This is a genomic window from Mixta mediterraneensis (genome assembly GCF_014946725.1).
Taxonomy (GTDB): domain Bacteria; phylum Pseudomonadota; class Gammaproteobacteria; order Enterobacterales; family Enterobacteriaceae; genus Pantoea; species Pantoea mediterraneensis.
Map to the genome: position 1 here is coordinate 689,938 of NZ_JACFXY010000001.1, position 115,343 is coordinate 805,280.

Annotated in this window: 95 protein-coding genes, 3 pseudogenes, 1 riboswitch and 1 other annotated feature (2 of these 100 only partly in view); of the genes and pseudogenes, 41 read left to right on the plus strand and 57 right to left on the minus strand. The window is 52.8% G+C overall.

Annotated features, from left to right (window positions below; genetic code table 11):
* Positions 1–132 carry the 3' portion of a DNA gyrase inhibitor YacG gene (gene yacG / locus H2P46_RS03445; RefSeq protein ID WP_193403944.1) on the plus strand. 66 nt of this gene lie to the left of the window's left edge, so only the last 132 of its 198 coding nucleotides appear in the window; its start codon lies beyond the left edge, outside the window; its stop codon occupies positions 130–132.
* 28 nt (positions 133–160) lie between these two features.
* Here the strand turns inward: yacG and mutT are convergent, their stop codons facing one another.
* From mutT to ilvI, 22 genes are all read right to left on the minus strand, one after another.
* The gene (mutT, locus tag H2P46_RS03450) at positions 161–556 is read right to left on the minus strand and encodes an 8-oxo-dGTP diphosphatase MutT (protein ID WP_193403798.1); all 396 of its coding nucleotides are present in this window, start codon (positions 554–556) and stop codon (positions 161–163) included.
* 257 nt (positions 557–813) lie between these two features.
* Positions 814–3,519, minus strand: coding sequence for a preprotein translocase subunit SecA (secA, locus tag H2P46_RS03455; protein ID WP_193403799.1), 2,706 nt, complete (start codon positions 3,517–3,519; stop codon positions 814–816).
* 72 nt (positions 3,520–3,591) lie between these two features.
* Complete coding sequence (secM, locus tag H2P46_RS03460) at positions 3,592–4,095, minus strand: secA translation cis-regulator SecM (RefSeq protein ID WP_289776651.1); 504 nt, start codon at positions 4,093–4,095, stop codon at positions 3,592–3,594.
* Positions 4,096–4,399: 304 nt separating this feature from the next.
* The gene (gene lpxC / locus H2P46_RS03465; protein ID WP_193403801.1) at positions 4,400–5,317 is read right to left on the minus strand and encodes a UDP-3-O-acyl-N-acetylglucosamine deacetylase; all 918 of its coding nucleotides are present in this window, start codon (positions 5,315–5,317) and stop codon (positions 4,400–4,402) included.
* Positions 5,318–5,418: 101 nt separating this feature from the next.
* Positions 5,419–6,573, minus strand: coding sequence for a cell division protein FtsZ (gene ftsZ / locus H2P46_RS03470; RefSeq protein ID WP_193403802.1), 1,155 nt, complete (start codon positions 6,571–6,573; stop codon positions 5,419–5,421).
* A gap of 71 nt (positions 6,574–6,644) precedes the next feature.
* Positions 6,645–7,901 carry a cell division protein FtsA gene (ftsA, locus tag H2P46_RS03475; protein ID WP_193403803.1) on the minus strand — a complete coding sequence of 419 codons (1,257 nt, stop codon included), beginning with the start codon at positions 7,899–7,901 and terminating at the stop codon, positions 6,645–6,647.
* Complete coding sequence (ftsQ, locus tag H2P46_RS03480; RefSeq protein WP_193403804.1) at positions 7,898–8,737, minus strand: cell division protein FtsQ; 840 nt, start codon at positions 8,735–8,737, stop codon at positions 7,898–7,900. Before ftsQ ends, ftsA begins: the two co-directional genes overlap by 4 nt.
* Before the next feature lies 1 nt (position 8,738).
* Complete coding sequence (locus H2P46_RS03485; protein WP_193403805.1) at positions 8,739–9,659, minus strand: D-alanine--D-alanine ligase; 921 nt, start codon at positions 9,657–9,659, stop codon at positions 8,739–8,741.
* Entirely contained in the window at positions 9,652–11,115 is a 1,464-nt protein-coding gene (gene murC, locus H2P46_RS03490) for a UDP-N-acetylmuramate--L-alanine ligase (protein WP_193403806.1), read from the minus strand. Before murC ends, H2P46_RS03485 begins: the two co-directional genes overlap by 8 nt.
* Positions 11,116–11,182: 67 nt before the next feature.
* Entirely contained in the window at positions 11,183–12,244 is a 1,062-nt protein-coding gene (gene murG, locus H2P46_RS03495) for an undecaprenyldiphospho-muramoylpentapeptide beta-N-acetylglucosaminyltransferase (protein ID WP_193403807.1), read from the minus strand.
* Complete coding sequence (gene ftsW / locus H2P46_RS03500) at positions 12,241–13,455, minus strand: cell division protein FtsW (RefSeq protein ID WP_193403808.1); 1,215 nt, start codon at positions 13,453–13,455, stop codon at positions 12,241–12,243. The genes murG and ftsW overlap by 4 nt, the downstream gene beginning before the upstream one ends.
* Positions 13,455–14,771 carry a UDP-N-acetylmuramoyl-L-alanine--D-glutamate ligase gene (gene murD, locus H2P46_RS03505; RefSeq protein ID WP_193403809.1) on the minus strand — a complete coding sequence of 439 codons (1,317 nt, stop codon included), beginning with the start codon at positions 14,769–14,771 and terminating at the stop codon, positions 13,455–13,457. Before murD ends, ftsW begins: the two co-directional genes overlap by 1 nt.
* Before the next feature lie 2 nt (positions 14,772–14,773).
* Complete coding sequence (gene mraY, locus H2P46_RS03510; protein WP_193403810.1) at positions 14,774–15,856, minus strand: phospho-N-acetylmuramoyl-pentapeptide-transferase; 1,083 nt, start codon at positions 15,854–15,856, stop codon at positions 14,774–14,776.
* Positions 15,850–17,211 carry a UDP-N-acetylmuramoyl-tripeptide--D-alanyl-D-alanine ligase gene (gene murF, locus H2P46_RS03515; protein ID WP_193403811.1) on the minus strand — a complete coding sequence of 454 codons (1,362 nt, stop codon included), beginning with the start codon at positions 17,209–17,211 and terminating at the stop codon, positions 15,850–15,852. The genes mraY and murF overlap by 7 nt, the downstream gene beginning before the upstream one ends.
* Positions 17,208–18,695, minus strand: a complete 1,488-nt coding sequence (murE, locus tag H2P46_RS03520) for a UDP-N-acetylmuramoyl-L-alanyl-D-glutamate--2,6-diaminopimelate ligase (protein ID WP_193403812.1) — start codon at positions 18,693–18,695, stop codon at positions 17,208–17,210. The genes murF and murE overlap by 4 nt, the downstream gene beginning before the upstream one ends.
* Complete coding sequence (locus H2P46_RS03525) at positions 18,682–20,448, minus strand: peptidoglycan glycosyltransferase FtsI (protein ID WP_193403813.1); 1,767 nt, start codon at positions 20,446–20,448, stop codon at positions 18,682–18,684. Before H2P46_RS03525 ends, murE begins: the two co-directional genes overlap by 14 nt.
* A 16-nt stretch (positions 20,449–20,464) precedes the next feature.
* Positions 20,465–20,785: a cell division protein FtsL gene (gene ftsL, locus H2P46_RS03530; RefSeq protein WP_193403814.1), complete on the minus strand. Its 321-nt coding sequence runs from the start codon at positions 20,783–20,785 to the stop codon at positions 20,465–20,467.
* A 2-nt stretch (positions 20,786–20,787) separates the two neighbouring features.
* Complete coding sequence (gene rsmH, locus H2P46_RS03535) at positions 20,788–21,723, minus strand: 16S rRNA (cytosine(1402)-N(4))-methyltransferase RsmH (protein ID WP_193403815.1); 936 nt, start codon at positions 21,721–21,723, stop codon at positions 20,788–20,790.
* A 2-nt stretch (positions 21,724–21,725) separates the two neighbouring features.
* Positions 21,726–22,184 (minus strand): division/cell wall cluster transcriptional repressor MraZ, encoded by a 459-nt coding sequence (mraZ, locus tag H2P46_RS03540; RefSeq protein ID WP_193403816.1) that lies wholly within the window; start codon positions 22,182–22,184, stop codon positions 21,726–21,728.
* Positions 22,185–22,680: 496 nt separating this feature from the next.
* A complete protein-coding gene (gene cra, locus H2P46_RS03545; protein ID WP_193403817.1) occupies positions 22,681–23,691 on the minus strand; it encodes a catabolite repressor/activator in 1,011 nt (336 codons plus the stop codon).
* A gap of 194 nt (positions 23,692–23,885) precedes the next feature.
* Positions 23,886–24,377, minus strand: a complete 492-nt coding sequence (gene ilvN / locus H2P46_RS03550) for an acetolactate synthase small subunit (protein ID WP_193403818.1) — start codon at positions 24,375–24,377, stop codon at positions 23,886–23,888.
* Between the two features lie 2 nt (positions 24,378–24,379).
* On the minus strand, positions 24,380–26,104 hold the full coding sequence (gene ilvI / locus H2P46_RS03555) for an acetolactate synthase 3 large subunit (RefSeq protein WP_193403819.1): 1,725 nt from the start codon (positions 26,102–26,104) through the stop codon (positions 24,380–24,382).
* 737 nt (positions 26,105–26,841) lie between these two features.
* On the opposite strand from ilvI, the gene leuL reads away from it, so the two are divergent.
* The 5 genes from leuL (at position 26,842) to leuD (ending at position 31,693) form a co-directional block, all read left to right on the plus strand.
* Positions 26,842–26,925, plus strand: coding sequence for a leu operon leader peptide (gene leuL, locus H2P46_RS23375; protein ID WP_193403945.1), 84 nt, complete (start codon positions 26,842–26,844; stop codon positions 26,923–26,925).
* A 91-nt stretch (positions 26,926–27,016) separates the two neighbouring features.
* Positions 27,017–28,579, plus strand: a complete 1,563-nt coding sequence (gene leuA, locus H2P46_RS03565) for a 2-isopropylmalate synthase (RefSeq protein WP_193403820.1) — start codon at positions 27,017–27,019, stop codon at positions 28,577–28,579.
* A 2-nt stretch (positions 28,580–28,581) separates the two neighbouring features.
* A complete protein-coding gene (leuB, locus tag H2P46_RS03570) occupies positions 28,582–29,673 on the plus strand; it encodes a 3-isopropylmalate dehydrogenase (protein ID WP_193403821.1) in 1,092 nt (363 codons plus the stop codon).
* 4 nt (positions 29,674–29,677) lie between these two features.
* A complete protein-coding gene (gene leuC, locus H2P46_RS03575; RefSeq protein WP_193403822.1) occupies positions 29,678–31,084 on the plus strand; it encodes a 3-isopropylmalate dehydratase large subunit in 1,407 nt (468 codons plus the stop codon).
* A gap of 3 nt (positions 31,085–31,087) precedes the next feature.
* Positions 31,088–31,693: a 3-isopropylmalate dehydratase small subunit gene (gene leuD / locus H2P46_RS03580; protein WP_193403823.1), complete on the plus strand. Its 606-nt coding sequence runs from the start codon at positions 31,088–31,090 to the stop codon at positions 31,691–31,693.
* A gap of 31 nt (positions 31,694–31,724) precedes the next feature.
* Here the strand turns inward: leuD and H2P46_RS03585 are convergent, their stop codons facing one another.
* The gene (locus H2P46_RS03585; RefSeq protein ID WP_193403824.1) at positions 31,725–32,885 is read right to left on the minus strand and encodes an MFS transporter; all 1,161 of its coding nucleotides are present in this window, start codon (positions 32,883–32,885) and stop codon (positions 31,725–31,727) included.
* A gap of 247 nt (positions 32,886–33,132) precedes the next feature.
* Between H2P46_RS03585 and sgrR the strand changes: the two are divergent.
* The 4 genes and pseudogenes from sgrR to thiQ form a co-directional block, all read left to right on the plus strand.
* Positions 33,133–34,074: pseudogene (sgrR, locus tag H2P46_RS03590) on the plus strand (HTH-type transcriptional regulator SgrR); the annotation flags it as partial.
* A gap of 48 nt (positions 34,075–34,122) precedes the next feature.
* A riboswitch (TPP riboswitch) is annotated at positions 34,123–34,227 on the plus strand.
* 46 nt (positions 34,228–34,273) lie between these two features.
* Positions 34,274–35,260, plus strand: a complete 987-nt coding sequence (gene thiB, locus H2P46_RS03595) for a thiamine ABC transporter substrate binding subunit (protein ID WP_193403825.1) — start codon at positions 34,274–34,276, stop codon at positions 35,258–35,260.
* On the plus strand, positions 35,236–36,846 hold the full coding sequence (gene thiP / locus H2P46_RS03600; RefSeq protein WP_193403826.1) for a thiamine/thiamine pyrophosphate ABC transporter permease ThiP: 1,611 nt from the start codon (positions 35,236–35,238) through the stop codon (positions 36,844–36,846). The genes thiB and thiP overlap by 25 nt, the downstream gene beginning before the upstream one ends.
* Positions 36,830–37,531 carry a thiamine ABC transporter ATP-binding protein ThiQ gene (gene thiQ / locus H2P46_RS03605; protein WP_193403827.1) on the plus strand — a complete coding sequence of 234 codons (702 nt, stop codon included), beginning with the start codon at positions 36,830–36,832 and terminating at the stop codon, positions 37,529–37,531. Before thiP ends, thiQ begins: the two co-directional genes overlap by 17 nt.
* Here the strand turns inward: thiQ and H2P46_RS03610 are convergent.
* Positions 37,528–38,292: a DedA family protein gene (locus H2P46_RS03610; protein ID WP_193403828.1), complete on the minus strand. Its 765-nt coding sequence runs from the start codon at positions 38,290–38,292 to the stop codon at positions 37,528–37,530. The two genes, thiQ and H2P46_RS03610, sit on opposite strands and share 4 nt — an antisense overlap.
* A gap of 168 nt (positions 38,293–38,460) precedes the next feature.
* On the opposite strand from H2P46_RS03610, the gene polB reads away from it, so the two are divergent.
* From polB to rluA, 3 genes are all read left to right on the plus strand, one after another.
* Complete coding sequence (gene polB / locus H2P46_RS03615) at positions 38,461–40,821, plus strand: DNA polymerase II (RefSeq protein ID WP_193403829.1); 2,361 nt, start codon at positions 38,461–38,463, stop codon at positions 40,819–40,821.
* Positions 40,822–40,974: 153 nt separating this feature from the next.
* Positions 40,975–43,881, plus strand: coding sequence for an RNA polymerase-associated protein RapA (gene rapA / locus H2P46_RS03620; protein ID WP_193403830.1), 2,907 nt, complete (start codon positions 40,975–40,977; stop codon positions 43,879–43,881).
* Between the two features lie 39 nt (positions 43,882–43,920).
* A complete protein-coding gene (gene rluA, locus H2P46_RS03625; RefSeq protein ID WP_193403831.1) occupies positions 43,921–44,574 on the plus strand; it encodes a bifunctional tRNA pseudouridine(32) synthase/23S rRNA pseudouridine(746) synthase RluA in 654 nt (217 codons plus the stop codon).
* Between the two features lie 152 nt (positions 44,575–44,726).
* Here the strand turns inward: rluA and djlA are convergent, their stop codons facing one another.
* The gene (gene djlA / locus H2P46_RS03630; RefSeq protein WP_193403832.1) at positions 44,727–45,539 is read right to left on the minus strand and encodes a co-chaperone DjlA; all 813 of its coding nucleotides are present in this window, start codon (positions 45,537–45,539) and stop codon (positions 44,727–44,729) included.
* A gap of 182 nt (positions 45,540–45,721) precedes the next feature.
* Here djlA and lptD point away from each other — a divergent pair, with 182 nt between their 5' ends.
* Genes lptD through apaH form a run of 6 tightly spaced genes read left to right on the plus strand, consistent with a single transcriptional unit; the run spans position 45,722 to position 52,542 of the window.
* Positions 45,722–48,100, plus strand: coding sequence for an LPS assembly protein LptD (gene lptD, locus H2P46_RS03635; RefSeq protein WP_238938917.1), 2,379 nt, complete (start codon positions 45,722–45,724; stop codon positions 48,098–48,100).
* 54 nt (positions 48,101–48,154) lie between these two features.
* Positions 48,155–49,450 carry a peptidylprolyl isomerase SurA gene (gene surA / locus H2P46_RS03640; RefSeq protein WP_193403834.1) on the plus strand — a complete coding sequence of 432 codons (1,296 nt, stop codon included), beginning with the start codon at positions 48,155–48,157 and terminating at the stop codon, positions 49,448–49,450.
* Positions 49,440–50,432: a 4-hydroxythreonine-4-phosphate dehydrogenase PdxA gene (pdxA, locus tag H2P46_RS03645; RefSeq protein WP_193403835.1), complete on the plus strand. Its 993-nt coding sequence runs from the start codon at positions 49,440–49,442 to the stop codon at positions 50,430–50,432. The genes surA and pdxA overlap by 11 nt, the downstream gene beginning before the upstream one ends.
* Complete coding sequence (rsmA, locus tag H2P46_RS03650) at positions 50,425–51,246, plus strand: 16S rRNA (adenine(1518)-N(6)/adenine(1519)-N(6))-dimethyltransferase RsmA (protein ID WP_193403836.1); 822 nt, start codon at positions 50,425–50,427, stop codon at positions 51,244–51,246. Before pdxA ends, rsmA begins: the two co-directional genes overlap by 8 nt.
* A 2-nt stretch (positions 51,247–51,248) precedes the next feature.
* On the plus strand, positions 51,249–51,626 hold the full coding sequence (gene apaG, locus H2P46_RS03655) for a Co2+/Mg2+ efflux protein ApaG (protein WP_193403837.1): 378 nt from the start codon (positions 51,249–51,251) through the stop codon (positions 51,624–51,626).
* A 58-nt stretch (positions 51,627–51,684) separates the two neighbouring features.
* Positions 51,685–52,542 carry a bis(5'-nucleosyl)-tetraphosphatase (symmetrical) ApaH gene (gene apaH, locus H2P46_RS03660; RefSeq protein WP_193403838.1) on the plus strand — a complete coding sequence of 286 codons (858 nt, stop codon included), beginning with the start codon at positions 51,685–51,687 and terminating at the stop codon, positions 52,540–52,542.
* A 62-nt stretch (positions 52,543–52,604) separates the two neighbouring features.
* On the opposite strand, the gene folA is transcribed toward apaH, so the two are convergent.
* The 11 genes from folA to ribF form a co-directional block, all read right to left on the minus strand.
* Complete coding sequence (gene folA, locus H2P46_RS03665) at positions 52,605–53,087, minus strand: type 3 dihydrofolate reductase (RefSeq protein ID WP_193403839.1); 483 nt, start codon at positions 53,085–53,087, stop codon at positions 52,605–52,607.
* Positions 53,088–53,409: 322 nt separating this feature from the next.
* Complete coding sequence (locus H2P46_RS03670) at positions 53,410–53,568, minus strand: hypothetical protein (RefSeq protein ID WP_193403840.1); 159 nt, start codon at positions 53,566–53,568, stop codon at positions 53,410–53,412.
* 34 nt (positions 53,569–53,602) lie between these two features.
* Positions 53,603–54,742: a porin gene (locus tag H2P46_RS03675; protein WP_193403841.1), complete on the minus strand. Its 1,140-nt coding sequence runs from the start codon at positions 54,740–54,742 to the stop codon at positions 53,603–53,605.
* A gap of 233 nt (positions 54,743–54,975) precedes the next feature.
* Positions 54,976–58,200 (minus strand): carbamoyl-phosphate synthase large subunit, encoded by a 3,225-nt coding sequence (carB, locus tag H2P46_RS03680; RefSeq protein ID WP_193403842.1) that lies wholly within the window; start codon positions 58,198–58,200, stop codon positions 54,976–54,978.
* 13 nt (positions 58,201–58,213) lie between these two features.
* On the minus strand, positions 58,214–59,362 hold the full coding sequence (gene carA / locus H2P46_RS03685) for a glutamine-hydrolyzing carbamoyl-phosphate synthase small subunit (RefSeq protein ID WP_193403843.1): 1,149 nt from the start codon (positions 59,360–59,362) through the stop codon (positions 58,214–58,216).
* Between the two features lie 469 nt (positions 59,363–59,831).
* The gene (gene dapB, locus H2P46_RS03690; RefSeq protein ID WP_193403844.1) at positions 59,832–60,647 is read right to left on the minus strand and encodes a 4-hydroxy-tetrahydrodipicolinate reductase; all 816 of its coding nucleotides are present in this window, start codon (positions 60,645–60,647) and stop codon (positions 59,832–59,834) included.
* A 223-nt stretch (positions 60,648–60,870) separates the two neighbouring features.
* Positions 60,871–61,824, minus strand: coding sequence for a 4-hydroxy-3-methylbut-2-enyl diphosphate reductase (gene ispH, locus H2P46_RS03695; RefSeq protein ID WP_193403845.1), 954 nt, complete (start codon positions 61,822–61,824; stop codon positions 60,871–60,873).
* Positions 61,805–62,275 carry an FKBP-type peptidyl-prolyl cis-trans isomerase gene (gene fkpB / locus H2P46_RS03700; protein ID WP_193403846.1) on the minus strand — a complete coding sequence of 157 codons (471 nt, stop codon included), beginning with the start codon at positions 62,273–62,275 and terminating at the stop codon, positions 61,805–61,807. The genes ispH and fkpB overlap by 20 nt, the downstream gene beginning before the upstream one ends.
* Before the next feature lie 3 nt (positions 62,276–62,278).
* Complete coding sequence (gene lspA / locus H2P46_RS03705; protein WP_193403847.1) at positions 62,279–62,785, minus strand: signal peptidase II; 507 nt, start codon at positions 62,783–62,785, stop codon at positions 62,279–62,281.
* Positions 62,785–65,601: an isoleucine--tRNA ligase gene (ileS, locus tag H2P46_RS03710; protein WP_193403848.1), complete on the minus strand. Its 2,817-nt coding sequence runs from the start codon at positions 65,599–65,601 to the stop codon at positions 62,785–62,787. The genes lspA and ileS overlap by 1 nt, the downstream gene beginning before the upstream one ends.
* 29 nt (positions 65,602–65,630) lie before the next feature.
* Positions 65,631–66,557, minus strand: coding sequence for a bifunctional riboflavin kinase/FAD synthetase (gene ribF / locus H2P46_RS03715; RefSeq protein WP_193403849.1), 927 nt, complete (start codon positions 66,555–66,557; stop codon positions 65,631–65,633).
* Positions 66,558–66,862: 305 nt separating this feature from the next.
* Between ribF and rpsT the strand changes: the two genes are divergently transcribed.
* Positions 66,863–67,126: a 30S ribosomal protein S20 gene (rpsT, locus tag H2P46_RS03720; RefSeq protein WP_193403850.1), complete on the plus strand. Its 264-nt coding sequence runs from the start codon at positions 66,863–66,865 to the stop codon at positions 67,124–67,126.
* Positions 67,127–67,163: 37 nt separating this feature from the next.
* On the opposite strand, the gene nhaR is transcribed toward rpsT, so the two are convergent.
* From nhaR to dnaK, 4 genes are all read right to left on the minus strand, one after another.
* Positions 67,164–68,081, minus strand: a complete 918-nt coding sequence (gene nhaR, locus H2P46_RS03725; RefSeq protein ID WP_193403851.1) for a transcriptional activator NhaR — start codon at positions 68,079–68,081, stop codon at positions 67,164–67,166.
* Positions 68,082–68,099: 18 nt separating this feature from the next.
* Positions 68,100–69,272: a Na+/H+ antiporter NhaA gene (gene nhaA / locus H2P46_RS03730; protein ID WP_193403852.1), complete on the minus strand. Its 1,173-nt coding sequence runs from the start codon at positions 69,270–69,272 to the stop codon at positions 68,100–68,102.
* Positions 69,273–69,436: 164 nt separating this feature from the next.
* Positions 69,437–70,567, minus strand: coding sequence for a molecular chaperone DnaJ (gene dnaJ / locus H2P46_RS03735; protein WP_193403853.1), 1,131 nt, complete (start codon positions 70,565–70,567; stop codon positions 69,437–69,439).
* A 102-nt stretch (positions 70,568–70,669) separates the two neighbouring features.
* Positions 70,670–72,580: a molecular chaperone DnaK gene (dnaK, locus tag H2P46_RS03740; RefSeq protein ID WP_193403854.1), complete on the minus strand. Its 1,911-nt coding sequence runs from the start codon at positions 72,578–72,580 to the stop codon at positions 70,670–70,672.
* Between the two features lie 114 nt (positions 72,581–72,694).
* On the opposite strand from dnaK, the gene H2P46_RS03745 reads away from it, so the two are divergent.
* Positions 72,695–72,847 (plus strand): hypothetical protein, encoded by a 153-nt coding sequence (locus tag H2P46_RS03745; RefSeq protein WP_193403855.1) that lies wholly within the window; start codon positions 72,695–72,697, stop codon positions 72,845–72,847.
* 9 nt (positions 72,848–72,856) lie between these two features.
* Here the strand turns inward: H2P46_RS03745 and H2P46_RS03750 are convergent, their stop codons facing one another.
* From H2P46_RS03750 to tal, 3 genes are all read right to left on the minus strand, one after another.
* Positions 72,857–74,056 (minus strand): MFS transporter, encoded by a 1,200-nt coding sequence (locus H2P46_RS03750; RefSeq protein WP_193403856.1) that lies wholly within the window; start codon positions 74,054–74,056, stop codon positions 72,857–72,859.
* A gap of 106 nt (positions 74,057–74,162) precedes the next feature.
* Positions 74,163–74,750 (minus strand): molybdopterin adenylyltransferase, encoded by a 588-nt coding sequence (gene mog, locus H2P46_RS03755; RefSeq protein WP_193403857.1) that lies wholly within the window; start codon positions 74,748–74,750, stop codon positions 74,163–74,165.
* Between the two features lie 124 nt (positions 74,751–74,874).
* Positions 74,875–75,828 carry a transaldolase gene (tal, locus tag H2P46_RS03760; RefSeq protein ID WP_193403858.1) on the minus strand — a complete coding sequence of 318 codons (954 nt, stop codon included), beginning with the start codon at positions 75,826–75,828 and terminating at the stop codon, positions 74,875–74,877.
* Positions 75,829–76,037: 209 nt separating this feature from the next.
* Between tal and yaaA the strand changes: the two genes are divergently transcribed.
* Positions 76,038–76,814, plus strand: a complete 777-nt coding sequence (gene yaaA / locus H2P46_RS03765; protein WP_193403859.1) for a peroxide stress protein YaaA — start codon at positions 76,038–76,040, stop codon at positions 76,812–76,814.
* Positions 76,815–76,849: 35 nt separating this feature from the next.
* On the opposite strand, the gene thrC is transcribed toward yaaA, so the two are convergent.
* The 5 genes from thrC to H2P46_RS03790 form a co-directional block, all read right to left on the minus strand.
* Positions 76,850–78,136, minus strand: coding sequence for a threonine synthase (gene thrC, locus H2P46_RS03770; RefSeq protein ID WP_193403860.1), 1,287 nt, complete (start codon positions 78,134–78,136; stop codon positions 76,850–76,852).
* A 3-nt stretch (positions 78,137–78,139) separates the two neighbouring features.
* A complete protein-coding gene (gene thrB / locus H2P46_RS03775) occupies positions 78,140–79,069 on the minus strand; it encodes a homoserine kinase (protein WP_193403946.1) in 930 nt (309 codons plus the stop codon).
* Between the two features lie 2 nt (positions 79,070–79,071).
* On the minus strand, positions 79,072–81,534 hold the full coding sequence (gene thrA / locus H2P46_RS03780) for a bifunctional aspartate kinase/homoserine dehydrogenase I (protein WP_193403861.1): 2,463 nt from the start codon (positions 81,532–81,534) through the stop codon (positions 79,072–79,074).
* A 26-nt stretch (positions 81,535–81,560) separates the two neighbouring features.
* Positions 81,561–81,679 (minus strand) — a sequence feature (Thr leader region).
* The gene (thrL, locus tag H2P46_RS23380) at positions 81,618–81,686 is read right to left on the minus strand and encodes a thr operon leader peptide (protein ID WP_193403947.1); all 69 of its coding nucleotides are present in this window, start codon (positions 81,684–81,686) and stop codon (positions 81,618–81,620) included. It overlaps the preceding feature by 62 nt.
* A 185-nt stretch (positions 81,687–81,871) precedes the next feature.
* Complete coding sequence (locus tag H2P46_RS03790) at positions 81,872–82,576, minus strand: tRNA/rRNA methyltransferase (RefSeq protein WP_193403862.1); 705 nt, start codon at positions 82,574–82,576, stop codon at positions 81,872–81,874.
* 600 nt (positions 82,577–83,176) lie between these two features.
* On the opposite strand from H2P46_RS03790, the gene arcA reads away from it, so the two are divergent.
* The gene (arcA, locus tag H2P46_RS03795; protein ID WP_193403863.1) at positions 83,177–83,893 is read left to right on the plus strand and encodes a two-component system response regulator ArcA; all 717 of its coding nucleotides are present in this window, start codon (positions 83,177–83,179) and stop codon (positions 83,891–83,893) included.
* Between the two features lie 38 nt (positions 83,894–83,931).
* On the opposite strand, the gene creA is transcribed toward arcA, so the two are convergent.
* Entirely contained in the window at positions 83,932–84,405 is a 474-nt protein-coding gene (creA, locus tag H2P46_RS03800) for a protein CreA (RefSeq protein WP_193403948.1), read from the minus strand.
* A 196-nt stretch (positions 84,406–84,601) separates the two neighbouring features.
* Between creA and robA the strand changes: the two genes are divergently transcribed.
* Positions 84,602–85,480 carry an MDR efflux pump AcrAB transcriptional activator RobA gene (gene robA / locus H2P46_RS03805; RefSeq protein ID WP_193403864.1) on the plus strand — a complete coding sequence of 293 codons (879 nt, stop codon included), beginning with the start codon at positions 84,602–84,604 and terminating at the stop codon, positions 85,478–85,480.
* Between the two features lie 33 nt (positions 85,481–85,513).
* Here the strand turns inward: robA and gpmB are convergent, their stop codons facing one another.
* Positions 85,514–86,161, minus strand: a complete 648-nt coding sequence (gene gpmB, locus H2P46_RS03810) for a 2,3-diphosphoglycerate-dependent phosphoglycerate mutase GpmB (RefSeq protein ID WP_193403865.1) — start codon at positions 86,159–86,161, stop codon at positions 85,514–85,516.
* Positions 86,162–86,222: 61 nt separating this feature from the next.
* Between gpmB and yjjX the strand changes: the two genes are divergently transcribed.
* A complete protein-coding gene (yjjX, locus tag H2P46_RS03815; protein WP_193403866.1) occupies positions 86,223–86,741 on the plus strand; it encodes an inosine/xanthosine triphosphatase in 519 nt (172 codons plus the stop codon).
* Here the strand turns inward: yjjX and trpR are convergent, their stop codons facing one another.
* Entirely contained in the window at positions 86,742–87,062 is a 321-nt protein-coding gene (gene trpR, locus H2P46_RS03820) for a trp operon repressor (RefSeq protein ID WP_193403867.1), read from the minus strand.
* Between the two features lie 45 nt (positions 87,063–87,107).
* Complete coding sequence (gene sltY / locus H2P46_RS03825) at positions 87,108–89,027, minus strand: murein transglycosylase (RefSeq protein ID WP_193403868.1); 1,920 nt, start codon at positions 89,025–89,027, stop codon at positions 87,108–87,110.
* Between the two features lie 268 nt (positions 89,028–89,295).
* Here sltY and atzF point away from each other — a divergent pair, with 268 nt between their 5' ends.
* The 8 genes and pseudogenes from atzF to urtE all read left to right on the plus strand — a co-directional run bounded on the left by atzF (position 89,296) and on the right by urtE (position 100,944).
* Positions 89,296–91,092, plus strand: a complete 1,797-nt coding sequence (gene atzF / locus H2P46_RS03830; RefSeq protein WP_193403869.1) for an allophanate hydrolase — start codon at positions 89,296–89,298, stop codon at positions 91,090–91,092.
* 3 nt (positions 91,093–91,095) lie between these two features.
* Positions 91,096–94,713, plus strand: a pseudogene (gene uca / locus H2P46_RS03835) (urea carboxylase).
* A gap of 9 nt (positions 94,714–94,722) precedes the next feature.
* Complete coding sequence (locus H2P46_RS03840; protein ID WP_193403870.1) at positions 94,723–95,424, plus strand: GntR family transcriptional regulator; 702 nt, start codon at positions 94,723–94,725, stop codon at positions 95,422–95,424.
* A gap of 29 nt (positions 95,425–95,453) precedes the next feature.
* The gene (urtA, locus tag H2P46_RS03845; protein ID WP_193403871.1) at positions 95,454–96,722 is read left to right on the plus strand and encodes an urea ABC transporter substrate-binding protein; all 1,269 of its coding nucleotides are present in this window, start codon (positions 95,454–95,456) and stop codon (positions 96,720–96,722) included.
* A 96-nt stretch (positions 96,723–96,818) separates the two neighbouring features.
* On the plus strand, positions 96,819–98,384 hold the full coding sequence (gene urtB, locus H2P46_RS03850) for an urea ABC transporter permease subunit UrtB (RefSeq protein ID WP_193403872.1): 1,566 nt from the start codon (positions 96,819–96,821) through the stop codon (positions 98,382–98,384).
* Positions 98,384–99,460: an urea ABC transporter permease subunit UrtC gene (urtC, locus tag H2P46_RS03855; RefSeq protein ID WP_193403873.1), complete on the plus strand. Its 1,077-nt coding sequence runs from the start codon at positions 98,384–98,386 to the stop codon at positions 99,458–99,460. The genes urtB and urtC overlap by 1 nt, the downstream gene beginning before the upstream one ends.
* A complete protein-coding gene (gene urtD, locus H2P46_RS03860; RefSeq protein ID WP_193403874.1) occupies positions 99,453–100,244 on the plus strand; it encodes an urea ABC transporter ATP-binding protein UrtD in 792 nt (263 codons plus the stop codon). The genes urtC and urtD overlap by 8 nt, the downstream gene beginning before the upstream one ends.
* 1 nt (position 100,245) lies before the next feature.
* The gene (urtE, locus tag H2P46_RS03865; protein ID WP_193403875.1) at positions 100,246–100,944 is read left to right on the plus strand and encodes an urea ABC transporter ATP-binding subunit UrtE; all 699 of its coding nucleotides are present in this window, start codon (positions 100,246–100,248) and stop codon (positions 100,942–100,944) included.
* 27 nt (positions 100,945–100,971) lie between these two features.
* Here urtE and H2P46_RS03870 read toward each other — a convergent pair whose 3' ends face one another.
* The 3 genes from H2P46_RS03870 to rbsK are packed head-to-tail and all read right to left on the minus strand — an operon-like array spanning position 100,972 to position 104,234.
* On the minus strand, positions 100,972–101,985 hold the full coding sequence (locus H2P46_RS03870; RefSeq protein ID WP_193403876.1) for an aldose 1-epimerase family protein: 1,014 nt from the start codon (positions 101,983–101,985) through the stop codon (positions 100,972–100,974).
* Positions 101,982–103,307, minus strand: a complete 1,326-nt coding sequence (gene fucP / locus H2P46_RS03875; RefSeq protein WP_193403877.1) for an L-fucose:H+ symporter permease — start codon at positions 103,305–103,307, stop codon at positions 101,982–101,984. The genes H2P46_RS03870 and fucP overlap by 4 nt, the downstream gene beginning before the upstream one ends.
* Before the next feature lie 9 nt (positions 103,308–103,316).
* Positions 103,317–104,234, minus strand: coding sequence for a ribokinase (rbsK, locus tag H2P46_RS03880; protein WP_193403949.1), 918 nt, complete (start codon positions 104,232–104,234; stop codon positions 103,317–103,319).
* Positions 104,235–104,414: 180 nt separating this feature from the next.
* Here rbsK and deoC point away from each other — a divergent pair.
* A pseudogene (gene deoC / locus H2P46_RS03885) lies at positions 104,415–105,095 on the plus strand (deoxyribose-phosphate aldolase).
* Positions 105,096–105,111: 16 nt separating this feature from the next.
* A complete protein-coding gene (gene deoR / locus H2P46_RS03890) occupies positions 105,112–105,876 on the plus strand; it encodes a DNA-binding transcriptional repressor DeoR (RefSeq protein WP_193403950.1) in 765 nt (254 codons plus the stop codon).
* Between the two features lie 4 nt (positions 105,877–105,880).
* Here the strand turns inward: deoR and H2P46_RS03895 are convergent, their stop codons facing one another.
* Complete coding sequence (locus H2P46_RS03895; protein ID WP_238938918.1) at positions 105,881–106,786, minus strand: 2-hydroxyacid dehydrogenase; 906 nt, start codon at positions 106,784–106,786, stop codon at positions 105,881–105,883.
* Positions 106,787–107,013: 227 nt separating this feature from the next.
* Between H2P46_RS03895 and ettA the strand changes: the two genes are divergently transcribed.
* Complete coding sequence (gene ettA / locus H2P46_RS03900; RefSeq protein ID WP_193403878.1) at positions 107,014–108,681, plus strand: energy-dependent translational throttle protein EttA; 1,668 nt, start codon at positions 107,014–107,016, stop codon at positions 108,679–108,681.
* Between the two features lie 448 nt (positions 108,682–109,129).
* On the plus strand, positions 109,130–109,810 hold the full coding sequence (gene licT, locus H2P46_RS03905; RefSeq protein WP_238938919.1) for a BglG family transcription antiterminator LicT: 681 nt from the start codon (positions 109,130–109,132) through the stop codon (positions 109,808–109,810).
* A gap of 44 nt (positions 109,811–109,854) precedes the next feature.
* Here licT and H2P46_RS03910 read toward each other — a convergent pair whose 3' ends face one another.
* On the minus strand, positions 109,855–110,823 hold the full coding sequence (locus tag H2P46_RS03910) for an IS5 family transposase (protein ID WP_193403199.1): 969 nt from the start codon (positions 110,821–110,823) through the stop codon (positions 109,855–109,857).
* A gap of 19 nt (positions 110,824–110,842) precedes the next feature.
* On the opposite strand from H2P46_RS03910, the gene H2P46_RS03915 reads away from it, so the two are divergent.
* The 4 genes from H2P46_RS03915 to H2P46_RS03930 all read left to right on the plus strand — a co-directional run.
* Complete coding sequence (locus H2P46_RS03915; protein WP_338103631.1) at positions 110,843–111,034, plus strand: PRD domain-containing protein; 192 nt, start codon at positions 110,843–110,845, stop codon at positions 111,032–111,034.
* Positions 111,035–111,295: 261 nt separating this feature from the next.
* A complete protein-coding gene (locus H2P46_RS03920; RefSeq protein WP_193403879.1) occupies positions 111,296–112,732 on the plus strand; it encodes a PTS transporter subunit EIIC in 1,437 nt (478 codons plus the stop codon).
* A gap of 96 nt (positions 112,733–112,828) precedes the next feature.
* A complete protein-coding gene (locus tag H2P46_RS03925; RefSeq protein ID WP_193403880.1) occupies positions 112,829–114,235 on the plus strand; it encodes a glycoside hydrolase family 1 protein in 1,407 nt (468 codons plus the stop codon).
* Positions 114,232–115,343, plus strand: the 5' portion of a protein-coding gene (locus H2P46_RS03930; protein ID WP_193403881.1) for a carbohydrate porin. Its footprint extends 178 nt past the window's final position; only the first 1,112 of its 1,290 coding nucleotides appear in the window; its start codon is at positions 114,232–114,234; the stop codon falls past the right edge of the window. Before H2P46_RS03925 ends, H2P46_RS03930 begins: the two co-directional genes overlap by 4 nt.

Consider the following 115,343-nt stretch of genomic DNA (forward strand, 5'->3'; position numbering starts at 1 on the left):
AGCCCGTGGCGGCCTTTTTGCAGCAAACGCTGTCAGCTAATCGATTTAGGTGAATGGGCTACCGAAGAGAAACGCATTCCCAGCAGTAGTGATCTGAACGACAGTGATGACTGGAGCGAAGAAGACCGTTAAGCATTAAGTGGGGCAATACGCCCCGTTTTTAAAATTCACCTGCAATAAGCCGCGCAATGAGCTGATGGTTAGCGGGAGGAAACTCTTCTGCGACTAGCGCATGCTGCGCAACCCAGCGCTGCGGCTGCCCTTCGCGTCCCCAGGGCTCCCCTTTCCAGCCTTCAACCAGAAAGAAATGCAACGTCACGCGAAGATCGTCATACGTATGATCGGCCTCGCCAATCGCCCGGGCCTCGGTGACTTCAATGCCGGTTTCTTCCAGTAATTCACGAACCAAACCCTGTTCGGCGCTTTCTCCCGCCTCAATTTTACCGCCGGGAAATTCCCACTTATTGGCCATGTATGAGGTCGCTGCACGCTGGGCAAGGAAAATTTGTTTATCGGCGTCGCGAATAATACCTACTGCGACCTGCAAATGCTTCATGAGTAATATCCAGTGGTTATGGCTGAATGAATGCCGATTTTAAAACATGGCTTAAAGGAAGTTAATCGCTTTAGCGCCCCAGATGCGATCACGCGGAACAGGCCGTCCCGCTGGGTTTTCACTTTATCGGGTGATTTGTCCTGTCACAACGTCAGGTTTAAAGAAGATGTGCTGTTTGCCGACGCTGTATAATGCAGCTTGCAGTAATCACCTGACCAAAAAAAGGAGCCAGTGGCTCCTTTTTTGCTTCGGATTGATCAGGCCAGACGACCATGACACTGTTTGTACTTTTTACCTGAGCCGCAAGGACAAGGGTCATTACGGCCAACTTTACGTTCGCCGCCTTGCTGCGCTAACGCTTCTGCGGCTAAGCTTTCATCATCAACGTGACTCAGCTGTTGCTGTTGTGCCAGACGCTCGGCTTCTTCACGACGCTGCTGCTCCATCGCCTCGATCTCTTCCGGCATGCGCACCTGAACCTTGCTCAGCGTACTGATCACTTCATATTTCAGTGATTCCAGCATCGCTGCAAACATAGCGAAAGATTCACGTTTGTATTCCTGCTTGGGATCTTTCTGCGCGTACCCACGTAAATGGATACCCTGACGCAAATAATCCATTGCTGCCAGATGTTCTTTCCACAGTGAATCCAGCGTTTGCAACATAACGCCTTTCTCAAAACTACGCATCGTTTCAGCGCCAACCGCCTCTTCTTTAGCGGCGTAGCCGACCATTGCCTGCTCCATGATACGTTCGCGTAACGTTTCTTCATGCAGATCCGGCTCTTTGTCCAGCCACTCTGCGATGGGCAGATCCAGATCAAAATCATTGCGCAAACGCTCTTCCAACCCAGGTACATCCCACATTTCCTCAAGCGATTGTGGCGGGATATAGGTGTCGATGGTGGTTTTATAGACATCCTGGCGAATGCTATTGATGGTTTCGCTTACATCAGAAACATCCAGTAATTCATTACGTTGGCTGTAAATAGCGCGACGCTGGTCATTAGCTACATCATCATATTCGAGTAATTGCTTACGAATATCGAAGTTGCGACTCTCAACTTTGCGCTGGGCATTGGCAATGGCTTTGGTGACCCACGGATGCTCAATGGCTTCACCCGGCTTCATGCCGAGTTTACGCATCATATTCGAAACGCGATCCGAGGCGAAAATACGCATCAGCGCATCTTCCATCGACAAATAGAAACGCGATGAACCGGCATCACCCTGACGGCCGGCACGCCCACGTAGCTGATTGTCGATACGACGTGATTCGTGACGCTCTGTCCCTACGATATGTAAACCACCTGAAGCGAGAACCGCATCGTGACGGACCTGCCACGCAGCTTTAATCTCTTCGATTTGCGCTTCGCTGGGCGCTTCGAGTTCGGCAACTTCAGCATGCCAGCTACCGCCCAGCATGATGTCAGTACCACGACCCGCCATGTTGGTGGCAATCGTTACCGAGCCAGGCTGGCCTGCTTGCGCTACGATGTCTGCTTCGCGGGCATGGAATTTGGCGTTCAATACATTGTGCCTGATACCCGCACGCGTCAGCTCATTTGATACCACTTCTGATTTTTCAATCGAAATCGTACCCACCAGCACCGGTTGTCCGTTCGCGGTACGCTCGCGAATATCTTCGATGATCGCGTCAATCTTCTCTTTCTCCGTCATATAGACCAGATCAGGCAGATCCTTACGCACCATCGGCCGGTTAGTAGGCACCACAATCGTATCCAGCTTATAAATCGAACTGAATTCAAAGGCTTCAGTGTCGGCGGTGCCGGTCATACCGGCGAGTTTTTCGTAAATACGGAAATAGTTCTGGAAAGTGATCGAGGCCAGCGTCTGGTTTTCATTCTGAATTTCCACGCCTTCTTTCGCTTCAATCGCCTGATGCAGGCCATCAGACCAGCGACGACCTTGCATAGTTCGTCCGGTATGCTCATCAACGATCACCACTTCACCGTCTTTTACGATGTAATCCACATCACGGGTGAATAACGCATGAGCACGCAGCGCAGCGGTGACATGGTGCATCAGCATGATGTTCGTTGGCGAATACAGGGACTCGCCTTCGTCCATGATGCCCTGGCTAACCAGCAGCTCTTCTACTTTAACCAGACCACGTTCAGACATGTGGGCCTGACGCGCTTTTTCATCCACCCAAAAATCCCCTTTACCCTGAAAGGTGTCGGAATCTTCTTTATCCTGGCGAATCAGATGCGGAATAATTTTATCGACCTTAATATACAGGTCAGAACTGTCTTCAGCAGGACCAGAGATGATCAGCGGTGTACGCGCTTCGTCGATCAAAATGGAGTCAACTTCATCCACTAAAGCGTAATGCAGTTTACGTTGCACACGCTCTTCCGGGCTGAACGCCATGTTATCGCGCAGGTAGTCGAAGCCGTATTCGTTGTTAGTGCCGTATGTAATATCGGCGGCATAGGCCTCGCGCTTAGCGGGAGCAGGCATACCTGGCAGATTGATACCAATCGACAAGCCAAGGAATTCGAACAGAGGGCGGTTGTTTTCCGCATCGCGCTGGGCCAGATAGTCGTTCACGGTAACCACGTGGACGCCTTTACCGGTTAAGGCATTGAGATAGGCGGGCAACGTTGCCGTCAGGGTTTTACCTTCACCCGTACGCATCTCCGCGATACAGCGGTCATTTAATACCATGCCGCCAATCAACTGAACGTCGAAATGACGCATGCCGAATACACGCTTATTCGCTTCACGCACCGTCGCAAAGGCTTCAGGAATCAGGCTTTCCAGCGTTTCACCTTTTTTCAGGCGCTCGCGAAACAGGTCAGTTTTACCCTTGAGCTCATCATCAGAAAGCTTTTCGAAATCCGGTTCCATCTTATTGATGACATCAACAGCTTTGCGCATACGACGCAAAGTACGATCATTGCTGCTACCAAAAACCTTGGTCAACATTTTAATTAACATAATAAATATATTCTCAATTCAGCCGTGACATCACGGGCTGCGAAAACTAAAAGAGTGAAGTAACCAAAAAGTTTAGAGCAAGAAGGGTCCGGCGCGGATGCCGTTTGCTTTAACGTGTCGCTCAATACAGGCAAACGTCTGGGCAGCGGGATGAGGTTTTAAATATTTTTCCTGCGGCGCAACGCGTAGTGCAGCGTGGGAAGTCAGCAAAGCATGAAGGGAGTCAATCAACGCCAGCTTTTGAGCCGCCAACGGTAATTCGCCCGGTTCATCAGCCTGCGCCTGTGGCGTTAGCGTAAAAGAGAGATGACGAATGACGGTGCGAATAGCATGTTGATGCCAGTAATCGACCGTAAAATTAGGGCGTCTTGCCGCTTCCTGTAAGCGAATCAGGTGATCGAAGCGGGCAGCATTGCCAATAAACAAACTACTGGCTGGTGAGTCTGATGAGACGTTAAGGTCAGAATTCTGTGCGCTCGCCGGTAAGCCAAGACTGGCCGCCACCATCCCCAACAGGAGATGAGGCCAGAAATAGCGTCTGCCTAATTGTCGCCAGCGTAAAAGAATTCCGATCACAACCTTTCCATCGCCCAAGGCTTGCCTTGCGCATCCATGATTATTTATTAACTGCGAAATGCAGTGGTGTTAAGCCTGTAAAAACGCCTGAGATAGTATCATTAATGTGGCGTGTCTACACCTGGGTTTAAAGTGGCTCTGGAATAAAACGCAGCTGTTTGTTTAGCAATTCAACAACTGGAACATTTGTTTGCGAGCAACGTCGCAACGTCATGCAGATAACAGCGAGGCATTAAAAAACGGCTGACGCCGCTGACCGGAGAGAGTGTCAGCATAGCCAGCCGTTTCAGATGTTCTGAGGTAATTAAGCCAGAACCAGATTCGGTGCTTTGAATGCCAGCGGCAATTCCGCTTCGTCTTCGAAAGTTGCCCATTCCCAGGCTTCTTGCTTAGCCAAAACAGCTTGTAGCAGCTTGTTATTCAATGCGTGACCAGATTTGAACGCGGTAAACGCGCCAATAATATTGTGGCCACACATAAACAGGTCGCCAATTGCATCTAACATTTTGTGACGAACGAATTCATCTTCAAAACGCAGGCCGTCTTCATTCAGGACGCGGAAATCATCCAGACCTATCGCACAATCTAAACTACCGCCCAGGCACAGGCCTTTAGACTGCAGATATTCGATCTCACGCATAAAGCCAAATGTACGCGCACGGCTGATTTGGCGAACAAACGCATCAGCAGAAAACTTCATCTGATAACGCTGAGAGCTGGAATCGATTGCCGGATGATTAAAGTCGATAGTGAAGTCAAGCGAGAAGCCATTGTAAGGCTTGATCTCGGCCCATTTATCGCCATCTTCAACCCGGACAGTTTGCTTAACACGTACGAATTTCTTCGCACTGTTCAGTTGTTCGATACCTGCATCCATCAGCAAATAGATGAACGGTGCAGCGCTGCCGTCCATGATCGGGATTTCTGGCACATCAACTTCAACAATAATGTTGTCGATACCTAATCCCGCCAGAGCAGCATTCAGGTGTTCAACCGTTGAAATACGCACGCCGTCATCATTCACCAGGCAAGTACTTAGCATGGTGTCGCGCACGTATTTTGCATCAGCCGGGAAATCAACCGGTGGATTCAAGTCGGTGCGACGATAGATGACCCCGGTATTAGCCGACGCAGGGCGCAATGTCAGTGTGACTTTCTTGCCGGTATGCAAACCGACACCTGTCGCCTGAACAATACGTTTTAATGTCCTTTGTTTGATCATCGTATTATCTCGCAATATTACCTTTCCAACCGCTAGTATACTTTACCAGCGGGTGGATACTTTAGCACAAAGAACGGAGATTCCCAATAATAGGGATATTCTTAATCAGCCTGCTTACGCAAAAAGGCTGGAATATCAAGGTAATCAGGTTCTTTATTAGATTGCGAAGTCTGGTCATTAACTACCTTCGCAGCCGGTTTTTGCTCCTGCGGCAGCGGCGACATGCCGTGCTGCTGATAGCGATGATCCATAACCGGTTGGCTGGCAGGCTTGTTGGTCACCAGCGTAATTTCTGGACGTTTGTCCATGCCGATACCGGTTGCCACCACAGTGACGCGCAGTTCGTCATTCATTTCTGGATCCAGTGATGTGCCGATCACCACGGTTGCATTGTCAGAGGCGAAGGCGCGGATAGTGTTACCCACGGTTTCAAACTCATCCAGACGCAGATCAAAGCCTGCCGTGATGTTAACCAGCACGCCACGTGCGCCAGACAGGTCGATGTCTTCCAGCAGCGGGCTGGAAATTGCCATTTCGGCTGCTTCTTCAGCGCGGTCTTCACCACATGCCACGCCAGAACCCATCATGGCGTAACCCATTTCAGACATCACGGTACGCACGTCAGCAAAGTCAACGTTCATCAGGCCCGGACGCGTAATCAGTTCCGCGATACCCTGCACTGCGCCCTTCAGGACGTCATTGGCAGCGCCGAACGCGTCAAGCAGTGAAATACCGCGACCCAACACTTTCAACAGCTTGTCGTTAGGAATAGTAATCAGTGAATCGACATGCTTAGACAGCTCAGCGATACCCTGCTCGGCAAATGCCATGCGCTTTTTGCCTTCAAAATTAAAAGGCTTAGTTACTACCGCAACGGTCAGGATACCCAAATCTTTTGCGACTTCAGCAACCACTGGCGCAGCACCGGTTCCGGTACCGCCGCCCATGCCTGCAGCAATAAACACCATGTCTGCCCCTTCCAGCGCAGAACGCAGTGCTTCGCGATCTTCTTCTGCAGAGTTACGACCCACTTCCGGGTTCGCACCCGCACCCAGACCTTTAGTAATGTTATTACCGATCTGGATAGTCTGGCCGACTGCTGTTTTACGCAACGTTTGCGCGTCCGTGTTAACAGCGAAGAATTCCACACCTTCGATACGCTCGCGTACCATGTGCTCTACGGCATTGCCGCCGCCCCCGCCGACGCCGATGACTTTAATCACCGCGTCATTGGTTAATTCCATAGGTTCAAACATGATTTCTCTCCGTTATGTGCCTGTCGCCTGGAGATCACTAAAAAAACCAGCATGATCTCCTTTTTCAAAAATTAAAACTCTTTTTTCAACCAACTGTTAATGCGCTTGAACCAATTTCCTACCGATGCACGCTTTTCAGTCTCTGCATCACCGTTCATGTGTGACTCTTTGCCGTAATGCAGCAGCCCCACTGCGGTTGAATAATACGATTCCTGCGCATAGTCAGTTAGTCCAGTAATGTTCAGCGGCTGTCCAATGCGCACCTGCGTATGGAATACGCGTTGCGCACAGGCCGCCAGTCCTTCAATTTGCGCGGCACCACCCGTCAATACAATACCGGCTGCCAGATGATGTTTCACGCCCTGCTGACGCAGTTGTTCCTGTAATTGCAGAATCTCGTCGTTGACCAGATTCAAAAGCTCGGTGTAACGCGGTTCAATCACTTCTGCCAGCGTCTGACGCTGCAGGCTGCGCGGAGGACGACCGCCAACACTCGGCACTTCGACATTCTCATCTTTTCCAACAATAGAACCCAGCGCACAACCGTGACGCACTTTAATCGCTTCCGCGTCCGTTGGCGGTGTACCAAATGCATAGGCAATATCGCTGGTTACCACGTTACCTGCATAAGGGATCACTTTGGTGTGACGCAGCGCGCCTCCCGTGTAAACCGCAATATCCATTGTACCGCCGCCAATATCGACAACACAGACCCCCAGCTCACGTTCGTCCTCTGTCAACACCGCAAAACTGGATGCCAGGCCGGCAAAAATCAGTTGCTCAACTTTCAGGCCACAACGTTCTACTGCCTTGACAATATTTTTTGCCATATCGTTGTGGCAGGTGATCAGGTGCACTTTAGCCTGCATACGCACACCGGAAAGACCGACCGGATTTTTGATGCCTTCCTGATAATCGATGGCATATTCCTGAGGAATAACATGCAGGATGCGATGTTCGTCACGTACGCGGACCGATTTAGCGGTATGTACTACGTTCTCCACATCATCCTGAGTCACTTCCTCTTCGGAAATCGGAACCATCCCGATTTCGTTCTGACAGCTGATATGTTTGCCCGATAATGCAAGGTAGACGGAGGAGATCTGGCAGTCAGCCATCAACTCGGCCTGATCGATAGCGCGCTGTACGCATTTCACTACCGACTCAAGGTCGTTTACGCCACCTTTATCCATTCCGCGGGACGGGCAACTGCCGACCCCAATAATGTTAACCATGCCATCGGGCAGAATTTCCCCAACCAGGGCGGCAACCTTCGCGGTGCCGATTTCGAGTCCAACTACCAGTTTTCTGTCCGTTGCCTTGATCATTGTTGTTTAGCCTGTGCCTGGTTCTGTTGCTGATTACTGTCCTGTGGCTCCATCACTACCGGCGTCCAACCCACAGAAGCGCCCGAGTCGTATCGCAAATCCACATAGCTGACACGTTTGTTCTCGTTCTGACCCTGCTGCTGCAGTACCGGGTAGAGCTCAATAAAACGGTTCAGACGCTTCATGGTGTCGCTGCGGCCCAGCTCAATGCGTACATCGTCGCTGGTGACCAACTGCCAGGAGCGTCGCGCCGTCATTGATGCGACCTTCAGGGTAAACTTCCCGGCTTTAAGTACATCGTCCATGCTGTGATACCCCGCCAGCACCTCTTTCTCGCTGCCTTCTGGCCCATACAACAACGGCATGATTTCCTTACCGATGTGATTGGCTGGTACGCTGAAGGCGTTCCCTTCTGCGTCTACCATATGCAAATCATTCCAGCGCGCTACTGGCGTATACTCAACCAGATGAATCTTCAGTTCGTCCGGCCACTGTTTACGCACGCTGACCTGTTTAATCCAGGGCAGACGCTCAATTTGCTGCTGGATAATGTCAACATCCTGCGACATAAACGTGCCGGGTGCACCGAGCGTTAAAATCGCCTGGCGAATATCGTCATGGGTGGTGTAATGCGTTTGCCCCGTTACCACCAATTTCGACAGCGGCAAGCGTGATGCATCATTCATCCACTTCAGCACCACTAAACCGCCAAAAACCATAATGCCCACAACGATCAGCAAAAATACGATGCCAAAAAGTCGGGCGCCGTTACTCCGTCCAGAGCGAATGCGCTCCTGGGGTTCACGGTTACGTGCATTCATCGCCGCCTGTGACATATCAGTCGGCCAACTCCAGAATACGGGCAACCAGCTGCGAAAAAGTCATTCCCGCCTGCTTTGCTGCCATAGGTACCAAACTGTGGCTGGTCATGCCGGGTGACGTATTCGCTTCCAGTAGCTGGAAGTTGCCCTCGCCGTCGATCATCACATCCACACGCCCCCACCCTCTGCAACCTAACGCACGCCAGGCTGCTAATACTAATTGCTGTAATTCTGCTTCACGCTCAGCACTTAAACCGCTGGGGCAGAAGTATTGAGTATCATCCGAAAGGTATTTAGCTTCATAGTCATAGAACTCGCTGGTGGTCTTGATCTGTATTGAAGGCAAAATTTGCTCGCCCAAAATACCGACGGTATATTCGCCACCGCTTAAAAAGGCTTCAATCAGCACGTCATCGTCATGCCGAAAAGCTTCTTCCAGCGCCGCAGGCAATGCGCTCAACGTGTTTACGCGACTAATGCCTACGCTTGAGCCTTCACAGCTCGGTTTCACAAACAGCGGCAAGCCCAACGCCGCGATAGCAGCCTGGGTTTCTGCATCAAGTCCTGCATTCATTTGCTGGCGCGTCAGCCAGACAAAGCGTCCTGATGGTAAACCGCGGCCTTGCCACAATAGTTTGGTGCGTAATTTATCCATGGTGACGGCTGAGGCCATCACACCGCTGCCGGTATAAGGCAGATCCATAAACTCCAGCACCGCCTGCAGCGTGCCGTCTTCGCCGCCACGTCCGTGCAGCGCGATAAATGCTTTGGCGAAGCCCTGCTCTTTTAATTTCAGCACCGGCATATCGCGTGTATCGAACGCGTGCGCGTCGATACCGGCTTCACGCAGACCCGCTAAAACAGCGTTACCCGACATCAGCGATACCTCGCGCTCTGCCGAGGTGCCGCCCATTAATACCGCAACTTTCTCAGCCATGATGCTCCTCCGGTTGCAGCCTGCAGTCAGCCAGCTTACGCGCGACCTTGCCCACATTGCCCGCGCCCTGTACCAGGATCAGATCATTGCCCGACAGCAACGGTGCCAGCATTTCCGGCAGCGCCTCATGGTCTGGCACTAAAATCGGGTCAACTTTCCCGCGTCCCCGGATGGTGCGACACAGCGAGCGGCTATCGGCGCCTGGGACTGGCGCTTCACCGGCGGCATAAACATCCAGCATCAGCAGCACATCCACCTGTGACAACACATTAGCGAAGTCATCGAACAGATCGCGAGTTCGCGTATAGCGATGCGGCTGAAACACCATCACCAGCTTTTTATCGGGCCAGCCCGCACGCGCCGCTTTAATCGTGGCATCAACTTCGGTGGGATGATGGCCATAATCATCTACCAGCATCGCGCTGCCAGCGTGACCATTAACCGGTTCAGTTGGGTACTCGCCTAACAGATCAAAGCGGCGTCCCGTACCCTGAAAACTTTCCAGCGCCGCCAGGATAGCGTTGTCATCAATGCCTTCTTCACTGGCAACCGCGACCGCAGCAGCAGCATTGAGGGCGTTATGGCGGCCCGGCGCATTCAGCGTGACGTGCAGGCGCGGCTTATCCTGACGCATTAAAGTGAAACGCCCCTGCGAGCCACGTTGCTCGTAATTTTCAATACGGAAATCAGCATCGTCACTGAAACCGTACGTCGTAATTTGACGGCCCACGCGCGGGATCAAATCGCGGATCACGACGTCATCGACACACATCACCGCACGTCCATAAAATGGCAGGTTGTGCAGGAAGTTGATGAACGTCTGCTTGAGATTCTCGAAGTCACCCTGGTAGGTATCCATGTGATCGGCTTCGATGTTGGTAACAATGGCGACCATCGGTTGCAGATGCAGGAACGACGCATCGCTTTCATCCGCTTCCGCGATCAGGTAACGACTGCTGCCGAGACGCGCATGCGTGCCTGCGGCTTTCACTAACCCACCATTTACGAAAGTGGGATCCAGCCCGCCTTCGGCGTAAATGCTTGAAACCATGGCGGTGGTGGTGGTTTTACCGTGCGTACCCGCAACCGCAATGCCATGACGAAAGCGCATCAGTTCCGCCAGCATCTCAGCACGACGGATTACCGGAATACGCTGTTCCCTGGCGGCAACCAGCTCCGGGTTGTCCTGCGCTACCGCACTGGAAACCACCACAACGCTGGCATCAGTGACGTTCTCAGGGCGATGGTTAAAATAAATTGTTGCTCCCAGCGCAGCGAGATTCTGCGTCACCGGGTTCGGCGCCAGATCAGAACCGCTGATATGGTAGCCTTCATTCGCTAACACTTCGGCAATACCGCCCATGCCAGCACCACCGATGCCGACAAAGTGGATGTGCCGGACGCGACGCATCTCAGGCACGATAGAACGCAGTTTTGCCAGTTGTTGTGTATTCATCGCTCTCAATTACCTGCTGTTTCAGTTTGTGCTCAGCGTGAGCACAGGCCAGTCGGGCTGACCAGATTCATTGCTTTGCGGCACGAGCCACTTCCAGCGCGACCCGATCGGTCGCATCGGGAATCGCCACCTGACGCGCTTTCTCAGCCATCATCAACAGGGTCTGGCGATCCCAGTGGCGCAGCGTGTCCGCTACGGCATCCGCAGTAAATTGCGGTTGCTCAAAAATTTTGGCCGCTCCCGCTTTCTCCAGCGGTAACGCGTTCCAGTATTGCTGGCGATCTTTATGCTGGAACGGCACAAAGATCGCGGGTAATCCGGCTGCGGCAATTTCGCTCACGGTTAACGCACCGGAACGACAGACCACCACATCAGCCCAGGCATACGCGGCCGCCATATCATCAATAAACTCGGTCACGTTATGCTGTGTTTGCCCGGTCTGCTCGTAGGCTTTTTGCACTTCAGGCAGCCCGCCTTTGCCGGTCTGATGCCAAATCATGATTTGCTCGCCCAGTTCGGCGGCCACCTCGGGCACCGTTTGATTCAATACGCGTGCGCCCTGGCTGCCCCCTATCACTAAGACGCGAATCGGGCCGCTACGTCCGGCCAGACGTACTTCCGGTAAGGGTAATGCCAATACATCGTTGCGTACTGGATTGCCCACCACGTCCGCTTTCGGGAACGCGCCGGGAAAAGCCTGCATCACCTTGCTGGCTATCTTTGCCAGCCATTTGTTAGTCAACCCGGCGATGCCGTTTTGCTCATGTAATACCACCGGAATGCCGCAACTCCACGCCGCTAAACCGCCAGGACCAGATACGTAGCCTCCCATGCCAAGCACCACGTCCGGCTGCCATGCTTTCATGATGGTTCGCGCCTGACGCCACGCCTTGAAAATACGCGCCGGTGCTAACAGCTGTGCTTTGACGCCTTTACCGCGCAATCCACTGATGCGGATAAAATCAATTTCGATGCCGTGCTTCGGCACTAAATCAGCTTCCATACGGTCGGCAGTTCCTAACCAACGTACCTGCCAGCCCTGTTCCATCAGATGACGGGCAACGGCCAGACCGGGGAATACATGTCCGCCAGTACCGCCCGCCATCACCATCAGTCGCTTACCGCTCATCGACCACCTCGGGTAAACGCCTGGGCTTTCGCCAGACGCGTTTCATAATCTATGCGCAACAGGAACACGATCGCCGTCGACATAATGATCAAGCTGGAGCCGCCGTAGCTGATCAACGGTAACGTCAAACCTTTAGTCGGCAACATACCCGCTGCCGCCCCGACGTTAACCAGCGCCTGGAAACTAAACCACACGCCAATTGAACAGCCTAAAAACCCGGAAAAGCGTTGATCGATCTCCAGTGCGCGGCGTCCAATCGACATTGCGCGAAAAGCGACGAAGAATACCATTAACAGCGCTAAAACCACACCGATGTAGCCGAGTTCTTCACCAATAATGGAGAAAATAAAATCGGTATGGGCTTCAGGCAAATACTCAAGTTTTTGCACTGAATTCCCGAGTCCCTGCCCCCAAAATTCACCGCGGCCAAACGCCATCAGCGACTGCGTTAGCTGGTAGCCGCTACCGAAGGGATCTTCCCATGGGTTCCAGAAAGAGGTTACACGGCGCATACGATAAGGTTCAGCGATGATCAACAGCACCACAGAGAAGATACCGGAGCCGATAATCGCCAGGAACTGCCACATTTTTGCACCCGCCAGGAACAGCATCGCCAGCGTGGTAACAAATAACACGACGACAGTACCGAGATCCGGCTGCGCCAGAAGCAATACCGCCAGTACCACCATCACGCCCATCGGCTTACAGAAGCCCCAAAAATTGTTACGGACCTCTTCTACTTTGCGCACCAGATAACTGGCGAGATAGCAGAACAGCGCCAGCTTGGATAATTCGGCGGGCTGAATACGCAGCGGGCCCAGAGCAATCCAGCGTGATGCCCCATTTACCGAGCTACCCACTACCAATACGATGAGCAGCATCACCACGGTCGCCATCAACATAACGTTGCTGTAGCGCTGCCAGAAATCCATTGGGACCCGTAATGTCACCAGTGCCATACCCAGTGCCAGCACCAGATAAAAAGCATCACGTTTGGCAAAATAGAACGGATCTTCTGATAAGCGTTGACCTACCGGCATGGAGGCTGATGTCACCATGATGAAACCAATGACCGACAGGCCGAAGGTCAACCACAGCAAGGTTCGGTCATAGAGCACCAGCGAAGTATCGTCACTTTCACGCGATCCCATCACCCAGTCTTTCAGGCGGCCAGAGAAGTAGCCCGTCAATCCAATGCCAGGAATACGCATCAGCTCAGCTCCTTCGCCAGTTGCGCAAACGTGTCGCCACGCTGCTCAAAATTGCGGAACTGGTCGAGGCTGGCGCAGGCTGGCGATAGCAGTACCATGTCACCGGGCTGAACCTGCGCGGCAATTTGCTCTATCGCTTGCTGCATGGTGTCGGTACGTACCGAGACTTCAGGACGTAACGCTGCCAGCTCATCACCATCCTTGCCAAAGCAGAACAAACGTAAATTATCGCCTTGCAGATAACGCCTGAGTGGCGAAAAATCTGCCGCTTTACCGTCTCCACCGAGTAGCAGCCACAGCGTGCCTTTGACCTGCAACCCTTTTAGCGCCGCTTCGGTGCTGCCGACGTTGGTGGCTTTTGAATCGTTAATCCAGCGCACGCCGTTATGTTCATGCACTAACTGAAAGCGATGCGCTAATCCGTTATAGGACGTTAGCGCCGCCAGGCTGGTTGCACGCGGCAAGCCAACGGCATCGGCTAACGCTAAGGCAGCCAGCGCATTGGTATAGTTATGCTGCCCACTTAACTGCATTTCGTCGGTATTCAGCACCTTCTCGCCTTTTACGCGCAACCAGGTCCTGCCCTGCTGCTTGTTCAGATGATAATCGCCCACGTCGATACCAAAGCTGACACAGCGCGAATCAGCCCCGCGCACCGGCATCGTTAAGCCGTCATCGGCGTTGACCACACAAACCTGTGCGTTTTCATAGATACGCAATTTAGCGGCGCGATATTGCTGCATCCCCAACGGATAGCGATCCATATGATCTTCCGACACGTTGAGAATGGTGGCAGCAGCGGCCTTCAGGCTATGCGTGGTTTCCAGCTGGAAGCTCGACAGCTCAAGCACATAAAGCTGTGCCGGAGACTTCAACAGGCTCAGCGCTGGCAAACCAATATTGCCGCCGACGCCAACTGACCAGCCCGCTGCTTTTGCCATTTCGCCGACCAGCATGGTCACGGTACTTTTTCCGTTTGAGCCGGTGATCGCCACGACAGGTGCCTGCGCTTCACGACAGAACAGTTCAATATCTCCAACGATTTCGATGCCCGCTTCAGCCGCTTCGCTCAATGCCAGGTGCGACAGAGCAATACCGGGGCTGGCGACAATCAGATCGGCAGCCAGCAGCCAGTCGAGGTTGAGGCCGCCCACATGACACTCAACCTGTGAAGGAACCTGGTCGAGGCCGGGCGGCGACACACGGGTGTCCATCACGCGCGGTGTGGCACCTTGCGCTAAAAAGAAATCAACACAGGAAAGCCCGGTCAGGCCCAGTCCAATGATGACGACTTTTCTGCCCCGATAGTCAGCCATAATTAACGTACCTTCAGCGTGGCCAGGCCAATCAGCACCAGCATCAGCGAAATAATCCAGAAGCGCACGATAACGCGCGGCTCCGGCCAGCCTTTCAATTCGTAGTGGTGATGGATCGGCGCCATGCGAAAAATACGCTGGCCACGCAGCTTGAACGATCCCACCTGTAAAATCACCGACAGGGTTTCAACCACAAATACGCCGCCCATGATCACCAGTAAAAACTCCTGACGCAGCAGCACGGCAATAGTGCCCAGCGCGCCACCTAGCGCCAGTGAACCCACGTCGCCCATGAAAACCTGGGCCGGATAGGTGTTAAACCACAGGAAGCCCAACCCTGCCCCGACAATCGCGGTGCAAACAATCACCAGTTCACCTGCGTGACGAAGATAAGGAATATGCAGATATTCAGCGAATTTCACGTTACCGGTTGCCCAGGCAACCAAAGCAAAGCCTGCAGCAACAAAGACGGTTGGCATAATCGCCAGGCCATCAAGGCCATCGGTTAAGTTCACCGCATTGCCCGTACCCACAATAACGAAATAGGCCAGCAGCACATAAAACAGGCCCAACTGCGGCATGATGTCTTTGAAGAACGGCACCACCAGCTGTGTGGCCGGTGTATCTTTCCCCGCCAGATACAGAGCAAAGGCAACGCCTAATGAAATCATCGACATCCAGAAATATTTCCAGCGCGCGATCAGGCCCTTAGTGTCTTTGCGCACCACTTTGCGATAGTCATCAACAAAGCCGATAATACCAAAGCCCACCAGCACCACTAATACGCACCAGACATACGGGTTCGCAGGATACGCCCACATCAATACCGAGAGGGTAATCGATGTGAGAATCATAATGCCGCCCATCGTTGGCGTGCCGCGCTTACTAAAATGTGACTCGGGCCCATCGTTACGCACCACCTGACCAATCTGCAGTTTTTGCAGCCAGGCAATCAAACGCGGCCCCATATACAGAGAAATAAACAGAGCGGTCAGCAGGCTGACAATGGCGCGAAACGTCAGATACGAAAAGACGTTAAAACCTGAATAAAATGCGACCAGATGTTCGGCCAGCCAAACTAACATGTTCCTTTCTCCTGTAAGCTCTGTACTACCTGCTCCATGGCGGCACTACGCGAACCCTTAATCAAGACAGTCATTGCTTTATGCTCGGACAACAGCGCCCGTAATCGTTCAGTAAGCGTCGCTTTATCGCTGAAATGTTCGCCAACGCCACTGCTTTCACTGATGAGGTGGCTGATTTTTCCCGTACTCAATACGCGATCAATGCCGGCCGATTTAGCCGCAAGCCCAACTTCACGGTGGCACTGTTCCGCTTCATTACCCAGTTCCGCCATATCGCCGACGACCATCACCCGGTAGCCCGGCATTTCACCCAGCACCTGGGCCGCCGCCGTCATTGAACCGACGTTAGCATTGTAGCTATCATCCAGTAAAAACTGGTACGTCGATAGGCGGATTGGGAACAGCCGTCCGGGAACAGGCTGCAGTGTTTTAAGGCCGGCCTGAACTGCACTTAGCGGTGCATCTACCGAAACCGCCAGCGCGGCGGCAGCCAGGGCATTAGCAATGTTATGTCGGCCCGGTAACGGCAGCGAAATCGCCACGTCGCCACGTGGGGTATGCATTGTAAAGTGGGTTCCATCCTGACCAATGCTGATATTGCTGGCAGAGAAATTGCAGCCCTCTTCTGCCTGTGAAGAGAAGCGCCAGACCGTTTTGCCATGAAGATGTTGCTGCCAGTGCGGCCAGTCGTTACTCTCTGCATTGAGAATCGCGGTGCCGTGAGCCGGCAAACCAAAAAAGATTTCGCCCTTCGCTTTGGCGACGCCATCCAGCGATCCAAAGCCTTCAAGGTGAGCGGCTGCCAGATTATTCACCAGAGCGCTTTCAGGTCTTACCAGTTCGGTCGTATAAGCGATTTCGCCTTGATGGTTGGCGCCCAACTCAATCACTGCATATTGATGCTCCGCAGTCAGACGCAACAGCGTCATCGGCACGCCGAAATCATTATTCAGGTTACCGGCGGTATAAAGCGTTTCGCCGCATTGACGTAAAATCGCCGCGGTCATCTCTTTCACCGACGTTTTACCGGATGAGCCAGTTAATGCCACCACGCGCGCTTTCGCCTGCTGACGTACCCATGCCGCCAGCTTGCCGAATGCCAGTCGCGTATCCTGGACCACGACCTGCGGTACGGTGACAGGTAAACGTTTATTGACAAGCAGAGCCAACGCCCCGTTAGCGATAGCCTCGTCAACCAGGTCATGGGCGTCAAAGCGTTCGCCTACAATGGCAATAAACAGGCAGCCTGCGGTGACTTTACGCGTATCAGTAGTGACATCATTGAGCGTTAAATCACTGCCGGACAGCGTCCCGCCGGTGATTTGCGCTAAGGTGTGCAAGGAAACGGGAATCATGCCGCGCCTCCTAATAAAGCCGCAACGGTCGCACGGTCAGAGTAATCAAGACGGCGATGGCCAATGATTTGATAGTCTTCATGGCCTTTGCCCGCCACCAGTACGATGTCGTCTGGCTGGGCTTGCATGATGGCGTTGGTTACCGCTTGTGCACGGCCCGCAACAACGCAGGCGCGGCCTGGGTCGAGCAGACCGCTGAGAATATCATTCACAATGGCTTTAGGATCTTCGCTTCGCGGATTGTCATCGGTTATCACCACCACATCAGCAAATTGCTCGGCAATGGCTCCCATCAGTGGGCGCTTACCTTTATCACGGTCGCCACCGCAGCCGAACAGGCACCAGAGTTTGCCTTTGCAGTGTAGCCGCGCTGCGTCTAACGCTTTTTCCAGCGCATCCGGCGTATGGGCATAATCCACCACGACTGTTGGCTTACCCGCGGCGCTAAACACTTCCATGCGGCCAGTTACTGGCTGTAACTGCGGCGCAACGCGCACTAAGTCGCTCAGCGAATAACCTAATGCCAGCAGGGTCGCCAATGCCAGCAGCAAATTATTCACGTTAAAAGCCCCCATCAGGCGGCTATCAATCTCACCTGTGCCCCAGCCTGAGCTGAAGCGGATATGGGCGCCATTATCATGATACGTAACGTTGTCAGCTTTCAGCCAACGGCCGCGACAGCCTGGCTGCAAGTTGCTTTCCATGGTTACCGCGACGGCATCTGGCAACGTGGCTAACCAGCGGCGGCCTACTTCATCGTCGGCATTGAGAATGGCTTCGCCAACCTGATGTTCAGAGAACAGTCGCCATTTGGCTGATTCGTAGCTCTGCATATCGCCATGATAATCAAGATGATCGCGGCTGAGATTGGTGAATACCGCAGCGGCAAACGGCAGCGCGGCGACACGATGTTGCACTAAACCGTGGGAGGAGATTTCCATTGCCGTCAGGGTTGCGCCCTTCCCGGCCAGATCATGCAGCACATGCTGTATATCCACTGCGGAGCCGGTGGTATTTTCAGTTGGCGTGAGTTGACCCACCAGACCGTTGCCTACCGTACCCATCACTGCACTGGTTTCACCCAACAGCTGCGCCCATTGCGCCAGCAATTGCGTCGTTGTGGTTTTTCCGTTAGTACCGGTTACGCCAATTAATTTTTGTTTTTCACCCGGCTGCTGATAAAAACGTCCCGCTAAAGCCGACAAGCGTTGATGCAGCTGAGCCAGGTAAATTACCGGCACACCATGCATTTCGCGGATTTCACCGTCCATTGCCTCGCCTTCCGCTTCAGCAATCACGGCAGCAACGCCCTGAGCAATAGCTTGCGGAATAAAACGCCGTCCATCGGAGTGGTGGCCTGCAACAGCCACAAACAGATCGCCTGAAGCCGCGATGCGGCTATCAAGAGTCATGTCACGAAGCTGACGCGCCGGCGCGTCTGGCACCCATGGGCCAAGTAAATCGCGCAGGTTACGATCTGTCACTTGATTCCTCACTTCTGTTAGTCACCAACTCGTTCTTGTCATTCACCGGCAACGCGTCTGGCTCAACATTCATGGTGCGTAAAACCCCGCCCATGATGGCGCCAAACACGGGTGCAGAAACTGCACCGCCATAATATTTACCGCCTTGCGGATCGTTGATCACCACGACCAGCGCAAAACGTGGACGGCTGGCTGGCGCAACGCCCGCGGTATAAGCAATGTATTTATTGATGTAGCGTCCATCCGGGCCAACTTTTTTCGCCGTTCCGGTTTTAATCGCGATACGGTATCCCTTGATGGCAGCTTTTACACCGCCACCACCTGGCAGCGCTACGCTCTCCATCATGTGCATCACGGTTTTTACCAGTGATTCATCGAAGACGCGCTGCCCAGCGACAGGCGGATCCACTTTGGTAATCGACAGGGGACGATTAATGCCATAACTGCCGATCGTTGCGTAGACTCGCGCTAACTGTAACGGCGTTACCATTAGCCCGTAGCCGAAAGAGAAGGTGGCCCTCTCTATGTCAGACCACCGTTGTTTTTGAGGGTATAAGCCACTACTTTCCCCGACCAGCCCCAAATTGGTCGGTTTGCCCAGCCCAAAGCGCGCGTAAGTATCTACCAGCGCAGAGGAAGGCATCGCTAACGCCAAATGTGAAACTCCGACGTTACTCGACTTCTGCAGAATCCCCGTCAGGGTCAATTCGTTATAACGCGCCACATCTTTGATCTCATGACCATTTACGCGATACGGCAAGGTATTCAAAACGCTATTTTCTTTGACCACACCCCGTTGCAGCGCCGTCATCACCACCATTGGTTTCACTGTCGAGCCTGGCTCAAAGATGTCGGTAATGGCGCGGTTGCGCATCAGCTCTTTTGGGGTATTGCTAAGATTGTTGGGGTTATAAGCGGGGCTGTTAGCCATCGCCAGTACTTCGCCGGTATTTACATCGACCAGTACAGCCGTACCCGATTCGGCTTTATTAAAGGCTACCGCGTTATTCAGTTCACGATAAACCAGCGCCTGTAAACGCTCGTCGATACTTAACGTCAGATTGTGTGCCGCCCGGCTGTCTACAGAAGAGATGTCTTCAATCACCCGACCATAGCGATCTTTACGCACCGTACGTTCCCCCGGCGCGCCGGTTAGCCATTTATCGAAGCTCTTTTCAACGCCTTCAATACCCTGACCATCAATATTGGTAAAACCGATCAAATGCGAGGTGACCTGCCCTGCCGGGTAATAACGGCGGGATTCTTCACGCAAATGAATACCAGGCAGCTTGAGCTTTTTAACGTATTCGCCGATGGCAGGATTCACCTGGCGCGCCAGATAGACAAAGCGTCCTTTAGGATTGGCATTAACGCGCGTAGCCAGCTGATCAAGGGGGATGGAGAGCGCATCGGATAGCGCTTTCCAGCGGCTATCCAGGGTTACGCCACCACCGGCGTGCAGCTCTTTTGGATCGGCCCAGATAGCATTAACCGGCACGCTTACGGCCAGCGGACGACCCGCGCGATCGCTGATCATACCGCGCGCGGTGGGAACCGCCTGCACGCGCAGCGAACGTAAATCGCCCTCTTTTACCAGCTTGTCTGGGTTGATCACCTGTAACCAGGCAACACGCGAAAGCAGCCCGCCCAGTGCCAGCAGAATGCAGCCACACAGCAACGCGAAACGCCAGCTTACAAAGCTGGCTTTATCTTCCGGTTTTTTCAACTTCAGCGTTCTGCCCGCGCCGCTCATTCGCTGTTTGAGGTCCTTATTTCTGTACCACAATATTTTCTTGTGAAGGATCAACATGCTGCATCTGCAGTTTCTCTGTCGCGATCCGCTCTACCCGGCTGTGATCGCCCAGGGCGTTTTCTTCTAAAATCAGGTTGCGCCATTCGATATCCAGCGCGTCACGTTCCAGGACTAACTGCTCACGCTGTGCCGTTAATAAACGCGTTTTGTGTGTGGTGGTCACAACAAACATCGCTGAAACCACCACGGCGATAAGCAGCAATAGCGGAATTTTGCCCTTGCGTAGCAGATCGCCACCAATAACGCCGGGCAGGCTATGACGCTCATTGCCGATCATGCTTAGGTTCTCTCCGCAATACGTAATACCGAACTACGCGCTCGCGGGTTCTCTGCGACTTCCCGCTCGCCCGGCACCAGCTTGCCAAGCAGCTTCAGCTCACGTCCCCCTAATGCTTTGAGCTGCTGCTCAGTCATCGGTAAGCCTGCCGGGACCTGCGGACCGCGGCTTTGATCGCGCATAAAGCGCTTAACCAGGCGATCTTCCAGTGAATGGAAGCTAATGACAGATAAGCGGCCTTCGGTTGCCAGCACCTCGACAGCCCCTTTCAGCGCGGTATCGATCTCTTCCAGTTCGCTGTTAATCCAGATCCGTATCGCCTGGAAACTGCGGGTTGCAGGATGCTTAAATTTATCTTTGACCGGTGTTGCCGCCGCAATAACGTCAGCTAACTCTTTGGTGCGCGTCATGGGCTGTTCGCGATTGCGCTCTACGATGGCGCGCGCAATGCGCTTAGCAAAACGCTCTTCACCGTACGTTTTCAGCACAAAGGCAATATCTGCCTCTTCAGCATGAAGTAACCATTCTGCTGCCGAATGGCCACGTGTGGGGTCCATACGCATATCCAGCGGCCCATCGCGCATAAAGGAGAAGCCACGTTCAGCATCATCCAGCTGCGGAGAAGACACCCCAAGATCCAGCAAAATGCCGTCGATCTTACCCACCAGCCCGCGCTCGCGGGCATACTCTGCCAGGGCAGAAAAAGGGCCATGAATAATTAAAAAACGCGGATCGCTTATCTCAGCGGCCGCGGCGATAGCTTGCGGATCACGATCGATGGCAATCAGCGTCCCCTTCGCCCCAAGTTGCGAAAGAATTAAGCGCGAATGACCGCCACGACCAAATGTGCCGTCAATGTAGATCCCGTCTTCCTTAATATTGAGGCCGTTAACCGCCTCATCCAACAGCACGGTGGTATGTTTAAAATTTTCCTGCATAGCTATAGCGACAAGTCCTGCAACCGTTCAGATAAAGGCTCCTGAGCCGAGTGCTCTGCGTCAATATCTTCCTTAACTTGTTGATACCAGGTCTGTTCATCCCACAGTTCAAATTTATTGAACTGTCCAACCAGCATCACTTCTTTTGTTAATTTGGCGTGCTGACGAAGGGTATTCGCCAGCAACAAACGCCCTGCATTATCCATCTGACATTCGCTGGCGTGCCCCAACAGCAAGCGCTGCACGCGACGCTCAAGCGGATTCATGCTAGATAAACGCGCAAGCTTCTTTTCAATGATTTCCCATTCGGGCAAGGTATAAAGCAGCAGGCAGGGCTGATGAAGATCGATGGTACATACCATCTGACCTTGTGATTCCCCCTTCAACAAATCGCGATAGCGCGTTGGTACGGCCAGACGTCCTTTGCTGTCGAGATTGACTAACGTTGCTCCTCGGAACATGTCAGTCTCACCCCCTCAGTTACCTGTTTCCACCACTTTATCCCACTTTTTACCACGAAACGAGTTTAAGGACCCGATGAAATCCTTGTCAAGCCAGAGCGGTAGATGAATATCACTATTTCCTGCTGACTAAAATTCAATTGAAGGATGGCGACACTGCTGAAAAAAACCTAAAAAAAATTAACCCGATGAATAACTGAATAAAATTAATTTGCTTAAATAAGATTGGCGAAAAAATAAATAACTTATCAGGGATGACGCCTTATCGTGGATTCTGAGACAGCGGCAGCATTTTAGGGGGTTTCTTAAAGGGTGATGAGAGCGCCAGAAAAGCTGGGGCCAGCAAGGCTGTTGAAGAAATAAACAAAGAAAAAAAATACGTTTCTAATTTGTTAGCTGACGTGTTCATTATTTACGCTTTTTTACGCCAGCGGAATGTAATCGAAACACAACGTCCTGATTAATTATTATGGGCAGCATCATGACTGCCCGTCAGTCATTTTGTTTTGCGGCTTAATTGCCCACGACGAAATAAATTACGACGAATTCGCGTCAGACCCGGTTTGGGTTTTTTTGGCTCATCCAGCGAGGCGAGAACCAGTTCCAGCACGCGCTCAGCGACATCACGGTGCCGCTGACCCACCGCCAGCACCGGACACTCTAAAAAGTCCAGCAATTCGTGGTCGCCAAATGTCGCAATCGCCAGTTCGGTTGGCAGTCGCCCGTCACGTTTCAGCGTGACATCCATAACACCTTGCAGCAGCCCAAATGACGTCGTAAACAGCGCGTCAGGCATGGGATGATCGTCGAGATATTTTTCGAACCGCGCAGCAGCAGCTGTGCGTTCAAAACTGTTGCAGTAAATATACTCAATGGGCCGTTCATCGTCTTTCCACGCGTCGCGGAACCCCATTTCACGTAAAAAGCTGACAGAAAGCTCCGGTAATGCGCCTAAAAAAAGCACATTGTTTATCTCCAGCTGACGCAGTTCAGTCGCCAGGGTAAAGGCATCATCCTGATCCGCCCCGACAACGCTGGTAAAGTGTTCGCGATCCAGTGCACGATCCAGGGCAATAATCGGCAGCGCGTTATGGATCCAGCGCTGGTAGAAAGGATGTTCCGGGGGTAATGAGGTTGAGACGATAATCGCATCAACCTGGCGTTGCAGCAGATGCTCAATGCAGCGCATTTCATTATCGGGTTGATCTTCTGAGCAGGCGATCAGTAACTGGTAGCCACGCTGGCGTGCCTGCCGCTCAAGATAATTTGCGATACGCGTATAGCTGGTGTTCTCTAAATCAGGAATGACTAAACCAATCGAACGGGTACGTCCCGCGCGCAGCCCAGCGGCCACCGCATTCGGGTGGTAATTATGCTCACGCACCACCGCCATGACTTTCTCAACGGTTTTATCGCTTACACGATACTGCCGCGCTTTGCCGTTAATAACATAACTGGCCGTGGTGCGCGACACGCCCGCCAGGCGCGCAATTTCATCCAGTTTCACGATAACTCCACAATCAGGCTCGCTTCTGCAGCATCTCTATCCGCAGTTACGCTAAGGACAACTCTGGTTACATCTAACAGCAGAAAAGTGTGCGGGGCAACCGCTTTTGTTATGCCAGACGTTATAACGCATAAAAAAGAAAAAACCCGGCATTTCGCCAGGTTAGGAGAAAGTTTAAGGATTAGGCGACGTGATTAACGCATGATCCGGTCACCACGAGAAACCCCGACAATGCCGGAACGCGCAATTTCTACAATTTCCGCGACATCACGAATGGAGTTCAAAAACGCATCCAGTTTGTCGCTGGTGCCTGCCAGCTGAACCGTATAAAGCGTTGGCGTGACATCAATGATCTGACCGCGGAAGATTTCAGCACTGCGCTTAACTTCTTCGCGGCCATATCCGCTCGCCTGAATTTTCACCAGCATGATTTCACGCTCAACGTAAGCGCCTTGCCCTAATTCAGTCACACGTAATACATCCACCAGCTTGTGTAACTGTTTTTCGATCTGTTCCAGAACTTTTTGATCGCCAACCGTTTGAATAGTCATACGCGACAAGGTGGGATCGTCGGTTGGCGCCACGGTCAGGCTTTCAATGTTGTAGCCACGTTGTGAAAACAAGCCAACCACACGAGACAATGCGCCGGATTCGTTTTCCAGCAAAACTGATAAAATACGACGCATAATTAAGTCCTCTCCGTTTTGCTCAACCACATCTCATCCATACCGCCACCGCGAATTTGCATCGGGTAAACATGCTCGCTGCCATCAACCGTGACATCTACAAATACCAGACGGCCTTTCGCCAGCGTTTCCAGCGCTAACGTTAACTTCTCCTCCAGCTCAGCAGGATGCTGGATGGCGATGCCAACATGGCCGTAAGCCTCTGCCAGACGGACGAAATCGGGCAGCGATTCCATATAGGATTGCGAATGGCGACCCGAATAAATCATGTCCTGCCACTGCTTCACCATGCCAAGAAAGCGGTTGTTCAGGTTGAGCACCAGCACCGGCAAATTGTATTGCAAGGCGGTAGAAAGCTCCTGGATATTCATCTGGATACTGCCATCGCCGGTCACACAGATGACCGTTTCTTCTGGCAGCGCCATTTTCACACCCAGCGCAGCAGGTAGCCCAAAGCCCATCGTTCCTAAACCCCCTGAGTTAATCCAGCGGCGTGGCTTGTTGAACTGATAATAGAGCGCGGCAAACATCTGATGCTGACCGACATCCGACGTGACGTAAGCGTCACCGCTGGTCAGGCGGCAAATCGTTTCGATGACAGCCTGTGGCTTGATTTTATCGCTGGTGCGATCAAACTCCAGACACTTGCGGCTGCGCCAGCCATCAATCGATTGCCACCAGTCGCGCAGGCTGTCGAGCTGTTGTTTACTTTCGCTTTGGGCCAGCAAGTCCAGCATTTGCTGCAGAACCTGTTTCGCATCGCCAACAATGGGAATATCAGCGGCAACGGTTTTCGAGATTGACGTAGGATCAATGTCAATATGCATCACTGTGGCATTTGGGCAATACTTTGCCAGATTATTGGTGGTGCGATCGTCAAAGCGCACGCCAATACCAAAGATCAGGTCGGCATTGTGCATCGTCATATTCGCTTCATACGTGCCGTGCATGCCCAGCATACCCACACATTGACGATGCATGCCTGGGAAGGCCCCCAGCCCCATCAATGACGTGGTTACCGGAATATTCAGGCTTTCAGCCAGTTGCAGCAACTCGGCTTCACAGGCTGAAGTAATCGCGCCGCCACCGGCATATATCACAGGCTTATGAGCGGCTAACAGCGTTTGCAACGCACGCTTAATCTGACCTTTATGCCCCTGGACTGTGGGGTTGTAAGATCGCATACTGACGGAATCTGGCCACATATAAGGCAGCTTATTGGCGGGATTCAGAATATCTTTCGGCAGATCGATAACCACCGGTCCCGGACGCCCACTGGCAGCCAGCCAAAACGCTTTTTTCAGCACGCCAGGAATTTCTTCGGTGCTTTTAACTAAGAAGCTGTGTTTTACCACCGGGCGGGAAATCCCGACCATATCGCATTCCTGAAAAGCGTCGTAGCCAATCAGCGAGGAAGGGACTTGTCCCGACAGGATGACCAGCGGAATGGAATCCATGTAAGCCGTCGCAATGCCGGTAATAGCATTGGTCGCGCCGGGACCCGATGTCACCAGCACCACACCGACTTCGCCGGTCGCGCGCGCCAGACCGTCCGCCATGTGCACAGCGCCTTGTTCATGGCGTACTAATACGTGATCAATACCCCCTACCGTTTGCAGCGCATCGTAAATATCTAATACGGCGCCACCCGGATAACCGAATACCTGCTTTACGCCCTGATCGATTAACGAACGGACGACCATCTCGGCTCCTGACAACATCTCCATTTTCTGCCTCCAGGCTAAAGGAACTGAATCCATCGGCGACCGTTTTCCAGCACGCCACGGCATCCTGCCCTCTCTTCGCCAATTAAGATCAAAACCTTATGTTTATGCACAGACAGCGGAAATCATTTCTGCTGTCCAGATACAGAGAATTCTGCTGAGTTCATTCTTTTGATAGTAGGTCGATTACCATAACCGCAGAAAACCTGGCAGGCAAACATCAGGCATGACCAGGTTAATGAAACCGGCTGTAAAGGCTCTGCCTGATAAGTTTGAGCCGCGATGATTAAACTAATTACGCGCGATAACAGCAGACGAAAATGCTACTCATGAAATTATTTTTAGCGTGATCTAAGAAATAAAAAAAAGTTATTGCTGTGACCGTTAGCCCACAATTTCCTGAGATAAAACCTTTTTGGCGTTATTAACCTTAAAACGATGCATTTACATGAGATTATGTTGCTTTGCGCTGTTATCCCATTAAGACGATCGCTATAGCAATATCGATAAAAAACAATACATTTCAAGCAATTAACAACAAAATTCACCACAAGATGGCCTTTTGTTATCTGCTGTTAATATTCCGACGATTAATCTGTTGCGCATAACTCTGTGTCGGCCTGATATGACAGAATATTTTCCTTAGCAGCCTAACGACAGCGCCTTTCACTTAAGGTTGACATCACTCAGGGATTCCAGTACCAATATGTGCAGCAAAAAAATTTACGAGGTTTAAATCCATGTTTCGTTCTTCTCGCCTACCAGGTCTACTACTAAACGCAGCTAATTTGCGCGGTAGACTTGTGGGCGGAATCAAACACTGATTCAAACCTGCAGAAAGTTAAAAACCCGCGCCGATGCGCGGGTTTTTTTATGCTCGTTGCAAGGCGAAGTTAACGCAAAAGGATGAATACGATGAGCCAACAAGTCATTATTTTCGATACCACTCTGCGCGATGGTGAACAGGCATTACAGGCCAGCCTGAGTGTAAAAGAAAAACTGCAGATTGCTTTAGCACTGGAACGTATGGGCATTGACGTAATGGAAGTCGGTTTCCCGGTTTCTTCGCCGGGTGATTTTGAATCAGTGCAAACTATCGCACGCACCATTAAAAACAGTCGCGTTTGTGGTCTGGCGCGTTGCGTTGAGAAAGATATTGACGCCGCTTATGAAGCTTTGCGCGTTGCCGAAGCGTTCCGTATTCACACCTTCATCGCCACATCGCCGATGCATATCGCCACCAAGCTGCGCAGCACCTTGCCAGACGTGATTGAGCGTGCGGTACACATGGTGAAACACGCCCGTAATTATACCAACGACGTAGAATTCTCCTGTGAAGACGGTGGCCGCACCCCCATCGATGACCTGTGCCGCATGGTCGAAGCTGCTATCAACGCGGGTGCAACCACCATCAATATTCCTGATACCGTTGGCTATACCTTGCCAAACGAATACGCCAATATCATCAGCCAGCTGGTGAATCGCGTACCGAACATTGATAAAGCTGTGCTGTCGGTTCATACCCATGATGATTTAGGTATGGCGACCGGCAACGCCATTGCCGCTATTCAGGCGGGCGCACGTCAGGTTGAAGGTACGCTGAATGGCCTGGGTGAACGCGCCGGTAACTGTGCGCTGGAAGAGGTGATCATGGCGATTAAAACCCGTCAGCAGATCATGAACGTCCATACCAATATTCATCATCAGGAAATCTACCGCACCAGCCAGATGGTCAGCCAGATCTGCAATATGCCGATTTCGGCCAACAAAGCGGTAGTTGGCTCCAATGCCTTCGCGCACTCGTCGGGCATTCATCAGGATGGCGTGCTGAAAAATCGCGAAAACTACGAAATCCTGACGCCAGAATCGATCGGTCTGCACAAAATCCAGCTGAATCTGACGTCACGTTCAGGCCGTGCGGCTGTGAAACACCGCATGGAAGAGATGGGATATAAAGAAAGCGATTACAACCTGGATAGCCTGTATGACGCGTTTCTGAAGCTGGCAGATAAAAAAGGCCAGGTGTTTGATTACGACCTGGAAGCGCTGGCCTTTATCAACAAACAGAACGAAGAACCGGAGCATTTCCAGCTGAACGATTTCAACGTGCAATCAGGCTCCAGCATTACCGCGACAGCATCCGTTAATCTGGGCTGTGGTGAAGAAAACAAATCAGAAGCCGCGACCGGTAATGGTCCGGTTGACGCGGTTTATCAGGCTATCAACCGTATCACGCAATTTAATGCCGAGCTGGTGAATTACAAGCTGACCGCCAAAGGTCACGGCGAAAACGCGCTGGGCCAGGTAAATATTGTGGTCAGCTATAACGACCGTAAATTTCATGGCGTAGGCCTGGCGACCGATATTATTGAGTCCTCCGCTAAAGCCATGGTTAACGCTCTGAACAACATCTGGCGAGCCAGACAGGTTGAAAAAGAATTGCAGCGCAAATTTAAAGATCAGAAGGAAACGGTGTAACTATGTCTACGTCTTCACATATCGCAGTTTTACCGGGCGACGGTATTGGTCCAGAAGTTATGGCGCAGGCTATCAAGGTGTTGGATGCGATTCGTCAACGCTTCGATATGCGTATCACCACCAGTGAATATGATGTTGGCGGTATCGCCATTGATCGTCACGGTGAGCCATTGCCACCCGCAACCGTTGCAGGCTGTGAGCAGGCCGACGCGATCCTGTTTGGTTCTGTCGGCGGCCCGAAATGGGAACATTTGCCGCCTGCTTCTCAACCTGAGCGTGGCGCCCTGCTGCCGCTGCGTAAGCACTTCAAACTGTTCAGCAATCTGCGCCCTGCTGCGCTGTATAACGGTCTGGAAGCGTTTTGCCCGCTGCGTAGCGATATTGCCGCCAAAGGCTTCGATATTCTGTGTGTGCGTGAGTTGACCGGCGGCATCTACTTCGGTCAGCCGAAAGGTCGTGAAGGCAGCGGTCCCCATGAGCGCGCATTTGATACCGAGGTTTATCATCGTTTTGAGATCGAGCGTATTGCACGTATCGCGTTTGAATCGGCGCGTAAGCGTCGCAATAAAGTCACTTCGGTTGATAAAGCCAACGTGCTGCAAACGTCGGTAATGTGGCGTGAAATCGTTAACGAAATTGCTAAAGACTACCCGGATGTCCAGTTAAGTCATATGTACATCGACAACGCCACCATGCAGTTAATCAAAGACCCTTCACAATTTGATGTTCTGCTGTGTTCCAACCTGTTTGGCGATATTCTTTCTGATGAATGTGCCATGATCACCGGCTCAATGGGCATGTTGCCTTCTGCCAGCCTGAATGAAGACGGTTTTGGTTTGTACGAGCCCGCAGGCGGATCGGCACCCGATATTGCCGGTCAGAACATTGCTAATCCGGTTGCGCAGATTCTGTCTCTGTCACTGCTGCTGCGTTATAGCCTGAATGCCGATGACGCCGCCGACAGCATTGAACGTGCTATCAGCCGTGCCCTGGAAGAGGGTTACCGTACCAAAGACTTAGCCGGTGATGGCCCTGCGATCAGCACAGATGAGATGGGCAGCATCATTGCCCGCTTTATCGCCGAGGAAAAATAAAATAATGAAAACGTTATACCAGAAGTTATTTGATGCACATGTCGTTCACGAAGCCCCCAACGAAACACCATTGCTGTATATCGATCGTCATTTGATTCATGAAGTGACATCACCACAGGCGTTTGACGGCTTGCGTGCGCATGGCCGTAAAGTTCGTCAACCGTCAAAAACCTTCGCGACCATGGATCACAACGTCTCAACCCAGACCAAAGATATTAATGCGTCGGGCGAGATGGCACGTATTCAGATGCAGGAATTGATGAAAAACTGTGCCGAATTTGGCGTGCAGCTGTATGACCTGAATCACCCGTTTCAGGGCATTGTGCACGTTATCGGTCCAGAACAAGGTATGACCTTACCCGGCATGACCATTGTTTGTGGCGACTCGCATACTGCAACACATGGTGCCTTTGGCTCGCTGGCATTTGGTATCGGCACGTCAGAAGTTGAGCACGTTTTTGCCACGCAGACCCTGAAACAAGGTCGCGCCAGGACCATGAAAATTGAAGTATTGGGCGAGGCGGCTACCGGCATCACCGCCAAAGATATTGTGCTGGCGGTAATTGGTAAAACCGGTAGCGCAGGCGGCACCGGGCACGTTGTTGAATTCTGTGGTCCAGCCATTGAAGCGCTGAGCATGGAAGGCCGTATGACTCTGTGCAATATGGCGATTGAAATGGGCGCTAAAGCCGGTCTGGTCGCACCCGACGATACCACCTTTAACTACCTGAAAGGCCGCCAGTTTGCGCCACAGGGCGAGCAGTGGGAGCAAGCGGTTGAATACTGGCGCACGCTGAAGTCAGACGAAGGAGCCGAATTCGATACGGTAGTGACCTTGCATGCGCAAGACATCGCGCCGCAGGTGACCTGGGGAACCAATCCGGGTCAGGTCATTGCCGTTGATGAAGCCATCCCGAATCCGGCTTCATTTGCCGATCCGGTTGAGCGCGCCTCAGCGGAAAAAGCGCTGGCTTACATGAATTTGCAACCCGGCATCAAACTGACCGAGGTCAGCATCGATAAAGTCTTTATTGGCTCCTGTACGAATTCACGTATCGAAGATTTGCGTGCGGCGGCGGCGATTGCCAAAGGTCGCAAAGTCGCGCCCGGTGTGATCGCGATGGTCGTACCTGGCTCCGGTCCGGTAAAAGCGCAGGCGGAAGCGGAAGGTCTGGATAAGATATTTCTGGACGCGGGTTTCGAATGGCGCCTGCCGGGCTGCTCAATGTGTCTGGCAATGAACAATGATCGCCTGAACCCAGGTGAGCGCTGCGCCTCGACCAGCAACCGTAACTTTGAAGGCCGTCAAGGCCGTGGCGGCCGCACCCATCTGGTCAGTCCGGCAATGGCGGCGGCGGCGGCGGTAGCAGGTCATTTTGCTGACATCCGTGAACTGACGACAGGAGCATAAGTCATGGCGAAAAAATTTACCCAACATACCGGGATTGTGGCGCCGCTGGATGCGGCAAACGTCGATACCGATGCCATCATTCCTAAGCAGTTTTTACAAAAAGTCACGCGCACCGGGTTCGGTCAGCACCTGTTCCACGACTGGCGCTTTGAAGACGACGCCGGCACCACCCCAACCCCCAGTTTTGTGCTGAACAAACCGGAATTCAAAGGCGCCAGCATTTTGCTGGCGCGCGAGAATTTTGGTTGTGGATCATCGCGCGAGCATGCTCCCTGGGCGCTGACCGATTTTGGCTTTCATGTCGTTATCGCCCCGAGCTTCGCCGACATCTTTTATGGCAACAGCTTCAACAATCAACTGTTGCCTGTGAAACTGAGCGATAAAGACGTCAATGAGATGTTCGAACGGGTTGCTGCTCAGCCAGGCATCCGTTTCACCGTCGATCTTGAAGCGCAAACGGTTATCGCTGGCGATAAAACCTATCCGTTTGAACTGGATAGTTTCCGTCGTCACTGCATGATTAATGGCCTCGACAGCATTGGCCTGACGCTGCAACACGAAGCGTCAATCTCCGATTACGAGCTCAGCCAACCGGCTTTCCTGCGTTAATTGCTATGGGCGACTTTCGGGTCGCTTTTTTTTAGCCATTACGAACCCGCGCTGTCAGGGCAAAAGCCGCTATCGCCAGGCCTAACGCCAGCCAGTACACCGCGATGTGGCCCAGGTGTTCGCTTAACGTTCCCTGAATCACCCCCGCCAGGATCATTCCCGTTGAAATCGAATTCGTAAACATCGTGGTGGCCGCCCCAGGCCTTCCCGGCATTAAATCCTGAAACCACAACATACCAATACCGGCGATGATGCCGATAAATACGGCGTTAAATAGTTGCAGGAGCAATAATGCATTACGCGAACTGAACAGCACCAGACCAAGATAGAACACAATACCGGCTGCCAGAGCGATCAATATCAGGTTACGTTTCCCGATGCGCTTCGCACAATAGCCCGCCAGCAGCATCACCGGAATTTCCAGACTTGCCGCCATACCCATTAACAAACCAGCCAGCTTTTCTGGCAATCCCAGCGTGCTGCTGATATACAGCGGCATATCAATGATATACATGGTATTACAGGTCCACATTATCATCGAAGCGATGAACAACATGCGTACATCACGATTACGCCAGCCGCTGATGGGTATGCCACCACTGTGCATCAGCGAATCCGCGCGTGGTACCGATGGCAGCGTAAACCAAATCAGCAGGATACAGATAAAGAACAGCGTCGCCGCCACCATAAACAGCGTGATGAAACCGTAATTAAGCGCTAACGTGAATGACAACGGCGGCCCAATCACCCACGCCAGCGACAGCTGCGCACGCATCACTGAACTGAACATCACTGCTTCGCGTGCTGACTGATCGGCATATTCACGTGCCAGCGCAAAAATTTGCGGTATTGACACGCTGGCCAGTGCTGACAGCAGCACGCCAAGCGTGATCAATGTCAGATAATGACGCGTAAAGGCAAACAAAATGGCATTACACAGCGCCATCAGACAGCAGAACAAAATAATATGACGGCGATCGCCCACACTGTCCGAACGTTTCGCCACCATCATGCTGACCACAATCCCTGCAATCGCGTTGAGGGTAAAAAATAGCCCAACCCAGAAAGGACGCGCCTGCACTTCACGGGTCAAAAACAGACTGAGCGTCGGCGCCTGTAATGCACCCGCCACGCCAATCATGAACGACGTCACCATAAACGCGAGATAAACTGGATTGACGCGCGATTTCATACCGCAATCCCTTTAAAATGAGGAAAAAAGAAGGGTAGACAATAGCGTGCATCCTAAAAAAAGCCAGCGGTGAAAAACCTGCTGGCGGTGTAATTACACCCTACTCAGAATACGATCCCGCATGGCTGCGCGATCATGGCAGAGCGCTATTTATTGCTAAATGCCCCCCGCTCTTCCAATGAGATCAAGTTTGTTTCTAATATGAGGCAGAAAAAACAGAGCGCTTTTTACCGGGAGTTCCTCTTTTATGCCCTCATCGCGCCTTAAGCAGCAATTTATTCGCCTGTGGCAAAGCTGCCAGGGCCAGACGCAAATCACCACGCTGAATGAGCTGGCGGAATTGCTGCACTGTTCACGTCGCCATATGCGTAACTTGCTCAACGCTATGCAAGTCGCCGGTTGGCTGATTTGGCAAGCGGAAGCCGGGCGTGGCAAACGTTCACAGCTAACGTTTTGCTATACCGGTCTGGCGTTGCAGCAACAGCGGGCCGAAGATTTGCTGGAACAGGATCGCATCGATCAACTTGTTCAGCTGGTTGGCGATAAAGACCAGGTGCGCCAGATGATTAGTGCCTGTCTGGGCCGCAGCTTTCGCCAGGGCAGGCGTATTTTGCGCGTACTTTACTATCGCCCGCGGCTCAATTTGCTGCCCGGATCGCCACTGCGTCGCTCCGAAACGCATATAGCACGACAAATTTTCAGGGGATTAACGCGTATAAATGAGGAAAAAGGGGAAGCTGAAGCCAATATTGTGCATCACTGGCAGCGAATCTTATCACTGCACTGGCGTTTTTTCTTACGTCCCGCAATCCGCTTTCATCACGGGCGAGAATTAGAAATGGCCGATGTGATAAGCAGCCTGGAACGGCTGCGTTATCAGCCCCTGTTTTCGCATCTGCAACACATCACTTCTCCCGCCCCCTGGACGCTGGACATTACCTTAAGTCAGCCCGACGACTGGCTGCCGTGGTTACCTGGCAGCGTGAGCGCGATAATCCTGCCGCGTGAATGGCCGGAGCGGCGCGATTTTGCCCGTCACCCCCTTGGCAGCAGGCCTTACAGCGTAGTGCGCAACCAGCAAAGCCAGCTAAAAATCACCGCCTTTGATGATTATTTCGGTTTTCGCGCCTTAATTAATGACGTTTCAATTTGGGTGCTGCCGGATATTAGCGATGAGCTGGTTTACGCCGCCGACGCTGTGATCCTTTCACCCTGGCCGCGTAATGACTAGAATAACGCGTTCTCAACGGGGTGCCGCTTGCGATTGCCGTAAGATGCTGAGATATACCCGTCGAACCTGATTCGGTTAGTACCGACGTAGGGATTTGAGAGGCCAGCCAGCTCAGATCCTTTGCGACTCAACGACCATTCTCCTGAAGGAGCGCAAAGTGTTAAACAAAGTCCTGTCCCTGTTGCTGCTGTTGTCGGCCTCTGCTTTTGCCGCTAAACCGACCTTAACCGTTTACACCTACGATTCGTTCTCCGCTGACTGGGGACCCGGCCCGGCGGTGAAAAAAGCCTTTGAAGCACAATGTCATTGCGAACTGAAATACGTGGCGCTGGAAGATGGCGTATCGCTGCTTAATCGCCTGCGCATGGAAGGTAAAAACAGCAAAGCCGATGTTGTTCTGGGCCTGGATAATAATCTGCTACAGGCCGCGCAGCAGACCGGCTTATTTGCTGCCAGCGACGTAGACACCAGCAAGCTGCAACTACCTGGCGGCTGGCAGGATAAAACCTTTATCCCCTTCGATTACGGCTACTTTGCCTTCGTCTATGATAAAAACAAACTGAAGAACCCGCCCAAAAGCCTGAAAGAACTGGTTGATAGTCCAGAAAAATGGCGCGTTATTTATGAAGATCCACGCACCAGTACGCCGGGTTTAGGCCTGCTGCTGTGGATGCAAAAAGTGTATGGCGATCAGGCACCCCAGGCATGGCAGAAGCTGGCGCAGAAAACCGTTACCGTTACCAAAGGCTGGAGTGAAGCCTACGGTTTGTTCCTGAAGGGTGAGGGTGATTTGGTGCTCAGCTACACCACATCTCCCGCTTACCACCTTATTGAAGAGAAAAAAGATACCTATGCGGCCGCGCCGTTTGCTGAAGGGCATTACCTGCAGGTTGAAGTCGCCGCGCAACTGGCCAGCAGCAAACAGCCAAAACTGGCGCAGCAGTTTATGCAGTTCATGTTGTCGCCCGCCTTCCAGCACAAGATGCCAACCGGCAACTGGATGTATCCGGTTATAAAAACCGATCTGCCGGCAGGTTTCTCGTCGCTGAGCATACCCAATACTGCGCTGCATTATTCTTCACAACAGGTTGCCGCCCACCGCTCAGAATGGATTAATGCATGGCAACGCGCCGTCAGCCGTTAATGCCGCTCTGGCTGATTCCCGGCCTGCTCGCCACGCTGCTGTTAGGCAGTGTGGCGCTGCTGGCCTTTTCTACGCTATGGATGGCCGCGCCAGACACGCCCTGGCACAGCGTATTGCAGGATGAATATCTACACCACGTTATCGCCTTTTCTTTCGGCCAGGCGCTGCTATCCGCATTGCTGTCGCTGCTGCCTGCGATTGCGCTGGCGCGTGCGCTTTATCGTCGGCGCTTTCCCGGCCGTCAGCTGCTGTTGCGCCTGTGCGCAATGACGCTGGTGCTGCCCGTGTTGGTGGCCGTATTTGGCCTGCTCACGGTTTATGGTCGCGTCGGCTGGCTGGCGCAGATCTGCCAGTTTTTTGGCATCCGTTATGGCTTTTCGCCGTATGGGCTGCAAGGCATTTTGCTGGCACACGTTTTTTTTAATTTACCGCTGGCGACGCGTTTGATGTTGCAGGCGCTGGAAAGTATTCCGGCTGAACAGCGCCAACTGGCCGCGCAACTCAACCTGCGCGGCTGGCACCATTTTCGCCTGCTGGAATGGCCATGGCTACGCCGACAGGTGCTGCCCACCGGCGCGCTGATATTTATGCTGTGCTTTGCCAGTTTCGCCACCGTGTTATCGCTGGGCGGCGGGCCACAGGCAACCACTATCGAACTTGCCATTTTTCAGGCGCTGAGCTACGACTACGATCCCGGCCGGGCGGCGCTGCTGGCGCTCATTCAGCTAATCTGTTGCCTGACGCTGGTGCTGCTTAGCCAGCGTTTCAGTAAGGCGATCCCGGCAGGGAGCAGCCAGTTGCGCGGCTGGCGCGATCCACAGGATTCGTATTTTGCTCGCCTCAGTGATGTGTTGTTGATTGCCCTGGCGTTGCTGCTGCTGCTCCCCCCGCTGCTGGCGGTGATTGTGGATGGCCTGCACGGTGGGTTACGCGGCGCGCTGGTCCAACCCGCGCTGTGGCAAGCCACGTTGACTTCGTTGCGGATTGCATCCGGCGCGGGTCTGCTATGCGTGCTGCTCACCATGATGCTGCTGTGGAGCAGCCGGGAACTGCGTTTGCGCCAGCGCAACGTCGCGGCGCAAATCATGGATACCAGCGGTATGCTGATCCTGGCGATGCCCGGTATCGTGCTGGCAACAGGCTTCTTTCTGCTATTTAATGCCACCATCGGTTTGCCCACTTCTGCTGACGGTTTGGTCATCTTCGCCAATGCGCTGATCGCTATCCCTTACGCTTTAAAGGTGCTGGAAAATCCTATGCGCGACATGGCTGAGCGTTATGCAAATCTGTGTGGATCGCTCGGCATCAGCGGCTGGAACCGGCTGCGGCTCATTGAGCTGCGCGCGCTGAAACGCCCGTTAGCGCAGGCGCTGGCCTTTGCCTGCGTGTTGTCGATGGGTGATTTTGGCGTGGTGGCGTTATTTGGCAATGCGGATTTCCGCACCTTACCGTTCTATCTTTATCAACAGATCGGTTCCTATCGCGGCGCAGACGGTGCGGTTACCGCCCTGTTGTTACTTGTGCTCTGTTTGTTACTGTTTACCCTGATGGAAAAATTACCGGGCCGCCATGCTGACTCTGAATAACCTTACCTATCTTTATCAGCATTTACCGATGCGCTTCAGCCTGAGCGCGCAACGTGGCGAGCGGCTGGCAATCCTTGGCCCTAGCGGCGCGGGCAAAAGCACGCTGCTGAGCCTGATTGCGGGTTTTCTGCCCGTCAGCCAGGGAAGCCTGCACATTGACGGACACGATCATACCCAAAGCGTACCGGCGAAGCGCCCGGTTTCGATGCTGTTTCAGGAGAATAACCTCTTCCCGCACCTCAACGTACAGCAGAATATGGCGCTGGGATTACATCCCGGTCTCAGGCTGAACCCCACCCAACAGCAGCAGCTTGCAGAGATTGCTGAGCAGGTGGGATTGCGTGATCTGCTGACGCGTTTACCGGGCCAGCTATCAGGCGGACAACGTCAGCGTGTCGCGCTGGCTCGCTGTCTGTTACGCGATCGGCCAGTGCTGCTGCTGGATGAACCCTTTTCAGCCCTGGATCCGGCGTTACGGGGAGAAATGCTACAGCTGGTGCGTTCAGTGTGCATGGCGCGCAACATCACTTTACTGATGGTGTCGCATAGCCTGGAGGATGCGCAGCAAATTGAGCCACGTAGCGTCGTGATTGTGGATGGTCGGGTTTACTGGGATGGCGCAACCGAACAGCTACTGTCGGGCGACACGCGGGAAGCCGATGTGCTCGGCATCCCGCGCCGTTAATTAAAGAATACCTGCCACAGCAGATGACGGAATACTGGCATCATCGGATGGAACTGAATCGCCACCAATGCGCCAGCGGCCACGATAAGCCCGAGCGGCGTCAGCCAGCGCAGACGTTGCAGCGGCAGATACGCGGTTACCCAGTCCTGACTTTTCCCGCTGCGCCACCAGCGCCAGCATAGCCAAATGCCCAGCCAAACCAGAATTGCAACCAGCAACAGCAGCCAGCGAAAGCTTCCCTCCTGCGCGGCTTTTGGCACATCAATTGCCACTCCCGCCAGAATGCCCGGCAGCAGATAGAGCGGCGGCCACAAAATACAGCCGATTAGATTCGGCAGCAGGAACTTACGCACCGGCAATTCCAGCATACCCGCCGCTAGTGGGATCAGCGGACGCGTTGGCCCGACAAAACGTCCCACAAGAATGGTAAACATGCTGTGCTGATGCAGCGCGTGCTCGGTTTTATCCAGTAATCCTTTATATTTTTGTAAGTATTTCCAGCGATGCAGCGGCCCCTGAAATTTCCAGCCAATGCCATAGGAAACCCAGTCGCCAATTAAACAACCGACGAAACCCGCCGCCCAGGCTGGGTATAACCCTATTTGTCCGCTACCCACCAGCGCGCCGAGACTGGCCATCAAAACCGTCCCCGGCAGCAATAATCCCACCAGCGCCAGCGATTCAAGAAATGTCACCAGTGCAACGGCAAACAACGCCCACTCCAGCGACTGCGTAAACAGGTGTTGAACCCAGGCTTCCATAACCTTCCTTAAAAAAAGCACAAGACTGGATTGTCCTGAGCCTGGGGTACAGCGTCAAGGCAAGAATTGTACGCTGATATTGATAAACCACAGCGGCGAGTGCTGTATAAATATCCATGTTATACTTCGCTCACGTTTGTTTCTGAAGCCGGCTCGTCTGGAGATAGTGTGAATACGCCCCGCGCAGGTTTCCTGCTCACTCGCCACTGGCGCGACAGCGCACAAGGCACCGAAATCGTCTTCTGGCTGGCCACCGACGAGGGTCCGCAGCGCGTGGTGCTGCCGGTACAAGAATCGGTGGCGTTCATTCCCTGCGGATTTCAAACGCAGGTTGAAGCGCTGCTGCAAAATGAACGAGAAGTACGCCTTCAGCCTTTGCAGCTAAAAGATTTTCGCCGCCGCCCGGTATTGGGGCTTTATTGTCAACAGAACCGACAGCTGCAATGGATTGAAAAGAAACTGCGTGAGCACGGCATTCCGGTCTACGAAGCGGACATCCGTCCACCCGAGCGCTTTTTAATGGAGCGCTTTATCACAGCGCCAGTGTGGTTCAGCGGCGACACGCAAGGCGCAAGCGTGATGAACACGCGTCTGAAACCTCATCCTGATTACCGTCCGCCATTGAAATGGGTATCGCTGGATATTGAAACCACTCAGCACGGCGAGCTGTATTGCATTGGGCTGGAAGGCTGCGGTCAGCGTCAGGTTTATATGCTCGGTCCGCCTAACGGCGATGCCAGCCAGCTTGATTTCGACCTGATCTATCTCGCCAGTCGCCCGCAACTGCTGGAAGCGCTCAACAACTGGTTTGCTCAATACGATCCTGATGTGATTATCGGCTGGAACGTGGTGCAGTTTGACTTGCGCGTATTACAGAAACACGCCGAGCGCTACAACGTGCCGTTACGTCTGGGGCGTCAGCAGACGCCGCTGGAGTGGCGTGAACACGGGTTTAAGCCGGGGATATTCTTCGCGCAGGCTACCGGACGCTTGATCATCGACGGCATTGATGCACTAAAATCCGCCTTCTGGACTTTCCCTTCGTTTAGCCTGGAGTCGGTATCGCAACAGCTATTGGGTGAAGGCAAAGCCATCGATAATCCGTGGCAGCGCATGGAAGAGATCAACTGGCGCTTTGCCAATGATAAACCTGCGCTGGCGCGCTATAACCTGAAAGACTGCGAACTGGTTACGTGTATTTTCCACAAAACGGACATTATGCCGTTCCTGCTGGAACGCGCGGCGGTTAATGGTTTGGCGGTGGATCGTCACGGCGGTTCGGTAGCCGCCTTCAGTCATCTTTATATTCCACGCATGCATCGCGCCGGTTTTGTCGCGCCTAATCTGGGCGACGTGCTGCCGGAAGCCAGCCCTGGCGGCTACGTGATGGATTCGCGCCCCGGTTTATATGATTCGGTGCTGGTGCTTGACTATAAAAGCCTTTATCCCTCGATCATCCGTACCTTCCTGATTGATCCGGTAGGATTGATTGAAGGATTAGCGCATCCTGATGACGCCGATTCAGTGGCAGGGTTCCGCGAAGCACGCTTCTCACGCCAGACGCATTGTTTACCCGCTATTGTTGAGCAGATCTGGCAGGGTCGCGAGGCCGCCAAACAACAGGACAATAAACCGCTGTCACAGGCGCTGAAAATTATCATGAACGCCTTTTATGGCGTGTTAGGCACCAGCGCCTGCCGCTTTTTCGATCCTCGCCTGGCGTCGTCAATCACCCTGCGCGGGCACGCTATCATGCAGCAAACGCGCGAATTAATTGAGGCGGAAGGCTTTGATGTGATCTACGGCGATACCGATTCGACCTTCGTCTGGCTAAAATCAGCGCACAGCGAAGAGGACGCCGCAGCCATTGGTCATCGGCTGGCAGACAAAGTCACTCTTTGGTGGCGCGAACATCTACTCAATGAGTACGGGCTCCAGAGTGCGCTGGAGCTGGAATATGAAAATCATTTCTGCCGCTTTCTGATGCCCACTATTCGTGGTGCCGAGCAAGGCAGCAAAAAACGCTACGCCGGATTAATCTGTGACGAGAACGGCGAACGTATGGTCTTTAAAGGGCTGGAGTCGGTGCGAACCGACTGGACGCCGCTGGCGCAGCAGTTTCAGCAAGCGCTATACAGTCGCATTTTCCATCGCCAACCGTGGCAGAATTACGTCCGCGAAACCGTGGCAAAGCTACTGGCTGGCGAACTGGACGATCAGCTGATTTATAAAAAACGCCTGCGTCGCCCGTTAAAAGAGTATGAACGTAACGTGCCACCACACGTGCGAGCGGCCCGCATTGCCGATGAAGAAAATCGCAAGCTGGGCCGGCCTTTGCAGTATCAAAAGGGTGGACGCATTCGTTACGTCATGGCAACGGCCGGGCCAGAGCCGCTGGAAGCGCGCAGCACGCCGCTCGACTATGATCATTACGTTAGTAAGCAGTTACAACCGGTTGCTGATGGCATTTTGCCTTTTGTCGAGGGTGACTTTGCTACACTTATTACCGGTCAGTTGGGGCTTTTTTGACAGGTGACGAATGCCCTGCCATCCAGTACCATAACACCCTTCCCAAAACTCACCGCTCTGACACGTTCACCAGACCTTACCGTTTGGTTGACAAGCTATTGCCTGAGTGGGGGGAACACCTTTAAAAACGTTAAAAATTCGAGCTAAAAATATATGGTTTTTACATTAGGTCAGCGCTGGATCAGTGATACGGAAAGTGAACTGGGGTTGGGAACCGTCGTTGCGATTGATACACGTATGATCACGCTGCTGTTCCCGGCCACAGGCGAAAACCGCCTCTATGCCCGCAATGATTCGCCCATTACCCGTGTCATTTTTAATCCAGGTGATACCGTTACCAGCCACGAAGGCTGGCAGATGCGGGTCGATGAAGTCCGCAATGAAAATGACCTGATGACCTATATCGGCACGCGCCTTGATATCGAAGAGGACGGCGCGACGCTGCGCGAAGTGTTGCTCGACAGCAAACTGGTGTTCAGCAAACCCCAGGATCGCCTGTTCGCCGGACAACTTGACCGTATGGATCGTTTTGCTCTGCGCTTCCGCGCACGTAAATATCAAAGCGAACAGTATCGTTTGCCAACGAGCGGGCTGCGCGGCATGCGAACTAACCTGATCCCGCATCAGCTGCATATCGCCCATGATGTCGGTCGTCGTCATGCGCCTCGCGTGCTGCTGGCCGATGAAGTCGGCCTGGGTAAAACCATTGAAGCCGGGATGATTATTCAGCAGCAGTTGCTGGCCGGTCGTGCCGAACGTGTGTTGATCGTAGTCCCGGAGACGCTGCAGCATCAATGGCTGGTCGAGATGCTGCGCCGCTTTAACCTGCGTTTTGCGCTGTTTGATGACGATCGCTACAGCGAAGCGCAACACGACAGCGATAACGCCTTTGATACCGAGCAGCTCATTATCTGCTCGCTGGATTTTGTGCGCCGTAATAAGCAGCGTCTTGAACTGCTGGCCGATGCCGACTGGGATCTGCTGGTGGTAGATGAAGCGCACCATCTGGCATGGCGCGAAGGCGAGCCGAGCCGTGAATATCAGGTGATTGAACAGCTGGCAGAAAAAACGCCTGGCGTGCTGCTGTTGACCGCAACACCAGAACAGTTGGGCATGGAGAGCCACTTTGCGCGCCTGCGCTTGCTCGACCCCGATCGTTTCCACGACTTCGCCCAGTTTGTTGAAGAGCAGCAGCATTTCCGCCCGGTCGCCGATGCGGTCGCCTCGCTGCTGGCCGATCAGGCCATTTCGCAACAGCAGATGAATATCATCAACGAACTGATCGGCGAGCAGGATATAGAGCCGCTGCTACAGGTGGCAAACAGCGATCGCGACGGTAAGCAGGAAGCCCGCAAAGAGCTGATTTCAATGTTGATGGATCGCCACGGCACCAGCCGCGTACTGTTCCGTAACACGCGTAACGGTGTGAAAGGCTTCCCCAAACGCGAGCTGCATCAGATTCGCCTGCCGCTGCCGGCGCAGTATCAAACGGCGATCAAAGTTTCCAGCATCATGGGCACGCGAAAAAGTGCCGAGGAACGCGCCCGCGATTTGCTCTATCCAGAACAGATTTATCAGGAGTTCGAAGGCGATAGCGGCACCTGGTGGAATTTCGATCCGCGCGTGGAGTGGCTATTGGGTTATCTCACCAGCAACCGCAAAGAAAAGGTGCTGGTGATCTGCGCCAAAGCTGCCACCGCGCTGCAACTTGAGCAGGTGCTGCGCGAGCGTGAAGGTATCCGCGCCGCCGTATTTCATGAAGGCTTATCGATCATTGAGCGCGATCGGGCTGCCGCGTGGTTTGCGTCCGAAGAGAATGGCGCACAGGTGCTGCTGTGTTCAGAAATCGGTTCTGAAGGGCGTAATTTCCAGTTTGCCAGCCGCCTGGTGATGTTTGATTTGCCCGCGAACCCAGACTTGCTGGAACAGCGTATCGGTCGCCTGGATCGTATCGGTCAGATGCATGACATTCAGATTCTGGTGCCATGGCTGGAAAAAACCGCTCAGGCGGTGTTGTTGCGCTGGTATCACGAAGGACTGGATGCGTTTGAGCACACTTGTCCAACCGGCCGTACCGTTTACGATAGCGTGCATTCGCAGCTGATTAACTACCTTGCCGCACCGGAAAATAATGAAGGCTTTGACGCGTTTATTGTTGAATGCCGCAAGCAGCATGAAGCGTTGAAATCGCAGCTGGAACAGGGGCGTGACCGGTTACTGGAGCTGAACTCCAACGGCGGCGAAACAGCCCAGGCGCTGGCTAACGCCATCGCCGAACAGGACAATGATACCGATCTGGTGAATTTTGCCCTCAACCTGTTTGATATTGTGGGGATTAATCAGGAAGATCGCAGCGATAATCTGATCGTGCTGACGCCATCCGATCATATGCTGGTGCCGGATTTTCCTGGCCTGCCAGAAGATGGCTGCACCATCACCTTTAACCGCGCCCAGGCATTATCCCGCGAAGATACGCAGTTTATTACCTGGGAACATCCGTTGATTCGCAACGGCCTCGATTTGATTCTTTCTGGTGATACTGGCAGCTGCGCGCTGTCGTTGCTGAAGAACAAAGCGCTGCCAGTCGGCACGTTGCTGGTTGAGATGATCTATGTGGTTGAAGCCCAGGCCCCGAAAAACTTGCAGCTAACGCGATTCCTGCCCCCTACGCCCATTCGTTTGTTGCTGGATCGTAACGGTACTAATTTGGCGGCCAAAGTGGAATTCGAAAGCTTTAACCGCCAGTTGAATGCGGTTAACCGGCATACAGCCAGCAAGCTGGTGAATGCGGTGCAACAGGATGTGCATGCCATTCTGACGCAGGCTGAAGATAGCGTAGCGAGCGAAGCACGCGCGGTGATTGATATTGCCCGTCGTGAAGCCGACGAAAAACTGGGCGCTGAATTGTCGCGTCTCCAGGCGCTGAAGGCCGTCAATCCGACGATTCGTGAAGACGAAATTGAAGCGCTGGAAAGCAATCGCCAACAGGTACTGGAGCACCTCGACCAGGCCAACTGGCGGCTTGATGCGCTACGTTTGATTGTCGTCACCCACCAATAAAATTCAGGGGTCTGGCGGCCCCGTTTTTTGGAATATAGCATGGAACCTTACAATCCGCCGCTTGAACCCTGGTTGCACATCCTTTATCAGGATGATCACATCATGGTGGTGAACAAGCCCAGCGGCCTGCTTTCTGTTCCGGGTCGGCTGGAAGAGCATAAAGACAGCGTGATGACGCGCATTCAGCGCGATTTCCCGCAGGCGGAATCAGTGCATCGTCTTGATATGGCCACCAGCGGCGTCATCGTGGTGGCGCTGACTAAATCAGCAGAACGCGAGCTTAAGCGTCAGTTTCGCGAGCGCGAACCCTCAAAAACTTATGTGGCCTGCGTTTGGGGCCATCCGACTGTAGAGAAAGGACAGATAGATTTACCACTGATTTGCGACTGGCCGAATCGGCCAAAACAAAAGGTCTGTTTTGAGAGCGGAAAAGCAGCGCAAACGGAATATCAGGTGATGGAGTATTTGGCGAATAACTGCGCACGCGTATCGTTGAAGCCGATTACCGGACGCTCGCACCAGCTGCGTGTGCATATGCTGGCGCTGGGACATCCGATATTAGGCGATAACTTTTATGCGCACCCGGAAGCCAAAGCGATGGCAGCGAGACTGCTGCTGCATGCAGAGACGCTGACCATCATCCATCCAAAGTTTGGTAATGCGATGACGTTTCGTCAGCCCGCAGATTTTTAACCGGTACGGGACAGCGCCTGGCTCGCCAGAGCAGATTTCCTGCGGCATATTTTAGATAAAGGATTATCAGGCGTAAGCGTTGCAAGCCGTTCAGGTGGCGACCCACGCCCCGCTTGCGGGGCACAGGGCCGTGAGGCAGGCGAGGCGCTGAATTATTTGAATCCTTTCTCTTTTCTGATGAGATCGTAAGCCGCCTGGATTTCCTGCGTTTTCTGCTTCGCCATCTCCATCATCTCTGGCGGCAAGCCTTTCGCGACCAGCTTATCGGGATGATGTTCGCTCATCAGCTTGCGGTAGGCGCGTTTAATGACGGTAATAACATCGCTGCTTTTTACCCCTAGCACACTGCAGGCATCTTCCAGCGTGGGACCGCCTGGCTTCTGCTGGAAACCGCCATACGAAGAACTCTGCCGCCCGCCAAACTGCTGACCGCCTTCCATCATACGCAGAAACTGGTCGAATTGCGTGCGCGAAATCCCTAACTCTTCTGCAATCACATACAGAACCTGGCGTTCGTTAGGATGCAGCGAACCATCGGCAAACGCCGCCTGAATCTGAATTTCCAGAAACATCCGAATCAGGTCAAAACGGCCAAAGCAGACGCTACGAAACTCACGCAATTTGCTACGCAGCGGATAGTCGCCCTGCTTGCCTTCCCGGAAGGCGCGTTGCGCCGCGGTGCGTGATTCACCGTGTAGCTGCATACGCTCCATTAATAAAGAAGCAATCTGAATATCTGCTTCGGTGACGCGCCCTTTTGACTTAGTCAAATGGCCCATCACCTGAAAAGTGGTGCTGAAAAACAGCGTCTGGCGCGTCTGATTATTTGAGAAGTAAGCCTTGCCCTGCGCGCCGCGAACTTTGTCAATCATGTGACCAATGATCAAACCGATCACTACTCCCCAAAAGCCTGCACCGGAAATCAATCCCAATAGCAGACCTACAACTTTTCCCCAGTAGCGCATAAACTCCTCAATTCGCCATGCTTGCGGCTGAAAATTGCATTATCATACCTGTCATTTATCTCAGCGCCTAACGGCAACGCGGACAGACACGGATTAACACTGGCGCAACGCCGGGCAGTAAGTTAGTCTCTGACCGGATTGTCGGCATGATGCCAGTTTTCATGGAATTCTCGATACCGCGTATGAAAAAACGTATACCTACTCTGCTGGCCACCCTGATTGGTGCCGCCCTTACCAGTCAGCATGCTCTCGCCGACGATTTGATGTCGCAGTGTATGTTAGGCGTGCCGAGCTATAACCGTCCGCTGGTGAACGGCACCACCAATGAGCTGCCCGTAACCATTCACTCGGAATCTGCCAAAGGTAATTATCCTGATGACGCGGTATTTACCGGTAATGTGAACATCGAACAGGGCAATAGCCGCCTGCAATCAGATGAAGTGCAGCTTCATCAACGTCAGCAGGAAGGGCAAACCACGCCGGTACGTACCGTTGACGCCCTCGGTAATGTGCACTATGACGACAATCAGGTCATCCTGAAAGGTCCGAAAGCCTGGTCAAATCTGAACAGTAAAGACACCAATGTCTGGAATGGTGACTACCAGATGGTGGGGCGCCAGGGGCGCGGCACCGCCGATCAGATGAAACTGCGCGGCAACAACCGCTATACCATTCTGGAGAATGGCAGCTTTACTTCATGTCTGCCCGGCTATAACAGCTGGAGCGTGGTCGGCTCTGAAGTGATTCAGGACCGTGAAGAGGAAGTGGCTGAAATCTGGAACGCCCGCTTCAAGATTGGGTCAGTGCCGATCTTCTATAGCCCTTACCTGCAACTACCGATTGGCGATCGTCGCCGCTCTGGCTTCTTGATCCCTAACGCAAAATACGGCAGCAGCAAAGGCTTTGAGTTCATTCTGCCGTATTACTGGAACATTGCGCCACAGGCTGATGCCACAATTACGCCGCACTACATGAGCAAACGCGGCTTGCAGTTACAGAATGAATTCCGCTATTTGACTAAAGCTGGCGCGGGTCTGGTCGAGTTTGATTATCTGGCCTCTGACGATCAGTACGACAAAGACAAAGCGGTGCGTGGTATCGCGCAGGATGACAACTCAGATCGTTGGTTATTCTACTGGCGTCATGCCGGTATTTACGATCAACACTGGCGCTTCAACGCCGATTACACCAAAGTCAGCGACAAATATTACTTCAACGATCTCGACTCGGATTACTACAGCTCAACCGACGGTTACGCCACGCAAAAATTCAGCGTAGGCTACGCTGATACCAACTGGGATGCCACGCTTTCGAGTAAAGATTTCCAGGTATTTGGTAACACCAGCAACAGCAATGTGTATCGTGCTTTGCCGCAGCTAGATCTGAATTTCTATCAGAATGATATGGGGCCATTTGACGGGCGCGTTTATGCACAGGCGGTGAAATTCACCAACGTCAGTCATCACTACCCTGAAGCCACCCGTTTGCATGTCGAGCCTACGCTGGATCTGCCGCTCTCAAACGGCTGGGCCAGTCTTGATACTGAAGCGAAGTTCCTGGCAACGCATTACGAACAAGAGAACGTTGATTACTACAATAATAATATTGCGGGACAGTCAGGCAGCATGAGCGGCCAGCTGAAAAATTCCGTCAACCGCACCCTGCCGCAGTTCAAAATTGATGGGCGCATGGTGTTTGACCGCAATATGGACTGGGCGGAAGGCTACACGCAGACGCTGGAACCGCGCGTTCAATACCTTTATATCCCCTATCGCAACCAAAGCAACATCTACCCATACGACTCCACGCTGCTGCAAACTGACTATACCGGTTTGTTCCGCGACCGTACTTATAGCGGCCTGGATCGCATCGCATCGGCGAATGAAGTCGCAACCGGCGTGACGACGCGTATTTATGATAACGATCTGGTTGAACGTTTTAACGTTTCTGTTGGTCAAATCTACTCGTTTACCCCTTCGCGCACTGGAGTGAATGAATCCAGTGACCAGGATGACACCGGCAGCCTGATCTGGGCAGGTGATACATACTGGAAAATTAGCGATCGTTGGGGCGTTCGGGGCGGCATGCAGTATGACACCAAGCTGGATAACGTCTCTCAGGGAAATGCAGTGCTGGAGTACCGTCGCGACGCCGATCGTATGGTGCAGCTGAGCTATCGTTACAGCAGCCCTGAATACGTCGCCACTGCCCTGAATAATGCAGGTTTGGTAGATAACCCGATTTATAAAAACGGGATTTCTCAGGTCGGTGCGACCGGCAGCTGGCCGATTGCGGATGCCTGGTCTGTGGTAGGCGCTTACTACTACGACACGCGCAACAACAGACCGGCATCGCAGCTGATTGGTCTGCAATACAGCTCATGCTGTTACGCTATTCGTCTGGGTTACGAGCGCAAAATCAACGGCTGGGAAAATAACGACAGCGAGTACGACAACCAAATCTCATTCAACATCGAGCTGCGTGGTCTGAGTTCCAACTATGGCTTAGGGACTGACCAGATGCTGCATCAGGGGATTATCCCTTACCAGCGCGCTTTCTGATGTTGTGATATTTGACAGGCAATCCCGCAGTGCGGAAATAACAATGGATAAAGTATGAAGAACTGGAGAATGCTGATTCTTGGTGTGGCGTTGAGTGCCAACACTGCGTTCGCAGCACCACAAATGGTTGATAAAGTTGCAGCCGTGGTCAATAACGGCGTGGTTCTTGAGAGTGACGTTGACAGCATGATGAGCACGGTCAAATCCCAGGCGCAGCAGGCGGGTCAGCAATTGCCAGACGACAAAACGTTGCGCCACCAGATCCTTGAACGTCAGATCATGGACAATATTATTCTGCAAATGGGCGAGAAAGCGGGTCTGCAGATTACCGATCAGCAGTTGGATCAGGCCATTCAGAACATTGCGGGTCAGAACCATATGAGCATGGATCAGCTACGCAGCCGCCTGGCTTACGATGGAATGAATTACAACGTTTATCGTGCGCAGATCCGCAAAGAGATGCTGATCACCGAAGTACGTAATAATGAAGTGCGCCGTCGCGTGTCAATATTGCCGCAGGAAGTCGATACGCTATCGACGCAGATCGCCTCGCAAAATTCCCAGGGCACGGAACTCAACATCAGTCACATTTTGCTGCCGCTGCCGGAAAACCCGACGCAACAGCAGGTTGACGATCAGGAAGCGCTGGCCAAACAGCTGGTTGGCGAACTGAAAAATGGTGCTGATTTTGGCAAACTGGCGGTCACTTACTCTGCCGACTCACAAGCGCTGAAAGGCGGCAATATGGGTTGGGGTAAAATTGAAGAGCTGCCGACATTGTTTGCCCAGGCGCTGGCCACCGCCAAAAAAGGCGATATTGTTGGCCCGGTCCGCTCCGGTGTGGGTTTCCATATTCTGAAAGTGAATGATTTACGCGGCGAGAGTAAAAATATTTCGGTAACCGAAGTGCATGCTCGCCACATTTTATTGAAACCCTCACCGATATTAACGGACGATCAGGCGCGCGCCAAACTGCAGCAGATTGCCGCAGACATCAGCAGCGGCAAAACGACGTTTGCCGCCGCAGCGAAGCAGTTCTCTGACGATCCGGGTTCAGCGAATCAGGGCGGCGACTTAGGCTGGAGCTCACCAGAGGCTTATGATCCGGCGTTCCGCGATGCATTGTTGCGCCTGCAAAAAGGCCAAACCAGTCAGCCGGTGCACTCCTCCTTCGGCTGGCATTTGATTCAACTGCTGGATACGCGCCAGGTTGATAAAACCGATGCGGCGCAGAAAGAGCGTGCTTATCGTCTGCTGTTCAACCGTAAATTCGCAGAAGAAGCGCAGACCTGGATGCAGGAACAGCGCGCCGGGGCTTACGTGAAAATTTTGGACAACAATGCGCAGTAATTTCCGTGTAGCGATCACGCCCGGCGAACCCGCCGGGATTGGTCCCGACCTGACCATTCAGCTGGCACAGCAAAACTGGCCGGTTGAACTGGTGGTTTGCGCCGCTCCAGAAGTGTTATATCAACGTGCCGCCCAACTTGGGCTACCTCTGACGTTGCGCGATTATCAACCCGGTGTTGCGGCACAGCCGCAACAGGCGGGCACGTTGACCGTGCTGCCGATCGCCACACCACAGCCGGTTAAGCCTGGCGAATTGTGTATGGCCAACAGCGAGTATGTATTAGCCACGCTGGCACGTGCCTGTGACGGTTGTCTGGACGGTGAATTTGCCGCGCTGATAACGGGTCCGGTGCACAAAGGCGTCATCAACGACGCTGGCATCCCTTTTACCGGCCATACCGAATTTTTTGCTGACCGGGCGGGTGGACATCGTGTCGTGATGATGCTGGCAACCGAAGAGCTTCGCGTGGCCTTAGCGACCACGCATCTGCCGTTAAAAGATGTTTCCGCCGCCATTACCCGTGACAGCCTGCACGAAGTCATTACCATCCTGCATAACGATTTACGGCAGAAGTTCGCCATCGCCCAACCGCATATTTTCGTGTGTGGCCTTAACCCGCACGCCGGTGAAGGCGGCCATATGGGCCGGGAAGAGATTGAAATCATTACTCCTGCCCTGAATGAATTACGCCAGCAAGGTATGCAACTGACCGGCCCGCTGCCAGCGGATACCCTGTTCCAGCCGAAATATCTGCAACATGCTGATGCGGTGCTGGCGATGTATCACGATCAGGGATTGCCAGTACTAAAATTTCAGGGGTTTGGTCGCGCGGTAAATATCACCCTCGGCCTGCCCTTTATCCGGACGTCAGTCGATCACGGCACCGCGCTAGAATTAGCCGGTCTGGGACAGGCAGAACCGGGCAGCTTTATCACGGCGCTTAACCTCGCCATCACTATGATCAAGAGCAGTAATGAATAATCGCGTCCATCAGGGGCACTACGCCCGTAAACGTTTCGGGCAGAATTTCCTGAACGATCAGTACATTATCGAGAGCATTGTCTCTGCCATTCATCCACAGCGCGATCAGGCGCTGGTGGAAATCGGTCCCGGCCTCGGCGCATTGACCGAACCCGTAGGGGAGCGCCTCGATAGCTTAACGGTTGTGGAGCTGGATCGCGATCTGGCGGCACGCCTGCAGACGCATCCGTTTCTCGGTCCAAAGCTGACCATCTTCCAGCAAGATGCGATGACTTTCGATTTTGCCGCGCTGGCGCAGGAAAAAGGCCAGCCGCTACGCGTATTCGGTAATCTGCCGTACAATATTTCGACTCCGCTGATGTTTCACCTTTTCAGCTATACTGGTTCGATTAAAGACATGCACTTCATGTTGCAGAAAGAAGTGGTGAATCGCCTGGTGGCTGGTCCCGGTAGCAAAGCGTATGGACGTCTTAGCGTGATGGCGCAATATTACTGTCAGGTGATTCCGGTGCTGGAAGTGCCTCCGCACTCTTTCACGCCGCCGCCTAAAGTGGATTCTGCCGTGGTGCGTTTGGTGCCGTTTACCGCGCCGCCGCATCCGGTAACTGATGTGCGTTTACTGAGCCGTATCACTACTGAAGCCTTTGGTCAGCGCCGCAAAACGCTACGCAACAGCCTCAGTTATATGGTGTCAGCCGGCGCACTGGAAGAACTGTCAATTGACTCGACATTGCGTGCCGAAAACATCTCGGTTGCGCAGTATTGCCAGTTAGCAAACTGGCTGGCGAAACATCAGGGTGAAGCGCAGGAGTAGTTATGAGTGAAACGGCCCGCGTGCATGTTCATGTGCAAAGCCTGTACGTCGAATCGCAATCCGCACCGGATGACGAACGTTACGTCTTCGCTTACACCGTGACCATCCGCAATATGGGTCGTTCCTCAGTGCAATTACTGGGACGCTACTGGTTAATCACCAACGGCAATGGTCGCGAAACTGAGGTTCAGGGCGAAGGTGTGATAGGCGAGCAGCCCCATATCGCGCCCGGTGGTGAATTTCAGTACACCAGCGGCGCGGTCCTTGAAACCCCGATGGGTACGATGCAGGGACACTACCTGATGATCGACGAGCAAGGCGATAAGTTTCACGTTGAGATCCCGGTATTCCGCCTCGCCATTCAAACTCACATTCATTGACTTGCTTTCATCTCGCCCGGTTCTGCCGGGCGAATGATTTTATTTCGGATAAAACGTTATGAGCACATATCTTATTGGCGACGTCCACGGTTGTTACGACGAGTTACGTGCCTTACTGAAGCAGGTCAGCTTCAATCCCGAACAGGACATTTTGTGGCTGACCGGTGATTTAGTCGCGCGCGGCCCCGGCTCGCTCGATGTGCTGCGTTACGTAAAATCACTTGGCGATAGTGTGCGGCTGGTATTGGGCAACCATGATTTACATTTGCTGGCAGTTTATGCCGGCATTAGCCGCAATAAACCGAAAGATCGCCTGACGCCGTTGCTGGAAGCTGATGATGCTGACGAATTGATCAACTGGTTACGTCGTCAGCCCCTGCTGCAAGTCGATGAAGAGAAAAAACTGGTGATGGGCCACGCGGGTATCACGCCGCAATGGGATATTGAAACCGCCAAAAAATGTGCACGTGAAGTTGAATCCGTGATCTCCAGTGACAGCTATCCGCTGTTTCTCAACGCCATGTATGGCGATATGCCGAACAACTGGAGTGAAGCGCTTAGCGGTCTGGCACGGCTACGTTTTAGCACCAACGCGCTGACCCGCATGCGCTTCTGCTTTCCCAATGGTCAGCTGGATATGATCTGTAAAGATGCACCGGATTCTGCCCTGCCGCCGCTAAAACCGTGGTTTAACATTGCAGGTCCGGTCGCGCGTGAATACACGATTGTGTTCGGACACTGGGCATCGCTGGAAGGCAAAGGCACACCGGAAGGCATTATTGGATTAGATACCGGCTGCTGCTGGGGTGGCTCGCTTACCCTGTTACACTGGGAAGAACAGCGCTACTACGTTCAGGCTTCAAACCGCCAGAGTACGCTAGCGGAGAAAGTACCACCGCAACAGTCCGCCAGCTAACCCCTGTTTCCATAAAAAACGCCTTGCTACTATCGCAAAGGCGTTGTTTATTTCACCGCAGATTAACGACGACGATCAAGAATTTCGAAACAGTAACTGTGCGAGTTCTTCTCATCGGCATCATGGAATTCACTGAATGTGGATTGCCATTCATCCGGCTCGTAATCCGGGAATTGCGTGTCGCCTTCGACTTCAGCATCGATATGGGTCAGATAAAGTCGATCGGCACGCTTCAGCATTTGCTCATAAACTCGCCCGCCACCGATCACCATGATCTCTTCCGCATCGCCAGCAGCCTGCAACGCTTCATCCAGCGAGGTTACCCAGGTTACGCCTTCCGCGTTACCTGGCTTGCTGCTAACCACGATATTCAAACGTCCGGGCAACGGTCGGCCAATAGACGCAAACGTCAGTCGGCCCATAATGACCGGCTTTTTCAAGGTGTTGCGCTTAAACCACGCCAAATCTGCAGGCAGGTCCCACGGCATGGCGTTCTCCATACCAATAATGCGATCCGCTGCTAATGCCGCGATAAGACTAATCATGTTAAAAGACTCACTGGAAAAATTGGCGCCATCATACGTAAAGGCGAAACTTTCGTCGATAGCGAGAAGAGTGTATTTGCGTAAAGCTTTTTTGCCACCGCATTTTTGTTACTGGACAGAGTTTTTGACCGCGTTTTCACCTTCTGCTGAATCAAGCCGCCAGCGGAAAACAGCAATCTGGCACAAGGAGAGGATCGTTAGCCCGGACCGTGGCGGGAAAGGCGTTGCCCAACAGGTTCAGCGCTCTTTGCAGACAAATTAAATAATACGACTTCCGCCCGGTTATAAAACTATCGGGCACCGTTAACGGTTGTTGCCGTCCTTAAATCTGCTGGCTGTTTGTGTTGGCGAACATGCTTATCTTGCAGGCATTAGCGCTTGTTGCTGCGCTGTGATTGCTGACTGACTTCTGCTGCAAAAGCAGCGCCAGGCCGAACCGTTTTGGTGAGAATGCGCTGAACCCTTCGAACTGATCTGACAAAAAACGGCTCCCTGGGGAGCCGTTGTTTTCTGACTTAGAAGTCGTAACGCAAACGCACCAGGTTCATATCGCCGAGATTATCGGTACTGGAGGTAAACACGTGTTCGTAATCAACGCGGAAGCCGTAGTCGAGGAACAGCGTGACGCCCAGGCCATTATCAATACGCTGGTAGTTGCGCCCATTGACATATTCCAGGCGATCGCCCATGACATAAGGCTGTACCGCTTTCAGACCGTACTGCTTAACCGGAATTTTATAGCCAGCAAAGTATTCAATACCCCACGCATCATCCGCAAAGTAATTATTTACGTTGGTTTGTTTGGTGGTCAGGAAGTTTTCGTACCAGCCGCCGCCCGCAGAGACAGTCCAGTTGCCTGGTTTCCAGCTTAACGCAGTACCGAAGATGTTCTGGTCATAATCTTTGCTGTCGCCATTGTCTGGATTACGCATGCTGGCACGCGTGTAGTTCCATGCGGTTCCCCACGTCAGATCGTCGGTGATGTGATAATCCACACCCAGCGATCCACCACCTTTACGCTTATAGCGCAGGCCATTGCCCGGCAAATATTCGTTATCACTAAACAGATAAGAGGCATAAACATCAAGTGCGCCGAAGGTATTTTTATATTTTAGCTGCTTACGTGAACGGTAAGAACCATCGTAATCACCATTAATACCATTACCTGGCGCCTGAGCTAGCATGTCGTAATCCCAAATATCCGTTTTTGAGCCGACAATATCGTAATAAACACTGTTCTGCTGGCCGAAGTAGAGTTCACCCAGGGTGGCGCTCTTAAGTCCGGTATAGAGTTGACGACGAGTAGTGTTGTTAGCGCCATCGGCATAGTGGTTATCCCAGCCCCACCACGCCGGGAAGTTCACGCCCAGCTCGTAATAACCCACCCAGCTGACATCATCAAACAGATAATAATTAGCGGTAAAACGGAAGCGTGAGCCGCCGTCAAAGCCGTTACGCTTGTAAGATTTGTCATTACTGCCGGTTTGATGATTGAACTGAGGACGAATACTACCGCCGACTTTGAAGTCGAAGCGGCTAAGCGGATCGCCGGCCTGCGGATCCTGTTTAATAAGAGTAATTTCAGCCTGGCTGGTGAGAGGAGCCGCTGCAACCAGCGCAGCAATGGCGGTGAGTGTGAAAGCACGCATTTTCATTTTTATATATATCCCAGTTACGCTTCAGAGAAATAAGCGAGCGAGATACTAAAGCCAGCGACCTTGCTTTCTATTTATAAATTAGTGCTAATAAATTTAAGTATAAAAAAAACCGCATTAAGCGCTAAAATAAAATTAAATCATTATATTGTCATAATCTACTGTTATGCGCAGTCTGGCAATAGCGAAAAAAACGGCCCCGAAAGGAGCCGTTTTATCATCTCAGTACGTGGTTAAGCTTTAATTTGCGCGTGCATTTCCTGTACGGAAATAACTTGTTCAGTAGGATCAGCATTTAACGCCATCGCGGTGGCAAACCCGCCATTCAGCGTGGTGTCATAATGCACTTTATATTGCAGCGCGCTGCGGCGAATCAGTTTGGAGTCTTCAATCGCCTGACGGCCAGCGGTGGTATTCACAATGTAGGCGTATTCGCCATTCTTCAGGCGATCCTGAATGTGGGGACGTCCTTCATGCACCTTATTCACCAGACGCGGATTGATACCTGCTTCTCCTAATACAACCGCCGTTCCGTGGGTGGCATCCAGTTCGAAACCAAACTTCTGCAATTTCGCCGCGAGGTCAACAATACGTTTTTTATCGCCTTCGCGTACCGACAGCAGAGCGCGTCCGGTCTTTTTCATGTTGCTCTGCGCGCCCAGCATCGCTTTAGCGAAAGCTTCAGCGAAGGTACGCCCCACCCCCATCACTTCACCGGTAGAACGCATTTCCGGGCCGAGGATCGGGTCAACACCCTGGAATTTATTGAATGGCAGCACCACCTCTTTCACAGAGTAGTAAGGCGGAATCACCTCTTTAGTGACGCCCTGCTCCGCCAGCGTTTTGCCTGCCATTACGCGTGCCGCCACTTTTGCCAGCGGCACGCCGGTCGCTTTTGAAACAAACGGCACGGTACGTGCGGCACGTGGGTTCACTTCAATCAAATACACTTCGTTATCTTTTACGGCGAACTGTACGTTCATCAGGCCACGGACATTCAGCTCGAAAGCCAGTTTTTCAACCTGCTGACGCATGACATTTTGAATCTCCTGACTCAACGTATAAGCCGGCAGCGAACAGGCAGAGTCACCGGAATGCACGCCCGCCTGCTCAATATGCTCCATTATGCCGCCAATTAACACGCGCTCGCCATCGCAAATCGCATCAACATCCACTTCTACTGCGTCATCAAGGAAGCGATCCAACAGTACCGGCGCATCATTGGAAACCGATACCGCGGTCTGGAAATAACGCTTCAGATCGATTTCGTCATATACGATTTCCATTGCCCGGCCACCCAATACATAGGAAGGGCGAACCACTAATGGATAACCGATACCGGCAGCTTTCTCGACAGCCTGCTCCAGCGTAGCCACGGTAGCGTTGGCGGGTTGTTTCAGATTCAGGCGCTCAACGGCCTGCTGGAAGCGTTCACGGTCTTCTGCGCGATCAATGGCATCCGGGCTGGTTCCGATTACCGGTACGCCTGCGGCTTCCAGCGCACGCGCCAGTTTCAGCGGAGTTTGGCCGCCATATTGTACGATAACGCCTTTCGGCTTCTCTATGCGGACGATTTCCAGCACATCTTCCAGCGTTACCGGCTCGAAGTACAGACGGTCTGAGGTATCGTAATCCGTCGATACGGTTTCCGGGTTACAGTTCACCATGATGGTTTCAAAACCATCTTCACGCAGAGCCAGCGCCGCATGAACGCAGCAGTAATCGAACTCAATACCCTGGCCTATACGGTTTGGACCGCCGCCCAGTACCATGATTTTGTCGCGGTCCTGAGTGGGGTTCGCTTCGCACTCTTCCTCATAGGTTGAGTACATATATGCCGTATCAGTTGAAAACTCTGCGGCACAGGTATCCACGCGCTTGTAAACCGGATGCAGATTAAACTGCTGACGTAACTTACGGATCTCGCTTTCAGCCACACCCGCTAAGGTAGCCAGACGCGCATCGGCAAAGCCTTTACGCTTTAACGCACGCAAAAAGTTTTCATTAAGGCTATTCACCCCTTCACGTGCAACCTGATCTTCCAGCCGCACCAACTCTTCAATCTGGACCAGGAACCAGCGGTCAATATTGGTCAGATTAAAGACGCCATCGACTGACATACCTGCCCGGAACGCATCGGCGATATACCAGATACGATCCGAACCCGCATCCTTCAACTCACGGCGGATGCGCGTTAAAGCTTCGGCGTCATCAAGGTTCACTTTCGGATCAAAGCCATGAGCGCCCACTTCCAGTCCGCGCAGCGCTTTCTGCATCGACTCCTGGAAAGTGCGGCCAATCGCCATGACTTCGCCAACCGACTTCATCTGAGTGGTCAGGCGATCGTTGGCTCCGGCAAATTTTTCGAAGTTGAAGCGTGGGATCTTGGTCACAACGTAATCGATAGACGGCTCAAACGAGGCTGGTGTCAGCCCCCCGGTGATGTCATTCATCAGTTCGTCGAGGGTGTAACCGACCGCCAGTTTGGCGGCCACTTTGGCAATCGGGAAGCCAGTGGCTTTTGATGCCAGCGCCGATGAGCGTGACACGCGTGGGTTCATTTCGATGATAATCAAACGGCCATTTTTCGGATTCACCGAGAACTGCACGTTGGAGCCGCCCGTTTCTACCCCGATTTCACGCAGTACCGCCATTGAGGCGTTACGCATGATTTGGTATTCCTTGTCGGTCAGGGTCTGAGCGGGCGCTACGGTGATGGAGTCACCCGTATGAATCCCCATCGCATCAAAGTTTTCAATTGAGCAGACGATGATGCAGTTATCGTTTTTATCACGCACCACCTCCATCTCGTACTCTTTCCAGCCAATCAGTGATTCATCAATCAGCAGCTCATTAGTAGGCGACAGATCGAGGCCGCGCTCACAAATCTCTTCAAATTCTTCACGGTTGTAGGCAATGCCACCACCGGTGCCGCCCATGGTAAAAGAAGGACGAATGATGCATGGGAAGCCGACGTCTTCGGCCACCGCCAGCGCTTCTTCCATGGAGTGAGCGATACCCGAACGCGCGGTCTCCAGACCAATGCTTTTCATCGCGACATCGAAACGACGACGATCTTCAGCTTTATCAATGGCGTCAGCGGTCGCACCAATCATGGTCACGCCGAACTCTTCCAGCACGCCCTGACGTTCAAGTTCAAGGGCACAATTCAGTGCTGTCTGGCCACCCATCGTGGGGAGCACCGCATCCGGGCGCTCTTTTTCAATGATTTTGCGTACCACTTCCCAGTGAATCGGCTCGATGTAAGTCGCATCCGCCATTTCCGGGTCGGTCATAATCGTCGCCGGATTGGAGTTTACCAGGATGACGCGGTAACCCTCTTCGCGCAGCGCTTTACATGCTTGCGCGCCGGAATAGTCAAATTCACAGGCCTGGCCAATCACAATCGGACCGGCGCCAAGAATCAGGATGGATTTTATGTCTGTACGTTTTGGCATGATTGGCTCCTGATTACTTCGCTTTCGAACGGAATGCGTCGATCAATTCAATAAAGTGATCAAACAACGGCGCTGCATCGTGCGGGCCTGGGCTGGCCTCTGGGTGTCCCTGAAAGCTGAACGCCGGTTTATCAGTACGATGGAGACCCTGCACGGTTTGGTCAAACAGGGAGACATGCGTCACGCGCAGATTATCGGGTAAATTGGCTTCATCAACAGCGAAACCGTGGTTCTGTGCGGTAATCATTACGGTGTTGTTGTCGAAATCTTTAACCGGATGGTTACCGCCATGGTGACCCAGCTTCATCTTCACCGTTTTAGCGCCGCTTGCCAGCGCCAGCAGCTGATGGCCAAGACAGATACCGAAAACCGGAATATCCGTTTTCAGGAAAGCCTGGATAGCTTCAATAGCGTAATCACACGGCTCCGGATCGCCAGGGCCGTTGGAAAGGAAGATGCCATCCGGATTCAGTTTCAGCACCTCTTCCGCTGAAGTTTGTGCCGGAACAACGGTCAGGCGACAGCCGCGATCAACCAGCATGCGTAAGATGTTACGCTTAACGCCGTAATCAAAGGCAACCACATGATAAGGCAGCGATTCTGCTTTTTTCTGCTCTGGCAGGCCGTGGTTTAATGTCCAGCTGCCCTGCTGCCAGACATAAGGCTCTTTGGTTGAGACTTCTTTCGCCAAATCCATCCCTTTCAGGCCTGGAAACGCCTGCGCTTTTTGCAGCGCCAGCGCGGCATCGGGGGTATCACCTGCGATGATGCAGCCATTCTGTGCGCCTTTTTCACGCAGCAAGCGGGTCAGCTTACGCGTATCAATATCAGCAATGGCCACAATATTGTTACGCTGCAGATAGGCAGATAAACCTTCTTCGCTACGGAAGTTACTGGTAATCAGCGGCAGATCGCGAATAACAAGCCCTTGAGCATGAATTTGACTGGATTCTTCGTCGGCGGCATTAGCACCAACATTGCCGATATGGGGATAAGTGAGAGTAACGATTTGGCGGGAATAGGAAGGATCAGTGAGGATTTCTTGATAACCGGTCATTGACGTGTTGAAAACGACTTCCCCCACTGCCGACCCCGTTGCCCCGATGGCCCGACCGTGGAATTGGGTTCCGTCTTCCAGAACCAAGAGCGCTGACTTAATCAAAACATCCTCCAGGGAATAAACAGTCACAATATATGCATATTAATTCATAATCGTTACCTGAATCAATGCAAAAACCGCCTGAACTATTGATTTTTGGCAAATTGCGCGCATTCTAATGATCGCCCTCTGGCTTGTCTACCCTAAGGCAAAATTTTTTTGTTATTTTCAGGCTTCTGATGGTTAAAACGGGGATAAGCGGCAAAAAGAGGGGAAAACTCGGAGAAATAACCGTTTGCCAGTCGGCATAAACAGGAAAACGGATCTTTCGCATCATTATTTTTGACCATTTGGTCAAAAATAACAGTTTAAACTGAAAAAATCAGGTCCATACTCTATAAAATAGCAAGCTAAGCTTTATTTCATCACCAGACAGCTATTTTAAGATAAAATTAAGGGTAATGATAACATTAACCTTTTTCAATCAAGCAATTAATGATTGAAACAACCACATCACGATGGTACACAACACTCACAACATCGATAAATCCAGCACATCCCGCATATCGTAAAGTCCGGATTTTTTATCTTTTAGCCAAAATGCAGCTTTAACCGCGCCTTTTGCAAAGGTCATCCGGCTTGAAGCCTTATGGGTAATCTCAACACGCTCGCCAATATCTGCAAATATCGCCGTATGTTCGCCGACAATATCCCCCGCCCGGACAGTGGAGAACCCGATAGTTTGCGGTTTACGCTCACCGGTATGCCCTTCACGTGCGTATACGGCGTGTTCCGCAAGATTCCACTCCATTGCGTCAGCAATGGCTTCGCCCATCGCTAATGCCGTTCCTGATGGCGCATCAACTTTGTGGCGATGATGCGCTTCAACAATTTCAATATCCGCATAATCACCCATGATGCTGGCCGCTTTCTCAAGCAGTTTTAATACCAGATTGACGCCGACGCTAAAATTAGCGGCAAACACGATACCAATCTCTTCAGCGGCGGCGCGGATGGCTGCTTTGCCCGCGTCATCAAAACCGGTAGTGCCGATTACCATCGCTTTTTTATGCTCACGGCAAACTGCCATATACTCCAGCGTTCCTTCCGGGCGAGTGAAGTCAACGAGCACGTCAAAATCATCAATCACACTAAGCAGATCATCAGCGATAATTACGTCAGATTTGCCGATGCCCGCCAGTTCTCCAGCATCGCTGCCGATTAAGGAAGAACCAGGGCGAGCCAGCGCCGCTCCCAGTATCACGCCTTCCGTTTGCTGCGTTGCCTGAATCAGGTGGCGTCCCATACGTCCCGGCGCGCCCACAATGGCAATACGGATATTTTTCATATTTATTCATTCCTAAAACAAAACTATGCATGCAAAGCGTAATCAGGTTAACGATGAGTTAACAGTCACGCCACCATTAATCAGGGATAATAAGAATTTTATGCCAGACGCGATTGATTATCAGTAAAAGCAATCTCATCGGATGGAACCGCACACCAGTGGGATTTAAAAAAGCAAAAAGGCCGAACAAAGTCGGCCCTTAACAGACAGCAGTACCACAGCGTTATTGCACGTTGCGCACGTCAACCCGCAATTCTTTTGGCACTTCAAACACGATATTCTCTTCGCGGCCGATCAGCTCAATCGCGGCTTCACCGCCAAGTTCACGTAAGCGCTGAATAACCTGCTGTACTAAAATATCAGGCGCCGAGGCACCCGCGGTTACGCCAATGCAATCGACGCCTTTTACCCACTCTTCCTGAATGTCGTCAGCGGAATCGATCAGCTTCGCCAGTTTACCGGCACGCTGAGCCAGCTCCGCCAGACGATTCGAGTTAGAAGAGTTTTTAGATCCAACCACCAATACCACTTCAGCATCACGCGCCAGGGTACGCACCGCTTCCTGACGGTTGGTAGTGGCGTAGCAAATGTCATCCTTGCGTGGACCAATAATTGCCGGAAAACGCTGGCGCAGCGCATCAATAATGTCAGATGTATCATCTACCGACAGCGTCGTCTGCGTCATAAAGCTGAGATTGCTTTCGTCTTTAACCGCTAATTTGAAGACATCTTCCGGTGATTCCACCAGGTACATACCGCCATTGGGATTGTTGTATTGCCCCATGGTGCCTTCCACTTCGGGATGACCGGCATGTCCAATCAAAATGGCTTCGACGCCTTTACGGCTGGCACGTGCCACTTCCATATGCACTTTGGTTACCAGCGGACAGGTAGCGTCGAATAGCATGGTCAGATGACGTGCCTTCGCTTCAGCCCGAACGGCTTGTGAAACGCCATGTGCTGAAAAAATCAAAATCGCGTTATCTGGCACTTCGCTAATCTCTTCGATAAAGATCGCGCCACGCTCGCGCAAACTATTAACCACGTAGCGGTTATGTACCACTTCATGTCGGACGTAAATTGGCGCGCCATACATCTCTAATGCACGCTCGACAATGCTGATTGCCCGGTCAACACCCGCGCAGAATCCGCGCGGATTAGCTAACAGAATTTGCATCGTTCGCCCCCTGCACTGGATCAATTTCCAGCACTTCAATATCAAATTGAATGCGATGGCCTGCCAGCGGATGATTGAAATCAACCGTAATGGAATCACCGGAAACTTCACGGATCACGCCGGGCATTTCGCTGCCGCCCATACCGCTAAACAGCATGATGGCACCCACTTCAGGTTCGCCGGCATCGATAAAATCGCGGCGCGAAAAATACTGGATTAAATCCGGGCTAATGCTGCCAAAAGCATCTTCCGGTGCTAACGTGAAGTGCCGCTTTTCACCCGTTTTTAGCCCCAGCAGCGCCTGTTCCAGCGCAGCAGACAGACTGCCATCGCCCAGGCGAAACAGCGCAGGTTTACCGTTGGCACGGGTCGATTCCGCCGTAGAGCCGTCTTCCAGCTTCAGGGTGAAGTGCACCAACACCGCGCTGTCGCGCTGTACAGACTCAGTCATGACTTACCCTTTCTGTTTTGCCTGTTTGCTGGTTGGGCTAAAAAAGCCTTCCAGCACCACTAACGCAGCACCAATGCAGATGCCGCAGTCAGCAATATTAAACGTTGCGAAGTGCCAGTTACCGATATAGAAGTCGATAAAATCGACGACGAAACCATGATATGAGCGGTCAAACAGGTTGCCCGCTGCACCACCGATAATCAGCGCATAAGCGATGTTAACGATCTTCTGGCTGGCACGGCTGCGATACATCATCACTAACAGCGCCACAACAATAGCGATGGCGATGCCAGCAAAGAACCAACGTTGCCAGCCGCCTTTGTCAGCCAGGAAACTGAACGCCGCACCGTAGTTATGAGCGTAAAACAGGTTGAGGAATGGCATCAGCGGCTGCGTTTCGTGCAGCATCATGTTATTCATCACCCATTGCTTACTGGCGAAATCGACAACGATCACCGCCAGCACCAGCCATAGCCAACGCAATCCGGTTGAAAAAATAGGTTTACTCATCAGTCAAATTTACGCTCTTCACCGTTACCGGCTACGTTGGTGTAACAGCGGCTACAAACTTCAGCATGCTCAGGATTCTGTCCAACATCGGTGGTGTAATGCCAGCAGCGTGGGCATTTTTCGCCTTCCGCTTTATGTAACGCCACTCTCAGCCCCTTTAACAGTTCGCTCTGCTGTGCTTCGTCATTAGCCAGGGCGTAATCGGCAACCTGCGCACCTGAGGTCAGCAACACAAAGCGCAGCTCGTCGCCCAGCGCTTGCAGCTTAGCTGCCAGCGCTGGTGCCGCGTACAGCGTAACCGTGGCTTCCAGCGCGCCGCCAATGCGTTTGTCGCTACGCGCCTGCTCGATCACTTTGTTCACTTCGCCACGCACTTTCAGTATCTCGGCCCAGTAGGCGTCATTTAACGCTTCATTTTCTGCCAGACCAAACAGACCTTCGTACCACTCTTCAGTGAAAACATATTGCGCGCGTTCGCCAGGCAGGTAGCCCCAGATTTCGTCAGCGGTGAAGGACATGATCGGCGCCATCCAACGCACCAGTGCTTCAACGATATGCCACAGCGCCGTCTGGCAGCTGCGACGCGCCAGGCTGTCGCCCTTCGCGGTATACTGGCGATCTTTAATGATGTCGAGATAGAAGGACCCCATCTCCACCGAGCAGAACTGCATCAGGCGCTGAATCACTTCGTGGAAATCGTAATTTTCGTAAGAGGTAATGATACCTGCTTGCGCCGCTTGCGCCCGGCCCACCGCCCAGCGATCCACTACCACCATCTCTTCTGGTTTCACCAAATCAGTCGCGGGATTAAAGCCGCTGAGATTTGCCAGCAGGAAACGCGCGGTATTACGGATACGACGATACGCATCGGCTGAACGCTTCAGGATTTCATCTGAAACCGCCATTTCGCCGGAGTAGTCGGTAGACGCCACCCATAAACGCAGGATGTCTGCCCCCAGCTTGTTCATTACATCCTGCGGCGATACGGTGTTGCCGATTGATTTCGACATCTTACGGCCTTGACCGTCAACGGTGAAACCATGCGTCAATACCTGACGATAAGGCGCTTTGCCTTTCATCGCCGTGGAGATCATCAGCGAAGACATAAACCAGCCGCGATGCTGATCCGACCCTTCCAGATACATATCTGGCGTGTGACCAGCAAATTCTGGACGCGCATCCACTACAGAATAGCTGGTTGAACCGGAATCAAACCATACATCCAGCGTATCGGGCACTTTGCGATAGTGATCGGCATCGTCGCCCATCAGATCACGCGGATCGAGATCCCACCAGGCCTGAATACCCTCTTGTTCGACAAGCTTAGCGACTTTTTCCATCAGCTCCAGCGTATCCGGGTGCAGCTGTTCGGATTCGTTATGTACGAACAACGCCATCGGTACGCCCCATGTACGCTGACGTGAAATACACCAGTCAGGACGATTTGCGACCATTGATTCAATACGCGCCTGGCCCCAGTCTGGGATCCACTGTACGCCTTTGATCTCTTTCAGCGACTGCGCACGCAGGCCCTTTTGATCCATACTGATGAACCATTGTGGCGTTGCGCGGAAAATGATCGGGGTTTTGTGACGCCAGCAGTGCGGATAGCTGTGCAGCAGTTTTTCAACGTGCAGTAGTGCGCCTTTCTCTTTTAACAGCTCAACGATCATATCATTGGCTTTAAATACGTTGATACCATCCAGCGTTGGATACGTGCCGGGCAGATAAGCGCCATCCGGGCCAACCGGATTGGCAATTTCGATACCGTATTTTTGTCCAATAACGTAGTCGTCCGGGCCGTGGCCTGGTGCGGTATGAACGGCGCCCGTACCCGCCTCCAGCGTCACGTGCTCGCCTAATACCACCAGCGACTGAATGTCGAGGAAAGGATGCTGGAATTTTTGCAGCTCAAGCGCTGCACCTTTACATTCGCCCAGCACGGCCCATTCGCTGATGCCTGCACGCCTGAGCACGCTTTCAACCAGATCTTTAGCGAGGATTAACGCACGCCCGTCGATCTGTACCAGCTGGTATTCAAATTCCGGGTGCAGAGAAATGGCCCGGTTAGCCGGCATGGTCCAGGGTGTCGTGGTCCAGATAACCAGAGAAATCGGGCCATTAACCTGAGACGCGCCAAATACGTTACGCACCGCATCAGCATCGATGGCGTTAAACATCACATCAATGGATGGCGAGGTTTTGTCGTAATACTCAACTTCCGCTTCAGCCAGGGCTGAGCGGCAATCAAGACACCAATGCACAGGCTTAGCGCCTTTATGCAGGTGACCATTGCCGATGATCTTGCTAAGCGCGCGAATGATATTGGCTTCGGTCTGGAAATTCATCGTCAGGTAAGGACGCTCCCAGTCACCCAATACCCCCAGGCGGATAAAGTCAGCTTTTTGGCCTTCTACCTGCTCAGCGGCATATTTACGGCACGCTTCACGGAACTCAGCTGCGGTGACTTTTTCACCCGGCTTGCCGATCATCTGTTCGACTTTATGTTCGATAGGCAAGCCGTGGCAGTCCCAGCCCGGAACATAGGGCGAGTCATACCCCGCCATGCCTTTCGACTTGACAATAATGTCTTTCAGAATCTTGTTAACAGAGTGACCAATATGAATGCTGCCGTTCGCATAAGGAGGGCCATCGTGCAGAATAAAGGTTTTTTTCCCTTTTTTGGCTTCGCGAATGATGCCGTACAGGTTGTCATCATACCAACGTTGCAGCATTCCCGGTTCGCGTTTGGCCAGATCGCCACGCATCGGGAACCCCGTTTCCGGCAAATTCAGGGTAGATTTATAGTCACTCATCAGATTCTCGATTCCGTTTTTCGCTCGGGTTAAAGCCCAAAGAACTGTCGGGCTGTCACCACATCTTTCGCTATTTGTTCTTTCAACGCCTCCAGTGAGGCAAAGCGCTGCTCGTTTCGTAATTTCTGCTTCAGCACCACGTTAATATGCTGACCATATAGATTCATATTGATGTCAAGCAGGTGAACTTCAAGCTGCTGGCGTAAACCTTTTACCGTTGGACGCGTGCCAATATTTGCTACGCCTGGCAGCGGCTGTGGCGTCAAGCCATGTACCTCAACCGCAAAAACCCCTTTCACCGGCGAAACAGCGCGGCGTAAAGGAAGGTTCGCGGTGGGGAAACCGAGGGTGCGTCCCAATTCATCGCCGTGCACTACGCGGCCTGAAATACTGAAAGGGTGGCCTAACAGCAACTGTGCCAGCGCAAAATCATCATTGGCCAGCGCCTGACGCACGGCTGTGCTGCTAATACGCTTGCCGCCGTCACAAAAGGTTTGAGTGCTGACCACATCAAAGCCGTACTCAGCACCGGCTTTCTGTAATAACAGGAAATCGCCCAAACGACCAGCGCCAAAGCGGAAATCATCGCCGACGGCCAGGAACTTCACATTGAGTTTTTTGACCAGCAGTTCAGCAATAAAATTTTGTGCTGATAACGCCGCAAAACGGCGATCGAAGCGTACGCACAACACCTCATCAATGCCCGCTTCAGCCAGGTATTTAAGCTTCTCACGCAGGCGCGTCAAACGGGCAGGCGCTTTCTCGCCAGCAAACAGCTCAAGCGGCTGCGGCTCAAACAGCATGACCATTACCGGCAAATGACGTTTGCGTCCCTCTTCGCGCAGCTGGGACATCAGCGCCTGGTGACCGCGGTGCACGCCATCAAAATTACCAATGGTCAGTACGCAGCCACGATGCTGCTCGTTAAGATTATGAATACCGCGGATAAACTTCATGGCTGACTCAACGCGATGGAAATCGGCGGATTATACCCTTGAAAGCCGCGAAGGTTAACCCGTCAGCACGCCTTTCTGCTTTATGACGGTCATTTACTGCCGCTGAAGCGGGACAGAAGAATTTTGTCGCGAAATACTGTATTCAGTAGGGGGAAGCTGGTAGAATCTTGCGCCATCAAATACGTAACCGAGCGTCGTTCCTATAGCGCCGCTTATTTGCACAAATCCATTGACAAAAGAAGGTTCAAAAGGCATAGTCCTCGGCCTTTGATTTGTCTATACAGAACACATTTGGGAGTTGGACCTTGGCTAATATCAAATCAGCTAAGAAACGCGCCGTAACATCTGAGAAACGCCGTAAGCATAACGCTAGCCGCCGCTCTATGATGCGTACCTTCGTTAAGAAAGTATACGCGGCGATCGCTTCAGGCGACAAAGCTGCTGCGCAGAACGCATTCAACGAAATGCAACCAATCGTGGACCGTCAGGCTGCTAAAGGTCTGATCCACAAAAACAAAGCTGCACGTTATAAAGCAAACTTAGCTGCACAGATCAGCAAACTGGCTTAATCGCGGGTTGTTAATCGCTTTGTTGAAAGAACCGGCGCTAAGCCGGTTTTTTTTCGTCTGTTGTTTGTGAAGCGAACAGTTCGCTAAAGTCACGTTGGCAAATACGCTGTACCGCCGGATGCTGGATCATGCGTTCGGCAAAAATGACATGGTACTCCTCCAGCACTGTATCCAGCCGGCCAATTTCACAGATTTCAGCGCTTTGATAAAGATCTTGCCTGTATAAACCTGGGGCGACGAAAATCGCCTTCTGCTGCGCACCAAATGCTTTCATTAAAGCCGCATCATCAAACTCACCCAAAATTTCCACCTGTAATCCCTGGCTGTTAATCCAGTCAAGAATTTTACGGCCCAACATTGAGCGACGCCCCGGAATTAGTAATCGCCGCGTTTCCAGACTCGCCGGGAACGGCAATTCAGGCGGCGGTTGTGCGCACCAAAAGCTCACCGGACATTCACCCAGCTTCACCGAAAACAGACCTTCCTGCTGGGTGGAATCAATGGAGCAGTCCGATACAATCATATCCAGCTTATGCTGACTAAGCTGTTCCAGTAGCATTTCGTGGGTAGATTCAAAACAGCGCAAATGAATTTTCTCATCGGAGATCACCGCCGCTTCCAGCACTTTACTCACCAGCTGCTTAGATAGCGCATCCGCTACACCGACATCAAACAGCAAATGCGATTCTTTGCGATAGTTAACAATATCAAGCATTTCCTGACTGAGCATAAACATACGGTCGGCATAGCGGAAAACCAGCTGCCCTAATTCTGTGGGTACGACTCCCCTGCCCCGACGCTGGAATAGCTTGCCCTGCAGGCGCTCTTCAAGCGCTTTGATCTGCCCGGTAATGGTTTGCGGCGTCAGGAATAAGGCTTCCGCCGCACCGACAATCGACCCTTCACGGCAAACATGCCAGAAGTAATAAAGATGGTTGTAATTGATGTGTGGCATACCTATTTTCTCAACCGCTTACGCTGCGTGTTTTGCCAGACGACGCCGCAAAATCAGATAGCCCAATACAGCAGAGCAAACTGAGCCAATCAAAATGCCCAGTTTGGCTAAGGTAATGAGCTCCGCACTGCTGTCACCATACGCCAGCGAACCGATAAAAATCGACATGGTGAAACCAATACCGCATAGCACGCCCACAGCGGCTATGTCCCTGAAATCAGTGTTCTCAGGCAGCTTAGCCAAGCCCATTTTTACCGCCAGCCAGCAAAATAATGTGATACCCAGCGGTTTACCGATTAGCAATCCTGCCATGATACCCAGCGGTAATAAGGAGAACAGGCTGTCGAACGAAATACCGTCCAGTGATACGCCGGCATTAACAAAAGCAAATAGCGGCAGGATCAGCCAGCGAACCCACGGATGTAGCGCATGTTCAAGGTGAATGGCGGGAGAGTGGCCCTCTTTTTTCGCCAACGGGATCAGGAAGCCAACGACTACGCCAGCCAGCGTAGCGTGCACACCGGATTTCAACACTGCGGTCCACAGAACCATGCCAACTATCAAATACAGTGAAGTATTGCGCACGTTCAGCAGGTTCATCACCACCAATACGCCAATGGCCACAGCAGCAACGCTCAATGAGACAAGAGAAAGATCGGAGGTATAAAACAGGGCAATAATCACTATTGCACCCAGATCGTCAATGATCGCTAACGCCATTAAGAAGATTTTCAGTGCAGGCGGCACGCGGCTGCCTAATAACGCCAGAATACCAAGGGCAAAAGCAATATCAGTCGCAGTTGGAATGGCCCAGCCGTTGCGGGTCGCTGCATCTGCACCATTAAAAAGCAGGAAAATCAGCCCCGGCAGTAACATTCCCCCCACCGCAGCAATCAGAGGGAAGATCGCCTGTTCACGCTTTGCCAGCGCGCCCATCACTAACTCGCGCTTAACTTCCAGCCCTATCATCAGGAAAAACAGCGCCATCAATGCATCGTTGATCCATAGCAATAAATTTTTGCTAATGTCCAGGTCGCCAAAACGGAACTCAACCGGAATGGTCAGGAAATGAAGATAGCCCTGTTGTGTGCTGCTGTTATTCGCCAGAAACATCGCTAGCGCCGCCGCGACGATCAATACTACGCCGCCTGTCGCATCGCTATTGAGGAGCTTTTTTAATCGGCTGTTCATAAGCAATTGTCCTTTTCCAGGGGAAAAACAAAGAGGCTAGGATAATCACTATAACAGTTCGTTAAAAGCAGGTTATTTATGAATAATTACTCGCAAATACCGAGCATTTAAAGGACGTATAAAAAAACCAGCGACTGGGCGCTGGTTTTGGAAACTTTAGACGCTTATCGGGTTAAGTCGTCAAAAAACTTCTTCACGCCTTCAAAGAAGCTTTTCGAGCGTGGACTGTTGTGCTCACCGGTTGGGCCACCGAAGCTCTCTTCCAGTTCACGCAACAGCGATTTCTGTTTCTCATTGAGGCTGACCGGGGTTTCCACCACGACGCGACAAAGCAGATCGCCGACAGCGCCGCCGCGTACCGATTTCACCCCTTTGCCACGCATACGGAACAGCTTGCCGGTTTGGGTTTCAGACGGCACTTTTAGCTTCACACGACCATCCAGCGTCGGCACTTCGATCTCGCCGCCTAACGCAGCCATCGCAAAGTTGATCGGCACTTCGCAGTAAAGATTGTTATCTTCACGCTCAAAGATCGGGTGTTTCTTCACCGATACCTGAACGTACAGATCGCCTGCTGGTGCGCCATGCTCACCCGCTTCACCTTCACCACTTAAACGGATACGATCGCCTGTATCAACGCCTGCAGGAATTTTCACCGACAAGGTTTTCGATTTCTCGACGCGTCCATGACCATGACAGGCATTGCACGGATCTTTAATTACCGAGCCTCGTCCATGACAGGTTGGACACGCTTGCTGAACGGTGAAGAAGCCCTGACGCATCTGTACCTGGCCCGCACCGTGACAGGTGGAACACGTTTGCGGCTTGGTTCCGGCCTTCGCGCCGCTACCGTGGCACACTTCACACTCTTCCAGCGTCGGAATGCGGATCTCTTTGGTCACGCCGCGTACCGCTTCTTCCAGCGTCAGTTCCATGTTGTAGCGTAAATCAGCGCCACGGGATGCGCGCTGACGGCGTCCACCACCAAAGATGTCGCCAAATACGTCGCCAAAGATATCGCTGAAATCTGCGCCGCCGCCACCGAATCCGCCGCCGCCCATGCCGCCTTGCTCAAATGCTGCGTGGCCATATTGATCGTAAGCCGCACGCTTCTGCGCATCGGTCAGAATTTCGTAGGCTTCCTTGATCTCTTTAAATTTGGCTTCAGCTTCTTTATCCCCAGGATTACGGTCCGGGTGAAATTTCATTGCCAGGCGCTTGTACGCCTTTTTGATTTCACGCTCGTCTGCGGATTTGGCGACGCCTAAAATCTCGTAGTAATCACTCTTCGCCATTTATCTAGCCCTTAACATGATCGCACGGGCGTGGAGAGATCTCCTACGCCCGTGCTGGTTTCAACGGCTGTCAGGCCAACCGCCGCGCCCGGTCAGGGGCAATTATTTCTTGTTGTCTTTTACTTCTTCGAATTCAGCGTCAACCACGTCATCTTCTTGTTTCGCTGACGCGTCGCCTGCATCGGCAGCACCCGCCTGAGATTGCTGTGCTGCTTCCATCAGTTTGCTGGAGACTTCCATCAATGCCTGCATTTTGGCTTCGATGTCGGCTTTATCTTCGCCCTTCAGTGACGTTTCCAGAGCAGCCAGTGCCGCTTCGATTGGTGCTTTGTCGTCAGCAGACAGTTTGTCGCCAGCTTCTTCCAGCTGCTTACGCGTGCTGTGGGCAATCTGATCGCCCTGGTTACGCGTTTGCACCAGCTCTTCGAACTTACGGTCAGACTCAGCGTTAGCTTCCGCCTCACGCACCATTTTTGCGATCTCTTCTTCATTCAGACCAGAAGAGGCTTTGATGGTGATTTTCTGTTCTTTACCGCTGTTTTTGTCTTTCGCAGATACATGCAAAATACCGTCAGCATCAATATCGAAGGTCACTTCGATCTGTGGCATACCACGTGGCGCTGGCTGAATGCCATCCAGGTTAAACTGGCCCAGCGATTTGTTATCGTTAGAGCGTTTACGTTCACCCTGCAGCACGTGAATAGTTACGGCATTCTGATTGTCCTCAGCAGTTGAGAACACCTGGCTGTGTTTGGTTGGGATCGTGGTGTTCTTGCCAATCAGCGACGTCATCACACCCCCCATGGTTTCGATACCCAGCGACAGCGGCGTCACGTCCAGCAGCAGCACGTCTTTCACGTCGCCACCCAGTACACCGCCCTGCACCGCAGCACCAACAGCAACCGCTTCATCCGGGTTCACGTCTTTACGTGGCTCTTTGCCGAAGAATTCAGTTACTTTAGCCTGAACCAGTGGCATACGGGTCTGACCGCCCACCAGAATCACGTCGTTGATGTCTGAAACCGATAAACCAGCGTCCTGCAGCGCCACTTTCAGCGGCTCAATCGAACGGGTAACCAGATCTTCAACCAGCGACTCCAGCTTAGCGCGAGTAACTTTGATGTTCAGGTGCTTAGGACCAGTCGCATCTGCAGTGATATAGGGCAGGTTAACGTCAGTCTGTTGCGCTGAAGAAAGCTCGATTTTCGCTTTCTCTGCCGCTTCTTTCAGACGCTGCATGGCCAGCGGATCGTTGTGCAGATCAATGCCCTGGTCTTTCTTAAACTCAGCAACCAGATAGTTAATCAGGCGGCTGTCGAAGTCTTCACCACCAAGGTGGGTGTCACCATTAGTTGCCAGAACTTCAAACGTTTTTTCGCCATCCACTTCATCGATTTCGATGATGGAAATATCAAACGTACCACCACCCAGATCGTATACCGCGATGGTGCGGTTACCCTGACCTTTGTCCAGACCATATGCCAGCGCAGCGGCGGTTGGTTCGTTAATGATACGTTTTACTTCCAGACCGGCGATGCGGCCTGCATCTTTGGTAGCCTGACGCTGTGCGTCGTTGAAGTAAGCGGGAACGGTAATTACCGCTTCAGTCACTGGCTCACCGAGATAATCTTCTGCGGTTTTTTTCATTTTTTTCAGCACTTCCGCAGAAATCTGTGGAGGTGCCATTTTCTGGCCTTTTACTTCCAGCCATGCATCGCCGTTATCCGCATTGGTGATTTTATACGGCATGATTTTAATATCACGCTGTACTTCTTCATCCTGGAAACGACGGCCAATCAGGCGCTTAATCGCGAACAAAGTGTTCTGCGGGTTAGTCACTGCCTGACGTTTAGCTGGCTGACCAACCAGCGTTTCGCCATCCTGGGTGTAAGCAATAATCGAAGGCGTGGTGCGATCGCCTTCAGCGTTTTCCAGCACGCGAGCTTTGGTGCCATCCATGATCGCAACACAAGAGTTGGTTGTGCCCAGGTCAATACCAATAATCTTACCCATCTAAACGTCTCCCACTAAAATTCTTTGCCAGTTTGGGTTGTGAACCTGTTATGCGGGCGGGTTGTTTGCTTTCAACCATCACCACCTGCTTTTTTCCACCGTCCACAACACTCGATGACAAGTAAATGGGGCCGCTTCGAAGCGCATCAAGGGTTAAATGAAAAAAATTTTGCAAAAAGTCTGTTTATGGCAAAAAAGTCAGACGCTAACTTCCCTGACGGTCCTGGCGTGCTTTTGCTGGCTATGCAGATACAGCCCAGTCAGTAACCCGATTAATTACCAGGCTGGTGCCAGCGGTGTCAAACGCAAAATGAGCGTGACGAAAATCGGCGTCAGACCGCCAAAAATGGCATAGGCAACGTTATAAGAGAAGGAGATGCCGGTAAAGCGCACCGCAGCCGGAAAAGCGCTGACCATCACAAATGGCACCACGCCAACGCTCAGTCCTGCCAGGCCATAACTGACAAACAGCGCCTGCGGTCCATTGTCGAGTTGATGGAAAAAATTCCAGCTACACAGCGCCAGCAATACTGAGCCAGCCATTAATACGCGTGCCGCGCCAAAACGATCCACTAACCAACCGGTAATGACGCAACCGGCCAGCAGCATCACCGTCGCCAGACTGTTGGCCTGCAAGCTCAGCGCGGCTGAAACAGCGTGCTGTTTTTGCATTAATGTCGGTGCCATCAAAATCACCACCACAATGCAGGCTGACAGCAGCCAGGTCAGCAGCATCGACACGACAACGCTGCGTTTATGGCTTGTCAGCACGGTTTTCAGCGGCAACGTTTCTGCCAGCGCTTTTTGCTGCTGCAGCTGCTGAAAGACGGGGGTTTCATGCAGCCAGCGGCGGAGATACATCGCGACCAGGCCAAAGAGACCACCAAGAAAAAACGGAATGCGCCAGCCGCTTGCCGCAATCGCGCTCGGCGACATCGTGCTGTTAATCACGGTCGCCACCAGCGAACCCAGTAAAATTCCGGCGGTCAGCCCCGCAGTCAGTGTGCCGCAGGCGAAACCGACGCATTTTTGTGGCACATGCTCCGCAACAAACACCCAGGCGCCCGGTACCTCACCGCCAATGGCCGCACCTTGCAATATGCGCATCAGCAACATTAGCAACGGCGCGGCAATGCCAATAGCGTGATACCCCGGTAAGGCACCCATCGCCAGCGTTGGTAACGCCATCAGTAGAATACTCAGGCTGAACATCTTTTTGCGGCCAACTTTGTCACCAAAGTGCGCCATTACGATACCGCCTAGCGGGCGCGCCAGATAGCCTGCCGCAAAGATAGCAAACGTCTGCAACTGGCGCAGCCACTCCGGCATATCTGGCGGGAAAAACAGGTCGCCAATAACCGCAGCGAAAAAGACAAAGATAATGAAGTCGTAGAACTCCAGCGCACCGCCAAGGGCGGCAAGGGCAAGCGTTTTATAATCCTGGTGGTCCAGGCGCTGAGTAGGGTTCGATTCCATAACATTCCAGAGGCAAAAGAAAAGCGGTTGTAAATTTTGCATTACTATACCGTCAATTTTTTACTACATCAGCCAGGCTGTAGCTTATGCCTGAAAAAGGGAATATTCAGTTATTTATCTCACGCATCGCGCTTTTTGGGCGAAAAGCTGCTACGACTTGCGTATGGGTTTCAATATACGGCCCTTCCAGCAACTGTAAACAATAAGGTACAGAAGCGAAAATACCTGCGACTTTTACTTTCCCCTGTTCATCTTTAAGCCCTTCCAGCGTCTCTTTAATCGATTTGGGTTGGCCGGGAAGATTCAGAATCAGCGACTGCTTACGAATCACTCCCACCTGACGCGATAGAATTGCCGTTGGCACAAATTGCAGGCTGATTTGACGCATTTGTTCGCCAAAGCCAGGCATCTCACGATCGGCAACGGCTAATGTCGCATCGGGCGTGACATCACGGCGCGCTGGCCCCGTGCCACCCGTCGTGAATACCAGATGGCAAAAACGCTCATCCACCAGTTCGCAGATTGCCTGTTCGATCATTGGCTGTTCATCCGGGACCAGACGCGTTTCAACCTCAAACGGTGTGCTAATGGCGCTGCTTAGCCAGCTTTCCAGTGCCGGAATGCCCTGATCCTGATAAATGCCGTTAGCGGCGCGATCGGAAACGGAGATCAACCCAATACGTAATATATTCATTTATTTAATTCGCTGTGATTTACCGCGTAGCGGTGAAACAGAAGGGGAATAGCGAGAGGATAATACAAAGCGAAAGTGACGGAAAAGAAAAAACCGTGACGACAACTGCCGTCACGGCCCACGATTACAGCAGTTCTGCCAGCATCTTCTCAAGTTTGCCCTGGTCAACCGCAAAGTTACGGATACCTTCCGCCAGTTTTGCCACCGCCATAGGGTCCTGATTATGCTGCCACAGGAATTCAGATTCGGTCATTTTCGCTGGACGCGCTTTCACTTCGCCGCTGTAGCTCAGTTTGCGCTCAAGCGTACCTTCGCTTTCAGCCAGTTCTTTCAGCAATGCTGGCGAGATAGTCAGACGATCGCAGCCCGCCAGCTCAATGATTTCGCCAACGTTACGGAAGCTGGCGCCCATGACAACGGTTTCATAACCGTGTTGCTTGTAATAATTATAGATTTCAGACACGGAAACGACGCCGGGATCATTGTGTGCCGCGTACTCTTTTTTGTCGGTATTGGCTTTGTACCAGTCAAGGATACGGCCCACGAAGGGAGAAATCAGAAACACGCCCGCTTCTGCACATGCACGCGCCTGCGCGAAAGAGAACAGCAGCGTCAGGTTACAGTTAATGCCTTCTTTTTCCAGCTGCTCCGCCGCACGAATACCCTGCCAGGTAGACGCCAGTTTGATCAGAATACGGTCGTTGCTGATACCCGCATCGTTATACAATTTGATCAGGCTGCGCGCTTTCGCGATGCTGCCTTCAGTGTCGTAAGAAAGACGTGCATCCACTTCTGTTGAGATACGGCCTGGGATCAGTTTGAGGATTTCCAGCCCAATGTTGACGGCCAGCTTGTCAGAAACCAGCTGTAGCTGCTCTTCTTTGCTGTTGCTCTGCTCACGCGCCCAGCCAATCGCTTCATCGATCAGTTTGCGGTATTCCGGGATTTGTGCGGCGTTGAGGATCAGAGAAGGGTTGGTGGTCGCGTCTTGCGGCTGGTACAGCTTCATGGCTGCAATATCACTGGTGTCTGCAACTACGGTGGTTAATTGACGCAAGGAAGTAAGTTTGTCCGTCATGTTCTTTTCTCTTAGTTAACTGTCAGGGTGAAAAAAGGCTGTGGCGATAATATCACGCGGCAACGGCGGCGCAAGGTTAGGAAATGCCGTTTACGATAGCGCTGACGAATAGGTGTAATTTGTCGATCTTTGCGGCTTTTTTGCTACACTGCGAGGCCAAATAACCGGCCAACACCCTGTAAAAACGAGGATTATATGAGGAGGCGAATATGTTGATGGTGATTTCTCCCGCCAAGACACTGGACTATGAAAGCCCACTGGCAACCCCGCGATATACCCAACCGGCATTGTTAGAAAAGTCACAACAGCTGATTGAGGTGGCACGCGATCTCTCCCCGGCGCAAGTCGCTTCGCTAATGCATATCAGCGACAAACTGGCGCACCTTAACGCCGATCGTTTTAACAGCTGGCAGGCTGAATTCACGCCGGACAATGCGCGTCAGGCGATTCTGGCATTTAAAGGCGATGTTTATACCGGCTTGCAGGCAGAAACGTTCAGCGATAAAGATTTCGATTTTGCGCAGCAGCATCTGCGAATGTTGTCTGGCCTGTATGGCTTGCTGCGTCCACTGGATTTAATGCAGCCTTATCGTCTGGAAATGGGGATCAAACTGGCCAACCCGGCAGGCAAAGATCTGTACAGTTTCTGGGGTGAGTTGCTGACAGATAAAATTAATGAAGCCCTGGCCGATCAAGGCGATGATGTGCTGATCAACCTGGCCTCGGATGAATACTTCAAAGCGCTGAGGCCGCAGAAGTTACAGGCGCGACTGATTAAGCCGGTATTTTTAGATGAGAAAAACGGCAAGTTCAAAGTCATCAGTTTCTATGCCAAAAAAGCCCGCGGATTAATGAGTCGCTATGTGATTCAGAACCAGTTGCAAAAGCCGGAACAGCTGCGGGCGTTTGATGCCGAGGGTTATGCGTTTGATGCGGCCAGTAGCAGCCATGACGAGTGGGTATTTAAGCGAGCCGAACAGGCCTGATAAAAGGGACGGGGACCGTCCCTTGTTCGCGCTGCTTATGCTTTCAGCAAGAAAGCGCGAAGCGGGGCAAAGTCCGCTTTCATATTATGTGACAGTAACGGTAAGCTGGCGCGCTCGGCTAATTCAGCCGGTAATTCCAGCTTCTGATCCAGAATGGCTTCCACGCTTTCGATAAATTTCGCCGGATGCGCGGTTCCCAGGAACAAGCCATATTCGCCCTCCTGAAGCTGATCGCGCAGTAAACGCCAGGCAATCGCAGCGTGTGGTTCAGAGATGTAACCTATATCCGCCAGCTTACGCATCGCTGCTTTGGTCGTGTCATCCGATACTGCGCCGTACGCCAGATCGCCCAAACGCCAGGCTTTACGGCGGAACAACTCTTCTACACGCGGCCAGTTATTTGGCTGGCTAACGTCCATCGCATTCGACAGGGTTGCCACAGTCGCATTCGGTGTCCACGCACCATTACCGAGGAAACGCGGCACGGTATCGTTAGCGTTGGTTGCTGCGATAAAACGCTTGATCGGCAGACCCAGTGATTTTGCCAGCAGGCCAGCGGTTAAATCGCCAAAGTTACCGCTTGGCACAGAAACCACCAGTTGATTACGTTTTTCCTGCGGCAACTGCGCGACGGCTTCAAAGTAATAACAAATCTGCGCCAGCAGCCGACTGATATTGATGGAGTTTGCCGAGTTCAGGCCAATCGCCTTTTTCAGTTCTTCATCGTCAAACGCCTGCTTAACCAGCGACTGGCACGCATCGAAATCACCGTCAATGGCAATGGTTTCAATATTGCCACCCAGCGTACAGAACAGCTTTTCCTGCAAGGGGCTGATTTTGCCCTGCGGATAGAGGATAACGACGCGCACATTTTCCATGGCGTAAAAGGCATGGGCGACAGCGGCACCGGTATCACCTGACGTTGCGGTCAGAATCGTAATCTGCTCATCGCTGCCGCTGACAAAGGACAGCATTTGTGCCATAAAGCGGCCACCAAAATCTTTGAACGCCAGCGTCGGGCCGTGGAACAGTTCCAGACAGGCTACGTCATCGCTCACCTGCTTAACCGGGGCCGGGAAAGTAAACGCAGCCTTAACGCGCTCGGCGAGCGAGTGAGCGGGGATCTCGTCGCCGATATAGGCAGAAAGAATCTTGCTGCTGCGGCTAACAAAATCCATCTCCAGCATGGCATCAATGTCAGTCAGTTCAAATTCGGGCAGCTCAAGCGGGAAAAACAGCCCTTGCTGCGAACCCAGACCTTGTTTCACCGCCTGGGCGAAGCTGACCTGCTCGTTGTGATCCTTAAGATTGTAGAGTTTCATGCATTATCCCAGTTTACGTGCGCCAGTCGTATCAAGACGGCAGATATGGACGAAGCCTTCATCATTTTGCAGATAGTGCTGGCTCAGCCAGTCGGCCATCCGCTGGGCCGTTTCCATTTGATTGCAAACGGCAAAAAGTGTTGGACCAGAACCGGAAATGCCGCAAGCCAGGGCACCAATATCCTGCGCGGCCTGACGCGCTTCGGCAAATCCCGGCAGCAGTTTAGTACGGTAGGGTTCGGCGATCACATCTTGCATAAGTTTAGCGGCCAGCTGTGGCTGGCGTGTATGACAGGCATGAATGAACCCCGCCAGCAGGCGGCCATGCTTGATGCAATCTTGTTTACGGTATTGCGCAGGCAAAATCGCCCGCGCTTCCGCGGTGGAAACTTTGATGCCGGGATACGCCATCACCCACAGCCAGTCGTCAAAGCCCGGCACCTCCTGACTAATCACGCCATTCTCTTCCAGCATCAGCTGAATGCCGCCAAGAAAGCATGGCGCGACGTTATCGTAGTGTACGCTGCCTGAAATACGCCCTTCCAGTTCACCCATCAGCGACAGCAGTTCAGTATCGTTGAGCGGTTTATCACAAAATTCGTTCATCGCCATCAAACCCGCGACAACCGAACAGGCGCTTGATCCCAGCCCCGAACCGATCGGCATATTTTTTTCCAGCGTCATGGCGACCGGCACGGTTTTACCAATGGCTTCGCAGAAACGCTGCCAGCACTGGTAAACAATGTTGTCTTTCGGATCAGCGGGCAATTTGCTAACAAAACTGCCTGCATTGGTCAGGCTAAAACTGTCTGCGGCTTCGACTGAAACGCAATCCCCCAGTAACGAACCATCCACCGGCGAAACCGCCGCGCCCAGCACATCAAAGCCGACGCTAACGTTACCAATTGAGGCCGGTGCATAAATTTTTATCATTTTTAAACTCCCAACTTCCATGACAGGGTGCGCAACAGATCGGCAAAAACGCCGGCCGCAGTGACATCATTTCCGGCACCGTACCCGCGCAGCACCAGCGGAATCGGTTGATAATAGCGGCTGTAAAACGCCAGCGCGTTTTCGCCATTTTTCACTTTATAGAGCGGATCATTACTGTCCACCGCCGCAATTTTCACCTTACAGGCTCCGCCCTCTTCAATCGCGCCGACGAAGCGTAACACTTTACCTTCATCGCGGGCTTTTGCTATGCGCGCAGCAAAAGCATTGTCCAGCTCTGGCAGGCGCTGCATAAATTGCTCAACGTCTTGAATGTCATTCAGGCTTTCAGGCAGCAGCGGCTCGATTTCAATATCACTCAGCTCCAGTTGATAACCGGCTTCACGGGCCAGTATCAGTAATTTACGCGCCACATCCGTGCCTGAAAGATCGTCACGCGGATCCGGCTCGGTAAAGCCCATTTCACGCGCCATTTTGGTCGCTTCCGACAGCGATACGCCTTCATCCAGCTTACCGAAAATAAAGGAAAGCGAACCCGAAAGAATACCGGAAAATTTAATGAGTTCGTCGCCAGCATTGAGCAAATTTTGCAAATTCTCAATGACCGGTAAACCCGCGCCAACGTTGGTGTCATAAAGGAATTTACGACGTGACTTCGCGGCGGCGGCGCGCATCTGCTGATAGTAATTCCAGGAAGACGTATTGGCCTTTTTGTTCGGCGTCACCACGTGGAAACCGTCCGCCAGGAAATCGGCGTACTGATCGGCAACGGCCTGGCTTGAAGTACAGTCAACAATCACCGGATTCAGCAGGTGATACTCTTTCACCAGGCGGTTCAGTCGGCCCAGATTAAACGGCTCTTTGGCTTCGCTCAGTTCGGCTTTCCAGTGGTTTAAATCGATGCCGTGCACGTTAGTTAATAAGGCGCGTGAATTAGCGATGCCGCAGACGCGCAAATCAATGTGCTTTTGCTTGAGCCACGCCTGCTGGCGATGCAGCTGATCCAGCAATGCGCCGCCCACGCCACCCACGCCGATCACAAACACTTCGATCACCTGATCGGTGGCAAACAGCATTTGGTGCACCACGCGCACGCCAGTGGTGACATCATCGTTATTAACCACTACCGAGATGGATCGCTCTGATGAGCCCTGCGCGATGGCCACGATATTGATGTTGGCACGTGCCAGCGCTGAAAAAAATTTCGCGGAGATGCCGCGCAACGTACGCATACCATCGCCAACCACGGAAATGACCGCCAGGTTTGCGAGCACGTCCAGCGGATCGAGCAGCCCATCTTTCAGTTCAAGATAAAACTCTTCTTCCAGCACGCGGCGCGCACGTGCCTGCTCGTTCTGCGGCACGCAGAAGCTGATGCTGTATTCAGACGAAGACTGGGTGATCAGGACCACCGAAATGCCGGTGCGTGACATCGCAGCAAATACGCGCGCCGCCATGCCAATCATTCCTTTCATGCCTGGGCCAGAGACGTTAAACATCGCCATGTTATTCAGGTTGGTGATGCCTTTTACCGGATTCTCGACCTGAGCGCCTTCGCCGCCGATTAAGGTGCCAGGGGCTTGCGGATTAGCCGTGTTTTTGATCAGGCAAGGGATCTGGAACTGAGCAATGGGGGCGATAGTGCGAGGATGAAGCACTTTGGCGCCGAAATAGGAAAGCTCCATCGCCTCCTGATAAGACATGGATTTCAGCAGGCGCGCATCAGGAACCTGACGCGGGTCACAGGTATATACCCCATCCACATCGGTCCAGATTTCACAGCAGTCGGCGCGCAAACAGGCGGCCAATACCGCAGCTGAATAATCGGAACCGTTACGGCCCAGTACTACCAGCTCGCCCCGCTCGTTACCGGCGGTAAAACCGGCCATCAGGATCATATTCTCAGCGGGAATTTTGCTGGCTTCGATACGACGGGTCGATTCGGCAATATCTACGGTGGATTCGAGGTAATGCCCAGTGGCGAGGAGTTTTTCTACCGGATCAATAACGCTGACCGCATGGCCACGCGCCTGCAACAGCGCTTCCATGATAGCAATTGAGAGTTTTTCACCGCGGCAGATCATAGCAGCATTCACGCTGTCTGGACATTGCCCCAGCAGGCTGATGCCATGTAACACCTGCTTCAGCTGCGCAAATTCTACATCCACGCGGGTTTTCATTCGGTCGTAATCAAAGCCTGGCTGTGCATCAGCCAGACCTCGCAACAGATCGGCAAAAATACGTTCGGCATCACTGATGTTCGGCAAAGCGTCCTGACCACTGATGGTTTTCTCAATCATCGCCACCAAATGATTGGTGATTTTGGCCGGAGCCGAGAGCACGGTTGCAACCTGTCCCTGCTGCGCGTTACTTTCCAAAATGTCGGCTACGCGAAGAAAACGTTCCGCATTTGCCACCGAGGTTCCGCCGAATTTCAGCACTCGCATGATATAAATTCTCCTGAATTTGAGCCGAAAAAAAAGCCCGCACTGTTTAGGTGCGGGCTTTTTTTCTGTTTTTCCTGTATGCGTCAGCCCGCACCGTTACCTGTGGTAATGGTGGTGGTAATAATTGTGATGTTCAGGCTAAAATTACGCATTGAGATTTATTTTATCTGTCTTTGTTTGTCCGTCTGCCTTCCAGAAGTAAAGCAAAGCGCGCGTTAAGTCAACGGATTTGTCAATTGTATAAATTTCAATCACTGCGTACAGTTCCGCTCCGAATAAAAAATGCTGTGTGGATCGTTGGCAATGAGCACATTTATTGCGATCTGACGCTGGAAAATTACGATTTACCCGACGATTTATCTATAAGATTTTTTTCTATATCGTGCAGCAGACGATGCAGCATGGCGCTGTCGCGTTGTTCCAATAATCCAACGCGTTGATCGATCCAGTCGGCCATCTTTTCATCACCGCTTACATGAAGCCGAACCAGTAAATGCTGAAATCGCTGACGCAAAGCGTGTAACTGTTGTGCATCGGCCAGTTGTGGCGTAGGTGCTACCACCTGATTCAGTGCCGCTAACTGATAGCAGTACACCATCACCGCCTGCCCTAAATTCAGAGAGGGATAATCATTTGCCATGGGAATACCGGTAAGCAGATCGACCTGATCTAACTCTTCGTTCGTCAGACCGCTGTCTTCCCGCCCAAACACCAACGCCATACTGTTTACCCATTGACGTTTTTCCAGTAGCTGCGTTTCAACCTGCGCTGGCGTAGCGTAATAGCGGAATTTCGCCCGACTGCGTGCAGTGGTCGCGACCGAAAAATCAATGTCAGCCAGCGCACCAGCCAGGGTGTCAAAAGTTTGCAGATTATCAAGGATCTCTCCGGCACCGTGCGCCACGCGTCGGGCCGCAGGTTCCCGCCACGCCTCACTGGCAACAATTCGCAACTCGCTAAAACCCATGGTTTTCATCGCACGCGCGGCAGCACCAATATTTTCTGCCCGAGCGGGCGAAACCAGAATCAGGGGGAATCGCATGATTATTCCATCAGTTTGTTAAAATCGCGGCGCATTATAACACGCGTTCTGCCCACTCAATGGATCAATAAAAAGCCAGGAAATATAATGTTAACAATGTTAAAACACGTTAAAAAATGGCGTAACGCAATATCTGGCGGAAAAATTGGTTAAAACACAATATTCAATAAAAAAATCTTTAATTTCATTGCGGTAAAACAGCCTCCTCCCAGGCTTTTATTTTGCTGGCCTGGCAAGAGGAATGGAGCGAAAATGCTGCTTTTTGTGAGCTAAGCAGGCAATCTACGAGAAGTTTTTCACAAAAGTGTTAACGTGCTACAATTGCATTTGATATAAGTCAACGAAGCGTTATTTTTATGCTTATTGGTTGTTGTTGGTGCTGTTAGGTTGCGGTTAATACAGTTAGGATAGATGCCCTTCTGGGGCATGCAATATTCATCCTTTCTGGCTGAGCTAACACTGTTGTTGACGTTAGTATAAAGTTTATTAAAACATAATTTCGTACAATGGTTCAGCGCAGCGCACCGCTCTTTACAAGAGAGCCGAATAACCGCTGTACGCCCTGTTTTCAATTTGTTAGCAAATTTTAGGTAGCGAAATATGCAGACCCCACACATTCTTATCGTTGAAGACGAACTGGTCACGCGTAACACCCTCAAAAGCATCTTTGAGGCGGAAGGTTATGTGGTGTATGAAGCGACCGACGGTGCTGAAATGCATCAGATTCTGACCGAAAATGACGTCAATCTGGTGATCATGGACATCAACCTGCCTGGCAAAAACGGTCTGCTGCTGGCACGCGAACTACGCGAGCAAGCAAACGTCGCGCTGATGTTTCTTACCGGTCGTGATAATGAAGTGGATAAAATCCTTGGTCTGGAAATCGGTGCCGATGATTACATCACTAAGCCCTTTAATCCGCGTGAACTGACTATTCGTGCACGTAATTTGCTGTCGCGCACCATGAATCTGGCTTTGCCTGGTGAAGAACGTCGCCAGGTAGAAGATTACAAATTCAATGGCTGGACGCTGGACATTAACAGCCGTTCGCTGATTAACCCAAACGGCGAACCATACAAGCTGCCGCGTAGCGAATTCCGCGCCATGCTGCATTTCTGTGAAAATCCGGGCAAAATCCAGACGCGTGCCGACCTGCTGAAAAAAATGACCGGCCGTGAACTGAAGCCACACGATCGTACTGTAGATGTCACCATCCGCCGCATCCGTAAACACTTTGAGTCAACGCCAGATACGCCAGAGATCATTGCGACCATTCATGGTGAAGGTTATCGCTTTTGCGGCGACCTTGAAGATTAAGCCGTAGAAAACGCCCGGTCGGGCGTTTTTTCTTGGTTTTAACGCCACGGCATAATCGGCACCGCGCTGAGTGCATTCTTCGGCGAACCTTCCACCACTTTATCCGAATACGTTAAATAGACCAGGGCGTTGCGCTTTTTATCAAAGAAGCGTACAACCTGCAGCTTCTTGAAAATTAACGAGGTGCGTTGACGGAAAACGACTTCGCCCTGCGCTTTGCCTTGAGCAATCTTATCATTCAGCACCACCGGACCGATTTGCTGACACGATATGGCCGCGTCCGACGTATCTTCTGCCAGCCCTAACCCGCCTTTGATACCGCCGGTTTTCGCTCGGCTGATATAACAGGTTACATTTTTAACATCCGGATCATCGAAGGCTTCCACCACAATTTTATGATCGGGACCAAACATCTTGAAAACCGTATCAACAGAGCCAATTTCCTCGGCCATTAACGGGGCTGAAAAGGCCATTGCGGTGAAGGCGACGATAAAAAAACGAGGTATTGTCATGGAGTTACCATTGCAAACGTAATAGATAGGAAGGTAATGTACTGTCAGTTGGTCAATTTGACCAAACCAAAACGGTTTTAAATCGCATTGATGTAGCACAATCATCCCCAATGTAACTACCCACTTCTTTGAGCAATGAGTGCTATTATCTATCGACTGCGTTTATCTGCGCTATCAGAGAGTATGAGGAAGTTTTATGGACCAAGCCGGTATCATTCGCGATTTGCTTGTCTGGCTGGAGAGTCATTTGGATCGACCGCTTTCCCTTGATAATGTTGCCCTGAAAGCAGGTTATTCTAAGTGGCATTTACAACGGATGTTCAAAGACGTTACCGGTCACGCGATCGGTGCTTATATCCGTGCACGACGTTTATCTAAAGCCGCCGTGGCGCTGCGTCTGACCAGTCGCCCGATTCTGGATATTGCTCTGCAATATCGCTTCGATTCGCAGCAGACCTTCACTCGCGCCTTTAAAAAACAGTTTAATCAAACGCCCGCATGGTATCGCCGTTCATCAGACTGGCATTCATTCGGCATTCGTCCGCCGATTCGCCTTTATGACGACAAGCAGCCGGAACCCATTTTCGTGACTCTGCCGGAAACGGTTCTGGTGGGACAAACGCAAAATTATACCTGCACGCTAGAGCAAATTTCCAGCTACCGTGACGAAATGCGCACCCACTTCTGGAAGCAGTTCCTGCTGGAAACCGATACGGTGCCGCCAGTGCTGTATGGCTTGCATCAGGTGCGCGCCAGTCACGACAAAGATGATGAGCAGGAAATTCTCTACACTACCGCCGTACCCGCCGATAGCGCGATAAACATGCATTCGGGTCAGAGTGTGATCCTTGAGGCAGGTGATTACGTGCAGTTCACCTATACCGGCCAGCGCGCAGAGTTACAGGAATTTATTCTGCTGTTGTATGGAACCTGTATGCCAGTGCTCGGCCTCACCCGTCGTGAGGGCCAGGATATTGAGCGCTTCTTCACCCACGGTGGGAAAAAGCGTAGCGAGCCGCCTTCGGAAATTCGCTGTGAATACCTGATTCCCATTCGCCGTCAGTCAGCGATCTAAAACAAAAATGCCGTCCTCGCGACGGCATTTTTATTAGCGCTGTAATTCGTCGAGTGCAGGCGCATCGAGATGAGAGACATCCCCAGCCGTTTCAACCACCCAACCTTTTGCCAGCCAGGCGCTTTGCTGATGATCAATGCGTGAAATCGAACAGTTACGCAAACGTAAACGACGTTCGGCATGAGCAGGCAAACCCAGAATGGTGCTAACCAGCACGCCCAGCGCCATACCGTGACTGACTATCAGCGGACGGCTGCCTGCTGGCAGTTCAAGACAGGCATTCAGCGCCTCATGCATACGCGCCGCCATTTCCGTCATTGATTCGCCCTCAGGAATGCGTCCTCCTTCAGTACCGTTCACCAGCGTAGTGCGCCAGGCTTCTTCTTCTGGCGTCAAGCCATCCAGTGGACGCTTTTCCAGCACGCCCATGTTCAGTTCGCGTAAGCGCGGATCCAGCGTCACCCTACAACCGCAGGCATCAGCAATGATTTCCGCAGTATGACGCGTACGTCCTAAATCGCTGGAAATGACATGCGTGATGCCTGAGTCTTTAACACGTTCCCCCACCTGATGGGCCTGTTGTTCACCTTTTTCCGTCAGCGGACTGTCGGACTGACCCTGAATGCGTCGCTCCGCATTCCATACCGTTTCACCGTGACGAACAAGATAGACCTGTAGCATGCTTAGTTTCCGTTATACTGCGACCAAAATTGCCTTAAATTACTCAAGGGTTCAACCAATTATGTACCACGTTGTCGCAGCCACCATCAACCCAGCGAAGATTCGCGCAATTGCACAAGCGTTCAACGACGTTTTCGGAGAAGGATCCTGCCATATCGAAGGGGTCGAGGTCGATAGCGGCGTGGCGGCACAGCCATTAACTCATCTGGAAACGCGAACGGGCGCACGTCAGCGCGTGATGAACGCGCGACAGGTCCGACCGGAGGCCGATTTCTGGGTAGCGATTGAAGCGGGAATTGAAGAGAATTACGCCTTTGCCTGGATAGTCGTGGAAAATCAAAAACAGCGCGGTGAATCACGTTCGGCCAGTTTTACTCTGCCGCCCGTGGTGATGTCCGGTTTGCAACAAGGACGTGAACTGGGGGAAGAGATGGCGCGACTGACCGGCGTAGAAAATATTAAGCATAAAGGCGGCGCGATTGGTGCTTTTACCCATGGCCTGCTGAGTCGTTCGAGTGTTTATCATCAGGCATTGATTTTAGCACTGTGCCCGTTTACTCATCCGCTGTATCAGCAATAATTAGCGGTGTCCCAGATGCGCTTCCAGCCAACGCTTCAGCTCTGGTGGCGCCTCTTTCAGGCTGTTTGATCCACGCGTAATGGTGGCAATGCCCACGCCAAGCTCGTTCTTCAGCTCACGCTGGCTCATTTCGCCCATCATTAACTCTTCGATAATACGCAATCTTGTACCCAATGCTTCGCGTTCATCTGGTGTCATCATGAGTTGCATCAACGGCAATGCGTGACCATTGGCGAAAGCTTGCTGCATTAAATCGACAAAGCGCAGCCAGTTATCATCAGAAATAGTCGTGTTTGACGAGGTGCCAGAGGATTGGGTCATGAACGGGCTTCCGTACTCACTAAAGAGTACGGAAGCTTAGCACAGCTAGTAACGGCGTTTCCACTCGCCATCTGACAGGATATTATCCGGCTGGCCCATAAAGTGACGATAATACGCGTCGTAAGCCAACACGTTTTCCACATAGCTACGCGTTTCCGAGAACGGAATGGTTTCGATAAAGGCCACCGCATTCAGATTACCTGCGCTGGTATTCTGCCAGCGGCGCACGCGGCCAGGACCTGCGTTATAGGCGGCTGACGCGAAAATACGGTTCTGATCAAACTGCTGAAAGACGTATTCCAGGTATTGCGTACCAATCTGAATATTAGTCTGTGGGTCAAGCAGCTGGCTGCTATTCACATAGCCGGGAATGTTATACATCTTCACGGTATGCGTCGCTGTACCTGGCATAATCTGCATCAGCCCGCTGGCGCCCACCGGTGAACGCGCTTTCGGATTCCACGCGCTTTCCTGACGCGAAATGGCCATCGCATAGCTCTGCGGAATACCCTTATCATGGGTGTACTGCTTATACGCGCTCTGCCAGGCTAGCGGAAAGCGTTCCTTCAGGCTATCCCACATTTTTGCGGTGATGGTGGCCTGTACGCTGAGATCCCACCAATTCTGCTCGTTAGCGTACCGCGCCAGCATCTGCTGCTGAACATGCGTTCTGCTCGCCACCAGGTTTGCCCACTCGCTGCGGGCCAGATTATCCAGCCCCCAGTACATCAGCTCGCGTACCCGTGCCAGTTCCGCTCCCTGTAAGGTTGCACTGTCCGGCGCTGGCGCTTCATCCACTTTTAACGGGTACGGCACGCCCAGACGCTGCGCGGCAACCATTGGATAGAAGCCGCGCTGTTTTAACAGCTTGCGCAGGATCTCTTCTGCTTCTTCGTTGCGTCCCTGTGTGAACAACAAATCCGCTTGCCAGTATTGCCATTCATCTTTTTCCTTGGCTTCAACGGGCAGCCGCGCAATCCAGGTATTCAGGCTACGGCGATTGTTTTCGGTCAGGGCCAGTCGGATACGGCGCTCCACCAGCGCCGTCGATTCGCTGTTCATAACGACAGTATCGCGCCAGCGCGCCTGTTCTGCAGTCAGATCGCTGCCCATCATGCGCCACACCACAATCTCTTTCAGCGCCTGCTCATCGGTTGCCCCCATCTTTTGGGCACGTACCAAAATCGGGATCATACTGCGCGCGTTTTCCATATCCTGACGTGCTACGCGGGTAAAGGCATAGATCGTTGCCTGACGGGTAAAATCGGTTGGCCCCACTGCGCTGGCAAAATTCGTGACGCCTAAGGGATCCTTTTGCAAGGCCATTACGGCATCTGCCATGGTTTGATAATCCGCTGGTAGCGCCTTCGCCAGATAATTTACCAGACCATCATTGCCCGCTTTCATCGCCAGACGGATACGTTCAAGAATGGTGATAGGCGACATCTGACCGGAAGCCTGCCACACCGAAAAAAGCTTGTCACAATCATTCGGCAACGCAGAACCCCGTAGCCAAATTTGTTTTGCGCCATCAAACGCCGCTTGCTGCTGGCCGGTGGACCATTTGGCATAATACCAGTTACAGCGCGCCTGCACCGGTTTCGGTTCGGTAGGACTAAAGTTGAGCAGCCCTTGCCAGTCCTGGCGATGTGCTAACACATTCACAAAACGAGTCTTTAACGACCGCGCTGGCGGTAAGGTGGGATATTTTTGAATAAAATTCTTCACGGCCAGGCTGGTTTCCTGATCGAGATCCTGTGCCAGCAGGCGATATTCCAGATAGGGATACAGCGGATAATTTTGTAGCGTCGGCAGCAGTTGATCTACGGTGTCCATTTGATTGCTATCCCAGGCCTGCTTAATTTGCTGATAACGTTGCCGTTGTTGGTCCAGTGAATCAGCCCATGCACTGCTGGCCGTGCTGACCAGACAGATCCCTATCATCCAGTTACGCCACTTCTCCACGTAAATCTCCTCTGTTTCCGGGCTCCGGCTACGTGCCAGATTGTCTTCATGCTAACCAGGCGATTGCGCTCTTGCCATGTTCTTCACAAAATTTACGCAACTGACCAAAACGCACCGCAATTGCGCAAATCCTGCGCTGCGTTTGTGCATTTTATCATCATGTAATCTTATGACCGATAAGTTTTATTTTCCTAATCATAGCGTTAAAAATCTGGCACAGCCTTTGCTCTGTTGAATTCCATCTTGTATACCAGTTGGAATTCATCGCATGGCTTCGACATTTGGCTTAACCCTTAACGAGTGGCTGCATCGCTACCAACAGGAACCGCTACAGATTTACGCCCTGCTGGACGCGCACCTTGCTGCGATCGACGCACAAGACAACGCCTGGATCTATCTGGCCACCCCGGCACAAATCAGGGCGCAGATTGAGTCGCTGCTGGACAGCTATCAACGTAACCCTGCCGCGCTGCCGCTGTTTGGCGTGCCGTTTGCGGTGAAAGACAATATTGATGTCGCAGGCTGGCCGACCACCGCCGCTTGCCCTGCCTTCTCCTTCACTGCCGAAAAAGACGCGTTCGTGGTTGCTCAACTTAAAGCCGCAGGCGCTATCGTAATAGGCAAAACTAACCTTGATCAGTATGCGACCGGGCTGGTCGGCACTCGTTCACCGTATGGCGCAGTGCGCAACACGTTCGATCCCGATTATGTCAGCGGCGGGTCCAGTTCCGGTTCCGCTTCAGTACTGGCGCGTGGCTTAGTCGCTTTCTCGCTCGGCACTGATACTGCCGGATCTGGCCGCGTACCGGCTGGATTCAACAATCTGGTGGGCCTGAAGCCGACCAAAGGCTGGTTCTCGGCCAGCGGCGTGGTGCCAGCCTGCCGCCTCAATGACACCATTTCCGTATTCGCTTTAACGGTTGAAGATGCGTTTACCGTTGCCTGCACGGCGGGCGGTTACGACAACGCCGATGCCTATTCACGTGTTAATCCCCATACCGCGCCTGCCAGTATGAAAGCGCGTCCCGATTTCGCCATCCCGGCTAATCCTGAATTTTTTGATGATGCCACCGCTGAAGCTGCATGGGATCAGGCACTGGAAGCGTTGCTGGCATGCGGTGCCAAATTGCACCCGATTGATTTCGCGCCGTTCCAGCAATTAGCGGAACAGCTTTATTACGGTCCTTGGGTGGCAGAACGCACCGTGGCGGTGGGTGAGATGATCAACCACCCAGAAGAGATGGACCCGACCGTATACGGCATCGTATCCAGCGGTCTGAAATACAGCGCGGTCGAAGCGTATCAGGCGGAATATTTGCGTGCGACGCTGACGCGTCAGATTCAACACACGCTGGCACAATTTGATGCGCTGGTAGTCCCGACTTCGCCAACGATCCACACGCTGGAAGAGATGAAGCAAGAGCCGGTGCATTACAACTCGCATTTCGGGTTTTACACCAATTTCACTAATCTGGCCGATCTTGCCGCATTGGCGCTACCTGGCCCCTTCCGTAATGACGATTTACCGGCCGGCATCACGCTGATTGCTCCTGCCTGGCACGATCGCGCGCTGGCAAGCTTTGGCCTGCGCTGGCAACAGCAGATGGCGCTGCCGTTAGGAGCGACCGGCAGGGTGCAGCCCGCGCAACATCGCCCGTTACCGGTTTCACACGACCATGTCCGCATCGCCGTGGTCGGCGCACATCTGACCGGCATGCCACTTAACTTCCAGCTCACCACTCGTCAGGCAGTTTTAGTCGAAGAAACGCAAACGGCCAGCCGCTATCGCCTGTTTGCCCTGCTGGACGGCCCCATCAAAAAACCAGGCCTGATGCGTGCCGAACACGGTTCTGCCATCACCGTTGAGCTATGGGATATTCCGCTGGCGCGCTTTGGTGAGTTTGTTGCCGAAATCCCACCGCCGCTAGGCATGGGCAGCCTGACGCTGGCAGATGGCCGGGTGGTGAAAGGTTTTATTTGTGAAGGTTCCGCGCTGGAGACCGCGCTGGAAATCACCGAATTTGGCGGCTGGCGTAACTGGCTCGCTATGCAGGGGAGTAACTAAACCATGTTCAATACCGTGTTGATTGCTAACCGTGGCGAAATTGCCTGCCGCGCCATCCGCACTTTAAAACGTCTTGGCGTGAAAAGCGTGGCGGTGTATTCCGATGCCGACCGCAACGCGCAGCATGTGAAAGATGCCGATGTCGCGATCGCGCTGGGCGGCGACAAAGCCAGCGACAGTTATTTGCGTATCGACAAAATCCTCGTAGCAGCGCAAGAAACCGGAGCAGAGGCGATTTGGCCCGGCTACGGTTTTCTGTCCGAAAGTTTGCCGTTCGCCGCTGCCTGCGAAAAAGCCGGTATCGCTTTTGTCGGCCCGACCGCCCAGCAGATTGGCGAGTTTGGGCTGAAACACCGCGCACGTGAACTGGCTGCCAGTGCCGGTGTTCCCATGACGCCCGGCACGCCTTTACTGGCAACGCGTGAGGAGGCCCTCAGCGCGGCTGAACAGATTGGGTATCCGGTGATGCTGAAAAGCACGGCGGGCGGTGGCGGCATCGGCCTGACGCGCTGCGCTGATGCCGAAGCGCTGGGCAATGCGTGAGAAAGCGTGCGCCGTCTGGGTGAACAGTTTTTTAGCGATGCCGGCGTATTTCTTGAGCGCTGTATTGATCGCGCGCGTCACGTTGAGGTGCAAATTTTCGGTGATGGCAACGGCAAGGTGGTTGCGCTGGGCGAGCGTGATTGTTCGCTGCAACGTCGCAATCAAAAAGTGGTAGAAGAGACGCCAGCACCGAATCTGCCGCAGGCGACGCGCAATGCATTGCTGGCTTCTGCGGTTCGTCTTGGTGAACGGGTGAATTACCGCAGTGCCGGAACAGTGGAATATATCTACGATGCTGAACAGGACGCGTTTTACTTCCTCGAAGTGAATACCCGCCTCCAGGTAGAACATCCAGTTACCGAGTGCGTTACCGGCCTTGATTTAGTTGAATGCATGTTAAAAGTGGCAGCGGGCGAAGCGATTGACTGGCCGCGTCTGCAACAGCCACCGCAAGGCGCCTCGATTGAAGTGCGTCTGTATGCCGAAGATCCGTTGAAAAATTTCCAGCCCAGCCCCGGCGTGTTAACCCATGTCAGCTTCCCGGACGGCGTGCGCATTGACGGCTGGATCGATACCGGCACCGAAGTCTCCAGCTTCTACGATCCGATGGTGGCTAAGCTTATCGTCCATGCCGACACGCGCGACGCCGCGCTGGAAAAATTGCAGAGTGCACTCAACGCCACGCAACTGCACGGCATCGCCACCAACCTCGACTACTTACGCCAGATTGTTGCTACCGGGGCGTTCCGTAGCGGCAATGTCTGGACACGCTACCTTGACAGCTTTACCCCTTCTGCCCCGGTAGTTGAGGTGCTCCAACCCGGCACCTTCAGCTCAATCCAGGATTTCCCAGGGCGGCTCGGTTACTGGGACATCGGCGTTCCCCCCTCCGGCCCGATGGACGATTTCGCTTTCCGCCTGGCGAACCGCATTGTCGGCAACGACCAGGCCGCTGCCGGGCTGGAATTCACGTTGCAAGGCCCAACGCTGCGTTTCCATAGTGATGCCACGATTGCTCTGACCGGCGCAGATTGTGCCGCCACGCTGGAGGGTGAGCCGGTTCATTACTGGCAGCCGCTGAAGATTAAAGCCGGACAGACCCTGGCGTTGGGACGCGCATGCAGTGGTTGCCGCAGTTATCTGGCGGTGCGTAATGGTTTTGACGTGCCAACATATCTTGGCAGCCGTTCAACCTTCTCGCTCGGTCAGTTCGGCGGGCACGCTGGCCGAACCTTGCGTGTGGCTGACATGCTGGCCATTTCGCAGCCACAGCTGGCCGCCTGCACGACCCCTGCTCCGGTTAACGAACCGCAGGCCCTGGATACCGCGCTGGTGCCGCATTACGGTACGGAATGGCGCATCGGCGTGCTGTACGGCCCCCATGGCGCGCCCGATTTCTTTACCCAGGCAGCGATTGATGAATTCTTTGCCAGCGAGTGGCAGGTACATTACAACTCCAATCGTCTTGGCGTACGTCTGGTAGGACCAAAACCCACCTGGACCCGCGCCAACGGCGGCGAAGCCGGGTTGCATCCGTCTAACGTTCATGACTGCGAATACGCCATTGGCGCCGTGAACTTTACCGGCGATTTCCCGGTGATCCTCACCCATGACGGCCCCAGCCTCGGCGGCTTCGTCTGTCCGGTAACCATTGCCAAAGCTGAGCTGTGGAAAGTAGGCCAGGTAAAACCGGGCGACAAAATTCGTTTCCATCCCATCAGCGCTGATGAAGCCGTGGCGCTGGAAAAAGCACAGACACACGTGGTTGATACGCTGCGCCCGGAACACGCGCCGCAGTTCAGTGTGCCATCGCTGGCGGAAAATGAATTTGGTTCTGCCACCATTCTGGCGGCCATCAACGCCACCGAATGTACGCCAAAAGCCGTGTATCGCCAGGCGGGCGATACATATGTACTGATCGAATACGGCGATAATGTGCTGGATCTGGCGCTGCGTCTGCGCGTGCACCTGCTGATGAATGCGCTACGTGAACGCGCGATGCCGGGTGTGGAAGAACTGTCGCCTGGCGTGCGCTCATTGCAGGTACGTTATGACAGTCGCGTACTAAGCCAGTCGCAGCTCATCACATTACTGCTGGAGCTGGAAGCCACCCTGGGCGATGTCAGCCAGCTGAAAGTACCGTCGCGTATTGTCTGGATGCCAATGGCATTTGAAGACAGCGCCACGCTGGGCGCAGTTGAACGCTACCAGGAAACGGTGTGCGCCAGCGCGCCGTGGCTGCCAAATAACGTTGACTTTATTCAACGTATTAACGGTTTAGCCAGCCGTGAAGCGGTGCGCGACACGATTTTCGATGCCAGTTATCTGATCCTCGGGTTAGGTGATGTTTATCTCGGCGCGCCTTGCGCGGTACCGGTCGATCCACGCCATCGTCTGCTGAGTTCTAAATACAGCCCGGCTCGTACCTTTACCGCTGAAGGCACAGTGGGCATTGGCGGCATGTATATGTGCATCTACGGCATGGATTCGCCCGGCGGTTATCAGCTGGTCGGGCGTACTTTGCCAATCTGGAACAAATTCCTCAAAAACGATCAGTTCGCTGCCAGCGAGCCGTGGCTACTGCACTTTTTTGATCAGGTGCGCTTCTATCCGGTCAGTGAAAAAGAGCTGGATCAGTTACGCGATGACTTCCGCGAAGGCCGTGCCAGCATCCGCATTGAAGAGACCCAGTTTGACTTTGCCGGACACCAGCAATTCCTTGCGGATAACGCCGCCTCTATCGCGGATTTTCGTCAACGCCAGACTGCTGCTTTTGAGCAGGAAGTGACGCTGTGGACGCAGAAAGAGCAGAACGTCCCCCTCGTCCACGAAGAGACGCTGGCAACGCCTGAACACGATGACAGCGCACGCGCGGTCCAGGCGGATATGAACGGTAACATCTGGAAAGTGCTGGTGCAGCCGGGCGACGAAATCGAAGCCGGACAGACACTGGTCATCGTGGAAGCGATGAAGATGGAGCTGGCCATTGTCGCACCGCAGGCCGGTCGGGTGAAACGCATCGCTTGTCAGGCCGGTCGCCCGGTCAGCCCTGGCGATACGCTGTTATGGCTGAAATAAGGAACCTTGATGCCAACCTTATCGCAACGCAGTAAAGGTCGCCCGGAAGCGCTGGCAGAACGCGTCTATCAGGCCCTGAAAAATGACATTTTCGAGTTTCGCCTGATGCCCGGCGATCGCTTCAGCGAGAGTGAAATTGCCGAGCGGATGGAAGTCAGCCGCACGCCGGTGCGTCAGGCCCTTTTCTGGCTGGAGCGAGAGGGTTACGTCGAAGTGTGGTTCCGCAGTGGCTGGCAGGTGAAAAACTTCGATTTTGAATATTTCGAAGAACTTTACGATCTGCGCACCGTGCTGGAGTGCGAAGCAGTGAAGCGTCTGTGCGTTATGCCATCGGCACAGTGCAGCACATTGCTGGCAGAACTTCAGCAGTTTTGGCTGCAGGCGGAACGGCTTGAGGACGGAAAAACCGTTTCGCAACACGATGAAGCGTTTCATATAACGCTGGTGGCATCAGCGGGTAACCGTGAGATGGCGCGCATCCACGCTGAATTAACCGAAAAAATCCGCATTATTCGTCGCCTCGACTTTACCCGCGACGATCGTGTCGATGCGACCTACCGGGAGCACGGCCAGATTTTACAGGCGATCTTTCAGCAACAGACCGAGGAGGCGCAGCGCATCCTGACCGCCCATATCGCCGTGAGTAAGGCGGAAGTCAGGAAAATTACTTTACACATGTTACAGCAGGCCCGGCTTCAACTCATTGAATAACTTAAAATACACTTAGGGGTTTAAAAACGATGAAAAGACGTTCGTTGCTTAAGGCTTTCGCACTCTCCGCTACGGTTGTCAGCATGGGCCTTTCCTGGGGCGCTCAGGCCGCTGACACCATTAAAGTCGGGATCATGCACTCCCTTTCCGGGACCATGGCGATTTCAGAAACGCCGCTGAAAGATGTCGCGTTGATGACCATTGATGAAATTAACGCCAAAGGTGGCGTGCTGGGCAAAAAACTGGAACCGGTGGTCGTCGATCCCGCTTCTAACTGGCCGCTGTTCGCCGAGAAAGCGCGCCAGTTACTGACGCAAGATAAAGCCGCCGTGGTATTTGGCTGCTGGACGTCGGTGTCGCGTAAATCGGTGCTGCCCGTATTTGAAGAGTTGAACGGCCTGCTGTTTTATCCGGTGCAGTACGAAGGTGAAGAGATGTCACCCAATGTGTTCTATACCGGCGCAGCACCAAACCAACAGGCGATTCCTGCGGTGGAATATCTGATGAGCGAAGACGGAGGCAGCGCTAAACGCTTCTTCTTGCTGGGAACGGATTACGTCTATCCGCGCACCACCAATAAGATCCTGCGCACCTTCCTGCATTCGAAGGGCGTTCAGGATAAAGATATTGAAGAGGTCTATACGCCGTTTGGTTACAGCGATTATCAGACCATTGTTTCCAATATTAAAAAGTTTGCCGCAGGCGGTAAAACTGCCGTGGTATCGACCATCAACGGGGATTCCAACGTGCCATTCTACAAAGAGCTGGCGAACCAGGGTGTCAAAGCGACCGACATTCCGGTTGTCGCCTTCTCAGTGGGCGAAGAGGAATTACGGGGTATCGATACCAGGCCGCTGGTCGGCCAGTTAGCCGCGTGGAACTACTTTGAGTCAGTTGATAACCCAACCAACGCCAAATTCGTGGCGGGTTACCGTGCCTACGCTAAGGCGCATAACCTGCCGAATGCCAATACTGTGGTCACTAACGATCCGATGGAGGCCACCTATGTTGGCATTCATATGTGGGCGCAGGCGGTAGAAAAAGCAGGCACGACCGATGTGGATAAGGTGCGTGCAGCAATGGCCGGTCAAACCTTTAAGGCACCGGATGGCTTTACCCTGACCATGGACCAGACCAATCACCATCTGCATAAGCCGGTGATGATTGGCGAAGTCCAGGAAAACGGTCAGTTCAACGTGGTGTGGCAAACCGAAAAACCGGTTCGCGCTCAGCCGTGGAGTCCGTATATCGCCGGAAACGATAAGAAACCTGATCATCCGGTAAAAACCGTGCAGTAAGCGCCGATTTTGCCCGCAACCTGCCCTTTCTCCTTTGCGGGAGAAGGCAGGTTGCGGGACATCTGCTCAATCTCAACGCTCACGAGGCCCACTATCATGAATCTTCGCCTCTGCCTGTTCAGCCTGCTGCTTCTGCTACCGCTGTTTGCCAACGCCGGAACGGCGGCAGACTTCGCTGCGGCCAGCCGCACGCAGCAGGTCGCCTTATTACAACAATGGGCCGCCACGCCAGATGTTAGTCGTTTGCCATTGCTGCAAGCGCTGAAAGCGGAAAGCGTGGTCATCGACCAAAACAAACAGCCGTTCAGCCGGATGGGTGACAAACTGCTGCCGCTTGATGCCAGCCTACAGCCAACCGGCAACGTGAAAAAAGTTTTCATGAACAACCGGCTGCGCGTCTTAGTGGCTGGCGCGCTCGCCGCTCACCAACTGGTTAGCGATAATGCCAGCTTACGCCTGCGCGCTGCCCGGCAACTGCAAAACGACGGCGTTGCCGATCAGCTACCGTTGATCGAAAAACGCCTTGCCGCTGAGCAGGATAGCCATGTGCACGCTGCGCTGGCGATGGCGGCGGCCAGCCTGCAACTCGCCGATCCTCAACCCCTGGTGCGCCTGAAAGCCGTCAAATTGCTGGGCGAATCAAGCGATCCGAATACGCAGGCCAGCCTGCAACGCTTAACGCAGGCCAGCAACGAACCCGACGCGACGGTGCGTGAAGCGGCGACCGCGAGCCTGCACCAAATCAAACAGCGCCTGATGTGGGGCGATCTGCTCGGTCAGGCATTTAGCGGCCTGTCACTCGGTTCCATCTTGCTGTTAGCCGCTCTGGGTCTGGCTATTACCTATGGCTTGCTTGGCGTGATTAACATGGCCCACGGCGAAATGCTGATGCTCGGCGCCTATGCGACCTGGTTTGTGCAGAATTTGTTTCAGCAGTTCGCGCCGCAGTATCTGGCGTGGTATCCGCTGCTGGCATTGCCGGTCGCGTTTCTGCTCACCGCCTGTATTGGCATGGCGCTGGAGCGCACCATCATTCGTCATTTGTATGGCCGTCCGCTGGAAACCCTGCTGGCGACCTGGGGCATCAGCCTGATGCTGATCCAACTGGTGCGTATGCTGTTCGGCGCGCAGAACCTTGAAGTCGCTAACCCAAACTGGCTGTCGGGCGGCTTACAGGTATTGCCCAATCTGGTCCTGCCGTGGAATCGCATCGCGGTGATCCTGTTTGTAACGGGCGTGCTGGCGCTGACCTGGCTACTGCTGAACCGCACCCGACTCGGCATGAACGTGCGGGCGGTGACACAAAACCGCGCCATGGCCGACTGCTGTGGTGTGCCAACCGGACGCGTGGATATGCTGGCCTTTGGCCTCGGTTCCGGTATTGCCGGATTAGGGGGCGTGGCGCTGTCGCAGCTGGGGAACGTCGGGCCGGAATTAGGTCAGGGTTATATCATCGACTCCTTCCTGGTGGTGGTGTTGGGCGGTGTTGGGCAACTGGCGGGAACCGTAGTGGCGGCCTTTAGCCTCGGCATTCTTAATAAAGTGCTGGAGCCACAAATCGGAGCGGTGCTCGGCAAAATCCTGATCCTGGTGATTATCGTGCTGTTTATTCAGAAACGTCCGCAAGGTCTGTTTGCGGTGAAAGGAAGGGTGACTGACTGATGACGCAGCCCATGACTTTAACCGTGGCGCGTAAGGCGCCACGCCTGACGCTCAGTATCGGCACCTTAGTCGCGCTTGCGCTGCTGGTGATGCCGTTTCTGGCGCTGTTGCCCGCCACGCATCCGCTGGCCATCTCCACTTATACACTGACGCTGGTAGGCAAAATTCTCTGTTACGCCGTGGTTGCTGTTGCGCTCGATCTGGTTTGGGGCTACGCAGGATTGCTGTCGCTAGGTCACGGTCTGTTTTTCGCATTAGGTGGTTATGCAATGGGTATGTACCTGATGCGCCAGGCATCGGGCAATGACTTACCCGCATTTATGACCTTTTTGTCGTGGAACGAGATGCCTTGGTTTTGGGCAGGAACGCAACATTTTGCCTGGGCCTTGTGCCTGATTGTACTGATGCCGGGCGTACTCGCGCTGGTGTTCGGCTTCTTCGCCTTCCGATCTAAAATCAAAGGCGTTTATTTCTCGATCATGACGCAGGCGCTGACTTATGCCGGGATGCTGCTGTTTTTCCGTAACGAAACCGGTTTTGGTGGCAACAACGGCTTTACCGGCTTCACCACCCTGCTCGGCTTCAGCATCACGGCTACCAGCACGCGCATCGGGCTGTTTGTCGCCACCGTTCTGCTGCTGCTGCTGAGCCTGGCCGCAGGATTTGCACTGACACGCAGCAAATTTGGTCGCGTATTAACAGCGGTACGTGATGCTGAAAACCGCTTAATGTTTTGCGGCTATGATCCAAAAGGTTTCAAGCTGTTTGTCTGGACGTTGTCAGCTGTGCTGTGTGGTCTGGCGGGCGCGCTTTATGTGCCGCAGGTTGGCATCATTAACCCCAGCGAAATGTCGCCTACTAACTCCATTGAAGCCGCTATTTGGGTAGCGCTCGGCGGGCGTGGCACGCTGATCGGCCCGCTGCTTGGCGCTGCTATCGTTAACGGCGCAAAAAGCTTTTTTACCGTTGCCTTCCCGGAATACTGGCTGTTCTTCCTTGGTCTGATGTTTATCCTGGTCACGCTGTTTCTGCCGCGTGGCGTGATTGGCCTGCTACGCCGGAGGAAAGATGACTGAATCCTTGTTTACCCAGCCGCATCCCTCTGATCGTTACCGCGCACAAACCGATCCGGTTTTGTTGCTGGAGAAAATTAACGTTTCATTTGATGGTTTTCGTGCCCTGACCGATCTTTCGTTACAGATCGGCATCGGTGAATTGCGCTGCGTGATCGGCCCCAACGGCGCTGGTAAAACCACACTGATGGATGTGATCACCGGCAAAACGCGGCCTGATAATGGTCGGGTGGTTTACGACCAGGACAGCGATCTCACCCAGCTTTCACCCGTCGATATTGCCCGCGCAGGGATTGGCCGAAAATTTCAAAAACCTACCGTTTTTGAGGCGCTAACGGTGTTTGAAAACCTGGAAATCGCCCTGAAAACCGATAAGTCCGTCTGGGCCAGCCTGCGCGCCAGGCTGAATAGTGAGCAGCAGGATCGCATCGATGATGTGCTGAAACTGCTGCGCTTAGGCGGCGAACGTAAGCGCAGAGCCGGTTTACTGTCGCACGGGCAAAAACAATTTCTGGAAATCGGCATGTTGCTGGTGCAGGAGCCGCATCTACTGTTGCTGGACGAACCGGCGGCAGGCATGACCGATGCCGAAACCGATTATACCGCCGAACTGTTACGCAGCCTGGCGGGCAAACACTCGCTGATGGTGGTGGAGCATGACATGGGCTTTGTCGAAACCATCGCCGATCACGTCACGGTATTGCATCAGGGTCAGGTCCTGGCTGAAGGATCGTTGCGCGATGTGCAGGCCAACGAGCAGGTTATCGACGTTTATCTGGGGCGTTAACATGTTACAAGTTACTGAACTGAATCAATATTACGGTGGAAGCCATATTTTGCGTGGCCTGTCGTTTGAGGTAAAAATCGGTGAAATCACCTGTTTGTTAGGCCGTAATGGCGTCGGTAAAACCACATTACTGAAATGTTTGATGGGAATGATCCCAGCCAAATCGGGTGAAATTCGCTGGCAGCAAAACGTGATCAATGCGCGCAAACCGCATCAGCGCGTGCAGTCCGGCATCGCTTATGTGCCGCAGGGGCGTGAAATTTTTCCGCGCCTGACGGTAGAAGAGAATTTGCTGATGGGCCTGTCGCGCTTCTCCGCTTCACAGGCGAAACAGGTGCCGGATGAGATCTATCAGCTATTTCCAGTGCTGCTTGAAATGAAATCGCGGCGCGGCGGCGATCTTTCTGGCGGACAGCAGCAGCAGCTGGCGATCGGACGGGCGCTGGCCTGTCGTCCGCAGCTCTTAATTCTCGACGAACCCACCGAAGGGATCCAGCCTTCCGTGATCAAAGAGATCGGGGCAGTGATCCGCCAGCTGGCACAGCGTGGTGATATGGCGATCCTGCTGGTGGAGCAGTTTTACGATTTTGCGGCCGAGCTGGCAGACAGTTATCTGGTAATGTCGCGTGGTGAAATTGTTCAGCGCGGCCGTGGTGACAGCATGGAAACGGACGGCGTGCGCGGACTGGTCGCGATTTAAGGCAGCTTTTCAGCTGCCTGATAAGTCTTACAGCAAGCCAGTTTCAACCGAAAAATGTCGCTGCTGGCCGGGTGCCAGCGCAATCAACGTACCGGCGCGCTGTGCGGCACGAAAGCCTTCAGGCCGACAAGTGGCTGGCAGGATATAGGCGGCAACCTGCTGATCGTGATTGTGTAGCATCCAACGCGTTGCGTGAGGAAACTGCGAGGTGGAAAAGCGCGTCATTAAGGCGTAACCCTGCGGTGAGTGCAGCTCAAACTGTACTTCGTCGCCATAGCGGGCCAGATCGTCAGCGAAGAAGACGATTTCAGGATCGCACATCTCCGGCTTATCCAGCTGTCTGAAGGATTGCGGATCCTGCGCCAACTGTGCGGTATAGGCGCGCCACGATGGCGTTGGCTGGACATGAGCAGGAACAGAAGTGCGTAATGCAAATGCATCTTCAGGAATGGACTGCCGGAAATATCCCTGCTCTATCCATGCACTGTTGAGATGACACATATACTGCAAAGGCATTGGCGCACCCGCCAGGTTTTTTACCGTCATCTCAATATGCAACCGTGATTCATTAGCTGACAAACGCACCGCTGGCATCGCCAGATAGTGATGGCCGAACCCTTTCACATATTCCGTTTCGCCTTCCAGCGATACCCTGCCCTCTTCCAGGGCAATCCAGGCCTTGTCCATGCGTGCACACGCTATTTCGCCATGCAGCGGATGGTCGTCATCAGGCGCAGGACAGCCGTTTGCCAGCAGGCCCGAGTGAAAAGCAAAACAGCCATAAGTATCAATGATTGAAGAACCCGCAAGTGGCTGTTTAAAACTGTGCCCCATGGTTAGCGAATGTCCGTCAAAGTTCGCATCCCAAATCATCTGCCCATAAAAGGGCAGCACAATTACACTGCCGCACCGCGTGTTTATACGCACGGCCTCAATGCCCGCCGGGTAACGGAATAGCTCAACCTTAAAGTCATCACTTTGCAGCAGCGTACTGGGGGTGTCATAAAACTGATCGCGACGTAACGGTAGACGGGTTTTCATTGCAGCTCCTCCACCAGGCGCCCGGACGCGATGGCCTGATTTTTATGGCGCAGTTCACCCCAGAAGTAAAAACCGACCCAGGCAAAGCACAGCAGCGATACGCCAAAAGCCAGTTGCATCGATCCCAGATGGTCGGAAGCGAAGCCTTGCAGCGCGGGCACGAAAGCCGCACCGACGATAGCCATAACGATAAATGCCCCCGCCACTTCAGTGTATTTATTGTCCACGGTGGCGAGCGTTCCCGCATAGATAGTCGCCCAGCAGGGTCCAAACAATACGCTGACGAAGACAGCAGCATAAACGGCGGTAAAGTTGGGCACCAGCATGACATAGGCCAGCGTCAAAACGCCCAGCACCGAATAAGCGATCAGCACTTTTTCTGCCCGGAAGCGCGTCATCAGGAAGTTAGCGACAAATTTACCGATAAAGAAACAGATAAAGCTGTAGATCATAAAGTTGGAAGCGTGACGCTCATTGGTTGCGCCCAGCGTCAGCGCCAGACGGATGGTGAATGACCACACTGCCACCTGCATGCCGACATAGAGAAACTGCGCCATAATGCCACGTTTAAAATGGCGGTTATGGGCCAGATAGCGAAAGGTTTCACCCAGCGATGGCTGTGATTTTTTGCTGCTTTCCGGCTTGCAACGTGGATAGCGGGTAAACATAAACAGCAGCATGACCACCACTAACACCATTACCAGATATTTATACGGTTCCAGCGTGTGCTCCAGCATACTCAGACGAAACGCATGAGCCTGATCGACCGACATGCCTGCCATCTGGTTTGCCAGGCTTTCCCCATCCTGAAACACCAGATATTTCCCCAGCACGATGCCCATTAACGCCCCGATCGGATAAAACGTCTGGCTGATGTTCAGCCGCAAGGTGGCGCGATCGCGGTGACCAATCATTGAGCTATAGGTATTCGCTGCGGTTTCAAGGAAGCTCAGGCCAATGGCAATGGCAAAAATTGCCGCGAGGAACATGGTGTAAGTCGCCATATGCGACGCCGGATAAAACAGTACGCAACCGACAATATAGAGCGCCAGCCCCATCAGAATGGCCAGCTTATAACTGGCTTTACGGATCACCAGCGAAGCCGGGATGGCAATCAGAAAATAGCCGCCATAAAAAGCACTTTGCACCAGGGCGCTGGCGAAGTCACTCAGGGCAAAAACGCTTTTGAACTGGGTGATTAAGATGTCGTTCAGGCTCGCGGCACAGCCCCACAAGGGGAACAGACAAGAGAGCAAAATGAACTGGAACAGCGGTGTTTTATTCAAATAGCCATCAGGTTGCTGAACAGTGTTCTGTTGCATGACTCGACCTCAGTGAACGTTAAGAAAACGCTGGAAGGTTTCCGCGTCGGGATAGGAGCGCTGAGTACCGCGCTCCGTCACACTGCAGGCGGCATACGCTGACGCCTGCTGCATCGCTTCCAGGATATTGCCGGTTTTTACCAGCATGTAAGCAAAGCAGCCGATAAACGCATCACCGGCCCCACTGGTATCCACTGCCCTGACCGTTACGGGGGCGACCTGATGCAGATCATCATTGCTCATCCATAGCGATCCCCGGCTGCCGAGAGTGATGATCAGGTTTTTCAGCCCACGCTTAAGCAACGACTGTCCGGCAAGTTTTACCTCTTCATCGCTGCTGACCGGCATACCCGTCAAAATTTCGAGTTCGGTTTCATTCGGCATAAAAAAGTCACACTTGCAGGCGTACTGAATATCCAGATTCGCGACGGCGGGCGCAGGATTCAGGATGACCTTAATGTCATGCTGACGGGCGAAGTCGATCGCGTAATAGACCGTTTCAGGCGGGATTTCGAGTTGCAGGATCATAAGCTGACACGCTTTCAGCGCATCAGCCGCCGCATCAATATCTGCGGGTTTAAGCTGCTGATTGGCCCCCTTAACGATCAGGATACGGTTCTGCGACTGCTCATCGACAAAAATTGGCGCGACGCCACTTGAAGTGCCAGGCGCGGTAGTGACATAGCGCGTATCCACACCTTGCTGTTGCAGGTTCGCCACTGTGTTAGGAGCAAACAGATCGTCACCGACTTTGCTGATCATCATGACCTTACCGCCCAACTTCGCCGCCGCAATGGCCTGGTTAGCCCCTTTTCCACCGCAGCCGATGGCAAAATCGGGCGCTTCCAGGGTTTCTCCCGCCTTCGGTAGGTGATTGGTATAGGTGATGAGATCCACCATATTCGACCCAATAACGGCTATCTCCATCATTTCCTCCCGGATAGTTTTCAATCTTTAAATGTTATAAAAGTAACAATAAAAATTCACATAAGTTAATTTTGTGACAAAAACCACATCCTGGAATGGTTATTAAAACGGTGAAATGAAGATTGACGCGATAGCTCAGTGTTATTATTTTAACAAAACAACATCAAACTGGAGATTGTCATGACCCTGCCTGCTCTGAACTACGCCGACTATATCGACCATACTCTGCTCGCCGCTGACGCTACCGAAGCGCAAATTTGTCGTCTCTGTGCCGAAGCCTGACAGCATCATTTTTATGCGGTGTGCGTAAATGCCGGTTATGTGCCACTGGCAGCGCAATGTCTGGCCGACAGTGAAGTGAAAGTCTGTTCAGTCATAGGTTTCCCGCTGGGAGCAACCTTAACCACGGTGAAAGTCTTTGAAACCCAGGCCGCCATCGCTGCGGGTGCGCAGGAGATCGACGTGGTGATTAATGTGGGCTGGCTGAAGAGTGACAATATGGCGGCGGTGGCAGCGGAGATTGCTGCGGTGCGCGAAGTTTGCGGGGCGATCCCATTAAAGGTAATATTGGAAACCTGCCTGCTTGATCAGACGCAAATCATTAAAATTTGTGAGATTTGTCGTGATTTGCAGGTCGCTTTTGTGAAAACTTCAACCGGTTTTAGCCATGGCGGTGCGCGCATTGAAGACGTACAGTTGATGAAAGCCAGCGTGGGTGACAAGGTCGCGGTGAAAGCTTCCGGTGCAGTGCGCGATCGTCAAACGGCGCAGGCGATGATTGACGCGGGCGCAACGCGCATTGGCACAAGTTCCGGCATCGCCATCGTCTCCGGCCAGGCGCCTTCCACTTCAGGATATTAAACACACAGAGATGACCATGGAAACCCGGCGCGACGAACGCATTTATAAGCTGGCTCAGGCGCTTAAGCGCACCGACAAACTGCACCTGAAAGACGCAGCACAACTGCTGGGCGTCTCCGAGATGACCATCCGCCGCGATTTGACGGAGCCAGCCTCCACGGTAGTGCTATTGGGTGGTTATATTGTCAGCGATCCGAAAAGCCACGCCGGGCACTATTTTATCTCAGATCAGCACGGGCAAAATGCCGCCAGAAAGCAGCGCCTGGCGCAGGCGGCCGCCAGTTTGATTAGTGAAAATGATACGGTATTTTTTGATTGCGGCACCACGCTGCCCTATATCGCTGATGCCATTCCTGACACTTTGCCCTTCACGGCCATATGCTGCGCGATGAATACCTTTCTGGCATTGAAAGAAAAACCAGCCTGCAATGTGATCTTAAGCGGTGGAGAATTTCATGCCGATAATGCCCTGTTCACACCCATTGGCGCGCATTCCATCCTTGATGATCTCTGTCCAACCCTGGCGTTTATCTCGGCGGCCGGCGTCGATAAAGATCAAGGCGCAACCTGCTACAACACCAATGAATTAGCCATGAAACACCACGCGATGTTGCGTGCATGTCAGCGAGTGCTGGTGGCAGACAGCAGCAAATATGGCAAAGTGCTGCCCGCCCGCATTGGCGAACTGCGGCGTTTTGATCTGCTGGTGAGTGATAGCGCGCCGGATCAGGCGCTGAAAAACTGGCTGACGCAACAAAACATTCCGCTGCGCCTGCCATAAACGATTAAGCCCAGCGGTTTTCAATCGCTTCACCATCCCGCAGGCGGCGTAAGTTATCACAGACGCCCGCCACATTTCCGGCTAGGGAAATATCGGTCACGCCGCCAATATGTGGTGTAGCGATAACGTTGTAGCTAAATACGACATCATTTGGCGCAGGCGGTTCTTGCCAGAACACATCAAGCCCGGCCCCGGCCAGCGTTTTATTTTCTAACGCGGCGATAAAAGCCGGCTTGTCGATCAAACCGCCACGGCCAAGGTTAATCAAAAAGCTACCGTGCTTCATTTGATTCAGCGCGTTCGCATTGATGATGTTATGGGTTTGCGCATTATCCGGCAGGCTGAGTACCACAAAGTCAGCGCGTTCCAGTAGCTGCGGTAGCTGAGTCATATCGCCGATCCAATCCAGTCCGTGCTTTTCAGCAAATGCCGTATCGGCTTCACGCTTCACACCGATCATGCGCATCCCAAAGGGGGCCAGACGTTTCGCCAGCGCTTTGCCGATGCCGCCTAGTCCTACCAGCCCAACCGTTTTGCCCATCAAACCAATACCGACCGGTTGGCCGAGACGCTGCTGCGCCAGACATTGCGCGATTTCCTGATGACGACGCGCGAGGCCAATCATCATCCAGATACCAAGTTCAGCCACTGAATCTGCATTGCCGGAAGTATGAGAAGGCACGTTCGCCACCATAATGCCCTGCTGTTTTGCCGCGGCGGTATCCACGCTCTCCAGGCCGGTTCCGGCTTGCTGGATCAGTTTCAGGCGATCGGCGGTCGCTAACAGGCGAGCATCCACTTTGCACATGCCGGGAATCAACGCGTCAAAACCCGCCAGGCTTTCAGCCGCATGGCCTGCCGAGGCGACAAATTCGACATCCGGCATAGTCTGACGAATCGACGCAATCAATCCACCCTAGGCATTTTCATCCGCTGCGATCAGCACTCTCATCTAACTTCCTCCGCTTATCAGGCAAAAATGCAGCATAGACTTGAGTTTGTGCGTAAATCAAACAGTTATCCTGGACTACGGCACGCAACGGAAGAATCCCCGCCCCCCGGCTGTGATTAGGCAGTGAAAAAGGCTAAACTTCGACATCATCCAAACGACAAACAGACCCAGAGGCTCAATACAACGTGGCTCAATTCGTCTATAGCATGCACCGCGTCGGCAAAGTTGTTCCGCCGAAGCGACATATTCTGAAGAACATCTCCCTTAGCTTTTTCCCTGGCGCGAAAATCGGCGTACTCGGCCTGAACGGCGCCGGGAAATCCACGCTGCTGCGCATCATGGCCGGCATCGATAAAGATATTGAAGGGGAAGCGCGCCCACAGCCAGGCATCAAAATTGGTTATCTGCCGCAGGAACCTCAGCTCAACCTGGAGCATACCGTTCGTGAATCGGTAGAAGAAGCGCTGGCAGAAGTCGTTGGCGCGTTAAAACGTCTGGACGAAGTGTATGCGCTTTATGCAGAAGAGGACGCAGACTTCGATAAGCTGGCCGCTGAGCAAGGCCGTCTGGAAGAGATTATCCAGGCGCACGATGGTCATAACCTTAATACTCAGCTGGAGCGCGCTGCCGACGCGCTGCGCCTGCCAGACTGGGATGCGAAGATTGCCAACCTGTCAGGGGGGGAACGCCGCCGCGTGGCGCTATGTCGCCTGCTGCTGGAAAAACCAGACATGCTGCTGCTGGACGAACCGACCAACCACCTGGACGCAGAATCCGTGGCGTGGCTGGAACGCTTCCTGCACGATTTCGAAGGCACCGTGGTAGCCATCACCCATGACCGTTACTTCCTTGATAACGTCGCGGGCTGGATCCTGGAGCTGGATCGCGGCGAAGGTATTCCGTGGGAAGGCAACTACTCATCCTGGCTGGAGCAGAAAGATGCACGTCTGGCACAGGAAGCCTCTTCTGAAGCCGCACGTCGTAAATCCATTGAGAAAGAGCTGGAGTGGGTACGTCAGGGCACCAAAGGCCGTCAGTCCAAGGGCAAAGCCCGTCTGGCACGTTTTGAAGAGCTGAACAGTACCGACTATCAGAAACGTAACGAAACCAACGAGCTGTTTATTCCGCCTGGCGCACGCCTGGGTGATAAAGTGCTGGAAGTCAGCCATCTGCGTAAATCCTACGGGGATCGTGTGCTGATTGACGATTTATCGTTCTCAGTACCGAAAGGTGCCATCGTTGGCATCATCGGGCCTAACGGCGCGGGTAAATCCACCCTGTTCCGCATGATGTCGGGTCAGGAGCAGCCTGACTCCGGCAGCATTGTGCTGGGAGATACCGTTAAACTGGCCTCCGTCGATCAGTTCCGCGACAGCATGGATAATTCGAAAACTGTCTGGGAAGAAGTGTCCGGCGGCCAGGACATCATGCGTATCGGCAACACTGAGATGCCAAGTCGCGCCTACGTGGGTCGCTTTAACTTTAAGGGTGTCGATCAGGGTAAACGTGTAGGCGAACTTTCCGGCGGTGAGCGTGGTCGCTTGCACCTCGCTAAACTGCTGCAGGTTGGCGGCAATATGTTGCTGCTTGATGAACCGACCAATGATCTGGACATCGAAACCTTGCGCGCACTGGAAAATGCCCTGCTGGAGTTCCCAGGCTGCGCCATGGTGATCTCGCATGACCGCTGGTTCCTTGACCGTATTGCCACCCATATTCTGGATTACCAGGATGAAGGCAAGATCGAATTCTTTGAAGGCAACTTCACCGAATACGAAGAGTACAAAAAACGCACGCTGGGCGCCGACGCGCTGGAGCCGAAGCGTATCAAGTACAAACGTATGATAAAATAAGCTGTTGATGAGTGGGGGGAGAGGTATCTCTCCTCCTACTTTCCTGACGCGGAGCAGTAGCGTTAAAAAAAGAGCGTTTTCCCCTTTTCCGCTTACATCTTTTCACGCCTCAGCAAAAGCGGTATGACGGAAAGACCGGCTTGGTGATGCCGTTATCTGGCGGCGTGCCTGGTATGATAAATGTCATCCCCTTCATCCTTGCCGTGACGGGAATTGCCGGGCGTACCAGCCGATCTTGTCCACCCCCATCTTTCATAATTAAAGGGAGCGCATTCGATGCTTCCTTTAACACAAGACTTACACCATATTGTGATTGCCATTGCAATTTAGCTAAAAAGAGGGGTGTCCGTTTCGACATAGCATACGTTGGAATTGACAGCTCCTCTCAACCTGCCATAACGTTCCCGCCAAATATTTAATTTCCCTTAATGGAATAAGGCCTACCCTCATGAATATAAATAAAATGCAAATAGATCGCATATTGAATAATAACGTCGTGATTACGCTTGGGGAGAACAAACAGGAAACAGTGGTGATGGGTAAAGGCATCGGCTTTCAAAAAAAAAAGGGCGAATCGATTAATCCAGACCTGATCGAAAAAGTCTTCTCGCTCAACACGCCCTATAGCGATCATTTTAAATTCTTACTTGAACAAGTTCCGGCGAGTTGTATTAGTGCAGCGGAAGAAATTATCGAGCTGGCTAAAAATCGGCTGAAAACTAAGCTGCATGCCAGCGTAATAATTTCTCTTGCCGATCACCTTAATTATGCTTTACAACGCTTTGCTGAAAATATCAGCATCCCCAATACATTACAGTGGGAAATAAAAAAGCTGTACTCTTCCGAATTCGCCATCGGTAAAGCATCCATTCAGATTATTAATCGTCATACTGGCGTATTGCTTCCTGACGATGAAGCCGGATATATCGCTCTGCATCTTGTTAACGCTCAGTTAAATGACAATATGCAGAACACCATGAAAATAACCCGTTTTATCCAGGATATTCTCAGTCTGGTGCAGTATCATTTTACGCTGGAATACAATGAGGATGCATTAAGCTATCAGCGTTTCATCACTCACCTTAAATTCTTTGCTCAGCGTATTTTTGATCGTAATGGGCTTTGTTGAATAAATCAGCTTCAGGACGAGTGACTCTGTAGCTGACCGGGTTTTCAGGCAATACGCACGCTTTCTGGCATACCAGCCTTCGTTATTTTATTCAGCGCACGCACCATGCCCAAAGCCTCTGCTACCTGACCATCGTAATCACGCAGCGTCAGTGAACCTCCGAACAGTTGCTTTACCCTGTACATGGCCGTCTCCGCTATCGAGCGACGGTTGTAATCTGTTGTCCATTTCCACCGGGCATTACTCCCGGTCAGCCGCTGATTCGCTACTGCACGGTTACGGTCTGCGTACTCTACGGGCCAGTAACCCGCTCCTTTTCGGGGCGGGATGAGGGCACTGATTTTCTTGCGCCGCAGTTCATCGTGACAGAGTCGGGTGTCGTAAGCGCCGTCTGCTGCGGCTGCCCTGATTTTTCTGTGTGTCTGCCGGATAAGACCCGGGAAAGCTTCTGAGTCCGTGACGTTGTTCAGAGACAGGTCCGCGCAGATGACTTCATGTGTTCTGCTGTCAACGGCCAGATGCAGCTTCCGCCAGGTACGACGGCGCTCTTTGCCGTGATTTTTGACTTTCCATTCGCCTTCACCAAAAACCTTCAGCCCGGTGGAATCAATCACCAGGTGTGCGATTTCACCCCGGGTGGGTGTTTTGAAACAGACATTAACCGACTTTGCCCGCTTGCTGACACTGCTGTAATCCGGGCAGCGCAACGGAACGTTCATCAGGGCAAAAATGGAATCAATAAAACCCTGCGCAGCCCGCAGTGTCAGCCGGAACAGGCGTTTAATCATCAGGACGGTGGTGATGGCAAGGTCAGAATAGCGCTGAGGTCTTCCCCGTGATGAAGGCGTTGCCGACTCATACCAGGCATGAGTCGCTTCATCGTCCAGCCAGAAAGTGAGGGAGCCACGGTTGATGAGGGCTTTGTTGTAGGTGGGCCAGTTGGTGATTTTGAACTTTTGCTTTGCCACGGAACGGTCTGTGTTGTCGGGAGGATGCGTGATCTGATCCTTCAACTCAGCAAAAGTTCGATTTATTCAACAAAGCCATCGTAATGTTGTCAATAATGACGACGCGTCCCTGCCACAACTGGTAAGAAAAAAGTATGTCACCTCACACCAATGCGCAGAAAAAGTCAGTAAATACATTTCATTACATCATGACTATATCTTAACACAAGACGAACTTATGTTCCTGACCATACACATTGAGCAGTTGAGAAAATGATTTCTACGCCGCTAAAGAGGGGTGTAATCAAGTCCCTGTGAAGCAACTCACATTTAAGTAACTTTCATAAAAAAACACTTGAACAAGTAAAAAAATTACATTTATATATCGTTCACAACAGGATTGTTATCTTCACGTAGTGTCAGACTTGTCGAGCAAAACCTAACTAAAGCCTCCCGCTTTTATCTACTCCGGGTCGCCAAAGTTAGTTTTTTTTTGCTTCAAATTCGCGTAGTCAGTTATCCGACAAGAGGTTAATTCATGGGATATGCTATTTTATGCGATGAAATTATCGCAGGCGTTGGCGGTCGGGATAATGTTATCAGTGTTATTCACTGCGCGACGCGTTTACGTTTTAAACTGAAAGACAACCGCCGGGCGAACATCGACGAGCTTAAGGCGTGCGCGGGAATTATTACCGTTGTTGAGAGCGGCGGTCAATTTCAGGTAGTTATTGGTAGCCACGTCGGAGAAGTATATCAATGCCTGGCATCACGTTATTTTCCAGAAAATGAAAGCATGCATTCTGGCGAAGAAGCCTCGGAAGATGTACCAAAACCCAAAGGATTTAAAGCACTACTTAATGCTGCGGTAGATATTATATCCAGCATATTCGCACCACTGCTGGGTATATTAGTCGCAGCCGGACTCATTAAAGGTGTATTGATCCTTGCGGTGTTATTTCACTGGCTAGATAAAGCCAGCGGCACTTATAAAATTATCTTCGCCGCCAGCGATGCCGCGTTCTTTTTCATGCCGATTCTTCTGGGATATACGGCGGGTAAAAAATTTGGCGGCAATCCTCTCGTCACGCTGGTTCTGGGAGCCGCGCTGGTTCACCCTTCGATGATCGAGATTTTTAACGCCACACAGGCCGATCCCAAACTGCATTTCAGTTTTCTGGGCCTGCCCGTGACCTTTATCAACTACAGCTCTACGGTTATCCCGGTAATTTTCGCCGCCTGGTTCAGCTGCTGGCTTGAGAAACGTTTCAATCGCTGGCTGCATGCCTCGATAAAATCATTCTTCACGCCGTTTTTATGCCTGACGATCACTCTGCCCGCCACTTTCCTGCTGATTGGGCCACTGGCGACCGACTTCAGTCTCGGCCTTGGCCGCGGTTACATGTGGATCTGGCAGCTCAACCCGATGATTGCCGGCGCCGTATTCGGTGCGATGTGGCAAATTTGTGTGATATTCGGGCTGCATTGGGGACTGGCACCGCTGATGATCAACAACCTGTTGACCCGTGGGGTTGATACAATTTCGCCGCTGGTGCAGCCCGCCGTATGGGCGCAGTCTGGCGCAACGCTGAGCGTGCTGCTGCGCACCCGTAATTCCAGACTCAAAAGTCTGGCGGGTCCGTCGTTTATCTCCAGTATCTTTGGTATCACCGAACCCGCCGTCTACGGCGTCAACCTGCCGCTAAAACGGCCCTTTATCTTTGGCTGCATCGGCGGCGCGCTCGGCGGAGCCATCACCGGCTACTACCACGGCACCGCTTATGCCTTTGGCGCGCTGGGCATCTTTGGCTTCCCGTCATTTATCTCACCAAACGGCGTCGACAGCGGATTCTGGGGCATCTTGATCGGCTCGCTTGCCGCCTTCCTGTTCGCCTTCATCAGCAGCTGGCTGTATGGCGTGCCAGACGACCAACCCGAGAAGCCCGAGAAACTGCGTTCTCTGTCTACGACCTGACGTAACCCCATTTTACGCTGACCGAAATAGTGCGTGAGCCCGGCTCATGCAGGATTACTGCGCTCTTTTTTCACCATAAACGAGAAGGAATACACGATGAAAACCACATTCCCGACTGATTTCCTCTGGGGCGGCGCACTGGCCGCCAATCAGGTAGAAGGTGCCTATGACGTTGCCGGAAAAGGCCTTTCAACTTCTGACTATCAGCCACACGGCCTGATGTATCCGGCGACCGAACGCCCTGCCGGGGAGTTTAACCTCAAGGAGATCGCGATCGATTTCTATCATCGCTATCCGCAGGATATTGCGCTCTTTGCCGAGATGGGCTTCAAGACCCTGCGCACCTCCATCGCCTGGACGCGCATCTACCCGCGCGGTGATGAAGACGTGCCTAACGAAGAAGGCCTGGCTTTCTACGATGCGCTGTTCGACGAGATGCTCAAATACGGTATTCAGCCGCTTATCACCCTCTCCCACTACGAGATGCCTTACCATCTGGCTAAACATTACGGCGGCTGGGGCAATCGTAAGACCATCGGCTTCTTTGAACGCTATGCCACCACCGTCTTCAAGCGCTACCAGCACAAGGTGAAATACTGGCTGACGTTCAACGAGATTAACGTGTCGCTGTTCTCGTGCTTCACCGGGCTGGGACTGCCAGAGGGCAGCAGCGAACAGGCTGTCTATCAGGCCGTGCATCATCAACTGGTGGCCAGCGCCCGTGCGGTGAAAGCCTGTCATCGTATCATTCCCGATGCCAAAATCGGCAACATGGTTGCCGCCATGCCGTACTATCCCCTGACCTGTCATCCCGACGATTTACTTGAGGCACAGCGCAAAGAGCGCGAATGGCTGTTCTTCTTCGACGTGCAGGCACGCGGCGACTATCCGAGCCATATCCAGCGCCGTTTCAAAGAAAAAAACATCGTGCTCGAAATCAGCCCACAGGACAAAGAAGACCTGCGCGAAACCATCGATTTCCTGTCCTTCAGCTACTACATGAGCAGTTGTGCCTCTGCCGATAGAGACAAGCAACAGGCTACCGGCAACATTCTCAAGATGATCCCCAACCCTTACCTGTCGGCATCGGAATGGGGCTGGCAGATCGATCCGGCGGGCCTGCGTCATCTGCTGAATCAGCTGTGGGATCACTATCAGAAACCGCTGTTTATCGTCGAAAACGGGCTGGGTGCCAAAGACCGCCTTGAGGCCGACGGCAGCATTCAGGACGACTACCGCATCGCCTACCTCAATGACCATCTGGTGCAGGTTCATGAGGCGATTGCCGACGGCGTCGATGTGTTGGGCTACACCTGCTGGGGCCCGATAGACATCGTCAGTGCCTCAACCAGTGAGATGTCCAAACGCTACGGTTTCATCCACGTTGACCGCGACGATCACGGCGAAGGCACCCTACAGCGCCGTCGTAAGAAGAGCTTTGGCTGGTACAAACAGGTGATTGCGACCGACGGCGAATCGCTGGTGAGAGAGGCAAAAAAATGAAAAGTAAGCCGCTTCTGCTGACCGCGTTGTTAATGAGTATCGGCAGGCTGGCGCAGGCCGCCGACAGCGATTGCGCCCGCTTTGACACGTTGCTGCCAAAGGGCCCAGAAACACCGAGTATTGGCTCGGTGTGCGACACCGTCTTCCCCGAATGGGGCGGACTGCGTCAGGACATGGCGGATAACGGCTTCTTTGCTCAGGTTCAGCTGCTGACCAATCTGACCTATGACGTGGCGGGTAACTGGAAGAACCCGCCGAGCTACGTTGGACAGCGACTCACCACCGGTAACGTGGTGAGTACCAACGTGACCTATGACCTGTCTCGTATTGGTTTCACCGATAATGCCCAACTTAATCTGGGCGTGATGTATGCCTATAATAACTATCGCGGCAACGGGCAGGACGGCCACGTTGCCATCAGCGAATTGTCGGTGTATCAATCGCTGTTCCATAACCGGGTTATTCTGCACTACGGCTATTCTGCTTGGTTAAGCTATTTTTATGGCCTGTATCTCGGCAGCAGCACCGCGTCCTCAGCGCTTGGCCCCACCAGCGTGATGCTCAATCAGGCCGGTCTAACCAGCCTGAAACCCAGCCCAGGATTTGACGTGCGGCTGCTGTCTGAAAATAAACGCTGGTACGATCATTTTGGCGTCTCACGAAGCCAAAGCTCTGACGGATTAGAATCGGATTCGAAATACAACATCTACGGACTGCGCTGGAAAGTGCCTGATGCCGGTACACTAGCCATTAACGAAATGGGTTATCGCGTCAATTCGGATTACGGTTTGCCGATGATGTGGGTACGCGGTGGCTCGGTTTATAACAAAACGCCTTACTTCAACTACAACTCCGGGCAAGACGAAGATAATACCTGGTCACACTATCTTGCCGCGACCCGTCAGCTGACACAGCCCGACAGCAGTCTGCCGTTCCGTGGCTGGTATATCGACGGCAAAACTAACTACGCACCGCAGAACCGCAACGTGTTCAATGCCGATGCATCGTTAACCTTGTTCAGCATCGGGCCATTTGATTCACGGCCGTCGGACATGCTGTCGTTCGGCCTGGCCTATAACAAGTTCAGCGATGACGCCAGGCGCTACTT

Coding starts and splice junctions, on each gene's coding strand:
- mutT (WP_193403798.1), bottom strand. CDS start 556: ATGAAGCATTTGCAGGTCGCAGTAGGTATTATTCGCGACGCCGATAAA.
- secA (WP_193403799.1), bottom strand. CDS start 3,519: ATGTTAATTAAAATGTTGACCAAGGTTTTTGGTAGCAGCAATGATCGT.
- lpxC (WP_193403801.1), bottom strand. CDS start 5,317: ATGATCAAACAAAGGACATTAAAACGTATTGTTCAGGCGACAGGTGTC.
- ftsZ (WP_193403802.1), bottom strand. CDS start 6,573: ATGTTTGAACCTATGGAATTAACCAATGACGCGGTGATTAAAGTCATC.
- ftsA (WP_193403803.1), bottom strand. CDS start 7,901: ATGATCAAGGCAACGGACAGAAAACTGGTAGTTGGACTCGAAATCGGC.
- ftsQ (WP_193403804.1), bottom strand. CDS start 8,737: ATGTCACAGGCGGCGATGAATGCACGTAACCGTGAACCCCAGGAGCGC.
- H2P46_RS03485 (WP_193403805.1), bottom strand. CDS start 9,659: ATGGCTGAGAAAGTTGCGGTATTAATGGGCGGCACCTCGGCAGAGCGC.
- murC (WP_193403806.1), bottom strand. CDS start 11,115: ATGAATACACAACAACTGGCAAAACTGCGTTCTATCGTGCCTGAGATG.
- murG (WP_193403807.1), bottom strand. CDS start 12,244: ATGAGCGGTAAGCGACTGATGGTGATGGCGGGCGGTACTGGCGGACAT.
- ftsW (WP_193403808.1), bottom strand. CDS start 13,455: ATGCGTATTCCTGGCATTGGATTGACGGGCTACTTCTCTGGCCGCCTG.
- murD (WP_193403809.1), bottom strand. CDS start 14,771: ATGGCTGACTATCGGGGCAGAAAAGTCGTCATCATTGGACTGGGCCTG.
- mraY (WP_193403810.1), bottom strand. CDS start 15,856: ATGTTAGTTTGGCTGGCCGAACATCTGGTCGCATTTTATTCAGGTTTT.
- murF (WP_193403811.1), bottom strand. CDS start 17,211: ATGATTCCCGTTTCCTTGCACACCTTAGCGCAAATCACCGGCGGGACG.
- H2P46_RS03525 (WP_193403813.1), bottom strand. CDS start 20,448: ATGAGCGGCGCGGGCAGAACGCTGAAGTTGAAAAAACCGGAAGATAAA.
- ftsL (WP_193403814.1), bottom strand. CDS start 20,785: ATGATCGGCAATGAGCGTCATAGCCTGCCCGGCGTTATTGGTGGCGAT.
- rsmH (WP_193403815.1), bottom strand. CDS start 21,723: ATGCAGGAAAATTTTAAACATACCACCGTGCTGTTGGATGAGGCGGTT.
- mraZ (WP_193403816.1), bottom strand. CDS start 22,184: ATGTTCCGAGGAGCAACGTTAGTCAATCTCGACAGCAAAGGACGTCTG.
- ilvN (WP_193403818.1), bottom strand. CDS start 24,377: ATGCGTCGTATTTTATCAGTTTTGCTGGAAAACGAATCCGGCGCATTG.
- ilvI (WP_193403819.1), bottom strand. CDS start 26,104: ATGGAGATGTTGTCAGGAGCCGAGATGGTCGTCCGTTCGTTAATCGAT.
- leuL (WP_193403945.1), top strand. CDS start 26,842: ATGTTTCGTTCTTCTCGCCTACCAGGTCTACTACTAAACGCAGCTAAT.
- leuA (WP_193403820.1), top strand. CDS start 27,017: ATGAGCCAACAAGTCATTATTTTCGATACCACTCTGCGCGATGGTGAA.
- leuB (WP_193403821.1), top strand. CDS start 28,582: ATGTCTACGTCTTCACATATCGCAGTTTTACCGGGCGACGGTATTGGT.
- leuC (WP_193403822.1), top strand. CDS start 29,678: ATGAAAACGTTATACCAGAAGTTATTTGATGCACATGTCGTTCACGAA.
- leuD (WP_193403823.1), top strand. CDS start 31,088: ATGGCGAAAAAATTTACCCAACATACCGGGATTGTGGCGCCGCTGGAT.
- H2P46_RS03585 (WP_193403824.1), bottom strand. CDS start 32,885: ATGAAATCGCGCGTCAATCCAGTTTATCTCGCGTTTATGGTGACGTCG.
- thiP (WP_193403826.1), top strand. CDS start 35,236: ATGGCAACGCGCCGTCAGCCGTTAATGCCGCTCTGGCTGATTCCCGGC.
- thiQ (WP_193403827.1), top strand. CDS start 36,830: ATGCTGACTCTGAATAACCTTACCTATCTTTATCAGCATTTACCGATG.
- H2P46_RS03610 (WP_193403828.1), bottom strand. CDS start 38,292: ATGGAAGCCTGGGTTCAACACCTGTTTACGCAGTCGCTGGAGTGGGCG.
- rapA (WP_193403830.1), top strand. CDS start 40,975: ATGGTTTTTACATTAGGTCAGCGCTGGATCAGTGATACGGAAAGTGAA.
- rluA (WP_193403831.1), top strand. CDS start 43,921: ATGGAACCTTACAATCCGCCGCTTGAACCCTGGTTGCACATCCTTTAT.
- djlA (WP_193403832.1), bottom strand. CDS start 45,539: ATGCGCTACTGGGGAAAAGTTGTAGGTCTGCTATTGGGATTGATTTCC.
- lptD (WP_238938917.1), top strand. CDS start 45,722: ATGAAAAAACGTATACCTACTCTGCTGGCCACCCTGATTGGTGCCGCC.
- surA (WP_193403834.1), top strand. CDS start 48,155: ATGAAGAACTGGAGAATGCTGATTCTTGGTGTGGCGTTGAGTGCCAAC.
- pdxA (WP_193403835.1), top strand. CDS start 49,440: ATGCGCAGTAATTTCCGTGTAGCGATCACGCCCGGCGAACCCGCCGGG.
- rsmA (WP_193403836.1), top strand. CDS start 50,425: ATGAATAATCGCGTCCATCAGGGGCACTACGCCCGTAAACGTTTCGGG.
- apaG (WP_193403837.1), top strand. CDS start 51,249: ATGAGTGAAACGGCCCGCGTGCATGTTCATGTGCAAAGCCTGTACGTC.
- apaH (WP_193403838.1), top strand. CDS start 51,685: ATGAGCACATATCTTATTGGCGACGTCCACGGTTGTTACGACGAGTTA.
- folA (WP_193403839.1), bottom strand. CDS start 53,087: ATGATTAGTCTTATCGCGGCATTAGCAGCGGATCGCATTATTGGTATG.
- H2P46_RS03675 (WP_193403841.1), bottom strand. CDS start 54,742: ATGAAAATGCGTGCTTTCACACTCACCGCCATTGCTGCGCTGGTTGCA.
- carB (WP_193403842.1), bottom strand. CDS start 58,200: ATGCCAAAACGTACAGACATAAAATCCATCCTGATTCTTGGCGCCGGT.
- dapB (WP_193403844.1), bottom strand. CDS start 60,647: ATGAAAAATATCCGTATTGCCATTGTGGGCGCGCCGGGACGTATGGGA.
- ispH (WP_193403845.1), bottom strand. CDS start 61,824: ATGCAAATTCTGTTAGCTAATCCGCGCGGATTCTGCGCGGGTGTTGAC.
- fkpB (WP_193403846.1), bottom strand. CDS start 62,275: ATGACTGAGTCTGTACAGCGCGACAGCGCGGTGTTGGTGCACTTCACC.
- lspA (WP_193403847.1), bottom strand. CDS start 62,785: ATGAGTAAACCTATTTTTTCAACCGGATTGCGTTGGCTATGGCTGGTG.
- ileS (WP_193403848.1), bottom strand. CDS start 65,601: ATGAGTGACTATAAATCTACCCTGAATTTGCCGGAAACGGGGTTCCCG.
- ribF (WP_193403849.1), bottom strand. CDS start 66,557: ATGAAGTTTATCCGCGGTATTCATAATCTTAACGAGCAGCATCGTGGC.
- nhaR (WP_193403851.1), bottom strand. CDS start 68,081: ATGCCACACATCAATTACAACCATCTTTATTACTTCTGGCATGTTTGC.
- nhaA (WP_193403852.1), bottom strand. CDS start 69,272: ATGAACAGCCGATTAAAAAAGCTCCTCAATAGCGATGCGACAGGCGGC.
- dnaJ (WP_193403853.1), bottom strand. CDS start 70,567: ATGGCGAAGAGTGATTACTACGAGATTTTAGGCGTCGCCAAATCCGCA.
- dnaK (WP_193403854.1), bottom strand. CDS start 72,580: ATGGGTAAGATTATTGGTATTGACCTGGGCACAACCAACTCTTGTGTT.
- H2P46_RS03745 (WP_193403855.1), top strand. CDS start 72,695: ATGACAAGTAAATGGGGCCGCTTCGAAGCGCATCAAGGGTTAAATGAA.
- H2P46_RS03750 (WP_193403856.1), bottom strand. CDS start 74,056: ATGGAATCGAACCCTACTCAGCGCCTGGACCACCAGGATTATAAAACG.
- mog (WP_193403857.1), bottom strand. CDS start 74,750: ATGAATATATTACGTATTGGGTTGATCTCCGTTTCCGATCGCGCCGCT.
- tal (WP_193403858.1), bottom strand. CDS start 75,828: ATGACGGACAAACTTACTTCCTTGCGTCAATTAACCACCGTAGTTGCA.
- yaaA (WP_193403859.1), top strand. CDS start 76,038: ATGTTGATGGTGATTTCTCCCGCCAAGACACTGGACTATGAAAGCCCA.
- thrC (WP_193403860.1), bottom strand. CDS start 78,136: ATGAAACTCTACAATCTTAAGGATCACAACGAGCAGGTCAGCTTCGCC.
- thrB (WP_193403946.1), bottom strand. CDS start 79,069: ATGATAAAAATTTATGCACCGGCCTCAATTGGTAACGTTAGCGTCGGC.
- thrA (WP_193403861.1), bottom strand. CDS start 81,534: ATGCGAGTGCTGAAATTCGGCGGAACCTCGGTGGCAAATGCGGAACGT.
- H2P46_RS03790 (WP_193403862.1), bottom strand. CDS start 82,576: ATGCGATTCCCCCTGATTCTGGTTTCGCCCGCTCGGGCAGAAAATATT.
- arcA (WP_193403863.1), top strand. CDS start 83,177: ATGCAGACCCCACACATTCTTATCGTTGAAGACGAACTGGTCACGCGT.
- creA (WP_193403948.1), bottom strand. CDS start 84,405: ATGACAATACCTCGTTTTTTTATCGTCGCCTTCACCGCAATGGCCTTT.
- robA (WP_193403864.1), top strand. CDS start 84,602: ATGGACCAAGCCGGTATCATTCGCGATTTGCTTGTCTGGCTGGAGAGT.
- gpmB (WP_193403865.1), bottom strand. CDS start 86,161: ATGCTACAGGTCTATCTTGTTCGTCACGGTGAAACGGTATGGAATGCG.
- yjjX (WP_193403866.1), top strand. CDS start 86,223: ATGTACCACGTTGTCGCAGCCACCATCAACCCAGCGAAGATTCGCGCA.
- trpR (WP_193403867.1), bottom strand. CDS start 87,062: ATGACCCAATCCTCTGGCACCTCGTCAAACACGACTATTTCTGATGAT.
- atzF (WP_193403869.1), top strand. CDS start 89,296: ATGGCTTCGACATTTGGCTTAACCCTTAACGAGTGGCTGCATCGCTAC.
- H2P46_RS03840 (WP_193403870.1), top strand. CDS start 94,723: ATGCCAACCTTATCGCAACGCAGTAAAGGTCGCCCGGAAGCGCTGGCA.
- urtA (WP_193403871.1), top strand. CDS start 95,454: ATGAAAAGACGTTCGTTGCTTAAGGCTTTCGCACTCTCCGCTACGGTT.
- urtB (WP_193403872.1), top strand. CDS start 96,819: ATGAATCTTCGCCTCTGCCTGTTCAGCCTGCTGCTTCTGCTACCGCTG.
- urtC (WP_193403873.1), top strand. CDS start 98,384: ATGACGCAGCCCATGACTTTAACCGTGGCGCGTAAGGCGCCACGCCTG.
- urtD (WP_193403874.1), top strand. CDS start 99,453: ATGACTGAATCCTTGTTTACCCAGCCGCATCCCTCTGATCGTTACCGC.
- urtE (WP_193403875.1), top strand. CDS start 100,246: ATGTTACAAGTTACTGAACTGAATCAATATTACGGTGGAAGCCATATT.
- H2P46_RS03870 (WP_193403876.1), bottom strand. CDS start 101,985: ATGAAAACCCGTCTACCGTTACGTCGCGATCAGTTTTATGACACCCCC.
- fucP (WP_193403877.1), bottom strand. CDS start 103,307: ATGCAACAGAACACTGTTCAGCAACCTGATGGCTATTTGAATAAAACA.
- rbsK (WP_193403949.1), bottom strand. CDS start 104,234: ATGGAGATAGCCGTTATTGGGTCGAATATGGTGGATCTCATCACCTAT.
- deoR (WP_193403950.1), top strand. CDS start 105,112: ATGGAAACCCGGCGCGACGAACGCATTTATAAGCTGGCTCAGGCGCTT.
- licT (WP_238938919.1), top strand. CDS start 109,130: ATGAATATAAATAAAATGCAAATAGATCGCATATTGAATAATAACGTC.
- H2P46_RS03920 (WP_193403879.1), top strand. CDS start 111,296: ATGGGATATGCTATTTTATGCGATGAAATTATCGCAGGCGTTGGCGGT.
- H2P46_RS03925 (WP_193403880.1), top strand. CDS start 112,829: ATGAAAACCACATTCCCGACTGATTTCCTCTGGGGCGGCGCACTGGCC.